Genomic DNA, 115343 nt, shown 5'->3' with positions numbered 1-115343 from the left:
AAACGACGTTTTAAACTTTCAATATCAGCTAGAATTAACTCCATTTCTACAATCTCTGCGTCACTTATTGGATCTACAATTTGATTAACATGACTAATGTTTTGATCACCAAAACACCGTAGTACATGAATAATAGCATCTACCTCCCTTATATGACTTAAGAATTTATTTCCTAGCCCTTCACCCTGACTTGCTCCACTGACTAATCCAGCAATATCAACGCATTCTACTTGATTATATATGATTTTCTTAGAGGATGCTATTTTTGCTAATGTCTTTAGTCTGTGATCTTGTACTATTGCTTTGCCTACGTTTGGTTCTATTGTGCAGAATGGATAATTTGCAACCTCTGCTATCATAGTTTGTGTCAGTGCGTTAAATAAAGTTGATTTGCCTACATTAGGTAGTCCAACAATACCACAGTTTAATCCCATAATAATAATCAATAATCGTAAATTAAGATTGTATCATTAATTCCTTACTTGTGGTACTCATAAATTATGACAAGAAAATGTTTGTTAATATTTTTATACTGCATTTGTTGTAATTTGAAAAAGGGAAAGAACTATAGGATTGTTTGCATTGTAGGTTACAGCATGTTTATGCTTTTAAGTATCAACTTTTATAGATTTTTATTTATATATGAGAGGATATGAACCCTATAAGTTCTGGTTAGTATGTTACATATCGAATATAAAGTTATCAGTTTTATTTATACTGATAAAAATAATGCTATCGCTGGCTTTGTAAACAACATAGAACTACGGCTTGAGCAGCTACTCCTTCTTCTCTGCCAAGAAAGCCTAGTTTTTCTGTAGTTGTTGCTTTAATGTTAATGCATGATGGATCTGTCTTTATAAGCAATGCAATATGTTCTTGCATTTCTAATGCATAAGGCATAATTTTTGGCTGTTCACATATGATAGTTATGTCAGCATTTGAAATAGAATATCCTTTTTCTTGTGCTTTTCTTTGTGCTTCTATTAAAAAGTAGTCGGATTTGATATTTTTCCATTTATTATCTGTGTTTGGAAAGTGCTGACCTATACTTCCGCATCCCATTGCTCCTAGTATCGCATCTGTTAAGGCATGTAGTCCTACATCTCCATCTGAATGAGATATGATCTTCTTATGAAAATTGATTTTTATGCCGCATATTGTAATAAATGTATTGATGTTGTTATGGGAGGTATTGTCAAATTTGTGTACATCATACCCTATTCCAACCTTAAACATTGGCTTATTTATGTGTTGATCCATATAGAGAGTTCTATTTCAGTTAAAAATGAACTGGTATTCATTATACTGTATTTTGGCAAAGATGAATACGTTGTTATTTTAGAGTATTGTTCTTGTCATGATTTATATATTCTCTATACAAGATTGCTCTATGTAAATCTTCTATGGTTGTAATTTTAAAGTTGTTATAATCTCCTTCAGTCGTCATTATTGGAATGTTGTAATTTATCATGAGAGATGATTCATCTGGGAATTCTCTGTTAGGTTCAGTATTGTGTGCAATTCTATGATATAGTAATATATCGTTATATTTATATGCTTGGGGTGTTTGAACTGATTTTATGGTATTCCTATCTATGTTTTTGATAACAGTATTATCTTCATGTATCATGTGAATAGTATCGGTTATTGAGAGCACTGGGACAACTCCTGAATACTGCATGAGTATTGATTCCATTTTATCTAGCATTTTTAAATCCGCAAAAGGACGGCATGCGTCATGTATTATAACAAAGCGTGGATTGATGCTTTGAAGACTCTCTAATCCAATACGCACAGAGTCTTGCCTTCTTTTTCCTCCATAGACAGGTGGTAATAATTTGTTATTTTGTATTTTTTGTAAGCAGCTATTATATAGGTATTGATGATTCTTCCTAATGACTACTCTTACGTGACTAATCTTAGGATGTGAGATCATGTGATTGATTGTACTGGAAAGTATGTTGTCATTACCTATTGGATAATACTGTTTAGGAGTAGTACCTAACCTAAACCTATTGCCGTAACCAGCTGCAACAATTAACAGTATGAACTTATGCATATACTCAATGCTTTTTTATATGGTGTTTATAAACTCTCTTTCAAGATCATTTATTTTAGATAATATTATTATAATTACACAACATGAATGTTGTATAATTGAATTTATTTTATTAACATATATAAATATAATTCTTTACAGAGATTAATAATTAATCTATATTAAATAATATTTTAATTGTTATATCATCGCACACTTAAATATATTAATCATTTATAATCTTGAGTTATAAATTGTATAGTAGATGGGGATACTTACCGTGATTTCTAATAGACTCTTTAATACAGGGAAGTCTGTAGTTTCAGATAGTGGTAAAAAGTCATTAACAAGGCGATTATTTTTACTAAATTCTTGTATAAATGTTGTACTTGTAATTCAGATGTTGTCTTTGATGATATTATTTGATGTTGCGTGTTTACAAAAAAAGCCTCTATATGTTGTTTTAATTATGGTAATTTTAACAGCTATACCTTCTATTGCATTGATATGTTTATTCTATGGTAGGTATGTGGTAAGTAAAAAGAATGAAGTAAAGTTTAAAGCAATACCTGAAAATGTTGAGTCTCTTGCATCTTTACTTCAAAGATATAAATCGTGTAGGAATTTATTCAATGCTACAAATTACTTGGAGAAAAAAAATAAATTGGAATCCATAAAACAAGAAGATTTATTTACTAGTAATGGTGTTGATAATGTAAATAGTCTTCAAGTTAAGATTGAGAGAGGACTACAAAACTTGATAAAACGTTGTAGAGACAGAATACCTCAGATATATAGCGAATTGGAAAATATGGATATGTCTAGAATCACTGAACTAGCTGTACCCAATTCTAGTTTTTTTACTAAACATGATAAGATATTAAAGGGTTTATTGGAAGCAGGTAAGTTAATAAGTGAAAAGGAAAATGAAATTAATATTCTGTCAAAGAGCTATTGTGAACGAATATTACCTATAATAGCAAGTGTTATTGAAAGTGTGAAATTATATGAACCTTGTTCTCGAGAAAATAGCATAGTGTCTTTTTTCTATAAGGATAGGGATAAAAAGGAAGAGTTAAAGGCTGCTTTGATTAATGCTGAGACTATGTTTCAGAAGTTGATCAAACAAGAAATTGGCTATCCTACATTTGCGGTATTATATAATATTGTATGGTGCATAGAGTCTTTTATACTATATGTGCAACAAAAAGATATGGGAGTTAGCCGCCGACGAATACAGAAATTTGTGAAGAGTGTTACTTCTCATAGTCGTAATGTAGCTAATCAAGAGAATAATGGAACTTTGCTTGAAAAAAATATTTCGGAAAAGGATACGACACTTGTTGCACAGTTGTTCCAATTACAAGATGTAATGTTAAGACTGTGTATTGTGCAACTGGATAAACCATGTAGTGTTTTTACCACACCTTGTATAGATTATGATATTGCTGGTAATGTAGTTACATCTGATCCTGCTGTACAATGGTTGCAAAATGCATCAGTTTATGATTTAATAACCAGAACATGGTTATAATGTTTAGTTCTTTTTCTAATGTATATCCTAATCCTAAGGTGTAATATGCTAACTGATCAAAAATTCAATCATATAAATCAAGCTTTTGCTCGTTATTCTGAGATCTTTAGGCATCACAAATCAGTGTCGAAGTATAATATGTTGTTAGCTAGTTGTACATATTTGACTATATTAGTTAGTCTGGTTTCTATTGTGGTGCTGTATCACTATAATGAATTTTTTCGGCCAATATTTAATGGTAAGTACAAACTATTTGGTGCAGAAGTACCTGTTATTTTTTCAGTAGCATTAATTATTGCTATACCGTCTTTTCTGTTATTATGCTTCTTGATTTATAAGAGGTGTAAAGATAAGCACCTAACTAGTCAACTTATGGGTGAAGCTAATAACCTTATGAGCTCTGTTGCTGAAGTATGTCAATTTTTAAAGGATGAGTTAAATACGAGTAAGCATAATATTAATATGATGATGAATAGTTATGCAAACTTAGAAGGCCGGTATAATATTCTTGCGAATCAATGTAGTAATGGCCTTGATAACCTTAATGCTGAATGCTCAAGACTTGATGTATTACTTTCTAAAGCTACAGTTACTATGGATGGTAGGTTTACAGTACTGCAAGATGTGATTGAAGATATCAGACAGAAAGTATGTGAGGTGTCTGTTTGTTATAGTCATGTTAGAGATATGGAGAATGCGTTACAGAGGTGTATCAGCAATTCATTGAAAGCAGCCAATGTAACTTTAGAGCAAAAAGTACAATTACTTCGAGAGTTGCATATTGATTTCGCAACCCCGGTAACTAGTGTAGACGGGCTGAGATGTAGTATGCTAGTTGTTATGGATTCCATAAAAAATGACGTACCAAAATCAACAGGCTTAAGCTTATTCAACAAGGATCCAATGCGTCTCTGTATGTGGAAATTACATGATAGTTTGTCAAGTGCGTTATCAAGGATGGGTACACCATTGGTGGATGTAAATTGTATTTTTGAGTTAGTAGAGGTAATAAATGAATTTTTCAGTGCCTTTGATGGGAAAGTAAAAAATCGTAGTGGTCCTGATCTGCAAAAGTTGCTAGATATTAAATTGCACGCACAATTACTGCAGATACGTCTGCTGCGCTTTTTGCTTAAACAACGCTCTACTATGCTTGTAGAGGCGTGTAGTTCTGCTAAGGATTTTGTTGGAAGTAGTGCTGCTATGTCAGAAGAGATATATGATCCTAATGTTGATGATGCACGAGTAGCTGAGGCTGTATGTTCTGAGTTGGATGTTAGTGGTGATAATCAAGGAGTGAATAACTTATCTATGGGTGCAGATAGTAAAGGTGCTACTGGTGGTAACGTTCATCCATAGTTATAAATATCTCAATAATTGAAGTGGTGGGTGGTTATGTTAAAGTATAAACTGCTTATAAAAGCTTTTTGATGTTTCTTTGTATTTTAGTGATTATGCACTTTTCTATAATATACATAAAGTAATTTATTAGCTTATAAAGGCAGAATTCTGTTCTTTAATGAAACTTATAATATATCCGGGGTTAATTTTACTGAGTCAGATAAATTCTTTCTCCATATTTTTAAGTTCTCTCTAATTTCATCATTTTCTAGAGATAAGATGGATGCTGCCATTATAGCTGCATTATATCCTCCTGATGATCCTATAGACATTGTTGCTACAGGGATTCCTTTGGGCATTTGTACTATTGATAACAAGCTATCTATTCCGTTTAAGTTACTGCTTTTTATAGGTACTCCTATGACTGGTATGTGTGTTAAAGATGCTACTAATCCTGGTAAATGGGCTGCTCCTCCTGCTCCTGCTATAATGACTTTGAACCCATTGTTTTCTGCAGATTTTGCAAATGTATAAAGTCTTTCTGGTGTTCTATGAGCAGATATAATCATTACTTCATGGGTTATGTTGAGCTCTTTTAGAATTGATATTGAATTGTTCATTGTTGGAAAATCTGATTGACTTCCCATAATGACTGCGACGTTTGTAGTGTTTTTATTGGTTGACATGATATTTCTCTATAACATCTTGAATAGTTGATTTTAACTGGGGTATGTTATCTATATTAATTATTGGATCCATTCCATTATATAAAACTGCTATGTAAGGAATATGATGATTAAATGTTATGCCTTTGGTAGTTAGATGTGACAGTAATTTTTCCATGTAGTTTTGGGGTACATTATATGGAGTAAAATGTAGATTACCTTGCTTAGATAAGAAGGATCGTAGCTTAGTTTTATCTTTATCTAATGAAATAATGATTGGATTAATATTCTCATTATCGGCAATGACCTTGTTAATTACTGGCAGCTTTTTTATGCAGCTACTACACCAAGATGTGTAGATTACTATAACATTTACTTTTGAATCTTTTATCGTTAACATCTCAGACAATGCTGTATCTGAGTTGATTTCCTTGATTTGTAATAGTGTATCTGACATGTTATTCTTTATTCGATAGTAGGAGGATATCTTGTTGATAGTAAATGCAATGAATAAACAGATGATACAAGTGAAAAATACAAAGTGTTTATCATTCATAAATGTTACCTATTTATATCTTTATGTATTGCTTCTAACAAGTACTTGAAATTTTACTATATATTATATAGTTGCTTGCTGAAAGATAATTTTGATCTATAAAGGTTATTTTAAAATATACTTTAAAGTAGGTGAATATCATTTTATGACTTTATTAAGTTAAGTCAGCATGAGATTAGAGTGGTGGTGTGGAAAAAATTAATTAGATGATAGTTTTTATTTCTATGTTTAGTATATTTATAGAATATAACCTTGAACTTTTTATCTAATAATATAGAATAAAAAGCATTAAATTTTAAGTGATTTGTGATATGACTCAAACTCTTACTAAGTCGAAGATAGCAGAAGTTATTAATAGAGATGTAGGGTTGTCTCGTGAGGATGCTTCATCTATTGTTGGGGAAATTTTAGATGAAATGGTAAGTGCGTTAGCGAAAGATCGTATATTAAAAATATCCTCTTTTGGTACTTTTAAGTCTTATAAAAAGAAAGCACGTATGGGTCGTAATCCAAAAACTTCAGAGGAATTTGTTATTAAAGAACGTAATACTGTATCATTTTATCCGTCAATGCTTGTTAAGCATTCGATTAATAGTGATGATGATACAGAAGAAAGGTAAAGTTAATGAATGAGGGTAAGCTGTTACAAAGTGAATATAGTGGTAAGCTTAAAACAATAGGCGAAGTTGCAAGAGACTTGAATGTTGAGCAGTATGTGCTAAGGTTTTGGGAAGAAAAATTTCCTCAAGTTAATCCAATTAAACGTCGTGGTAGAAGGTTGTATTCACAAGTTGATATTGATACTTTAAAATATATTAAACATTTATTATATGATAAAGGATATAAAATTAAGGGTGTACAACAAGAACTAAATAAGAAAACTGCTAAGGTTAGTAAAAATAATAACAATATGGATCACAGTATTTATAAAGAAAGTTTGGGTAGGTTACTAGATGAGATACTGAACTTGAGAGATAATTTATTAGAGAAGCTAAACGGAATGTAGCGCAGCCTGGTTTAGCGTGTCAGTCTGGGGGACTGGAGGTCGTGGGTTCGAATCCCATCATTCCGACCATTTGTTTGATGTAGGTATTGGAAAGTAATTTTTATTCTATCTTTAAAAATTAATATTATTTAGTCTTTATGCTTGTATCCGTAAGTAGTGTGTGTAGGGTTATAAACTAAGTATATATTATGTATTTTAAGTTATCTTATATGAAAGTTTGTGGTAATTTTCTACTGGAGGATAATAGTAAAATCTATAAATAGTGATGTAGTATTTGATTTTTTTAATAATATTGTCAATACATGATATGTTGCTTTATCTATAAATTATAATAACTTGTTGAATGTGCAGGTAGCATTGAAAAATTCAATAATCTAGAATTTACTGTTTTTCCCCTCCTACTATAATAGTGTTAATGAGAAGAATAACAGCTGTATAATATCATAAAAAATATATGGGAGTACTGTTGTGTTGGGCGGAAAACGCGGATGGAGTGGGATTCGAACCCACGGTACGCTATTAACGTACGTCAGTTTTCAAGACTGGTGCCTTAAACCGCTCGGCCATCCATCCAATTTACTTTTAGCATAATATTTAAAATCGTGCAATATCTCTTTAATTTGATTATTTGAATTATGAATGGTGCTTAATATTAATAAATTAGTATTGTTAGCAGAAAAATAAAAATATCACATATCGACTATTTGTAATAATGAAATGTTTCTTTTTTACTTCAGAGAAAGTTCATTTAAAACAAAATTAACACACTAAATTGTATAATTAGAGCATGCTATTTTACTAATGGTTATTGTATGCTTCATTTAACAACAGAGATTAATAATATTGATTTCTCTAATAACTTACAGATTGATAATGGGGATAGGTTTGTTGTTACAAGTAATGATATGCAGCTTGATATTGGACAAGAGGCTGGTCATGGTTATCATATTTTATTCAGAAATAATGGTCATGTTATATCAGATTTTCATGGTGTACAAGCTGAGAACTTTATATTTGATGTAAAGAATCATAATTTAAGAGCCTCTTTCTTAGTTGATCTTATGGCATCTTTTGAAGAGTTGGATCAGACTAAACATCCAGACTTCTTGATTAACATGCACACTGCAAGTGATTGTGTTTCAGGTCATGATTCTGATTGTGTTTTGAATGGGTTACACAGTCATGCTACACATGCAGGAGGTGAGGTTGGACCTTTACCTGCAGGGATAAAATCTGCAATAGATCAAATCACATCTTCAGATGAGAGTATAACAGTTCAACCTTCTGTGTCAGAAGAACCTGCAATATTACCTACTGTTACAGATAATGCATCTGACAATTCAATGGTTTCTGAAAATGTTAATGTACCTGACAGTGCAATATTTGTACCTAGTGCTGATAATGTATCTGAAGGTACAGAAGATTCTGACAATACACAAGTAAGTTCTGAAACTCAGCCTAGATCACGCTTTCTGGAACTGAGGGATAAAATACGCGACCTCGACCCTGAGTCTTTTGCACGTGAAGAACAAGTAGCTGCTCAATTTGGTGGTAAATACTTTTATTTCTAAAAAAACAAAACACTAATTTAATTCTTTTAAATGTTATAAAACTGTAGAAAATATTTCTATTTTATACTGTGCTAATTAAAGGTTTAGCTTCTATTTTTATAGAAGCTAAGCCGAGTTGTCTTAGTCAAAATTGTTGTAATCTTATAGGTACAAAATATATACTATTTTTGATATTTATGTTGTGATACCAAGTGGTGAGTTAATCTTTTATTAAATCAATAAATAAACTTTTTATTTATTCTTGTCATTGTTACTATAGAAGTGCGAGGATTGGTTTTTAACTTGTAATATGTAATTCACTTTTATAAGTTTTTGCTTATTAGCCGTACCTTTTTATAATGTAATTGCTTAAAAATATGTAAGAAAAGCTGAGTTATTATATGCTTAAGGCTATTCTATACTATAAGATTAGCTATGCCATAAAGTTTTTAGGACTATAAAAGAGTAATATAATCTCACAAATGTACCAATTTATAAGAATGGATTTTTGTTTTTTCATGTAGTGATGTTAATGTTAGACGCAATAAAAATTTTATAAATTATTAATCACCTCATTACTATTTTAGCCTGTTGATAAGGTTAACTACTAAGAATGTCTATCATCAAATTGCAAGTATTACACCTGTAGTGAATATATAGCACCAATACGTACTAACAGCTTTTGTTACTAAAGTATAAGGTGCTATATAAATTCTTTAATTTCTAGCATGTATTTATTACTTAACATTAATTATCACGTTGAAAGTAGTGCACCTATAATGAATATAGTATAAATCACATACTTAGGAGATTTTGTTACTGTAATAAGATTATGGCCAGTATCCTACGATTTCTTTAATTTCTGATACGTGCTTGTTAGCAATAGATGCTGCCTTGTTGTTGCCTGATATGATTATGTTATAAAGTTGTTCTTTATCGTCAAGCAATTCTATTACCTTATTTCGTATTGGAGCAACGTTATGAATGAGTAATTCTGTTAAGTGTTCTTTGAATTGCTTTGTAGTAAAATTTTCGATATCAATACATGCTTGTTCTATATTAATGTTTAAAAGTGTAGCGTATATACTGACAAGGTTCTTTACTTCAGGTCTACTATCTAAATTAGTAAAATTGAACCCTACTACAGAATCAGTAGTTGCTTTGCTTATTTTTTTTGAAATCATGTCATTGCTATCATATAAATTAATGCGGGTATAATCTGATGCGTCAGATTTACTCATTTTTTTCTTCCCATCTCTTAAACTCATGATTTTTGCTGACTCTTGTATAATCAATGGTTCTGGGATTTGAAAGTATTGTGTATTGTATGTAGAGTTAAAACTTATTGCAATGTCTTTAGTTAGCTCTAGATGTTGCTTCTGGTCAATACCTACTGGTACAACGTTTGCTTTATATATTAATATATCAGCAGCCATTAGTACTGGATAGCTGTATAAACCTAAACAGGATGTTGATGAATTGTTGCGACTTTTTTCTTTAAATTGAGTCATTCTGTTTAATTGTCCCATTGGAGTTATACAACTAAATATCCAAAACAGTTCTACATGTGCATGGATGGACGATTGAGTAAATAAAACTGATTTGTCTGGGTCAATACCACATGCTAAGTATGTTGCTAACGTATTTATAGTATTTTGATTTAATTCAGTTGGATTATAACTTTTAGATGTTAAAGTATGTAAATCTGCAAGAAAGAAAAAGCACTGATGCGAATTTTGTAAAGACACCCAATTACGTATGGAACCTAAATAATTTCCAAGATGTATACTACCACTTGGTTGTATACCAGATAAAACAATAGGCATAGACATAAACCATCATCCTTTAGTGACTAAATGTTACATTATATAGTAATCATATAATTATGCATGTGTTTCTTTATACATAAAAATGCATTGATACGGGTTAGCACGGTAAGAATAGACACACACCATGATAAATTGTGCTAGTCACTCTTCTTAGATATTATTACTGAAGCTGCACGTAATAGCTTATCTTTTATTATGTATCCAGGTTGTACCACATGTAGAATAGTATTATCATCTTTTTCATTATCAGTCATTTGGGACACGGCTTTATGAAACTGGGGATTAAACTTTTCTCCAATAGGATCTATTCTAGTAATATTATGACGTTCTAGAGTATTTAGTAGTTCCTTGTAAGTCATCAGTACTCCTGTATGGATGCTATCATCTTCCTTTAAGTTTTTTAGAGATGTTTCTAAGTTATCACAGGAGCTTAATAAATCACGAGCAAAGTTAGAAATTGCATATACCGATGTATCATCTATATTCTTTTGCATGATACGTTTAACATTTTCTTTGTCAGCAACCGCTAAACGAAATTGGTTTTGAAAATGTGCTAATTGTTCTCTTAATTTATCTAATTCTGATAAATCTTCATGCAATTTCTCTTTCTTCTTTAACCCTGCTGTGAATTTTCTCTGCGGAGCTGCTTGAGGTTGATTAGATTGAATTTGCTCATCAAGTTTTTCGTCAGACTTGTTATGTTGTGGACTTTTTGTATTGCTATTGCCGTTATCACTCATAATTCTAAACTTGTTTATACACTCTAAGGAATATATAGTAACATTATAAGAAAATATCAAGAGTTATGAGTTTTATCAGTATGGTTTTTCTGTGTTGTTAATATTTTATGATGCATTACGATAAGAAATTTATGTCTCTGGCATTGAGGATTGCAAGGCGCGGTCTTGGCAATGTATTTCCAAATCCAACAGTTGGATGTATAGTGGTGAATCGTGGAATAATAGTAGGACGTGGATATACGCAGGTTGGTGGCAGGCCACATGCAGAAGTTATAGCATTAGATAATGCTGGACATCTAGCGAAAGGTTCTACTGTGTATGTAACTCTTGAGCCATGTTCTCACTATGGACAGACAGGACCTTGTGCATTGAAATTGATAGATGCTGGTGTAAAGCGAGTGGTAATAGCTGCTAGGGATCCTGATGTACGTGTGTCTGGAAATGGTATAAAATTATTACGTGATGCAGATATAAATGTAAAGTGTGACGTCATGTATGAGGAAGCACGAGAGTTGAATATTGGATTTTTCCATAGTAAAATCAAGAATAGACCTTTTATTACAGTAAAGTTAGCATCTACTTTAGATGGGAAAATAGCGTTAAAGAATGGGAATAGTAGATGGATTACAAATGAGCTGACTCGTAATTGGGTACATAAGCAACGGTCTATGTATGATGCGATTATGGTTGGTAGTAATACTGTTGTTCAGGACAATCCAATGCTTAACACTAGAATTCCTGGTTTAGAGTGTTGTTCCCCAATAAAAATAGTGATTGATCGTTTTGGGAAAGTTTGTGATTATCATAATATAATAAAAACTTCTAATGTTATTCCTACGTATATTTTGACAAGTGACCCTTCTAAAATAAAATTAGGTAAGGCTAGTTATCTAATAGTTGAGAGCGGGGATAATTTCTTAAAAAGTGCAATGAAGATGCTCTCTATGAAGATAGGTATTACTCGATTGTTTGTTGAAGGAGGTGGTATTTTAATTACAGAATTACTAAAAAATCAATTAATTGATAAAATTATATGGTGTAGATCAAATAAAATTTTTGGTAATGATGCGATATCGTCTATTGGTGATTTGAATATATTGACACTACAACATGATTATAGTTATAGAAAAATAAATACATTGTATTTTGGGGATGATATAGTGGATATTTTAGAATGTTATGAGTAAGTAAAATCCTGTGGATTAGTATGATGTTGATAATTGTTTAATGTCATAGGACATGAAGTCTATCAAAAGTTTGGTAATTTTGTATAATTTCGAGAAAAGTATATATTATGTTTGGGAGTCATATTGTAGGTTATTTAGAATGTTCTGAATGGGTAGTATTCTTTTCTTGTGATGTTAGTAGTTATTTAGAAAACACTTTAAGTATATAAAAATTTCAAAGCTTAGTAGCTGTAGTTCATAACTGTATATTGTGATTATTATTACTTTTTTTAAATATTTTTATAGAATTAATATAGTGCATATTTTTGATTGTGATTATATGTAGTAAAAATATTTATTGTCTTATAAATGGGCAAAATATTATAGGAAATATGTTGTTTAACGTTGTGTTTGTACGTTATCTAGTATATAGTTTATAGTGGTGTTATGATTAGTTAGTATTTAATTAATATATACGCCACATGTTATATAAAATGAGGATAAATATGTTACAGATATCTGAAAGGAATCTGCAAGGATCTCCTCAGATTGAATTACCTAATTCTTCTCAAGAGATTCAGTTGTCTGATATTGATAAAAGAGTCAGTGTTGATCCGTATGAGTTAGGGTTGCTATTGGCTGGGTTTTTTAGTGCAATGAATTCTTTCTCTTATAGTTGTTCGCAGTATCATCATTGTTATTATTATGATTGTTGTTATGATCCTAGTTGTTATTTTGATTATACTGCTAGTGATTGTTGTGTGCGTCCTAAAATGCAGGATAATTTACTACAAGAATATTCAGAGTCATAAAAGATAATTATTGGCTTTCTAAAGTTTATAGGAAAGTAGCTCTTCTATTGTATGTAGTGAGGTTGTTGGTTAGTTTTACTGTATGGTTATAACTTTTTTCATATGAAGTTACTTTCCTTGAGTTGTTTGGTGATTTTAGTCTTGAATTCTATAAGTTATTCTCTGTTTATGTTTTATGCTGTGTTAGGTATGTGTGGTCCTCTTTTACTGTTTTTTTATAAATTTGGGTGACTATAAGACTAGAGCTTGTGATTTGTTATGTAATGCAGTATAAATATTTGAGGTGACTTTTTAAATGATGCTGTGTTGTGTATGTAGTTTTTAATGTTTTAATGTGTATTTCTTAGGCATTGTTGTATTTTGAAATTGTGATTAAATCCTCATATTATGAAACTTATGTTACATGCTATTGTAACCTTTATTGAAAGTTTTTTATAATTATTTGAAGTGCTTTTTTCTTAATTAATCAATGTGACTTTGATATATCATGTGCCCAGTGGGTGAAGTAGTAGTAAACTTAAATTATAGCAGTTTTTGAATTTATTCTGTTTTTAGTAATTCAATACAGTTTTGATAGATAATATGTAAATACTAAAGAAAAAGACTTGGTGCAATTTTAGGGAAAGTTGTGTCCTGATATGATATAAATGTTTTTGAGTTTTTTCTTGATGATTTAGTACAGTTTTGATCAATACACAACAGGTGAAAAGAACTTGCTTCTGAATTCAAAAATTATATCTCAGTAGAAATATAGTAGTCTTTAAGTTTGTAACTTCCCTAATGGGCTCAATATAGTTTTGAATGAGCGAGAGAACAGAGGTTTGCTTTTGATTCCACTGTATTCCAGTTAATTATGAGTCTGTGAGTTTATTTTTTCTTGATGATTCAATGGAAGCTTTGATAAACGATATAAATAATGGGTGAGAATGAAAAGGACTTGATTTAAATTCTGGATGGAATTGCACTCCTATAAACCATGGGTGATATTTTAATTCTATAACTTCTATTAAGCTGTCATTGTTATTATTTGATTTACCTGTAAAAATTAATCCATGCTGTTCTAATAAATTCTTATATTGTAAATTGAATGTGTACCTATGCCTTCTTCTTTCATTGATTACTGATTGTTGATATATTGAAAAAATTTTGGAGTTTGAATCTAAATAACACGGACATGAACCTAATTTCATGCTTCCACCCAAGAAATTTTGCTGTAATTCTGGCAGTTGATGTATTACAGGGTTTTTACAATATAGATTAAATTCTGTAGAATTAGCATCTTCTAAATTAGCTACATTATTTGCGAATTCAATTATAGCAAGCTGCATTCCCATACAGATGCCTAAAAATGGAATCTTATTAACACGTGTATGAGTTATTGCTGTAATCTTTCCTTTAACTCCATCATCACCAAATCCTCCAGGTATTAATATGGAATCAACATTATCGAATACATGTATTTCATCGCTGTCTAATGAGCGTGAATCTATCCATTTAATGGATAGTTTTACCTTATTGTGAATTGATGCGTGTTCTAGAGCTTCAATTAATGATTTATAAGCATCAAGTAGTTTAATGTACTTTCCTATTATTGCTACGTTTATTGTCTTTGTTAATGTATGTGAAATGTTTAATATATTTTCCCATTTTCTTAAGTCTGGTTCAGGTGAATTAATGTTAAAATGGTTTAGTATTTGTGTGTCTAAATGATAATTGTGATAAGAAATGGGTAGTTCATATATGTTTTTGACATCTAATGCAGGAATAATATTTGTTGGTGAAACGTTACATAGATTTGCTATCTTATCTCTTTGTTCTTTTGATAAAGGGATTTTACTACGGTAGAGTATTATATCTGGTTGTATACCTACAGAACTTAATTCTTTTACAGAGTGTTGAGTAGGCTTTGTTTTCAATTCCATTGCTGCATCAATATATGGGACCAAAGTTAAATGGACAAATACAGTGTTATTTTTACTAAGTTTGTAGCCAATTTGTCTTATAGATTCAAGGAATGGCTGACTTTCAATATCTCCTACAGTACCGCCTATTTCACATATGACAAAATCTAATCCATCAACATTATGTAAAATAAAAGAATTAATAAGATCAGTAACATGTGGGATAATTTGTACTGTTTGTCCTAGATAATCCCCCCTTCTTTCTTTTTTTAATAAATTGTGATATACTTTACCAGTGGTTATATTATCATTTTTTGTTGTCTTGACTCCAGTAAAACGTTCGTAGTGCCCTAAGTCGAGATCTGTTTCTGCTCCATCATCAGTTACAAAAACCTCACCATGTTGAATTGGACTCATTGTTCCAGGATCTATATTAAGATAGGGATCTAATTTTCGCAGACAGATCTTAAATCCTCTGGCTTGTAATAATGCTCCTATGCTAGCTGCAGCTAACCCCTTACCTAAAGAAGATACGACACCTCCAGTAACAAAGATAAACCTAGTTGAAGTTTGATTCATATACCTTACTGATTAAATGGTATGCTATCCTCATTGTTATGTTCTGCAGCAGGTAGGTTATGTACCTTACTCATATCAACGATTTTTCTGACAATAGATTCCTTATGCACGCTTTTAGCATTTATACCAACCAATAGGATTGTATTAATAATAAAAGCAGTACCAATGATAACTGTAAGCTTAGTAATAAAGTTAGAGGATGACCCAGTTGTAAACATTGAGTCTAAACTACTTTGTGTACTTCCAAACCCACTTAAATTATCAGATTCTGGTGGTTGTAATAATATTAAAACCACTAATAAAAATACTAGTACTAATTGTATAACTGTGAAAACCATATAGAAACAATAACGATATTAAGTACATAATTGATTTATACATTGTTTGTTATTTTGAGTCAAGGATTGCAGAGATTATAGAAAATATAGTTTTTGACTAGTAATATTAATTCAGGAAGGTACGTTATGCATCGATGTATATGAATTGGTGTTTTTTAATGTTTCAGTCACATGTTTTACACTGTATCAGATGGATAATATCGTACAGTTTGCTGAGGTTCTTAGTGCTATATTAGTGCATATTATGAAAAATTCATAATCATTAGTACAGTTGCTGTACAAGTATTTTTGTTTATTATTACAATAAATTTACTATGTGTTAGAATTCAAAGATATGCAAATGGTTAGTTAGTATGGATAACCAAAAATATGTGAATATTTTTCTTGAAGCAATAACAGCGGAAAAACATATATCTCATAATACCTATCAGAGTTACAAAACTGATTTATTTGGACTTTGCGAATTTATTGATAGAGATAATCTTCTATTAACAGATACTAATATCAATGAGTTACAAAATTATGTCAGGTTTTTATATGAGAAAGGATATAAAGCAAATACTGTATCAAGAAAAATATCTGCTATTAAAAATTTATATAGATTTTTATATAAGGATAATATAATTGAAAATGATCCTACTTTATATCTAGATTTTCCTAAATTATCTCGTTCTCTTCCAAAAGCTTTAAGTTTTGAAGAAGTTAGTACATTACTTGATGTTGCTGCTTTAGATGTCTCTCCTGATGGAAGGAGGGTCAATGCTATTGTTAATATATTGTATTCTTCAGGTATGCGAATTTCTGAGTTAGTATGTTTAAAATTTCGTGAAGTAAAGGAGGCGTTAGATCATGGTAATACAGAAATATGTCATATGAAGATTCAAGGCAAAGGAAAGAGAGAGAGGATAATATTACTAAATCTCTTTGCCGTGACAAGTATACAGAAGTATATGGAGGTTTATGAATGTTTTGTTCCTAAGAGATGTAAACTATCACAATGGTTATTTCCTGGGACAAAATTTGATAACCATGTAACAAGGCAAAGGGTGGGTCAACTATTGAAAGATCTAGCAGTAAGTGCTGGTATTGATGCTACTCGCATGTCTCCTCATAAACTTCGACATTCTTTTGCGACCCATTTGTTGAATAATGGATCAAATATTATTTTTATACAAAAGATGTTAGGACATGCTAATCTAACAACCACGCAAATATATACTCATATTGCCAGTGAAAAACTAAAAAATGTATTACTAGAATTTCATCCGTTAAGTGATAAATAAAGGTTATATGTATTGAGTAATGGTAAAAATGGTTTATATGGCTTTGCTGGTGAAGTAGCTAGTTTTATTAAAGGCAACATATGACTTTAGAGCTAATATGTTTCAATAAATTAAGCTACAGTATTATACATATTACATAACTCTTGATATTTTTTGTAGTAATAAGCAATTTTTAGATTAATGATGAATGTGCTTTTTATTTAGGGTTGCAATCTGTATTAAGATAGGCAATATTAGCATTGCTGTTATTCTATCATTAAGTTTAAGTTATTTTTGATAGTGGAAACACGTTGTAAAATTTTCTAAGTTCATTTTAATATTAGTAATGCTATAGATTCTGAAAGTATAAAAATTTAAGTAAAGGGATGATAAAGGCATTGTCTTTTTATTAATGAAGATGTAGAGCGTATTTATATCTTAGATCCAGCTAATCAATGCTGTAGATTTTACTTTGTTGGAACTTTAGGTTTATGTAATGATGTATAAATCTCAAACCCAGTAAAAGGTTTAGATGAAGGGAATGATAAGGACGTTGTTTTGTATACATTGAACTTTATTTAATTACTATTATAACTCCTTAACGTGCCTGAGCATATCTCAACAACGCGACATGCTTTCTGAGCTAAACTGTGATTATGTGTAGCAAGAAATATGGCAATACTTTTTTCTTTTGCATACTCTTGTAATAAAGAAAATATTTCAAGTGCAGTGCTGTTATCTAAACTGCCAGTTGGTTCATCTGCTAAAATTATTAAGGGATAATTGATTAAACTTCTTGCTATTGCAACCCGTTGTCTTTCTCCGCCAGAAAGTTGTGATATTGACATTGAGAATTTATCTTGTAAGTTTACACGTTTTAAAATTTCCATGGCATTTTTTTTTGCAATGAATTTACTTTGACCTATAATAATTTGTGGCAGCATCACGTTTTCTAATACTGAAAACTCTTGTAGTAGATGATGAAATTGATAAATGAATCCTAAAAAATGACGACGTAAATAAGTTTTATCTTTATCGGAGGTTTTGTTTGTACACTCTATGTTGTTTATAAATATACTCCCTGAAGCTGGAGTGTCTAGTAATCCGGCAATGTGTAATAATGTACTTTTACCAGAACCTGATCTTCCTATTAAAGCAACGATTTCTCCTTTCTTTATTTGTAAAGTTGCATTTATTATAATGGGTATTTCATTATCTTTTCCAAAAGATTTGCTGATGTTAGATAAAGCAAATACTATAGACATGTCTTATCCTATTACAGTTCTATTTCACGATATTAACATGTATATATTGCTAAGACTATTAATAATGCCCATATATTCATAAATAGTGTGTTTAGGTTTATGTTGATATTTATGATGTGGTAGTCTTAAAAAACCACACTTATGCTTATAGATTAGTTAATGTAATTTATATGTATAAATAGCTTATTGATATGTGATGGTTTGATTACATTTTATATGTTATGAAGAATATTATTATAATTCAAAGTGTTGTTTTTAACTATTGTAGTGCCAGTTTATAGAAGAGTAATATATTGTATGAAGGTTTTAAAATATGTGAGCATTGTACGTGCCGTTAACAAAAAGTTACAATTAATAAAACATTCATTTAATGAGTACATGTGTTTGTATATGGTAGTATCAATATATATCTTTTTATTGTTTATTAAAGACATTGTTAATGTCAATGACGTTTTGTTAAAAGCTTGACATATTATGTTGTCTAGCAGTATACAGGTGAGGCTTTAAAAGAAGTGTTATTTGAGTATTTTTATGGTAGATCTTGAAAATAGTGGTTTTGATGAAAAGAGAAAGGAAACCCTTGAATTCCATTGTAAGGATTCAAAGCCTGGGAAAGTTTCCCTATTACCTACTAAACCTTTATTAACACAGAGGGATTTATCATTAGCATATTCTCCTGGTGTTGCAATACCTTGTTTAGAAATAGCTAGAGATCCTGATTTAGTATATGAGTATACTGCACGAGGAAATTATGTTGCTGTGATTTCAAATGGTACGGCTGTGCTTGGATTGGGTAATATAGGACCTTTGGCATCAAAACCTGTTATGGAAGGTAAGGCTGTTTTATTTAAGAGATTTGCTGATATTGATGCAGTGGATATAGAAGTTAGCACTTCTGATGTAGATGAGTTTATTAATGCTGTAAAGTATTTAGGATTAAGCTGGGGGGGCATAAATTTAGAAGATATAAAGGCTCCTGAGTGTTTTATTATTGAGAAAAGATTAAATGAAGTAATGGATATCCCGGTATTTCATGATGATCAACATGGTACTGCTATTATTGTAACTGCTGGACTTATTAATGCTCTTGATATTACAGGTAAAAGCTTTAAAGATGTTAAAATAGTCATAAATGGTGCTGGTGCTGCAGGTATTGCATGTCTTGAAATGATAAAATTGATAGGGGTTCCTGCTGATAATATAACTTTGTGTGACCAAAATGGGGTGATATATAAAGGTAGACAGCTTGGAATGAATGAATGGAAAGAAAAGCATGCAATTGAAACAAAAGATAGGTCTTTGAAAGATGCATTAGTGATGGCTGATGTGTTTCTTGGATTATCAGTTAAGGATGTTTTGAGTAGAGATATGCTGCTGTCTATGAGTAAAGATCCTGTCATTTTTGCTTTAGCAAATCCAGATCCTGAAATTAATCCTAATATTGCACGTGAGATTCGACCTGATGCCATTATAGCTACTGGCAGATCGGACTATAATAATCAGATTAATAATGTAATGGGATTTCCTTATATATTTCGAGGTGCGTTAGATGTGCGTGCTAAGTCAGTTAACAATGAAATGAAAGTAGCTGCAGCAAATGCAATTGCTATGTTAGCACGTGAATATGTTAGCGATGAAGTATCTGATGCTTATGGTGGTCGTAAAATGAATTATGGAATGGATTACATTATACCTACTCCATTTGATCCTAGGTTGATTACTGTAGTATCTCCTGCAGTTGCAAAAGCTGCTATTGATTCTGGAGTTGCTAGGAAAAACATAGAGAATTGGGATGAGTATACTAAGCAATTAGCATCGAGATTGTCATTAACTTCTAATGTACTTAATATGATGTATAGTGCTGTTAAATGTGATCCTAAAAGGGTTATTTTTTCAGAAGGGGAAGAAGAAAAAATAATTAAGGCTGCTGTACAGTGGCGTAATCAAGGATACGGATTGCCTATACTTGTAGGGCGTATTGATAAAGTGCGAGAAGCATTTGACCGTTTGGGTATTAAAGATGCAGAAGGTATAGAGGTTGCAAATGCAGCAATTTCTCAACGAAATGATGAATATACAGACTATTTATATAAGAGATTACAACGTAAAGGGTATTTATATAGGAGTTGTGTCAGAGATGTAAAGACAGACCGTAATGTTTTTGCGGCGTGTATGCTTGCATGTGGTGATGGTGATGTGTTGATTACTGGGATGACAAGAGGGTATTCTGCTTCTATTAATGATGTACAAAAAGTAATAGGTTCTCAGGGTGTTGTATTTGGCTTGTCAGTAATTGTAATGAAAGAACGTACTATATTTGTTGCAGATACTGCTATACATGAATCTCCAACTCCAGAGCAAATTGCTGAGATAGCAGTTCAAGCATCTATGCAAGCTAAGAAAATGGGATATGAACCTCGTGTTGGTCTTATTTCTTCCTCAAACTTTGGTAGTCATTCTCAGGAAGATGCTAAAAAGATGAGAAAAGCTATAAAAATTTTAGATAGTTATAATGTTGGCTTTGAGTATGATGGTGAAATGTCTGTTGATACTGCACTTAATTCAGAATTATTAACATTATATCCTTTTTGTAAATTAACTGGTGAAGCGAATATTTTAGTGATGCCGACTCTTCATAGTGCTAGTATATCTTCTAAGCTATTACAAAGAGCTGCTGGAGTGTCTGTAATAGGCCCTATTTTAATTGGTTTGGAAAAGCCTGTGCAAGTTGTACAAATGTCTTCTTCTGTTTCTGAAATTCTTAATCTTACTGTGCTTGCATCTTCAAATATATAGTAGTTTTAATCTTCCTTATAGGGTAGTTGCATGTATATGATATATAACTCTATTAATTATTTATTAAGTGTAGTTATTTATTACGTTATGCTTTTCCTGATATTTTTATACATGATTAATATTATTTGTGATAAACAAAGAGTAAATATTATTTTGGTTCGTTAATGAGATTGTTAATATATTCTGGTGGAGTTATTTTAATATTTCTATTGTTTTTAATAATTTCTCCGTTCTTTATTAATTGGAATTCTTACTATACATCGCATGTGCTTAAACAAATAGAAGATATATCAAGTGATATAACTGTAAAAGGGGTAGGGAACATTACTGGGAAATTTATTTTACCTAAAATTGTAATTAATAATTTATATATAGAAGGTCATAGCAAACTGTTAGATCGTAAATCAACAATATTGGTTAATCAGCTTGAATTAAAAATATCATTGTTATCTTTATTACTATTTTCTCCTAAAATTGATACGGTTACTGTAGATGGATTAAATATTTCATTGAGGAATCTTATAGATCTATTTTCTTCATCTCGACATGAAAGTTTTAATATAAGAACATTTAATATTGTTAATAGTGTTGTTAATACAAACTATGATGGTACATCTTTTAATAGTAAACCTATGTCAATTAAAAATGGTACTATAAACACAGTTAATGGTGCAAGAGTAATAAGTGGTTTATTAAGTATTGGTAAAAATGATTATAACTTAGTTGCTAACGTATCACCAGATGGGGAACATAATAGGATTAATGTGGATGTTTATTCTCAGTTAACAACAGTAACTTTGTCTGGTATGGCTAGTGATAGTAAATTTGATGGTATGATATTAGCTAATGGGAGTGACTTTTCACAGTTTATTCATGATATTTCTGAAACAAATAAGACTTCTATCTTTTCTTTTATTAATTCACATGAGAAATTCTCTTTGTCTAGTAATGTGAAATTGTCAGATAAAGCTTTTGCATTAAGTGATTTCAAAATATTTACTGACAGTGTGGAAGGTATAGGAAAAGTTGTTTGTTCAAGTTATCTGTCGTGTGATAGTAACATTGATTTTGCAAAAATTGATATAGATCGTTTATATGGTCTTAACCGTGAAGAGGGTGTATATAAAAGAGACTCTCGTATCCTTGATTACTTCAGTACATTGATACCTGAAAATTTAAACTATAACATTAAAGCTAGTGCTAGGAAAATAAAATATCATGGCAAGGTATCTACTAATTTAATAATAGATTTGGCGATATTACAAGGAAAAGTTAATGTTAATAAAATGACAGCAATATTACCTGGAAATAATAATGTATTATATATTGAAGGTAATGTTGATAGTAATGATTTAATTTCTAGTTTTCATGGGAAACTTAAGATAATTGGAGATGACTTTTATTCGTTTGCTAAGTGGTTATTTCCAATACAAGTTGATTCAAAACCTAGTAGTGGATTTTCTATACAGAGTGATTTATATATAGCTCCTAGGGTATTTTCTTTATCTCATATTGAGGTATTGACTGAGAATTTTGGGGATATGAAAGGACAATTAAAAATAAAACATGATAAGAAAAGTAGCTCTGTTATTGGTGATGTTGAGATATGTAATATTGATTTTAGTCAATATACAATAAATGAGGGATTAAATACAGAAAACTTTATGCTGATGAGATGGTTAAAGGACATAAAGTATAAAATAAATGTTGATACTAATATTAATAATTTTGTTATTCAAAAGCAGAAAGTTGATAATCTGAGCTTTTTAGTAAGTATAGTGCAAGGTAAGTTTGGCATTAATAAAATACGCTTTCATGGTGCTGATGGATCTGATCTTAATGGATTTATTAAAGCTTCTATTGGATCTCAAGATTTAAAGCCAAAGATATTAGTTAATCTTAAAGGTAATAAGTATAATACTGCTTTTATAAAATTTCCTTCTTTGATACGTAATATTTTTGATGAATCAAATAAAGTAAATAATATAAAATGGTCAAATGAAGATTTCAAGTTCTATGGATTGGAGCATGTAGATGGTAACATTGATATCAATATTAAAAATTTTGTTTCTAGAGATAGTACCTTAGTTAATTTTGTATTGTCATCTAGTTTGAAAGATAATTTGATGTCTATTAACAAGCTTATGTTTAAAGTAGATGATGGATTTGTGTCAGCTAGTGGTAAGGTAGGTATGGGATCTAATACTTCTTCATTGTCTGCTGTTATATCTATAGCTAATGTTGGGGTAAATAGCTTGCTTAAGTATATAAATGTTAATGGAGTTACTGGAAATGTGAGTATAAGTGGTAGCATTCAAACTCAAGGGAGAAATTTAGTTGATTGGGTTAATGCCTTAGATGGTAAGATGGAAATAGTTGCTAAGGGTGTGAGTGTTGCTGGGGTGGATTTTAACAAATTTATTGTAGAATTATTAGATGTTCAAAGTAAATCAGATGTTGCTGCATTAACTCAGATTGGATTATATAAAAATAATACAGTATTTAATTTTATTAATGCTGGAGCTAATATAAAGAGGGGTAATATTTTATCTGTTTTGCAGTTTGCAATTGATAATGCTAGTGGTGTAGCATCCGCAAATATTTCTTTATTGCAATTTGCTGTAGTATCTAAAGCTAGATTATCATTTATGCGTTCAGGGGCATCTTCTCCTTCTAATATAGATATGTCAGTGTATGGTCAATTATGGCAACCTAAGATAAGTTTTAACGTTAATGCTTTATATGAAGAGATTGTGATGGTAAATAATCGAGCTATATCAGCACATGATGAAGGTTGATTGTTATTCTGTATCCCGTTGGTGTATCGTTCTCATTTAGTATAGATGTGTTATTGCTGGTCAATTGTGGAACCTAAGATGAGCTTGACATTAATTTTGAAAGATTGATGGAGAGAATTAGTCCGATCTGTATTAGCACATGATGAAAATTAATTACATTGTTGTAAGGTTCGATGTTGTGTATACGTCCAGGAGGGATATATCTTCTCTAGTATAGATATGTTATTGTATAGTCAGTTTGTGAACCTAAGATAGGTTTGAGTTAATACTCAATATGGAGAGATTGTGGGTAGAAGTAATTAATCTATACAATTATAATGAAGAACTCATAAATTAAATAATTCTTTTGAAAAATACAATATGATTATTTCTTATGTATGCAATTAAGTAATGTTAAGAATAATTTGTGTAGAATAAAAATTTGATGTAAGTTAAGAGGTTATTAAACTTATATACGTTGAGTGTGAAATTAGCTTTAGACTATCATAATTGATCATGTGATGTTTTGTGAAAAAGCAAGGTAAATTAAAATTGTGTGGAGATCATTACTTTTCAGAAATTTTATTGATAGTGTTAATTATGGTAATGGTAGAACTATTTCTAATACTATGTTTTAGGTAAATTTGTCACTTGCTTATTGATATTGGGTAACCAGACAATATAAAAAAATGGATAAATAATATATTGACTGAATGCTAAGTTGTATTATTAAGTATATATTTTTGTTGATAATATTTTCCTGTGATTTAGTACGATCTAATCGTGTAATAATGTTATTTTGCCTGTGATATTAATTTCGCATAATATAATTATTTATAATGTACGTGTTTTTTCATATCTGTAAGAGTAAAATTTGGCAGTGAACTTTTGTTATAAAGTGATTATTGTTAATTCTAGAGTGTGAAAAGATGGTGAGTTCTGATGTTCGAGTTTTTATAACCCAATGTTTCCTAGTGTTTCTAGTCTAATGAAAACCTCAACTGATTGATATAAGTAGGAAGATTTTGAATATTATCAACTTCTGTGAGTCTTAAGTTTAGATAGTATAAACCTTGACAGTACTAATATCAACATGATTAGTGTAGCAAATTGGATAGTAATGAATTTATTCAAATATCTAGAATATATAGTTCCTTCACTTATGTGGTAGGGTAAATATGAATCAATTATGCCTTCTGTCATTATAGGTAAAGCATCAATAATTCTTCCATAACTATCTATTACAGCAGAAACACCACTGTTTGCTGCTCTTATGGTAGGTAGCCCATTTTCAATGCTTCTTACGCGATTAATTTCTAAATGTTGATAAGGTTGGGAACTTATACCAAACCAACCATCATTTGTAATGTTAATGATCCATTGCCCTTTCCTACACCTACTTGCAACTTCATTGCTAAAAATGGATTCATAGCATATTAAAGGTATAAAAGGACTTTGATTATTTAACGATATAGATTTTTCTTTGTTTGTTCCTGGGTTATAATTAAGCTTGTCTGCGATATCTTGAGGGATCAGATTTTTTAGTATGGATGGTATGAATTCCCCAAATGGAACAAGGTGCAGTTTATCGTAATAGTCGATTATTTGTCCGTTATCATTAATAACAAATAATGTGTTATAAAATTTATTGTCTGCAAATCTTGTGCCTCCAGCAATTAAGAATTTTGGGATGGTGAACTTAAGATAGTTTTGTATTGAACTATTGTTTGTACCAGTCAAGAATGGGAAGGAATTCTCTCCCCAAACTACATGTGTTCTTGAATTTAGACCATATTTGCTGGTTAAGCGTAGATATGTTTGAAATATATCATATTCTAATTCTTCATTTCCATTCCAATGACTTTCAGTGTTTCCTTGTACTATGCGTATGGCTACATCATGATTATATTTCTGTTCTTGATTGTTTAATAGTCGGTTGCTTCCATAAATAAACATGCTTACCAGTGTTAGTAATGCAATAATGCATGAAGAAATGCTTTTATCTCTTATACACACTCCAGCAGCTGTACTACAGAATATAGCAAGGAATTCCATACCATATGTTCCAAATAATGAAGCAGTTTGCAACATTTCTGTAGAGAAAGACCAAGAATAGGCAAACAGATTCCAAGGTGCTATGTATCCTAATAACATTCCAGCAATGGTGAAAGATAACGAGAATGTTATTAATCCAAGTAGTTTTTTGTAATTAACTGTATAACTAATTGCTGCGGCTGTGGCAAATAATAATGATAGAGATGCTGAAAGGACAAGGGTAAAAGGTATTAGTGGCCAAAAGATTTTGCTTTGAATGATTAATGGTACATTAACCCAATATGAACTGGCAGTGAAATACCCAAAACCAAACCACCACCCACAAAAAAAAGCTTGTTTTGTGCTTTGGGTTTGTGACAACACAACATAGAAGCCAGAAAATGCTATAAGCAAAGCGATGAACATGTGGAAAGGTGCCATAGATATAGCTCCCATCACTCCTAGCATCATTGCTAGTGTATAGTTGTATTTTTTATAAACATTATCTTCTATCAATTTGATTGCCCTGAATTAACCCCTAAATATACCAAAAAAGAATAGTATACTAACTATTGTAAATATTTTTTATGTTATGTAAAGCATAAGACTTTATTATTTAATGGTCAGTGTTTTTTATTAATAAATTAAAAAAGTTAATATACACACTATTTTAAGTGTTGATGAGATAAATGGTATATATAAATGTAATACTAAAATATTTAATAGCAGAAAATTTCTACTGTGACTAGAATTGGTTAATACTTACATACATCACTAATACGCAAGTTATGTATTATTTTTTAATACTGTAAATTGTTGAGTTGAATGTAGTAATTTACGATGTAGTAACATGGATTCTTTAAAATTTTGTGTTATTAAAAGACGAAATATCTCTACATGGTTTTGTTATAAGGAGTTTTACTTAGAAAAAGTGTAGCTGTTGAGTAATAAGTATTTTGAGTTATAAATAATTTTAAGGACCTTTTATAGGGCTAATTTTTTTGTGTGTTAGTTGTGTTGATAAACGAACATATTAAAGGTGAAAACCAGCAATTTATTGTATATCTTCATATAAATCAGTTAATTGTTATTATTTTACAATAAAGGCGCTTGCCTTTTTGATAATATTTTAGTAGGTTTGTCAATCATATATTATTGAATTTATGGGTATATGTGATGGTTAGTTCGTTACCTGTTTTGCAGATTGTTATACCTTTACTTTCTGCAATAGTATGTGCGTTATTGAAAGATGCTAGATTAGTTAAGGTAGTATCCACTGTTGTAGTATTAGTATCTTTCTCTATTGCAGTGATGCTGTTTTTTCAAGTATATCCTGATGGTGTTATTAAGTATAGCGTAGGTGGGTGGGTGGTGCCTTATGGCATAGAACTTAAAGTAAATATATTTAATTCGACAATGCTCCTTTTAGTTGGGTTTGTTGCTATGATGAGTATTCTATATGGTATATATCCTAATACCAAAGAAATAAACGTTAGTACTATACCAAGTTTTTATTCTATATTCTTGTTATGTTTTAGTGGCTTTTTAGGCATATTAGTTTCAAATGATGTTTTTAATATTTATGTTTTTCTAGAAATATCATCTATTTCTTCATATATTTTGGTTGCAATGGGTAAGGATAAGACAGCTTTAGTAGCTGCATTTGATTACTTGGTAATAGGTACTATTGGAGCAACGTTTTATTTAATAGGGGTGGGGTTTTTATATGCCATAACTGGAACCTTAAATGTTGGGGATTTATTTTTAATAATTCAAGGTAAATCTTTGGCAACAAATAAAGCGATACAAGTTGGATTGTTGTTCATAGCAGTAGGTTTGTTTATTAAAGCAGCTCTATTCCCGTTTCATAAATGGTTAATACAAGCCTATAGTTATGCTCCTACTTTTATTTCGGTGTTCTTTTCTGGTGTTTCTACTAAAGTAATGATCTATCTTGTAATGAAAGTAATATATGATATTTTTAAAGCTCAATTAGTTCTATTAACTTTACCTTTTAATATTGTGTTTATGGTTTTTGCTGTGTTATCAGTGATTTTTGCGTCTGTATTTGCAATGTTAAGTAATAATATGAAAAGAATCTTTGCATACTCTAGTGTAGCACATCTGGGGTGCATTATATTTGCTGTGGGTTTGAATACTTACTATGGTTTAATAGCTGCTGTAACTTATATAATCAATCATAGTATAGTGAAGTCAGCATTATTTATGGTAATGGGTAGTATTTCTTATAATTGTGGTAGTCTTGATCTTAAAGATTGTGTAAACGTGTGGAAAAATATGCCAAAGATTGCATTACCATTTGTTATTTTATGTATAAGCCTTATTGGAATGCCAATAACTTCAGGGTTTATTTCTAAGTGGTATATTTTTGATGCAGCGATTAAAGCTAATTCTTGGTTAGGTGTAGTTGTTTTGCTTGTAGGGTCTGGATTATCTGTGGTATATGTGTGGCATATAATTGAAGCAACATGTTTCAAGTCATCTGATAAACAAGTGAAGAAGTTGTTTGAAATTCCTAATGTTATGGTATTGTGTATTTGGGTAATGGCGATTTCCTCTATTATTCTGGGGTTATATCCAGTACCTTTAATGCTGATTTCTAATAGAATAGCAGAATCACTGCTGTATTAAATTTATGTGATTTTAAGGGTAAAGCTTGCGTATTTATACGCAATTTCTGAAAGTTGGTGCTAAATAATGTCTTTTTTAATAAGATTTATCTTTTCTTTGTGACTTATCTATTAAAGTATTTGGCAGATATAATTGTTTAAAATTTCTGTTATTGTGAATACTTAAATAATGACAATTGCTTCTGTTATTCTTGTAGCATATTATATAAATAACTTTAATGTGTATTCATGATAGTACTCAAGAAAATTAAGTGTACCTAAATGTTGTATTTATTAACTTTTAAAAAAGCTATACTAGACAATAGGTTGACATCTTTTATAAAAGGGAACTATTTGCTCCTTCCTTGTGTTTTGCTTTCAAATACTTGAGATACTGATTCAATGGCAAAAAGGCTACTTCCTTTACTATGTGCTACTACATAATTTCTTTTGTATGGTTTATAAGCAGATGAGCTACCACTACTAGTATTAGTATATGGTGTTGTTGATTTTTTGTATTTAGATTTATTTCTTATTTTGCGTTTTAATAAATAAGCTGTAACTGCAAATAGTACCAGTACTAATAGAGTAGCATAACTTGGATTGTCAATAATGTAAGACAATATATAATAAAAACAATTCATAACCCACTACCTTCACTACACACTACCTGCATGATAGCATTAAATGATTGTTTTGAATAGTGTTTATAAGTGATATAACGAAAATTTATGCATTATTAAGAGGAAGCTTTCTTGTTTATCCTTAATACAAGCGATGTACTAATTAATGTTTTAATTGATAGCAGATTTGTCTACTATTACTTGACAAATTTGTTAACTAGTTTTGTAAAAATGACATTAAGATTTAAATCTGAATTTGTATGTTCAATAAATCCTCCAGTAGGGATGTAATCTTGACTTGCGCCAAGTGCAATATCGATATGTCTTCTTCCTAGGAGATTAGAGAGTGATAAAGATGCTGAACTATCTGAAGGTAGTAGAATATTCTTCTGTATACACATTGTAACTGTGGGGTTATAGGTTGTATCAAGTGATATTGATGTTACTGTGCCTATTTTTACTCCAGATAATGTTATGTCATCTCCCATGTCTAGACCATCTACGCTTGGAAAATGTGCTTTTACTGTGTAACAATTATGTGAAGTAGTATTATAAGGTAATTTTTTGAATGCTATGATTCCAATAGATATTGCAGCTGCTAAAACAATGAGTCCTGCAAAAATTTCAATGACACTAGATCGATGCATGAGACTACCAATAATATTTAACGTTATCTTGTATTGTAGGAGCAAAAAATTTTGTTAGGATGATAAGCATAACGAGTACCAGTTAGATTTGGAAAGTGTAGATTTTTTGGAGATTTTGGTACCTGATTATCCGTATAATGCAACCACATATGCCATGGGGCAGAAATTTTTGTTGGATCTGCTTTACCATTATATATTACCCATCTTTTTTCGATTCCATTTGCTGTTGTAATATAGTAGCTATTACCTAAAATATCCTTACCAATTAATTTCTTATTTCTTTTTGTCAGGAACTGTAGATTACGGAGGAATTGCATGTCTTAACAATTGGTAATTTATTTTACATTAGTATAATAATTATGATAATACAATACAACTATTAACTATGGTATTTAGTTAATGTTTTTGTGTGATAATTATCTTAAGCAAGTAATAATTGTAAGTAATTATGAAATGTCCTTTCTGTAATAGTAATAATACTCAAGTTAAAGGTTCAAGATCTATAGAAGATGACATGTTAATTAGAAGACGGAGATCTTGTATTGTATGTCACTCTAGATTTACTACAACTGAAAAATTACTTCTTAGATCATTTATGGTTGTTAAAAAAAATGGCGAAACTGAATTATTCAATAAGCAAAAATTGCTTTCTTCGATTTTAATAGCTACGAAAAAGCGTCCTGTAAGTCATGAAGGGATAAATATGATGGTTAATAATATTCTTTATGAACTTGAAGGGAAAAAAGAGAATGCTATTCCGACTAATGTTATTGGGAAAATGGTTATGGATAATCTTTTTAAGTTAGATAAGGTAGCATATGTTAGATTTGCTTCTGTATATATGAATTTTAAAAATATAAATGATTTTAGCAATATAATTGCAAAAATAATTAATGAGAAAGCACCTTAATATATTCATAAGTAAAATTGTATTTATGATTAATTATTATTCTTGAATTGTTGATAAGCTTGTGTTATGTATTTTAAGCATTGTTTTATGATAACGTGTACTTTCACTGTGTTTTAGGGGGGTATAGCTCATTTGGTAGAGTATCTGCTTTGCACGCAGAAGGCGAGCGGTTCGAATCCGCTTACCTCCACATTCTGTTTCAAGCTTCTATACTTGGTAGGCTTACTCTTTTAGATTAGTATACCTACTGTGAATTTTTAATCATATACCTAATAAACTATATCAATTTATTGTAGTAATCCAAAATCATAGTTGTCGATGAATATATGATCATTTTCATCAATATAAATGTTGTTGTTTTGTTGTTCTTTACCATAGTTTTTGAATATATTGTTATATGCACTCCATACTTGGTCATAACTATAATTTTCTTTTACAGCTTGGTAAAAATTTAACAGCTCTTCATATGTAAGATCAAACGATATGGAATATTTACCATCATCTATGACATCACCTATCTTTATATGTTCCTGTGATAATGGGAAATATACGGTATCAGTGTTTTCTTCTATAGTAGGATTAGAAATATTATGTTCATTGGTATCAGGTGTTTCATCTGCTGAGTTTTCTGATGCTGCATTTTTATCATCAGTATCTTCCTCTATAATAGGATTAGAAATATTATGTTCATTGGTATCAGGTGTTTCATCTGCTGAGTTTTCTGATGCTGCATTTTTATCATCAGTATCTTCCTCTATAATAGGATTAGAAATATTATGTTCATTGGTATCAGGTGTTTTATCTGCTGAGTTTTCTGATGCTGCATTTTCATCTTTTGAATCTAAGACATTATGTTCTTGTGTTGTATCACTTTCTTCTTCATAAGTTATATGTTCTGTAAAGGTGTTTTGTATTTCATTTTGATGAAAATTTAATGATAAGTTGGTTGATAAGTATTCTGCTAGTTCTGTATTGGGTAAATCAAGGATATGATTTCCTTGTTTGTCAGATAAATATGTCTGAATGTGATTTTCTTTATCTAATTTCATAGTAATATACATATTGGTTGCATCTAATTTCTTTTGTACAATCTTAAAAAAGGGTTTAGCGAATCCTGATGTAGGCTCACCATATTTGCATGTTTCTTCAACATTGTTACAATATTCAAAATAAGAATTTCCATCAAAGAAAATATCCGTATTGTCATCCTTAGCAATTAGTAATATTTCTTTATCTTCTAATATTATACTGGCATAATTTTTATTATCTTCTTTGTATAAATTACTTTTGACGATTCTAAAAATGAATTTCTCATGCATATTTATATCTATATAATCATCATCATTTGGTTTGTCCTTTATTATTATAAAGTTAGCAGCATCTAAAATGCTTGATGCTGTATTGTAGTTGGTTACTAATGACTCCTCTTGTTGTATGTCTGTAAAAAAGTACTCTCCATTTTGTACTATGAGAAAAACTGGACTATTTTCTATTTCTTCTTGCATGAGACTATCTGAAATGTTGTATAAGTTAATACTACCATCATCATTAATTTGGTGCTTGTTGATGTCAGAATAATTTAATCTGAAACCATCATGTTCTAGGGAGGTGTAATATCCGTATTGTAAGGATTCTGAACTTAGTTTTCCAAATTCTTGACCAGAATATAAGTCTAAAAGTATAGCAGCAGATGTTTCTGTGTTTTTATCTGGTGTTTCTGATACTATTTTGAATAGTGGGCCATTTCCTCTTGTCTCTTGTATGTTATAATATTCTTTCAAGTCTATTTTTTCTGATGTTTTTAATATATTTTCCAGGCTTATCTTGAACTTATGATAACTCAGGTAATATGCTTCTCCGTCTTTATCACATATTACTAGGCGATAAAAATCTTTAGTTTCGTCGTTATAGTCAGTACGTTGTATGTGTTCTGCTTTAATATATCGGTATTCAGAAGGAATATTAAGGTAGTCGTCGTTTTGATAGCCATTGTATAGAACGTAAAATTTATCACCTACAAAGAAATAGCTTTTTGATGGCATAACTATTTCAGTATTATCTTTATCTATTACTTTGGCTTTATATATGTTGCCAGTGCAAAGATTGTTTAGATCTCTTCCTACTTCTAATTTGAAAGAAAATTCTTGATTTGCTGGAATCGGTGTATTGTTGTTCATATTATTCTCTGAATAATTATTAAGATATTTCATATAATCATTATTAGTTTTTTATTACAAAAAAGTATTAATTGATAAACTCATTAATATTCTTGTACAAGAATATCAATATATTATATCTGAAGTATAATTAATTAGTTAATTTATTAACTTATTTATATTGACATTTTAATATATTACATGTATGATTCTGCTCTAAATTAATATTTTAATAAATGGATCTTATGACAGTTTTCTTAGAACATAATAATGGTCAAGTTAGTACTAGCAAAATGGTAAAACATAATGCTGTAAATACATCAAATCAAAATGGAAGCTCTTTTGATTATCAATATGGTACTAAGATTGGTGGTGTACAGGAACATGTAATTCCACCTCTCATGCAAGATGACATTAAGCATGGTGAGATGTATACGGCTCTTCCTGATAGTGATAAAACTTTACCTGTTGTGTCTGCTATAGGAACTGATACATATAAAGGTGATAGTATAGTTGCTATTGGTAATCCTAAGGACTTTAAATCTAATGTTTTTTCTAATACACATATTATAAGGAACGATCAATTGAAATTAACCCTAGAGATACATACCTTAGGAGGTTTGTCTAGTAAAAGATTGTATGAGATTGAGGAGGGATTTGATGATGCAATAGCAAAATTTCAGTCCAATTTTGGATTAGACCCTAATAAAAAAGAAACCACCTTTGAATTATATCTATTCGATGATAACGAACAGTATGAACATTATGGACGACTTTATAACTTAGGAATAAATGGAGCTGGTGGTGTGACTTTCTACGGGAATGCTGATATCCCATATCAAATTTATGTATATCAGTTTGGTAAAATATTAAATTTAAAACATGAATTAACTCATGCTTTGGAGAGTTATGCATCTGGACATATGTTATCTAGTCTTAAAGTCAATCATTCTATATTTGCAGAGGGATTAGCTGATTACATACAGGATGATAGTAGTTTTATTATGAGAGGGTTAAGGGACAAAGAGATAACATCAAGTGTGTTACAAAAGGATTCTTCTGGTGATATAGGTCAAGCAACTGATACTGCAGTGACTAAAGATCAGAATCTGAGGTATAGTATAGGACATGCGTTTGTAACATTTTTACAGGAGAATTATCCTGGAGTAATTTCAGAGTATTTAAAAGCGTTAAGAGAAGGTGATGCTGTTCGTGCTGGAGAGATGATTAGTATAAGTAAATATGCAGATTTTGAACCGTGGGTGCAGTCTAAAGACGTTTCTTTATATCTAGAGAATATGAATATATTGAAAGTAGACTTGGGCAAAAAAATATTTTCTTCTGAGAATGCTAGTGCTTTTGAAAATCGGGATGTGAAGAATGAATATTACTGTGAGAACATTTGTAATATGAATGGTGAAGTAGTAGGAGAAATATCACCTATAGTACATTATGCTGCTAAAAATGTCATACGTACTTGGAATATTGCAAGCTCTGATATGATAGAAGTAAAGCCAGAGTATAATTTTCTAAAGTTGGTTAGTACCACATCTGGTAAACCTGCATATGTGTATTGTGATGAAAATGGCAATGAATATTTCAATACTCAATCTTATATGGAATATGCATTTAACATACTGAAAAAATATGATGCAAATCTTCGTTCAAGTAGTGATGTTCTTGATATTAGGGGACGTTATTCAGATGCTGATAAAGTATTTGATAAGCTTCCTAATGCAGATTTATTGTTAGATCAGTTCTTAGATAGAGCAGGTTATAGTAATTATAAGCAAGTAATAATGAGTGATCCACAACAGGTTAGTAATATTAAAATGTATATAGTACAAAAAGCTTTTGAAGATTTTAGGGAAGCTGAAGTCAAAAAAGTGTTTAGTGGTGAATCTAGTGTTGATTCTATCATAAGGGATCTATTGATGGATCTAACTTATATTGATTTAAGTGATATTATAAAAGTAGATAATTCTGATATTGAAAGTATTGTGTCTAATCAAAATGTAATGTTGCGTACTGCTATATTAGGCAAAGGAAACGCAAGTGGAATATCTCTGTATGTAGATGATCAAAAAATTGGTGAGTTATCAACAGAAGGAGGTTATTGTATTAAGGATCTTGATACTGGTAGTATATATTTTGTGTTCCGCAATGTTGTTGGGATGATAGCAAATAATTATCCAGATAGAGCCTATATGATTGTGCTTGAGAAAGATGGTAAATTTACTACTGCTTTAGTTGATGATATACAAAAAACAGAACATGGAAATGTTGTCTTCGATAATCAGTTTAATCATCCTGGTATTAATCATTTGTATCCAGATTATCAAAAATTATTGTTACATGATGCTTCAGTTAAAGATTATTCGCATCTTGCAAATATGGAGTTTCCCCGTAATGATAAAGTAATAATACGAGGAGATCTGTTAGATGATAAAGGTACTGTAGCTATAAGTGACGATATTCATCAGGCAGTTATTAAGCATGATGATCAAATATTGCATAAGTTTAAAAGTATGTCTTTTTACATTAGTGAGCCAGCAACTGATAGTATGGGAACTTATGGAAGTGATTTTTTCATTGCTGACGAAGGAAAAAATCTTAGATTTCAACTTCCTAAAACGATTACCCATTTAAAATTAGTTAATGTTGGTGGAAATCAGAAGTTAGTGCCGTGTACCGCAGGTGGTGATGAGCATCCTAATGGTATGCCATCTGATTTAATAGATGAATATAGATATATTGATCCCATTTTTGTTCACACATTTGAGAAACAAAGTTACTCTAAAAACAGTGTCAGCATTGGTTTAGTAGATTTTGATAAATATCAGGAAGGATCGATGTTTAAGTTACAGTATTATTCTGATGATTATCATATTCATAAGGATGAACATGGAAATATAATTAGGCCTAATAATATATCGTATACAACGAAAGTGGACTTAGTCTATGATGATCAAGTTATTGGAATGCTGTCTGATAATGTAAATCAATTTCAGGGTGATGTTTTTATTGCTGTGAGCCTTAACTATAGTCACAATGATTTCCTTTCGTCTAAATATTTTCAGAAGGTCAGTATTGAAGCACTAGAAAATGGGATATATGGTGGAAGATATGATGTAGGGAGTGGTGATGAAGTAGCAAATCTTGGTACTGATACAGGTTATAGTGATAAAGCTGTTTTTTATTTTAGAGGAAATAATTCGTCTACTGATATGTCAAATAATACTATAAATAGGTCTACTATTTCGTCTTATGTAAATGAATTTTAGTGGATTTTTAAAAGAAATAGCAATATAATGCTGCTTATTTGTATTGTGTGATGAAGTAATTGTTAAATTGAGGTATTCTTTTGTCAGTTTCATGTATATATAGATAATAAGGATGTTTCTTACTTGACAAATGATTGATTTGTAATACACAACTTAGTGTTATAAATAATTTTACCTGTTGTAATTATATAAAAAAATTTTCAATAGATTTTCAAAGGTATTACATTTGTATGGATTCGATTTATGCATGTTAAATTGATTTTTGGGTAGACATTATTTTGTATGTGGGGTTTGTATAAGCGTTCTTTATTAGTTTCATGTATATATAAATAATAAAGATGTTTCTTGCTTGACAAATGATTGATTTGTAATACACAACTTAGTGTTACAGATAATGCTACTGTATTTACATTAGATTTTTTGACAGCATTATCATTCATATAGGGCTGCTTTTTTGTGATTATTTTTTAGGTTAACATTTTTTTTATTGTTGTAGAGTGCAGTGTTAATTTAGGTTTACTTCTATTAATACTTAGTATCGGTATTATAAATATAGATTCTCAAAAAGTGCATAGCTTGAAATCTGAGCATAGGGTACCAGATATATAATGCTAGTAGCTAACTAATATATTATTTTATAAATCTTTTTGTGGAAGTAAGACTGTAATTGTTCATTTAGTTTGTCTTAGAAATTGTATTTTAATTAATGAAATAATATTAAATTGTGCTCATTGTTTGTACTTTTCTATGGTTAGGATATGTATTTGTAATGTATAGATGTCATTAAATTACTAATATAGGTGCATATTATATCAAATATTGCATTTGCTCTATGATGTTATATAATTACAGAACTTATAAATATCTATGGATTAACAATATGATAAGATTGATTACTTGTCTTGGTATCGTTGCTGTTATTATGTTGGCTTTTAATTTCTTTACTAAAAGACAACAAGTTCAAAATCCAGTACAAGAAGTACGGGTGTATTCATCTCGTAAGGAAGAATTATTACATAGTTTGTTTGAACAATTTACTAAGGAAACTGGTATAAATGTTCAGTATATTAATGATGAAGCTGCTCAACTTATTAATAGAATGGAAAATGAAGGTAGTGCTACTTCAGCTGATGTATTTTTGACTGCAGATGCTGTTAATCTTATTCTTGCTAAGAAAAAGGGATTATTACAGCCTGTGCAATCTGAAGCACTAAGTCAAGCGATTCCTAGCAAGTATAGAGATAGTGAGGGGTTTTGGTTTGGATTAACTAAGCGTGCAAGGGTAATAGTATATAACAAAGATGTAATTGAAGAGAGTGAGTTGAGTACATATGAACATCTTGCAAATACGAAGTGGAAAGATAAAATTTTAATAAGATCTTCTAGTAGCCCATATAATCAGTCGTTAATTGCTTTTATGATAGCAAATAATGGTATAGAGAATGCTAAAATTTGGATTAAAGGATTAGTTTCGAATATGGCTAGGAAACCTAGCGGTGGAGATATAGATCAGCTTTATGCTGTTGCAGCAGATGAAGGTAGTATCGCTATAGTTAATAGTTATTATTTTGGGAGAATTGCAGCTTCTAACAAAAAAAGTGATCAAGCTGCAGTTAAAAAACTTGGTATCTTTTTTCCTAATCAGGAAACTACGGGTACTATGATTAATATTAGCGGTGGTGCTGTTACAAAGCATGCAAAGAACAAGCAAAATGCTATAAGGTTATTGGAGTTTTTGGCTAGTGTAAAGGCACAGAGGGTTTATGCTCAAGTTAATCAAGAGTATCCTGTTGTAGAAGGGGTAGAGATTTCAGACGTTTTGAAAACTTTTGGTGTATTTAAGGAGAGTAATTTACCTTTACAGGAACTAGAGGAGCATTTAACTGAATCTGTTAAAATTGCAGATGAATGTGGTTGGAGGTAGTTGATGTTGTCAGCTATAAGTTTGTTTTTCGATCATTAAATTTGGTTTTAGAGAAGTTTATTAGCTTCTATGCAAGTAGTGGATTTCTACCTATATTAAGATTATAATGTGTGACTATTAGTGGGAGCTTTTAAGCTTGCCTTTTTGGTGTAGCTAACTTCATAGTTTCTTATATTTTGTTATGAGTTATATTTCTTGCGATACTTGATTTAATAATAATACAAGTGCTGTGTTATTGTGCTTGTAATTTAGTTAAAAGTTGTTTTTATATATTATATTTTTTATGTTAAGCTAATCTGTACTAGAATCTTTTATGCTATATCTGTATTTACTAGAAACTACTTGGGTTAATGTTTCTAATAGTAATCTTTTTGTGATTGTTAGAAACTATATTCTAGTATGCTTAAATTAAATCCAGGAACTTATGTTAATATTTCTTAGTATTTTAGATAGTCAAATCTCGATTTTTTAAACCATGATTCTTACGTGTTAGGAGTTACGTTATTTCCATTTTTGTGAATTGTTTGATTTAGTCTTAAAAGAATTATCTTGTTGAAAGTTTTTACATGCTTTGACATCAATCCCCTAAATCCAGACAATAACTTACTGCAAGCACCATACATCACTAGTTTACTATAAAAAAAAGCATCAGAATGATAACTCTTATTAGCCAAGACATACACCATAAAAACACACCTTGATAAGTGTAATGCAGATATATCTAAATCGAATAAAGAACACTTACAGGGTTGAGAATGTACTAAGCTGCTCCTATGTTAATAATACCTTTCTTTATAAACCAAGACACTCTATCAGTTGCTTGTGCACCAACACTTAGCCAGTATTTTAGCCTATCAACCTTAACTTTAACAAACAGCTCATGTTCTTTAGGAAGCATTGGATTATAGAAGCCCAAAGATTCAATAAATTTCCCATCTCTTGCAACTCTGGAATCAGCAACAACTACCCTATAAAAAGGACGCTTTTTAGCTCCAAACCTTGCTAACCTTATCTTTACAGACATGAGAATATAACCTTTAAAACATCTTAAAACATTTTAAAATGATACACATAATAAAGTGGGTAGTCAAATTTAAAAATGTGTTTTTAAACATTTAAATTTTACCTTTAAGTTTTTTGATAAAAACAAGAAATTTGCAATATGTTGTTAAAAACAATATGATAATTAATCAAGGTTGCTCAAATTATTGAAAAATGTAAAGGTTTTCTTTGTAAAAGAATGTGTAATAGGAGGATGTTTTAGTTATATGAATTTAAAAAGAGCTGTATTATCAACAATCATGTGTAATACTTTGGTATGGTATGATTATGTGTTATTTGGAAATTTAGTGAGTGTAATCAGTAAATTATTTTTTCCAGCGGAAGATAGATATTTTAGTCTTATTATGACATTTAGCATTTTTGCAGTTGGATTTTTAATGCGTCCTTTCGGAGCAAGTATTTTTGGGTACATTGGGGATAAGTATGGAAGGAAAGCTGCATTGACTTTATCAATCATAGCTATATCTGTTCCTATTACTTTTATTTCAATATTACCAACCTATGAAAAGATAGGAATATTGTCTCCCATATTACTTATTATTTGTAGATTGATGCAGGGGATATCTTTAGGTGGAGAGGCTGGTAATGCTACTTTCTTAATAGAGCATTCTAAGAAAGGAAAAAACATTGGCTTTTTTGGTAGTTTTGAGACTTTAAGTGCTGTACTTGGTTCTATTATTGCATTGTTTATGATCTTATTATCCCAGTATTTTACAGGGGAAAATTTTGAAGTATGGGGTTGGAGAATACCTTTTGTAATTGGTCTGTTATTGGGCCTAGTTAGTGTTTATATTAGGCGTATTACTGGTGAAAGTCCTGCATATGATACTCATAAGGAAAGTAATAATCTTTCACAGTCTCCTTTCTTAGAGTTATTCAAGAAATATAAGCGTCCTTTGGTGTTGGCAACATGTATTGATTGTATAGAAAATTGTTCATTTCATATTTTTATGGTATTCTTTATTACGTTTATTAAAGAGTTCTCAAATATTCACCTAAGTTTCAACGCTAGTAGCATAAGCATTATTGAAAGTTTTAATATAATGATTTGTGGTATTTTGAATGTATTTTTTGGATATATTTCGGATTATGTAGGACGTAGGAAAGTAATGTTAATTGCGTCTATATCATTATTTTGGGTTGCAATACCAGTATTTTGGTTATTAAGTCAGGATAGCTATATTGATTTAATTATAGCATATTTAATTTTTGTCATTCCATTTTCTGCAACTTTAGGTCCGGCAAGTGGGGCAATGTCTGAGTTATTCCCTACAAAGGTTAGATATACTGGTTTTGGATTATCGCGTAATATTGCTTCAGCTATATCTGGTGGTATGGCTCCTGTAGTGTGTACATGGCTTATCAGAGCAACAGGACTCACGTTTATTCCTGGAGTATATGTTATGTTTTGGGCAGTAGTTGCAATTGTGGCATTATGTCAGATTAGGAAAAAAGATGTGTATGCTGATTGGTAATCTGCTATTTAATATATGATAAAATTATGTCCTGACATAAGGTGAAGGTATGTGTATTGTCAAGTTTTCTGTATTTTGTAACTTATGTGTACGTTAGAATATATGTAGTAGGTGTCTAATTAGTCCTGAATTCGGTATAATGCTGGTACAGCTGTTGGTTAAATAAGCTTATATTTGTACATACAAATATGTCATTAGTTTAGTGTATAGCTAGAAAAGTCTTTTAAAATATAGAATTATTCCTCTAATTTTCTTGCTTCATCTATTAGCATAATTGGGATACCATTACGTATTGGAAATGCTAATTTAGCTTTTTGACTAATTAGTTCGTTGGTATCCTTGTTATATTGTAACTTGTCTCTAGTTAGTGGACAAACGAGTATCTCAAGTATTTTACGGTCAAACATATTAACAATATAATAAGATTGTATACCATATTATAGCATTTATTGTAAAAATATGAACTGTAGTTTTTTTTATATAAGAAGTATGTATATTTTTGTGTTTTTATTCTTTAGTAGTAAATTATTATGATTAATACAGTCTTTACAGTTAAGTAAGATACAAATAGTATATATATGAGTATTTAGAAATAGATTATTGTTAAGCGATTTTATTTTTAAATGTGTAAAAAAGTACTTTGTGTATGTAAATTTAGATGACCTAAGAATAATCCTTTTAATGTTTTACTGTTATATTTTGTCTTTATAATACATTGTACCATGTGGTCTGATAAAAGCTAGTGTACATTATTGTATAAAATTAACAGTGCCGGTTTCGTTGTTGTTGATATCTAATAATTCTGCTATTCTAGTAAGAATAGTTTTAACTTTCGGATTATCTACTATATTATGATAATTAACGTTATCTAAGAAATTATTAGAAATCATTTTGGGGCCAATAGCATTAACTTTTATCTTTGGAAATAGTTCTACTGCTGTAAATTTTGTTAAATCTAGTAGTGATTTTTTTGACATTGTATATATAAAATGTTTTGTGCTGTCTTTTACCACCATTACATCAATCATGTTAATAACATTTCCTATAGTAATACATTTTTTTGCAAAATATTGAGTTAAAAATAGGGGAGCACGTATATGGAGATTGTAATGATTAGTAAAATCTTCAATAGAAGTATTCATTAATGTGTTTTTATAGAATACTGAAGCATTGTTGATAATACAATTACAATGAGGTATGAGTTGAAAAGTTTTTTCTATGAGAAAATTTAACGAGTCAAATTCTGTTAAATCAGCTTGTATAAGAATACATTTTCTGTCACAGAACTTTTCAATGATATTTTTTGTCTGTAATGCATGTTCTTTAGAAGTATTGTAGTGAATGGCTATGTCATATCCATTGATAGCTAAAAATATTGATATTGCTCTGCCTAATCTACGTGCTCCACCTGTAATTAATGCTCCTTTTTGGTGAATTGTTTTTAACATGTTGTGATAAGATTGGAAAAACAGAAACCATGGTGAGCTAACCATTGTAATTTGTTACTATAGAATTTACGCAGGTCGCCAATGTTGTATTTGAGCATGGTAATTCTTTCAATTCCAATTCCAAATGCGAATCCACTGTATTGATCTGGATCAATATTTACATTTGTTAAGACATTATGGTGAACTATTCCACATCCTAAAATTTCAATCCAATCTCTGTTACTGCTCTTTATATCAACTTCTGCTGATGGTTCAGTAAATGGAAAATAACTATTACGGAATCTTATTTGAATATTTTCTCCAAAAAACTTTTTTAGGAAGTAATGTACACAATATTTTAAATGTCCCATGTTAACATTTTTATCAATGTATAGTCCTTCAATTTGATGAAACATTGGACTGTGAGTTGAATCCCAATCATTTCTGTAAACTTTTCCAGGTGCAATAACCTTGATAGGATAATTTCCTTTATTGGATTTCATTACTCTAATTTGTACGGAGGACGTATGTGTACGTAATACAACTCTTCTTTGGTTTACTAATGTTTTTAGATAGAAAGTATCATTTTCTTCTCTTGCTGGGTGGTATTTATGTGTATTAAGTGCATCAAAAACATGAAATTCATCTTCAAGTTCTGGTCCATCAGATAGTTTAAATCCTAAAGATGAAAAAATATGTTTCACTTCATGTAAAGTTTTAGAAATAGGATGCAATCTAGCTATTTGTTTTGGACGGATTGGCAAACTAATATCAACAGTATCTTGCATTAGTTGAGTATTAACTTGTATTTTGTGCAATTTTTCTTTTTGCGAATTAATTAGAGATTTTAGCTCGGCACATATAGCATTTATGCTGCTTCCAATAGACTTTCTCTCTTCCATATTGCTAACTGCAGCAATATTTCTTAAACATGTAGTTATAATCCCTGATTTACCAAAGTAATAAAGCCTTACACTCTCTAATTCTTCGAGGGAAGAACTAGACAATATCCTGTTAGTAGCCTCTGTTTGTAAGCTATATATATTACTGTACGACACGATGTTTAGTTAAAGCTTCTTTAGTAAGATTTACAATTTGTTTAAAGTTATCCTGATGGTTGACTGCCATATCTGCCAGAATTTTCCTATTCAATGTTATGTTTGCTAAGGACATACCATGAATGAAATCTGAATATAGGAGACCATACTGTCTTGCAGCTGCATTAATACGCATAATCCAAAGACTCCTGAAAAACCTCTTACGATTGCGCCTGTCACGATAAGCATATTGCAGAGCTTTTTCTACTCTTTGTAAAGCTATCCTGTAGCAATTCTTAGAGCGCCCCCTATAGCCTTTTGCTAGCTTAATAACTTTCTTATGCCGTGCTCTCGTAGTAACACCACGCTTAACTCTAGCCATTTTTAACCTCTATCTATTAACACTTCTATCTGCTATAAGGCATGAAAAGCTTAACTATACGTGAATCAGAAGAATTCATTATAGCAGTACCACGCTGAACGCGAATGCTTCTTTTACTTCTTTTAGTCATACCATGTCTCTTTCCAGATTGAGTGGACTTTATTTTCCCTGTTGCTGTGACACTAAATCTCTTTTTGATAGAAGATTTAGTTTTTAATTTTGGCATCTTTATCCTAAAATTTTTGTAGAAAACTAAATGTTAATCTGTTTATTTTAGTAGTGTCAAGTACATTTTCTAAATTTTACTCTGATAATTTATACATTATCTTATTAATAATTTTTTATAATATATGTATTAAAATCTGTACGAAACATCTGTACGAAAAAACATCTCAGTCTGAATTAAATAATTTACTGCATATTTATTATACGATTGTTAGTTTTCCAAGATATTACATAAGTTATTGCAAAATTTATGGTAATAATTTATAAGTGTATGTATTACATTAGCAGTAATGTATTATTAATATTTATATCTTATTTATTTTTGTAAATAATATGGTTATTTAACTGTATTGAGAATTTGGAGAGATCTGTATGTCAAATAGTAATGTTCCTTTAGCTCATAACCATAAGGAATCTTCTTCTACATTAGAAGACTCTGGCCCTCTAATGCCTAGGGCTGTTGCGGTGTGGTTAGTAGATAATACTATATTGACTTTTGAGCAAATAGCGAAATTTTGTAACTTACATCTATTAGAAGTTAAAGGTATTGCTGATGGTGAAGTTGCCAAAGGAGTAGTTGGATGTAATCCAATTACAATGGGGCAAGTTACAAAAGAAGAAATTGAATGTTGTCAAAATGATCCTACTAGAATACCTAGATTGATTAACTATAGAAATTTTAAGAAAAGTAAGAAAAGGGCTGTCAGGTATACACCTGTAGCACGTCGTAGAGACAAGCCTGATGCTGTTGCATGGATTTTAAAATATTGTCCTGAAATGCAAGATGTATGTATAGCTAAGTTGATAGGGACTACAAAATCAACTATTACGGCTATTAGAAATAAAGAACACTGGAACTCAACTAATATTAAACCTAGGGATCCTGTATTACTTGGTTTATGTACTCAAGTAGATTTGGATGAAGCAATTATGAAAGCTCAGATAGTTGCTGAAAGGGAAAGAAGAGTAAAAAATATTAGGACTAATGATTTTTCTGTACCCTAATTCAGTCTAGAGCTATTACGTTAATAGGTGTTTACTTAATGAGGGGTGGGGGATAACTCTTATAATTTTAATGACTTCTTCTTAAGTGTTGTTATGTATACTGTTGTGTAGTTAAGTTTATTACGTTTGCTAAGATACCAAAGTGTTATAATTTTATAATCGGTACAGTTTATTAGGCTTTTTTGTCTTATGTTTTGATTAAGATATATTTCTGTTCATCTTATGTATTGCCGAGTAGTGTTAATTGTTAAATAAAATTACCATAGAATTTAAAGAATTAGTGTTGCATCTATTAAGATTCAAATGTTAATTTTTAATATTGCATGGATAAGCATATGGATAATTTGTAGATTTTTTGTATTGGTTTAAATTATAGGTATATAGTGTTAAGTGGAAAAAGAAAAAGAACAAAATATGTTAGTAGAAAGAGTTCTAGTAAGAATACAGTGGTTCAGCTAGAGGCGGATGTATTAGACAAAGAAGAGGGTGAAGTAGTAAAAGTAGAGCTACAAGAGGAAATAATAGAAGGGAGAGTAGATGATCAATCAGTACAGGAAGTAAAAGTACTGGATTTAAGTGAATTGAAGAAGAAAACTATAGAAGATCTGTTAAAAATAGCAGAAGATCTTGGAGTAGTAAGTAATGGGAGAATGCTGAAACAAGAGATAATCTTCCAATTAATGAAAAAAGTAGTCAGTGATGGAGGTGCAGCAATAGGAGGAGGGGTAGTAGAAATATTATCTGATGGTTTTGGATTCTTAAGATCTCCTGAAGCAAATTATGCTGCAAGTGGTGATGATGTATATATTTCTGCAGGACAAATAAAAAAGTTTAATTTAAGAACAGGTGATATAGTAAGTGGAGAAATAAGAGCTCCGAGCGAAAAAGAAAGATATTTTACATTAGTAAAAGCACATAGCATAAACTTTACGGATATGGCAAAGTTACAAAGATATGTGCACTTTGATGATTTAATTCCTTTATATCCAGAAGAAAGAATATTATTAGAATGTAATGATCCTATTAGCTTGCATAAAAAAGATATAAGCATGAGGGTAATAGATATAGTTGCTCCTTTAGGTAAAGGACAGAGGGCCCTGATAGTTGCTCCACCAAGAGCTGGAAAAACAATAATATTGCAACAAATAGCACATTCAATATCTGTAAATCACCCAGATATAGAATTAATAGTGTTACTTATAGGTGAAAGACCAGAAGAAGTGACAGACATGTGTAGATCGGTAAAAGGTGAAGTAGTAAGTTCTACATTTGATGAGCCTGGGTATAGACATGTACAACTTGCAGAAATTGTGATTGAAAAGGCAAAAAGAATGGTAGAACATAAAAAGAATGTTGTGATATTGCTTGATTCAATTACAAGATTAGCAAGAGCATATAACTCAGTGATACCATCCTCAGGAAAAGTACTAACTGGTGGGGTAGATTCTAATGCTTTGCAGAGACCAAAAAGATTTTTTGGAGCAGCAAGAAATATAGAGAATGGAGGATCATTAACAATAATAGCAACAGCACTGATTGAAACTGGATCAAAAATGGATGAAGTGATATTTGAAGAGTTTAAGGGAACAGGAAATTGTGAAATAATATTAGATAGAAAAATATCTGATAAAAGAGTATATCCAGCAATAGACATTTCAAAATCTGGTACAAGAAAAGAAGATATGTTAATAGATAATGTATGTTTAAAGAAGGTGTGGTTATTAAGAAGGTTGTTATCATCAATGGGTTCTGTTGAAGCAATGGAATTCTTGAGAGATAAATTATCCATAACTAAAGATAACAATGAATTCTTTGATATGATGAATAGTTGATCTGTAATATACCGGTATGTTGGCATATAAGTAAAGACTATTTATTAGTTGAAAAATAAGTTTTATATGTAATTCTGCTATTTCAAATGTTGATTTAATTATGTATTTTTAATACTGTAGTAGTAGTTGAAAGTGGATTTTAAGTAGGAGAGTTATCAGATAAAGTTGATACTATAGAGAAAGTGAAGTTATTTATATTGCCAGGAGTTTTGTAATGTTACTGTGTGTTTTATTAGTTTAATATTGTATTATGTGTTTCTGTAGTTGCTAAGTAAAAAAAAGAGCTTTCCTTGTGGGATGTCGGTTGTAAAGGTTGGGTTTATAAGTGGGTTTTACATTATTGCAAAAGTGCTAGTATTGAGGTTGGTTTTTATTTTCAATGAAAGGAAATATAAGCTATTATTAATATTTTGTTCTAGTAAGTAAGATAGTTGTAAATCTCTCTAGTTAAGCATTTTTGTATTTTATATTGTGAAGTTTGTAAGAGTATAGAAGTTAAGTATCATGTAATTTTCCTTAATCTCACAAGCTTACTTCTAACTTAAGAGGAAACATGTATTTTTTGTAGGTAAAAAGATTTATCTTATTACATTTATATGACTAATAACCTTATGGTTAAGGTGTAGATTATTATATTTAGAATGATGTAAATCTAGCTATTAAGCGAACTGTTGTCGGATGATAATACTGCTTCGTGTATCATTTCTGATAGTGTTGGATGGGGAAATATAGACGATATAATATCCTGATCAGTAGCTTCCACTTGTTTCCCAATAACATATCCATTGATCATTTCTGTAACTTCTGCTCCAATCATATGTGCGCCTAATAACTCTCCAGTGGATTTGTCTATAATGACTTTAACAAAACCTTCCGTTTCATCTATGGCTACTGCTTTTCCGCTACAGTTGGCATTAAATTTTCCAATCTTAGTAGTATATCCCTGATTTTGTGCTTGATTTTCAGTTAGCCCAACACTAGCTATTTGTGGTATTGAAAATATACAACTAGGTATGTTGTTTTTGTTTATAGAATGTACTTTATATTGAGAATTTGTGATTTTATTTTCTTTTACAGCAATACTTTCTACACATAGCACTGCTTCATGGCTTGCCTTATGAGCTAGACATGGAGGTCCAGCAACATCACCTATAGCATAAACTCCTGGTTCATTTGTATAGCAATATTGATCAGTTATAATAAATCCAGCACTGTCTGTTTTAATTTGTGTGTTCTCAAGACCAATATTATTGGAATTGGGCTGTACTCCTGCTGCCAGTATAATTTTATCTACTTGTAAATGTATTCTATCTGAAACTTGAATTTTAGCATAATTGTTAAACTTTTCTAATTTTGTTATTGAACTTTTTGTGTGAATTTTAATTCCTTTGTTGCTTAAAATATTATGCATACATTCAGATATTTCATGATCTTCAAGTGGAAGTATATTATCTTTTAACTCTACCATTGTAACTTGAGTCCCAAATGTATTGTAAAAGCTTGCAAATTCTACTCCTATAGCTCCGCTGCCAATAATCAATAAAGATTCAGGTAGCTTATCAGGTATCATAGCGTTTTTAGCATTCCAAATTATGTTATTATCAAAATCTATACCTGGTATGCTCTTAGCTTTGGATCCTGTTGCAAGAATGATGTAAGTTGATGTAATGTTAATTGTCTTATTTGAAAGATCTGTAATTTTTACTGTGCTATTACCGAGTAATTTTGCAGTTCCATGGTAAACTTTTATGTTGTTTTTTTTCATTAATACACTAATGCCGTTGGATAACTTTTCGACAACATTGCGTGAACGTTCTATTACTTTATTAAAATCAAATTTTACATCTTTTATTGTAATGCCAAAAATATCTGCTTTTCTAATGTTATGGTAGATTGATGCAGATTGTAGTAATGACTTTGTTGGAATGCATCCCCAATTTAAACAGATTCCACCTAATGTATTTTCTTGTTCGACTATTGCAACATCGTATCCTAGTTGCGCGGCTCTTATAGCTGCTATATACCCTCCAGGTCCGCTTCCAATTATGAGAAATTCATGTTTAGTCATGCTTTTATTTTTTAGATAATAGTATGTAATAATAGTAAAGTGTTAGGATATTTGCAAGTTTAACATTTTGAGAGGGTACAAGGTTGCATTTATTAATAGGTTGTAATTTTTAATTAATGTTATGTTGGTAATATTTTAATAAAAAATTAACTAAAGTTGTTGATTTATTAAATATTTGTAATATTATTAAACATAATTAATTTTTTACGTTTATTTATGAGAACTTTGCAGAAACCAGTAGAGATGATTGTCAATGATACATCTCGTAATCAAGAGGTTACTCAGAATAAAATTAGTGTTTTAAATGCATATAGTGTTAATTTTGTTCAGGTAGATAGTGCTATTTTTTCTGCATATTATGTAAAGCGTAATTTTGTGGGATATGATTTAATATGTGAAATTCGTCATGGTAATTCTATCTATCATGTTAAGGTTAATGATGATTCTATATTAGATCGTGCGGTAAAAAATTACTTGCCAGGAATGTTACTTGTAAAAGGTGTGGATAATGATTTTTTAATTATAGCACTTTCTGAAGGTGTACTTAGAGAATGCAAGATAAAAAGTACCGTATCATTAAAAATATATAAGGTGCGTTATTTCCCTAATATAACATTGTTTGATATGGGTAAAATACCTTTAAGTAACTCTGTTAATTCTCTAAAAGAAGAAGTTAAGTATCCTGTTGTCTTGTATCAAAGTCGGGTAGATACTGTTGTTATTATTGGAAGGGTTGATAATGATGATAGGGCGAAATTGCCAGATAGATTTTATGTAATGTGGCGTATGCAATATCATGATGGTAAGTTTCAACTTATTAAGCCTATGACCAGAGGGATCAAGTTTAATAGCAAATATTTGTTTAAATATTCTGGTTATATAGGATATGGTAAATATAGTGATAAGTTAATTATGGTGTCAGACTTTAAAAGGCACCTGAATTTGCTCTATGTAGGAAAGTATCTTAATAGTGGTCAGAGGTTTTTTTCCAGTCTATACGAAATTTCTGTTGATTATAATCTAAATTTAAATATAGGAGAATGTCTTATAAACCATCGTTATGGGTGTAATTTGGCTGACAATGCTAGGTATGATATTCCAATGAGTGGAATTGATGTAATTAGTGCTGTTCGCAATGGAGAAGATACTTATGTAGCTTATGTTGGAGTAGTACCTGATGGGAAGTTCAAGAATGATGATCAATTAGTTGTTGTTCATAGTAAGGCAGGTAATCAGCTTTCTATATATGACTTTATGCAGATTAAAGAACATATTACGTCATTATATGTGAAGCATGTTGGAAATAGTATAATAATCACGATTGTAGGGTTAGATAATATAATCAAGTATGGGATACCAGAGTTACAATTAAGAAGTGGAAATATTACACATATTGATGTCATACAATTCTCACGTCATGAAGTTACAAATATTGCTGATTTTGTGGATGTTGTTACTCAAGATGTATTACTTGAAGATGCATACGCTAAAGTTCGTACTGTGGAAGCTAAGAAGACTGATAATAATTATATGACACATATGTCTTTCAGTATTAGGGAGGTGCAATCTAGAGATATTTTTACTACTAGGCAGAGTCATATTTCTACTGATAGTATTAATATGCCTGTGTACGAAGTTACTACACCTACTAATTACATGACTACATATGATTTGCTGAAAATATCTGAGGGATTACAAAAAGTGGTTTCAGGTTTAAGTAGTACTGCCAAAGTTAATGTAGAGCATATGACTACAGGATCATTACCATATGTATCTGGTGATTCTAAAAAAGAGACTAAAAAATCTACATTGTATTATGGCTCTCATGTGATACCTAGTACAACACGATCAGTAATTTTGAATACTGATAGTAGTACTAAGAGTTCTGTAGGAAATAATACTGCGGATTTTGTAGATAGGGGATTGATGTCAACTAATCATAACCATCATGTGTCAAGTGTTACTAGAATTCCGGGACAGTCTACGACAGTTAAGAGAGCAAAGTTCACAACAGGTAAGAAGAAATATATAGGTAATGCTTCAGATGTTGAATACGGGGTATTAAACAAAAAAACAAAACATGAAATAAGAAGTACTACTCGATCCAGTCTTAGAAGCAAAAGTACTCTAAGAAGGCATGTATTTTATGATGAAGATCTTGAAACAACTAATGATTATGCTGTAACAGGTAGATTGAGCTTTACAACTACTAGTATAAGTAGATCAGACAGCTTTTTTTTGACAAATGATAGTATTAGTAGAAACAAAACATATTCTGTAAATTACAACTCTAGTAACCATGGATTGTTGGTTGGGGCAATATTTATTGTAGGTCTTATCATTATGCTTTTTGTTGGGGTATTTTACAATAAATTTGGTTGTAATAGATTGAGACGGAGTTTGACAAGGTGTATGGATAGAAGTTCTAGAGGCTGTAATATTCCAGAGCTACAAGTATTTGAATTGAGGGATAGGCAAGAGATTGTAGGAGTTCAAATTCCTAATAGGATGGCATATTGAAACTATTATAAATATATTACTTATAAGTCACAAGATAAAGATCGTAGTGTGTGATTGGTATAAGTATTTGTAAGATATTTATATAATATAAATGATGTGTTTGATTTTGAATATTGGGTGTTAGTATTGTTATGTTTTATATGTATATAAATAAGCTTTTTGTGATGGAGAAGATCATTTGGGAACATGATGTGATAGAAAACTTGCAGGGTAAATTCAATGTAAGGTAATTCTAGAGATGGTGTAGTCAATAAAGAATATATGTGAGTTATGTTGTTTAAATAAAATATCCTAGTTGTAGTGGATTATATTATATTCTTTTTATTATATCACGTAAAAATAGTGTTAATTCAAAGGTCTAGTTATGTTTTTTCGCATTTTTTATTAATATATCTTTATTTATTACTGTTAATAGTAGAGAGAAGATTCTTCTTTGTGTGAATTATTAAAGCTAATGTTAGTACTATAAATTTTGTGTGAAAATAATGTCATTTTTTTCTGAAGTGTCTAAGAATAAAGTAGTCATATCTGTAGGAGATAATGGGGCTGTAATTCTGAATATCGTTAATGATGCAATACGTGATAAGTATTTTATTAAAAACGAAGAGGATATGGACTTCTCAAAAGTTGTATCATGTATAGTTGAGTGTAAAAAATCTCGAGTATATCTTGTATTAAATCATTCTGATCAAATTTATACTGAACACGTAATCCCTGCTTATAGCCGCATTATTGCTAGGTCTTTGGTTAAAATGAATCTTAGTAAAGTTATAGGTGATTGTGAAGTAGGTGCTGCATTTTTATTAACAAAGCCGGATGCTTTGAATAAAAGCTGGCATTATATGGTTGCAACAAGTCGGCTAAACAACCTGTCTAAGAAGCTACTGGAAATTATTACTGATAATTTGTGTAATTTTTATGGGATATTGTTATTACCAATAGAATTATCATATCTTTGTGATAAATTACTTAAACTTCAAGGTAAGGACAATGAAGGATGGGTTATATTGATAGCGTATACCAAAACAAATGATTTTAGGCAAGTTGTTCTATATCAAGGTAAGATAGTACATGTAAGTACTATTGTTATGGCTGAAGATGAGATGCTGCCAAGTATTATTGCAGGTAAAGTCTATCAGGAGATATCTGATACGATTTTATATCTTGCTAAATTTGGGTATAGTAAAGAGTCAGTTATCAATTTGTATATCATAGCTTCTAGTGATATCAAAACTAGTTTATTGTTGTTTGATTTTAAGAATATAGATAAGAGTATTTTTACTCCGTATGAGCTATCAAAAGTCTTAGTGTTGAAACAATCTTCAAGTATTATGAGTGAATTTTGTGATACTGTAGTATTGTGTAGTATTACAGAAGAGAAGCCATTGAAGATTTTTCATACGAAGAGTACCAGGTTGTTCTATAGAATTTTCTTCTTTAATAAATATTTTATACCTTCTTTATTATGTTTTGTTGTACTGATGTCTTTGCTAAATATAACTTATATGTTTAATATAAATAATAGTTATGATGAGAGAATTAACCTACTACTTCGTAAAGAAGAATTAGTGTCTCGAGTTGAAAAAATGGATCAAGATGCTCAAGTGAGACAAATTAGTGAAATGTATGAAACAATAGATGTTTATAAACTTCTTTCAGCAGATGATTTTTTTTCTTTTGACTTGATTTTGCAATTGCGAAAGATCGATTTACAAGGCTTTAAAATCAATTACTTATCATTCGATACAAATAGTGGTGGTATAACAGTAAAACTATTATTGAAGTTTGTAGGGGACAAACAGTTTTTATATTATTTTAACGACTTAAAAGATAAAATTATAAAAGAATTTGAAGCTTATAAGGTAGAAGTAATAGATATTGCACCCAATATTTCCGATAGTCAGAAAATTGTTGTGGTGAAACTAGAGAAGTAATGTAATGAATAGTAAACTGTTAAAAAGATACTGTATAATAAAAGTATCGGTATGTATAATGTTGTTATTTATCCTGTCTATGACATTACATTATTTATATGAATCTAATGCTTATATGGTACAACATAATTCACGTATTGTTGATGAAATTCAAAAATTGAATTTTAAAATCATGAACGTTCACAAACACGAAGCAATGCTGAATGATAGTGGAATTTTATGGCAAGAGATATCAACTTCAAATATATATAGTACTTTCTACGAAGAAAATTTAGGAACATTGATAAGCAATTTGTTTAAGAAGTACTATCTTTTTAATTTTCAGATAAACATATCTAGTCCTAAAGTAGTTAGTGATATATATCATAAACAACATGTAGATGTAATTAAGCGTCATATTGAAATTAGGTTCTCATCTATTAGTGATGAGCAGGTATTTTTATTCCTTAATGCGATATATCATGATATTTCTGGATATGTCAAAGTTATTAGGGTGAGTATTGAGAAAAAGACTGATATTACAAATGAAGTATTACAAGCTGCATTGAAAGGTGAAACTATACCTATTGTACGTGGTAGTATTGTATTTGAATTATATAATATAGTAGGTAGGTTTGTTAATGAAGATTAGTGTAATACTCTCAATAATGGTTTTATATATAATGATGTTTAGTACTCGATGTGAAGCTAGGAAGCATGGTTGTCTTGGGTTGATATACGCATTAAATCATTGTACAGATTATACTTGTGAGATGGATTTTTTGACTGATAAAATTCAGTATACAGTTTTTGGATTAAGAAATAATAGTTGTAAGTTGATGGAAAAAGATGATTCAGGACTTACATTATGTTATATACCACAAGAAAAATTGAAAGTAATGTCTGAATATTTAGTAAGAGTCATTACTAGTAATTTGAGTTTTAATACTAATAAAATTGAAAATGTGTTGTTTGAAGTGTGTAACTTTTATTCTATAATACAGGAAAGTTTGATACCAGAAAATGAAGAAGTTACCGAACAAAATGTATCGGAAATAAAACGTGCTGCGGAATTAAAAAGGAGGAATATTAACATTAGTAAAATTAAGAGTATATTTTTTCCAGATGTGGATGTTTTAAAATTGCACACCATATATGCTCAGAGTCAAAATATGGAGTAGGATTTAGTATTATGTATACATCTGTACATTATAAAACACATTTAAAAATGTAATGGTTAATATAGAGTTAAAGTAAGTTATTTTGTGATGTAAGTTACGTCAGAATTAAGTAATCATCATATCATGCTGAAACTTGTCTATAATTTAGATATACGCTGTATATTTGGAATATGTTTAAATCTATAATAGTGTTTTGAAATAACCGAGAAATTAATATTATAGAATATACTGTAATATATCTAGTTTAATAGTTATGTTTGAACTTGTCTTATATCTATTATATATCTAAGATATATTTAATTTATAATAGTACTTTGACATAGGTGAGTTAATATAGGTATAGATAAAATATATTAATTTTATGGCCTTAATTTACATGCGCATATTATAGAGCGTAATTTATATGCTTGACTGATAAAGCTACTAATGATATTGATCACATGTGAGTATGTTGACTTTTTATGAAAATAACAATTCTTGGGTGCGGTTCATCTGGAGGTGTACCAATTGTAGGCTGTAAGTGTGATGCTTGCAGTTCAAGTGTAAGGTATAACAGACGGATGAGGTCTTCAATATTAGTTGAAAGCAAAGATACACAGCTGCTTGTTGATACTACTCCTGATTTAAGGTTTCAGGCATTACAAAATAATTTATCATCTGTTGATGCAGTATTGTATACTCATTTCCATTCTGATCATTGTGATGGTATTTCTGATCTTCAGCCATTTGTTCCTAAGCATGGTTTGAATAGTATACCTATATACAGTGATATGAATACTTTATGTTTATTGACTGCTAGTAACTCATATTTCTTTATTCCTAGTGCATATACTTCTACCTGGAAGAGGTGCCACTATTTAACAGTGAATGTAATATATCACTATAAAGAATTTACTATTAAAGATTTTCGTATATTAGCTATAAGACAGTTACATGGTATTAGTGATTCTAATGGATTTATATTCAATGATAAAGTTGCTTATTGTACTGATGTTCAATCTTTTCCAGAAGAGTCTTGTAAATTTTTATATAACAAGAAAATTTTGATACTAGGTTGCTTAAAGTATGATGCAAGTTTTGCACATTCTCATGTAGATTTATGTTTAGATTGGATAAAAGAATTTAAGCCAGAAATTGCTGTTTTGACTCATATGAGTCATTATCTTGAGTACTATTCTTTGGTTGATTATGTGAGAAGTCATTCTAAAGATAATATAATAGTTGGTTATGATGGATTGCAACTTAATGTTTAACATTGTAAGGTAAAGTGGAAATAAGCTATACATGTATGTAAGGTATGTGATTAGGTAGTGGTATCGATCATAATAAAATGAAGGTTTCAGCTGTGTGTCGTACTTGGTGATTAGAATTGTATTTCTTTTGGTATTTTTGTTAGTTTATAGTTTTATATAATATTGTAAATGAGCATTTTGTATGTTTTGATATAATACCCTTCTATCCATTTTATAATGTAAATATATTAAAGAGACAAATGCTATGTAACCTGATATAAAATTGATCTTTGAATATCCCAATAAGATATAGTTTATATGACTTCATAACAAAGAAATTTCTTTTATGTTGTAACTCAGGCTACAATGAATTTTGTGATATTGATGCTTGTAATTATGTTCGATGATTAAAAATATAGCTAAGGAGTTGTGTACATAAATCTGATTTGCTTCACTAGATGATACTTTGTTCCTTCATTTAAACTTAGTAGTGATTTTTCAAGATTATATTGTATATTAACGATATGCCATAAGTTTTGGTGGTAGCTGTATCTTTTGATTTAGTAGATTATTTTTAGAATTTGTTATGGTTTGTAGTTATAGTCTATGTGAGGTGTTTTAGTCCTATTTTATATGATACTTTATTGCTTCATGTAAACTTAGTGGTAATTTTTCAGGGTTATATTGTATATCAACGATATGCCATAAGTTTTAGTGGTAGCTGTATCTTTTGATTTAGTAGATTATTTTTAGAATTTGTTATGGTTTGTAGTTATAGTCTATGTAAGGTGTTTTAGTCCTATTTTATATTATATCTTACTGCTTCATGTAAACTTAGTGGTAATTTTTCAGGGTTATATTGTATATCAACGATATGCCATAAGTTTTAGTGGTAGCTGTATCTTTTGGTTTAGTAGATTATTTTTAGAATTTGTTGTGGCTTGTAGTTATAGTCTATGCAAGTGTTGTGTTCCTATTTTATATTGTATCTTACTGCTTCATTTAAATTTAGTAGTAATTTTTCAAGATTATATGGTATATCAATGATATATCATAAATTTTGAGTAGTGGTTGTGTGTGTTTTTATCTAGTAGATTATTTTAAAATTTGTTATGACTTGTAGTTATAGTCTATGTAAGGTGTTTTAGTCCTATTTTATATGATACTTTATTGCTTCATTTAAACTTAGTGGTAATTTTTCAAGTTTGTATTGTGTATCTGACGATATTCCATAGGTTTTTGGTGGTGGCTGTATTTTTTTCTCTATTCCATAAATTATTCCTTGCAAAACTGATGTTATCGCTTGGTTATAATTACAGTCTGCGCCAGGGACTCTATGTTCTATTCTACATTTTGTTGGATCTGTGCTGGTGCTTGGTATACGTATGGAGGCACTTCTGTTATTTCCTCCCCAGCTTATAGTTGTTGGAGTATCTATATCAGCATGTATGTATCTTAAGTAAGAGTTGTGATTTGGAGCAAAGAAAATCATATGTTTTTTCATTAGAGAACATAACCCTCCTATGCTGTACGATAAATAATCACTCATTTTATTATGTTGATTAGAAAATAAATTATTGTGATTAGAATCAAGTAAATTTATGTGTATATGAAATGCACTGCCTGGTTTGTCTAAATATGGTTTTGCAGAAAAATTAATACTTCCTCCAAAATGTTTTATACTGTCTGCTAAAATTTCTTTTATAAGATTAAGTTCAAGAATAAAATTAGGAATTTTAGTAGTTGTAGATGTTTGTATCTCGTATTGTAAATTGTCTTGTTCTTTTGTTATATTACAGTTAAAAGGATATATCCTTTCCTTAATGTTGGTAACTAGTGAACTGATATCGTTTGAATTTATATTATCAAAATAGAATTCTAGTTCTATCCCTATTAGAGGGGTAATGTTAAATTTAGTACTGAGATAATCTAATGTATAGTTTAACATATAAGGCTAGTGAACTTTAATAGATCTTGTTGCTTTTTTGGTAATGTGTAGTGCAAGTAAATTAAGAAGCCACGTTATTATAAACAGTGTAAGCCCTAAAGCATATGCTGATGAAGTTTGAATACTATTAAAGTTTTGATCTCCAGTTAAAATTGTGGCGATTTGCACTGTAATAGTAGTTACAGTATGTAATGGATTAAAACTTAAATGTGCCGTTATACCGGCTGCCATTAATACAATCATTGTTTCTCCAATTACTCTTGAAATTGATAATATAATTGAGCTAATGATATTGGGTAATGCATATGGGATGATAATGTTCCAAACAGTATCTGCTCTTGATGCTCCAAGTGCCATGGATCCGTACCGTAAAGTCTTGGGGACAGAATGTATAGCGTTCTCTATCAGGGAAGTAATGAATGGGAGAATCATGATTCCTATTACTAGTCCAGCTACTAGTGCATTTTCCGATTGAGCATTAAGATTGTAATACTTTGCCAAACTTCTAATCGATGGGGATAAAAATACTACGGCAAAATACCCATACACTACTGTAGGAATACCTGCTAATATTTCGAGTATTGTGTTGGTTATATATCTGATTTTCTTGCTTGCATATTCACTTATATAAATTGCAGAAAATAACCCTAGAGGTGCGGCTATGGTTATTGCAACAATAACTATAAGGAGTGTACCGCTTAATAATGGTAATATTCCAAATGAGCCGACTGGTTTTCCATCTATGATGTTTGAATCAGGTTGCCAGTTAGTTCCAAATAAAAAATCAATTAATGGTATTTTACTGAAAAACAATGCTGATTCATAAGTTAAGCATAGTACTATACATATTACAACAAGGGATAGTAACCCTACTGAAGAAAACATGATGAGCTTCAGTAATAAGAATTCTTTATCTATGTATGCTGCTATTAATATTAAAATTAGTATGATAAATGTTACTAAGATGAATGCTATATTCAGATGTTGTGTATAAAGTGAATAACAGACAATGAATGGATAGATAATGTTTAGGGAAGTTATCATGTTGAACTTATCTTCGAAAGTAAGTTTTGCTTTATGATAATTTCCTATTAATAATGCAATAGACAATAGTACTGTAACGAATATCATGTTATTTATAAATAAAATTCACAAACTTATTATATGTATAGTTTAATAATTATACCTCTGTCATATAAGTCAATTTATTTTATCACTTTTATAGTGCTTTGTAATATCAAATGTATACTTTTATGATGTAACTTATATTTTATAAAGAATGAATTTATGATAAAAAATAACTTAGTTAGCAATCTTCGAAAATTATTTATAGATTTTTTTACAAAGAATGGTCACCAAGTCTTTCCATCTTCTCCACTAATGGTAACAGATGATCCATCTTTATTGTTTACTAATGCTGGTATGGTGCAGTTTAAACAGATGTTTATTGACCCTAATAATGCGAGTATAGATACAGCTGTATCAAGTCAAAAATGCCTAAGGGTAGGTGGTAAGCATAATGATTTAGAGAATGTTGGATATACAAATAGACATCATACTTTTTTTGAAATGCTTGGTAATTTTAGTTTTGGGCACTATTTTAAGGAAGGTGCCATAGAATTTGCTTGGAATTTTATTACTAAAGAGCTCTCTTTGAACAAGAATAAGCTGTATTTTACAGTATATCACGATGATCAAGAAGCATTTGATTTATGGAAAAAAATCAGTGGTGTTTCTGATAATAGAATAATCAAAATAAAAACTAATGATAATTTTTGGAGTATGGGAAATACAGGACCATGTGGTCCTTGTTCAGAGATTTTCTATGATTATGGGGATAATGTAAAAGGAGGATTACCTGGTACTTTGGAAGAAGATGGTGCAAGGTTTACGGAGATCTGGAATTTAGTTTTTATGCAATATGATAGAAAGTTAGATGGTGAACTGTGTGCGTTACCAAAAAAATGTATAGATACTGGTATGGGACTTGAAAGAATTACAGCTGTCATGCAAGGGGTATATGATAACTATGATATAAGCTTGTTTAAAGATTTAATAGAGGCATCAAAAAAGCAATCAGGTGATAGTACAAATGAACTTGCTCATAGGGTTATTGCAGATCATGTACGTTCAGCAGCATTTCTAATAGCAGAAGGCTTAACGCCAGGTAATGAGGGAAGAGATTACATTTTACGTCGTATAATTAGAAGAGCAGCTCGGTATGTATATATGTTAAAATATGATGGAGCTTTAATGTATCAAATTTTTCCGACTTTAATTGATGAAAAAAGTTGTGGATATATGGCAGATTATTATCCTGAGTTACTTCATGCTAAGGATCTAATAATATCAGTTTTAAAAATAGAAGAAGAGAATTTTAGAGATACTTTAGTTAGGGCATTGCCATTACTTGAGAAAGAGTTAGTGAATTTGTCTTCAGGTGATGTTTTATCAGGTGATATTGCTTTTAAATTGTATGATACTTATGGGTTTCCGGTAGATATTACTTTAGATGTTATAAAAGAAAAAGGAGTAAAATTTGATGAACAGGGCTTTTATGATAACATGAGCAAACAAAAAGAAAGATCTAGGCTTAACCATTCCATAAAATCTGATCAACAGTTAAAAGGGAAATTTTGGACAGATATTAAACAGTATTGTGGTGATACAAAGTTTATCGGATATGAATGTTGTAATGCTATAGCTAAAGTTGTATCAATAGTTCATGGGAATGATAAGAGTACTGAAGTAGCTCATGTTGAGGATAAAGTTGATATATTGTTAGACATAACACCGTTTTATGCTGAATCTGGAGGGCAAAAAGGAGATATAGGAACATTAAGGGTTGTTGTGAGACATGAAAAAGAGTTACTTGATAATAATAGTGTTGCTGAAGTGATAAACACAAAAAAGATATTGGATACTCTTTATGTTCATGAGTGTGTTATCAAAAAGGGTTCCATAATGGTAGGGGATATAATTTCTGCAGAAGTTGATGATGAAAGAAGAAAAAATTTATGTGCTAATCATTCGGCAACGCATTTATTACATTATGTCTTAAAGTCAGAAATAGATAATAGCATCATGCAGAAAGGGTCATTGGTAAGTGATGATAAATTACGTTTTGATTTTAGTTATGGTATGGCATTAACAAATGAACAGCTTACTTTGATTGAAGATAAGATGTATTTTTTAATACGTGAAAATAGTCCTGTTGTTACTGATATATGTGATTTAAAAGATGCAATCGCTGAAGGGGCTGTTGCATTATTTACTGAAAAATATGAAGAATATGGAGTAAGAGTAGTTAATATAAAAAATTCGAAAGAATTATGTTGTGGTACTCATGTGAAATACACTGGTGAGATAGGGTGTTTTAAGATAATCTCAGAAGCTAGTATTGCTTGTGGAATACGTAGAATAGAAGCTGTTACAGGTCAGTATGCGATAGATTGTTTTAGACAACAAGAGAAGATGTTGTATTCAATTGCTGAGAATATTAAGACTCCTATAGATAATGTATTAGTACAAATAGATAAGCTTAATAAAAGTAATCAAGAACTAAAGCAGAAATTATCAGATGTCTATTTTAGTATGATTAAGTTACAAGGTATTAGTGCTGAGAAAATAGGGAATATTGATTTCTTATATAGTAGTTTGAGTGATGTACCGATTGACATAGTTAGGAAGTTTATTAATAGGTATCTGACTGAGAGTGGGATTATATTGTTTTCTAATGTTGTGGATCACAATGTGATATATACTATAGGTGTTGGAAGTAGTTTACATGGTAAAGTTAAAGCTGTAGATTTTGTAAAAATAATAGGTAGTATAATGAAAAGCAAAGGTGGAGGCAATGCTCAATTAGCGCAAATTAGTGGAGAATATGTGAAAGAAGTGGATATTATATCTCATGTAAAAACTAAATTAATTAGTATTCTTAATGATTAGATAATGCAAATTTTACATGGCTTCATATTCTTTTTATTGCGAAGACAGGCTTACAGTTTTTTGATTTTGAGGTATTTTCTTGTATTAGAAATGGAATGGATGTTGTGAGTATGATAAGGTTAATATTTTTTAATAATATGTTACAATGAGAAATATGAAATTTGTCTTGTAAGGTTTTTAGATAATAAGATTCTGTAGGCAAAAAGTTAAAAATTTTGTAATATTCTATAAATAGAGATAATGTATAAGATTTTGTTGATGCAGAATACCTATATGTGAGGTTCTTTATAAATTACGTAAGCATGATTTGTTGTGACGAGTACGAGTTTATAGAAGTATTGATAGTAAAAACTCGATGAGTTAGTTAGAAGAATACTCCTTGCTTCAGTCAATGCTAGAAATACTTGTAATATCAAATTATGTAAAAATAAATTAGTAGTTGTATATTAGTGTCTTTTTGTTTCATCTACTCTATCTTTCTTTATAGGGTAATCCTCATTATAGCCATATGGAACGGCATAAAATAGTAAGTGATTACATTAGCCAGCAAATGTTTTTAATATGGGTAACAAGTTAGGATCACCATAACCAAATGTTTTGACTATAACTACAAAACAAGCCTATTACTTACCACTAGCCAAAATCTTAACATAATAGAAGCATATGTTAATACCAAACAGACATTGATTACTCATCAGATTGCAAAAGATGGACAGAAGTAAGAACTATACAATACAGATAAAAAGTATATTAATTAATTTTTTGTTTTATTATTCATAGCTTCTAACATTGTTCTTCCTATGACTGCTGGAGTTTCAGAAATAATAATACCTGCATTTTTCATAGCTGCTATTTTACTCTCAGCACTGCCTGAAGTACCTGAGGAAATTGCTCCAGCATGACCCATGCGTTTTCCTGGGGGTGCAGTTTTTCCAGCAATGAACCCAACTATAGGTTTATTGGTTCCTGATAACTTTATAAATTCTGCAACCTCTTCCTCTTCTGACCCTCCAATCTCTCCAATCATGATAATACCATGTGTATCTGGATCGTTTATGAATAGTTTCATGCAATCTGTGAAAGACATTCCATGGATAGGATCTCCACCTATGCCAATACATGTTGATTGTCCTAATCCAACTTCTGTGGTTTGTGCTACTGCTTCATATGTAAGTGTGCCAGAGCGTGAAATGACACCTATATGACCGCGTTTATGTATGTATCCAGGCATAATACCAATTTTACATTCTTCTGGAGTGATGATACCAGGGCAGTTAGGGCCTATTAATATACTTGCGGAGTTAAGTAAAGCACGTTTTACTTGTACCATATCTAAAATAGGTATGCCTTCTGTAATACAAACAATAAGCTCTATTTCAGCTTCAATTGCTTCTAATATTGCATCAGCTGCGTAAGGGGCTGGAACGTAAATAACAGTAGCATTGGCTCCTACCTCTAGTTTAGCTTGCTTTACAGTATTGAAAACTGGTAAGTTTAAATGATATGTTCCACCTTTTCCAGGAGTTACTCCACCTACCATGTTTGTTCCATAAGCAATAGCTTGTTCTGAATGGAATGTACCATGAGCACCAGTAAAACCCTGGCATATAACTTTTGTATTACTATCTACTAAAATGGACATGTTGCCTCTATTTCTTTACTATATTGACTATATTGTAGGCTGCTTCGCTTAAATCATTTGCTGTAATAATATTTAGATTTGAATCATCTAATAGTTTTTTTCCTAATTCAAAATTTGTTCCGGATAACCTTACAACTAATGGAACCTTTATTCCAATTTCTTGTATAGCAGCAATAATACCACCAGCAATTATATCACAGCGCATTATACCACCAAATATATTAACCAATATCCCTTCAACCTTACTATCTGATAGAATGATCTTGAATGCTTCAGTAACAGTTTGTTGATTTGCTCCTCCACCTACATCTAAGAAATTTGCCGGTTCAGCACCATAGTATTTTATAATATCCATAGTTGCCATAGCAAGCCCTGCACCATTTACCATGCATCCAATATTACCATCCATCTTTATATAGCTTAAGCCATACTTTGAAGCTTCTATCTCTTCTTTGATTTCTTCGTCATAGTCACGTAGTTCCTGTATATCAGGATGACGATATAATGCATTATCATCAAAATTCATTTTAGCATCGAGAGCAATAAAATCTCCTGATGATGTTTCTACCAAAGGATTAATTTCTATTTGGTTTGCATCAGTGCTTAACATGGCTTTGTATATTTTTCCAGCTATATCAGAAATTTTTCTTGTTTGATCTAAACTTAGATTACTGTCAAAACATAAATTACGTCCGTGAAAGCTCTGGAATTCAAATATTGGGTCGATATCACATACAATAACTTTCTCTGGAGAAGTCGAAGCTACTTCTTCTATGTCAACACCACCTTCAGTTGAAAATATTATGCTTACTTGACCTTGCTTACGATTTACAATAGCACTTATATAATATTCTTTCTTGATATCACAGCCTGCCTCTAAGTAGACTTTTCTTACTTTTTGCCCATCTTTTGAAGTCTGATGAGTAACCAAAGTTGACCCTAACATATTTTTTACAGACATCTTAGTTTCATCTAATGTACGAGATACTACAACCCCACCGGCTTTACCTCTACCACCAGCATGAATCTGAGCTTTTACAACAACTATCTTTGAATTTAACTGACTGACAGCATCATCAACTTCACTCAATGAATGTACTATAACTCCTTTCGGAATGTTAACACCGAACTTACTTAGTATATGCTTTGCCTGATACTCATGAATATTCATATTAATATACCTTACTTGTACTATGACTATAATTTATATATAGAGAATATAAGACACTATAATTAGAACTCTATACTCGTTTATTAGTGCTGTCATCAGCTTGAGAAGGCCTCTTTACCTGAAAATGTCTTGCACTAACTTGAAACTTAGTAAACTGTGGCTCATAAGGTATCTTGTGCAATTTCTTCCTTCTCCTTTCACAATCATCCTTTTTCCTTGCACGTTTTTCTGATGGTTTTTCATGATGAGTAATTTTCATCTGTCTAGGCTTTCCCTCACGTTGTAATTTCTTTTTGAGGGTGCGTATACCTTGTTCTATATCTCCATGGTAAACTATAACTTCAACCAAAGAAAGTCCTCCTATATAGATAAATCGAGCAGTAATAATACCAATAACAGATTAATTGTGTCAAATTGTTTTTAAGAAGTTATAATTGTAAAAACATTATATATATACTTTAGATAGTAAATGAACCCTGTATTTATGACATGTGCTATTGTTTTTCTAATATGCTGATAATGCGATTTTTATTATCTTCTAAATCTTTGTCTGATAAAGGTATAAAACCTAATCCAATCAGGTATCCATTCTTGCCAATGGACTCTTCTCTTAAGATTATCTTAATAAACTCTTTTAAGCCAGGAGAAAGGTTAATGTGCTCTTGTTTTATATATATATATATAGGTCTTGATAAAACATATTCTCCTGAGGAAATTGTATCATAAGTAGGTTCTATCCCTGCTATTTTGTTTGCGTGAATTTTATCTTGATTTTTAACTAAAAAACTAAAACTTAATATGCCAAAGGCATCATGGTTTTTTGCTATTTTTTGTATGATAATATTTTCATTTGCAGCAACTTCAATGTACTTACCATCATTACGCATGACACCACATACGTGTCGTCTTTTTGTGAGCTCAGGGTACACATCGATAAAATTTTGGGTAGTTATGCAAACATCTTGCATTATTTCTTCTATTAGTATGTTGTAAGTTCCAGTGTTTTTGTATGGCCCATAAACTTCAATATCAATATTAGGGAATCTACTGTTGATTTCAGACCAATATCTGAAATTGTTTAATGGTATTGTTTCAGTATATTCATTTGATGTAGAATATTTACTTAAGGCTTTAAATAGGTCTTTTTTAGTGAAATCAAGCTTGTCGATGTCCTTAGAACTTGCAAATACTATGCCATCATAACCTATAATGAGTTCTGTAATATTCTTGATGTTATTACTTTCACATAATTTAAGTTCTGCATCTTTGATTTTTCTGGATGACATTACTATATCTGGTGTATTTTTTCCTGCACCTTGACAAAACATACTGAACCCCATGCCACTACCGACTGACTCTATTATAGGGGTTTCATAATCTGAAAATCTTCCAAATTCTTCTGCTATGGCAGAGATAAATGGAAATGCTGTGGATGACCCGACAACACGTATTTGTTGTGCATGAGAATTAAATGCTAATATTATTAGCAATAAAAACAGCAAAAGAAATCTACCCATCATGTATACCCATAAATTCATATTAGAGTGTGTACTATTCTCTTTAATTAATTATTAAATTAGAGGTATTGTTTAATTATAGATAATAACTCATCTGCTTGATTTTTTTCTGCTTGCAAGTCCGGATAAAAATATGTAAGGTATTTCCCTTTTGTGTCGAGAATGTACATTATAGTAGAGTGAGAAATTTGATTATCTTTATCTGGTTGCCCAACATATATGTTATAATTTTGTATTATTTGCTTAATATCTTCAGTATTGCCTGTTAGCATTTGAATTCGTGAATCAAAATGGTCATGAAATTTTTTTAACTTTTCTACAGTATCATTTATTGGATCAATTGTAATAAAAATGACTTGTAATTTATCTGCATCATTACCAAGTTGTGAGAGAACTTCAGATGCTAAGCCTAATTCTGCAGGGCATATACTTTCACATGAAGAAAACCCAAATAAAACTAACATGTATTTCCCTTGAAAGTCATGGCTATTTACCGTATGCCCGTCTTGGTTTGTTAAAGTAAAACTAGTGTCAGTATAAGATCCATCTGGTGTGACGTTAGTAGAATCATGGTGCCTTACTTGAAAGATACCTTGTTTTGTTATATAAGAGTATCCTAAGAAAATTGCTGCAACTAGCAAACAAACATTAAGTATAAATTTAATAACTTTCATTATATGCTCCGATACATAATAAGTTTTATTATAGAGTATTGACCTATATGCTATACCAAGGTGATATTATGTCAAGTTACTAAAAATCTTTTATAGTGTATTACTAACTTTACTTTGCTAATATTCTAGCTTCAATGGAGTACATAGATTGTTGTATTTCGCGATGTAATTTGTAAGTAATCTTTTTCTGTTTCTTTATATAAAAGATAAAAAATAAAGATTTGTTGATATATATCATAAATAAGCTTTGCAAAAAGCCTTTTATATTAGGCTTAAGTTTACGTGTTTCTTAGTTTATTAGGATTAATACAATATAGCAGTACTGCTATATATATAAGCTAATGGGTAGATTTTTTTGTTGCTAATAATATTAGCATTTAATTCTAATGCGCAACAAATACGTATTGTTGGATCATATAGCATTTCCATTCATCTACGCTATAGCAGAAGAATTTGGAGGATTTTCAGATTATGAAACCCCTATAATAGAGTCAATCGGTAGTGGCATGGGGTTCAGTATGTTTTGTCAAGGTGCAGGAGAAGATACACCAGATATAGTCAATATCATCCAGAAAGATCAATGTTCATAGGTAGTTAATTTTTGTACCGAGGTTATATAGTTACACGCTTGTAATATAAGCCCTTGAATTACTTGTTCGGTGGTTTGTATCTCACGTACCATTCCTACACTTTGTCCAGCCATAAGAGACCCATTGGTGATATCCCCATCTATTACTGCTTTTCGTAACGCTCCTGCCCAGAATTTTTCTATGGTAAGTTGTCCATCTTCTTTTGAAATTTTTCCTTGATTATATAAATTAATGACATCTTTTTGTAATTCTAAAAATTTCATGCTAGCATCATTTGCTATAGCTCGTACTGGTATAACTGAAAAATCTTTACTTAATTGTGAAGATGATATTGCATCCCTAGAAGAAGATTTAATAAATATTTCCTTGAAGTTTTTGTGTACACGTGATTCATGTGTGCACACAAAAAGTGTTCCAATCTGGCATCCACTTGCTCCCATTATTAAATAATGTGCTATCATTTCGCCTCTTCCAATCCCTCCGGCAATAAAAATAGGTACTTTTTTAAGGTGTTCTTCTTGTCTAAAGTAGGGTAATATTTCTTGTATAAGTACAGAAGTACTGACAGGCCCTATGTGTCCACCTGCTTCCATCCCCTCTACTATTAATGCGTCTACTCCTGCTCTTACTAACCTTTTTGCAATTGATAAAGATGATGCAAAACACATTATTTTTATATTTGCATCTTTAATACGATTTATAATTTTACTATTGGGTATACCACCTGCTAATACTATATGTGTGGTGTTTTGTTCAATACATACTTCAATTAATTCATTTAAAGTAGGATGCATTATGATTAAATTTACACCAAAAGCATTATTTGTTAACTGTTGAGTGAGTTCTATTTCTTTTCTTAGTTCTTCAGAACTAATAGAACCACATGCTAAAACACCGAACCCTCCAGCATTTGATATTGCAGATACTAGGTAAGGATCTGAGACCCAACTCATTGCCCCACCCATAATAGCAAATTTACTTCCTAGAAACTCTATACCTACTTTCCATAATTCTGATAGCATGACAACTCTTATATTATACGATTAAAAATATTATCCTTATCTATAAATTTATGCTTTAGTGCTGCTAGTATATGTATAATTATTAAAGTAGACAACATATATGCGCATATGTTATGGCTCTGTTGTGCAGCGTTAGCTATGTGTTTGTTGGAGTCAATTAATAATGGCACGTTAAATAAAAAAATGTCTATTGCTTTCCCTGAAGCTGAGGACATAACATAACCAGATATAGCCATTCCTATGACAGTAATATATAAACTTGTATGTGTAATTTTAGAGATTAAGGCCAAAAAATGTGAAAAGTTTTTAGGATATGGAGGGATAATTGAATTAAGCCTACATATTAGGCGTAATATTAATAGAAATAACAGTATTATCCCTATTGATTTGTGTAGGGAATAAAATTTTCCTATAGGATAATTGTCGGGGAATACTTCCATTTTTAAGCAAAACCCCATAATCAGCATTAATATGATTGGTATGCCAGTTAACCAGTGCATTATCCTGAGAGAAATATGATATTGAGACTTTTCTGCCATTTTTTTATAAAAACGTTTAAGGTTCCTATATATCACATATAGAGAAATTTTATCAATAAAATATTTTATAAGGTTTTAAGTGACTGATAGAGGTTGTTTATGTATAATAAATACATAACTGAGTAATATAATTAACCTCAAAATAGTGTCGTTTGCGAATCTTTTAAAAAACGTTTTTCTGTGTGTATTAGTTGGGATGTTTATAGCCCCAATAGTTTCATTGATTTCTATTATATTTACTGAAGATAAAACAATAGATTTATTAACGTCTATTTTGCCTGAATATGCTTTTAATACTATTATTTTGATGGTGGGAGTGGGAATAATAGCGCTTGTTATTGGTATATCAGCAGCTTGGTTTGTAACTTATTATTCATTCTTTGGACGTAGGTTTTTTGAAATAGCTCTTTTTTTACCACTTTCAATACCAGGGTATATCGTTGCGTATGTTTATGTAAATATTTTTGAATTTTCGGGTTCTGTACAAGTCTTTTTGCGAGAAACTTTTCATTGGAGTAAAGGAGATTATTATTTTCCTAATGTTAAGTCCTTGGAATGGGGGATTATTATTATAGGATTTAATCTATATCCCTATGTATATATGTTAGTTAGAACAAGTTTAATAGCTATTCGTAGTACTGTTGCAGTTGCTACCACGTTATGTCCTTTTAGGGGTAAAATTTTAGCTTCCATTGCTTTGCCCGTAGTTCGTCCAGCTATTGCTGCTGGTATATCATTTGTATTAATGGAAGTAATATCTGATTTTGGCACACCACAATTTCTTGCAATAGATACTTTTACTAGAGGAATATATAGGAATTGGTTTTTATTACATGATAAATATTCTGCTTGTTTATTTGCTTTTGTTGCATTGTTTTTTATATTTTTGCTTATCATATTAGAAAAGTTATTTCGTGGTAAAGGAATATCTTATTCAACAATAAAGATGAATACAGAATATTATCATACTTGGAAAGTTGAAAATAAATTGGAACTTGTATTAATATATTGTGTTTGTTTAGTGCCAGTGTTAATAGGTTTTGTAATACCTATGGTGCCTTTATTGTACTGGACTATTGAAAAAATTGGAACATTAGTAGCTAATGGTCGGTTTTATATATCTATCTTCAATAGTGTTAGTATAGCGTTTGTAACAGCTATTATTACTGTTGTTATATCAGTTATTATGTCATACATAATCAGAAAAAGGGAATCGTTATCTTATATAATAAAGTTTATTGTGATGGGTTATGCTGTACCTAATACTATTGTTGCTGTAAGTGTTATGGTATTACTAGGGAGTCTATCACATTTTGTTACCTCATATTTTTCATTTGCTCTGATTGGAACAACATTCGGGTTAATGTATTCCTATGTATTTAGGTTTCTTGCTATATCTTTAGGTCCTATAGAATCTGGGTTAAATAAGATTCCAAAAGAAATAGATTGGTCATCTTTGTTAATGGGACATAGTGTAATTTCTACGTGCTTTAATATTCATATTCCAATGATTAGGAAGAGTATATTAGTTGGGTTTTTATTAGTGTTTGTTGATGTTATAAAGGAACTAGCAGCAACACTAATTATTAGGCCTTTTAACTTTGACACTATGGCTACTAGAATGTATGAACTTATCAGTGATGAAAGATACACTGATGCGGCTCCATATGCTCTAGTTATAGTACTTATTGGACTGATATCAGTAGTTATATTATGTAAAATGTTTCAATATGATAGATCTAAATATAATAAAGCTATGTAATCAATAATATTTGTACAAGTATGTGACATGTAGGTTCTGTTTTTCTATTGTGTTGTAAAATCTAGAAGATTTATCTATTACAATAGAAATATTAAGTTATTTTTAAATAACTGCTGCATGCTTATAAGTTTGCATTTTGTACTATAAAATTTTATATTGCAAATGAAATGTAGATTAATATTTTCTATTGTTTTTCAATACTTATCTTTTTTCTTTATTACACTTAAGTATTTTTTCTATAGGTTGATATAATAATATTCTATATAGATATGTTTGTATAATCAAACTATAAGGACCTTAGGTTTAACATTGTTACCTTTCATTAAAAGCTTTTTCAAAAGTGCTAGTTATTGGAGTGAATAAGTAGTTCAACAAAGTACGAGATTGGGTAATTATAAAAACTTCTGCTGGCATTCCAGGATACAACTTTAAATTTTTTAGCTTTGTAGATTGTTCTTTTGGTATTATTACTTGTATCTTATAGTAACGCATTCCATTGGCTTCACTTAAAGCATCAGCTGATACTTGTACTACTATTCCATTAGCTAATCCAATTTTACGTATGTTATAAGCACTAAGGCGTACTTTTGCTTTTAGTCCCCGATAATGTTCATATGATATCATATTTTTATCTTTCATCTGTGCTGATAAAATCTGTTCAATATGTTTTGTTTGTATTTTTGCATCTATAACTAGATCATCATTTAATGGAACAACGTTTGTAATGGGTGCTCCAGGAGGTATGACACCACCTTCTGTATGATATTTTAATCCTGTTATCATGCCTGTTTGAGGAGATCTTATTATAGTTCTGTCTAATATATCTTGTGCAGTTTTCATCTTTTCTTTTAAGTCTGTGACGGCGGATGTTACATCTTTGAGTTCAAAATTAATTTTATTTTGTACATTGTTAGTGATGTTGATTATTTCTAATTTATTTTCTCCTATTTTTTGATTTACTGATGCAATAGTAGATTTAATTTGACCGATTTTTCCTTTAGATTCGGCATATTGACGTTCAAGTGCAATAATATATGGTTTACTAATGTACCCATCCTCTAAAAGATTTTTTTTTGTTTCTAGTTCTTCTTTGATCAATTTATGTTGGGTTATTGCTGCAGTTAATTGAGCAGATAATCCTGATAATTCTTGATGTAGCTGTTTTATGCGTTGTTGTAGAATATCTATTTGTCCGGATACGTTTTTTTTATGTGATTCAAATAATTGTTGCTGATTTTTTATTATTTGCAGTCTTGTTTTTTCATCTGATAGATCCTTTATAGTATCTGGAAAGGTTAGAGATTGATTATTATATTTTATGGCGATTAACCTAGCTTCTGTTGCCAGTAAATCAAGCATCCGCTCTTTTATGATATCTAGATTAGCCTTAGCTGTAGTGTTGTGTAAATATATTATAGGCTGATTTTTTTGAACTAGTTCCCCTTCTTTTACTAGGATTTTATTAATGATACCACCTTCTAAGTGCTGTACAATTTGTTTTTCTGATGAAGGGACTACTTCTCCTTGTGCAATTACTGAGCCATCGAGTGGTGCGACTGCAGACCATATTCCAAATATGCCAAAGAATAGTAAGATAATGATAAAGCCAGTGAATAGCGGACCCCACGATATTTTTAGTACTTCATTTATTGAATCTTTCTTACTGTACTTGAATAAAAAGTTTATTATGTTGTCTGTGATAAGTAGTGATTTGGTTAATATATTTGATGTTTGTTCTTTTGTGTTGTTCTCTAGATGTAGTGTGTGATGACCTAAAAGCTTTGGTAATGATAACCCTGCTTTTATGAAATTTCTGAATTTTTGATACATAATATATAATACGATAAGTGTAACATTTAATTTATAACATATTTGGTGAATATTATAATGCACTATTTATCAGATAAATATCTTAAAATATCTTTACTTGTTCCAATATTTTACGTTGCGTGTATGAGGTTATTTATAATATTATCTGTTGTACCGTATTTCTAAGTTAATATATTTTCTTTTAATATTTTCCTTTATTACAGTCTGTTAGTATTAATTATTGACAAGTTTAATATAAAATATTATTGGTTCTGTCAAAATATAATGTAATACTGTGATATAGTAAAAACTGATGGCAATTTTTTGGTAATGAGTACTCTAGAAACACATTTTATCAATTAATAATAAGTATGTTTTTTGAGATTTTTGTTATAAGTAGAGTTTTTATGCTTTGCAGATTGTGTAATGTGGCTATTTCTGCAATAATATTAACATTATTTGTTGAAAAGATGTGCTACGGCAGCTAATATGATTCGTTATCAAATTTGATTTTAAATATATTAAATTTTTCAGTCTTATTGGATACATAGGATTTTAATTTATGTATCTGTATTACATTATTAATTCGTCTTTCTAAGAAAAGAATAGTATCAGCGTGATTATTAGAGAAATCATTGATAAAATACATAATAGTGCTTGTGTATACAACAGCCAGTGTGATTCTTTTAGTGTAATAGTTAAAGTTGGTTGATTTATCACCAATTAAATACCAAATGTGGTCTACTAGTTTATATAAAGATTTAGAAAAAAAACACATGTTATATGATGCTTCAGATGATATGTGTTTTAGTAACTCTCTATAATTTGGTAATGAAGTATAATATATTAAGCACAGATGAACTGTATATTGTATTTTTTCACGTATTTTCAAATTATTAACGTTTTTTGTTTCATAAAATTTTGTGCTTATAAAGTTCATTAAATTTTCATTTATGCTATTTAATACGTCATATATTCCATTATGAAATTTACAAAATTCTTCGCTTAAATTAAGATCAATACAAGCTTTTAATAATGTATTATCGGATATCCCATGAAATGGTATTAACGCTATTGTTGTTTTTATTATTGATGATTGATTATCCATTATATTTTAATTCAAGAAAACCCACATCATACATATACAATGTTAAAATTGTTGTGACAAGCTTAGAGTTTATATTGTTGTAATATTAGAAAAAACTTATTAAAGTAAGTACTTATTATTGATAAGTAGTAAATTGTCCAATGTATGTTTTATAATTAGAAATGGTTTTGGGTTATAGGAACTAATTATTAGTGAAATAGATAAGCTTTAATGTATGTGTTTTTCTGTTTTGATTATGGTATTGAAGTTATTTCTAACAAAGACTTGATAGTTATGGAATATATAAGACATAGCTTGTATATTCTAAGTGTACTTCATGAGTAAGTTGTATTTTTATTATGTTTAGAGCATTGAATTCTATATTATCTATGAATTATTGAAACAGTGGGATTGTAGAAATTGTTGCCAAGTAAATGTTTATCCTAGTATAAGGGTACTAGCTTATATACTCTAGTTGTACTTCAATGAATGGTTTGTTTTTAATATCGTGTTTTAAAGCATTAAAAACTATATTTTCTACATGTTGTCGTATATTGTTTATTTTTTTATAAGAAAGTTCACTGTTTATTTTGGATGAGATTTTTTTGATAATTGCTCCACTATCAAAATGGTCTAACACTCCTGGAGCGAAAATTCTTGGCTCTTTTAATAGTTCTTTTTTATTATTTAAAACTAATGTTACTACAATTATTCCTGAATCTTTCATCCTTTTCCGCATAGATATGACATTACCTTGAGGATGGTGTAAGAAATTTCCATCAACCCCAAAATACCCAGCTTTTACAGAATTAATTTTTTGTTTTTTTGTGATGCTTATTACATCTCCCGGGTGAACTATTATTGCTTTATCTACGTTACACTGCTTTGCAACGTTAGCATGTTCGTACATATGTATATATTCTCCGTGTACAGGAATGGATAGTTTGGGTCTTACTAATGAATACATAGTAGACACTTCATTTCTGGAAGGATGTCCTGATACATGTACATGTTCCATAAATTCTGTAATAACATTAATTCCCATATTGACGAATTTATTGAATACATTATATATACGCTTTTCATTTCCTGGAATTATTTTGGAAGAAAAAATGATTGTATCTCCATCTTCTAATGTGGTTAATGCGTGAGAATTGTTAGCAAGTTTAGTAGTTGCTGCTAATGCTTCACCTTGACAACCAGTACAAAGGAATAAAACTTGATCCCTCGGAAGTTTATTTGCTTGGTTGATGTTAATGAACTCTTGTATGTCTTGTAGATAACCGCTGTCTTGTGCAGCCTGTATAATCCTTATAAGAGATTTTCCTAGTATTGTTACTTTCCTACCTAATCTTTCTGCAATGTGTGTTATAGTATGAATTCGTGCAATGTTGGAAGCAAATAAAGATACGGCAACTTTTTGATTGCAGTTTTTTATTATATTAAACAAACTTTCTTCTAAGTCACCTTCGGATCCTGATTTGTTTTTAGTAAATATGTTAGTTGAGTCACATACAAGTGCTAAAACTCCTTCATCTCCTAATTCTTTTAACCTTTGTGTGTTTGATACAGGACCAATCATTGGGTTATCATCTAACTTCCAATCTCCTGTGTGTACTACTACTCCTTTGTCAGTATGTAATGCAATTGCATTCATTTCTGGTATTGAGTGTGTCAAATTTATAAATTCAAGAGTAAAAGGACCAAGATTTAATCTTTTTGTAATATCAATTTCTGTTATGTTGATTCCAAATGAATATTCTTTCAATTTTGCTTGTAGTAAAGCGGCGGTAAATTTCGTTGCATATATTGGACATTGTAAATCATTCCAGAGATACTGTATACCCCCTATATGGTCTTCATGAGCATGTGTTAATACTATACCAAGTAGATTCTTCCTATTTTTTTTTATAAAGCTGATATCAGCAACAATCATGTCTATTCCTGGCATATTGTCATCAGCAAAACCTGCTCCGAAATCAATGATTATCCATTTACCATTCAAATGATATAAATTGACATTCATGCCTATCTGTCCGACTCCACCTAAGGGTACGAACAACAAATCATCAGTATTCATTTATCAAGTACGTTGTAAAAATTCAACTAACAGCATATCTTATTTATTGGTTAAAGGAAAGCATTAGAATAATTGATTATTAATTAAATGATAAATTATTGTATATTTTAGGTCATTAATCACATCTAGAAAGGGATATTTAAGTTAATAAAAGTAAATTCAGGAAAATATATAATGTATTTACAAATTAAAAATAAGAAACTTACTAATACATTAGAGCAGGTACGTATGGTTTGCTTGTTAATATATATTGTAGGAGCAGTATTGTTTTTATTAAAACATTATAATGTGATAGATAGCAATTTAAATAAAATATCTAATTGGTTGGTTGGTTTATCAGTAATCATGTTTTTGGTATTATCTTGCATTAAATTTATTAATTGTGTTAAAAAACCTGAAAGTAATGAAGTGCAATTATTAAAAAATGATCATAACTCTTGTTTTGTACAAGATACAAAAAATTGTAAGAGAATTAATGGTATAACAATATTTAGGTATATGAGTAATGTAATATTTGCTGGTGTTTGTGTTGTTACTAGTTTTCTGCTGTTATCTAGTCTGTATGTTCAAGAAACATTGTTTTTAACTGTATACAGTGTAGTGTTAATGACTGGTTCATCTTTGGCAGGGTTATATTTTATTGCCAGGTTTTTAGGTGCAGGTTTGGGTGTATGTAGTCACGTTATTGATAATATGAATACTCGACGTACTAAATGTGGAGCTATTGATTTTATTGTTAGTGAAGTTTATAGTCAATTATCTGTATCATCATCTAAAGGTTATGTAAATGAAATTGTTCTCAGTTAGAGGGAATATATTTTCTTGTCATGTTAATTTGATTATCTTTAATGCTGATTCATTATTTACTCAGTCTAAAAAAAATGTTTGATTGTGTGTTAGCTTCTTGTTGAGGAGATGTGCATGCAGTATGTCATCAAAATTTGGAATAGGGTGTTTCTACAGTAGGGAGTCTTTGATATGATAAGTTTATTATTATTGGTGTCTCAGACAATTGATCTAGTGTCCTTGGTATAGGTAGATGTTCCTTTTGTAGCAAGATAGAGAAATACCAATTTGGGATGTACACTGAATGTATAATATAGTACGTTTTGGGATCGGAAATTGAAGCAACAACGTTCTAGATATTTAGATGGTGTTTGTTAAATGTTATCTAATGTTGCAACATGATCCTGATTTAGTGGTACATGTTGATAATTACTTGCACTTAAGACAATTCAATGTGTTGACATTGAAAGATGTGGCAATGTTTATGGAGATAATAATGTACATTTTTGTGTATTTAAGGCAATTATGTAAATTGCGATAAGGCTATAGTATGGATTGTCAATATCTACCTTTCAGATGTATGTAAAAACTGATTTGTCGGGATTTAACGCTAGAAAATTAAGTAGTAAGGTGTAGATTTTTATATTTTTAGGTCATTTTTATAAAAATAAGAAGATGTGCTTGATGCATAAATTGGGTATTTAAAACTTATTCTATATGATTTTAACACATAATCTTTGTGGTCATGTCCTATAAAAGGAGAAGAAATTTTTGGTAATTTTTTCCTGATAACGTTTTTATCGTTTTGTCAGAGCGTGTGAATCTGTGCAAATGTTAGGAAGGTCTAAGAGAGGAGAAAGCATGTTCCTATGCAAATAATATTGCTAATAGTTATGCTTGTACTTCATTCTGTGCATGAAAGATTATTCAAAAAATATTAAATAAGAATTGTAAGTATAGTGAAGAGTAAATTCAATTTTGATACTGTAAGAGTTTAAAGGTATTAAAATGCTATAGTTATGTCCTGTCATCATATAGTGAAAAAAGTCAAATAATTTTGTATTTATCATGAGATAATAATAAAACTGGATGTAAGAAGCACTACTGTATTTGTTTGTGTTATTTAAAATATAGAACAGAATTGAATATAATGATTGCAAATAATTTTTAACAGTATATCTATAAAGAGTACTTGAGTTGTTGATGATATTTTGTATTATTAAGTTTATTAGTTTTTGGAAAATCGTTAAATTTCTATTGACTAAGGTTCATGATTCTTTTATAAGTAACCCATGCTTCTATTAAAATTAAGATATATGGTGTTACTTGTATCTATTTATTATAATAAACTGTAAGGTTATTACATTATGCCAACAATAAATCAATTAGTTCGCAAGCCGCGGAAATCTCGTGCTTCATTAAATAAGGCACCTGCGCTTCAGCACAATCCACAAAAAAGAGCAGTGTGTGTAAAAGTATATACTACTACTCCTAAGAAGCCAAACTCAGCTTTACGTAAGGTTGCTCGTGTAAAAATTGCTGGTTATGGTAGTGAGGTTATAGCTTATATACCTGGTGAAGGGCATAATTTGCAAGAACACTCAGTTATCTTGATTAGGGGTGGGCGTGTAAAAGATTTGCCTGGGGTTCGATATCACATTATACGTGGAGCATTGGATTCTCGAGGGGTGCAAAATAGAAAGAAAGCACGTTCAAAATATGGTGTGAAGAAAAGTTAATTAATGTGGTAATATATGTCTCGTCGTCGTAGAGCAAGTAAAAGAGTTATTTCTCCTGATTCAAAGTATAATAGTGTGTTATTAGCACGTTTCATTAATGTTATTATGCGTTCTGGCGAAAGATCTATAGCTGAGAAGATAGTATACGGGGCTTTGAGTAAAGCGGAGTCTCATCTTGGTGAGAGTGCGATGTCGATTTTTAGTGCTGCTCTAAATAATGTAATGCCGCAGATGGAAGTTCGCTCTCGTAGGATAGGTGGTGTAACATATCAAGTGCCTGTAGAAGTAAAGGAAGACAGGGCAGTTTCATTAGCTTTACGTTGGATTTTTAAAGCAGCAACAACAGCACGGAAACGTAGCAATAAAATGTATATGGATTGTTTATGTAATGAGTTATTAGAAGCTTATAATAAACGTGGTGGTGCATATAAAATGAGAGAAGAAAAGTATAAGATGGCAGAGGCAAATAAAGCGTTTTCTCATTTTCGCTTTAATTAATATGTAATTTTTGGAGATAAGTTGTGAGCGTAGATAACGAGTTATCTAAGTGTAGGAATATAGGGATTATGGCACATATAGATGCCGGGAAGACTACTACTACCGAGCGTATACTTTTTTATACTGGAAAACAAAATAGGATTGGTGAAGTTCATGAAGGTGCTGCATCTATGGATTGGATGGAGCAAGAAAAAGAAAGAGGGATTACGATAACTTCTGCAGCTACTACATGTTTTTGGAATGGTCACAGGATTAACATTATTGATACTCCTGGTCACGTTGATTTTACTATAGAAGTAGAAAGGTCTTTGCGTGTTTTAGATGGTGCTGTTGCTGTCTTTGATGGAGTTGCGGGTGTTGAGCCTCAATCAGAAACGGTATGGCGTCAAGCTGATAAATATAATGTACCCAGAATTTGTTTTATGAATAAAATGGATAGAATGGGGGCAGATTTTTATCGATGTGTTGATATGGTTGTTGAGCGTCTTGGTGCTACTCCGTTAGTATTGCAATTGCCGATAGGAACTGAAAAGGATTTTGTTGGGGTTATTGATCTATTAGAGATGAGATCAATTATATGGGATGAAGATTCTTTAGGGGCGAATTTCCACTATGGAGAAATTCCTAAAGATATGCTTGATAAAGCTCAGGAGTATAGAAACAAGCTCTTGGAGACTGCTGTTGAGCTTAATGATGAGGCGATGAACTTGTATTTTGAAGGCAAGGAAATATCTGTTTCTTTGCTAAAAAGTTGTATTCGTGCAGGAGTAATTCAGTCAAAATTTGTACCTATTTTGTGTGGTTCTGCTTTTAAAAATAGGGGTGTACAGCCTTTATTAGATGCTGTTGTTGATTTTTTGCCTGCACCTAATGATATTCCTATGATGGAAGCTCTTGATGTAAAAACCTCTAATACTATAAATATAAAATCTTCTATTAGTGGTAAGTTTGTTGCATTAGCTTTCAAAGTAATGACTGATAAATTTGTTGGTAGTTTAACCTTTATAAGAATTTATTCAGGTAAATTGTCAAGTAAGACTACAGTGCTAAATGCAGTTAAAGATTCCACAGAATTTATAGGTAGAATTTTGTTAATGCATGCTAATAATAGAGAAGATATAACTGAAGCAAGAGCTGGTGATATTGTTGCTTTAGCAGGGCTCAAGAAAACAGTAACTGGCGATACATTGTGTTCATTAGATCAGCCTGTTATTTTAGAGCGCATGGAATTCCCTGAACCGGTTATGGAAATTGCAGTAGAACCAAAATCTACAGCAGATCAAGAAAAAATGGGTATAGCTTTAAGTAGATTAGTTGCAGAAGATCCATCACTTGGTATGTGTGTGAATCCTGAAAGTGGACAAACTATTTTGAAAGGAATGGGTGAATTGCATCTTGAAGTTATTCTAGATAGGATGCGTCGTGAATTTAATGTTGAGGCTAACATAGGTGCTCCACAAGTTGCTTATAGGGAAACCATTACTAAATCTGTTGAAATTGAATATATCCACAAGAAGCAAACAGGCGGTGCTGGGCAATTTGCAAAGGTCAATATATTATTTGAACCATTGTCTCCTGGGTCTGGGTTTCAATTTGAAAGTAAAATTACTGGTGGGGCAGTACCCAAAGAATATATACCTGGTGTTCAAAATGGATTAGAGAGTATTAGGGGGAGTGGTATGTTAGCAGGGTTTCCTGTTATTGATTTTAAAGCAACTTTAGTTGATGGTGCATTTCATGAAGTGGATTCTAGTCCTTTAGCATTTGAACTAGCTGCGAAAGGTGCTTTTAGGGATATGGTAAATAAAGCTGGGGCAGTATTACTTGAACCTGTTATGAAAGTTGAAATAATCACTCCTGATGAGTATATGGGGGATGTTATAGGTGATATTAATAGTAGAAGAGGTAGAGTTGCTGAAATGCAAGATCGTCACAATACTAAGGTAATATTGGCATTTATTCCTTTGGCAAAAATGTTTGGATATGTTAAGGATTTACGCTCTATGTCTCAGGGTAGAGCGCAGTATAGCATGTATTTTTCTTGTTATGAGCAAGTATCTGATAATATAGTAGCGAATGAAATAAAAACTAAGTAATGGGTATAGTGTTATGGTAGAGGAAAGGAAACCACATATAAATGTAGGGACAATAGGGCATGTTGATCACGGCAAGACAACATTGACAGCAGCGTTAACAACAGTGTTAGCGAAGAGATTAAGTGGAGAAGGTAATAAGAGTGTAAAATATGATGAAATAGATAAAGCACCAGAAGAGAAAGCAAGAGGTATAACCATTTCAACGGCACATGTAGAATATGAAACAGAAAGTAGACATTATGCTCATGTAGATTGTCCAGGACATGCTGATTATATAAAAAATATGATAACAGGTGCTGCGCAGATGGATGCAGCAATATTAGTAGTATCTGCAACTGATGGAGCAATGCCTCAAACAAGAGAACATATACTATTAGCAAAACAAGTTGGAGTAAAAGACATAGTAGTATGGATGAATAAATGTGATGTTGTAGATGATGAAGAGATGTTATCATTAGTTGAAATGGAGATAAGAGAATTATTGTCAAAATATGGATATCCAGGGGATGATATAGATGTTGTCAGAGGGTCTGCAGTTAAGGCATTAGAAGAAGAGACAGGCTCAGGTGTGTGGAGTGAAAAGATTATGGAATTGATGAATGCCTTAGAAAAGATAAGTTTACCGACAAGAGAAAAAGATAAGCCATTTTTAATGTCAATAGAGGATGTATTTTCAATACCTGGAAGGGGTACAGTAGTAACAGGAAGGATAGAAAGAGGAGTAATCAAAGTAGGGGATAAAATAGAGATAGTAGGATTACGTGATGTACAAAGCACAGTATGTACAGGAGTTGAAATGTTTCATAAAGCATTAGATGCAGGTGAAGCAGGTGATAATGCTGGTATATTATTAAGAGGGATAAAGAAGGAAGATGTAGAAAGGGGGCAAGTATTAAGTGCGCCTGGTCAGATACATTCATATAAAAAATTCAAGGCAGAGGTATATATATTAAAGAAAGAAGAAGGTGGTAGACATACGCCATTTTTCTCAAATTATCAGCCACAATTTTATGTTAGAACGACTGATGTAACAGGAAGTATAAAATTACCTGATGGAGTTGAGATGGTAATGCCTGGAGATAATATAAATATCGAAGTAAGTTTAGATAAGCCTGTTGCTATTGATAAGGGATTGAGATTTGCAATTCGTGAAGGTGGTAGAACTGTAGGCTCTGGTATTATTACTGAAATTTTGGAGTAGTAATATAATATATATAGGAGTGTAGCTCAATTGGTTAGAGCGTCAGTCTCCAAAACTGAAGGTTATGGGTTCAATTCCTGTCACTCCTGCCGTTTAGTTTAAGTGATATGACATGTAGGTAATTTGATAATGAGTAATATTGCTAAATTTTTACTTGGGGTAAAACAAGAGGCTTTGCAAGTTTCTTGGGCTTCTAAAAATGAAATTGTGGGATTTTTATTTATAGTAATATTAATAATTACTTTTATGTCTGTTTTATTTTGTTGTGTAGATTTTTTATTTTTGAAATTGATCAAGATAGTACTTGGGGTAATTTATGAAATATGAGTGGTATATTATTCAGGTATCATCTGGTAGCGAAGAGAAAGTTTGTCAAACTATTTTAGAGAATTCTCGAGTGTTAGGTCTCGAGGAAAGTTTTCGTGAAGTATTTATTCCGTATGAAGAAGTTGCTCGAGTAAAACACAATAAAAAGGTATTGGTAAAAAGGAAGTTGTCACCGGGATATGTGTTTTTGTATATGAATTTGCATGAAAGTTCAATTAGTTTTGTTAGGAATATACCTAGGGTGTTGAACTTTCTGAACAATGATTTTGGTGTTCCTAAAGTTATTCCAGAAAGTGAAATGGAGTCTATGCGTAAGAAAATGTGTCAAACTGTAGTAGATGATACTAGCGTCGTTAATTTTGAAATTGGTGATGAAGTTGTGATTAATGATGGGTTGTTTCAAGATTTCAATGGCAAAGTTGAATACATTAATGATGATAAAAAAATAGCAGGGGTCAGTGTAATGATATTTGGTAGATTGACTAAGATAGAATTTAAGTTAGAACATATACAAAAAGTGGAGGGGTAATTGTGAGTGTTGTTTTAGTATCTAAGATAAATTTGATGATAGAAGCTGGGAAAGCTAATCCTGGACCTAAAATTGCTTCTGTCTTAGGGCCTCGTGGTATACCAATGCCTAAATTTTGTAAAGAGTTCAATGACATTACAAGTGGTCAGGGTAAACAATATAAAATTGGTGATCTGGTTACTGCTAGAATATCCATTTATAATGACAAGTCTTACAGTTTTACAATAAGCGATTCTCCTGTGTCTTATTTATTAAAGAAAGCTGCTGCAATTGAAAAAGGTTCAGTGAATCCTGGAAAAGATAATATTGGAAAAGTTAAGATGTCAGATGTTTATGAGATAGCTAAGCGTAAAATGTCTGATATGAATGCTGATACTGTAGAAGCTGCAGCTAAAATGGTTATTGGTACAGCATCTTCTATGGGTATTATTGTAGTAGAAGAGTAAATGTGATAGTGGATATAGTAGAGGAATTATATGAATTCATTGATTAGTAATGAAGTTTATGATGTTGAATCAGGTTTAAAGAAGGTTATAGAGTCTGCTAAAGCTAATTTTCGTGAGTCTGTGGATGTTGCAATAAATCTTAATATTAATAGTTCGAAGTCTGATGAGCAAGTTAGGGGGTGTGTTGTATTACCTAAAGGATTAGGAAGAGAAATAAGAGTTGCAGTGTTTGCTAAAGGTGGATATTTAGAAATGGCTAAAGAAGCTATGGCTGATATTGTAGGTGACGAAGAATTGATTGAAGAAGTAAAGAAAAAACAATGTAAGTTAGATGTAGATTGGTGCCTTGCTACTCCAGATTTTATGGCGTCGGTTTCTTCTATCGCTAAAATTTTAGGTCCTAAGGGGTTAATGCCGAACCCTAAATTTAATACTGTAACTTTTGAGCTTGCTAAGGCTATTAAAATAATAAAATCTGGTCAAATTAAATTTAAATCTGATAAGACTGGTATTGTTCATGCAAAGATTGGAAATATTAAATTTTCTATAGAAGATTTATTGGAAAATTTTAATGCAGTAATTAGTGCAGTAAAGCAATGTAAGCCTGCGTCTATTAAGGGTTTATACTTTAAAGATGTGTTTGTTGTTTCAACTATGGGGAAATCTGTTAAAGTAGAAAGTTTAAATAATTAGTATTGGGGTGGAGACGGTGAAGCGTAGCGATAAAGAATTGCATTTAAATAAAGTAGAAGGATTATTTGGTAAATTTAAATATTTTATAGTTGCTAATTTCCAAGGTATGGTGGCTGATGATTTCTTTTCTCTGAGGAAAGAATTAAAAATGGCTAATAGTGGTTTGATGGTAGTAAAAAATAGTTTATCTCGTATTGCTTTAAAAAAAATGGGTAGAGAAGAGTTAGCTGCTAAATTTTTAGGCCCTGTATTTATTGTGTATTCGGATGATATAATAGTAATTTCAAAAATTCTTGCAAAATTTATGAAAAACAGTAAAAGCAAGATAAGTTTATCATGTGGATACGATAGCAATGAAGTATTAGATAGCGAAAAGATCTTATACTTTGCTAGTTTACCATCTCTAAGAGAATTACATGCACAAATAATGAGTATGATATCTTATAATATTCCGGTAAGATTGGCTTTGTGCTTAAAAGCTCTTGGCGATAAAGAGTGATACTATATTTTAAATTTTATACTTTTTTATTTTTTATAATTGGGGTTAATTATTATGAGTAGTGTTGATATAGATAGTTTAGTAGAGCAAATTTGTAGCTTAGATTTGTGTAGGGCAGCAGAATTAGTAGATAAGATGGAGCAGAAATTAGGATTCCCTAAAGGTGGTTTGTTAACAGCTGTTCCAGCTGCAGGTGGTAATCAAGCTGAAAGTGGTGCTGCAGCAGAAGAGAAGACAGATTTTTCTGTAATTTTTGATAGCTATGCTGCAGATAAGAAGATTGCTGTTATAAAAGCAGTAAGAGAATGTACTAATTTGGGATTAAAAGAAGCAAAAGAATTTGTTGAAAAAGAAGGTTCAAAAGAATTGGTAGAAGGTAAGAAATATAAGAAAGAAGAAGCTGAAGAAATCAAAAAGAAGCTTGAGGATGCTGGAGCAAAAATTAGTATTAAATAGTTTTTCACGTAGCTTTTATTTGTAATTTATTAATCTTGAGGGATTTAATGTCTTCTTCTGTAATTTCTACTAAATATGTATTAAATTCTTTTAATTCAGTACCTAGATTGTCTTATGCAAAGTCAATAGATATAAAAGATTCTTTAACTGATTTAATAAAAATACAGAGGGATTCATACAATGCATTTATTGGGGTAGATCAAAGTGCTGAAAGTGGAATAAAGAATATTTTTCAGTCTATGTTTCCTATACAAGATTTGTTAGGTAGGGCTGTTCTTGAATTTGTAAGTTATAGTATTGGTGAACCACAGTATGACGAGTATGAGTGTATAAAAAGAGGTATTACCTTTTCTGTTCCTATACGTATAGTTTTGCGTTTTATAGTATGGAAGGTGCAGGAGGTATCTTTTAAAGAAGTAAAATATGTAGTAGATGAAGAGACTTCAGAAAAAAGTATAAAGTACATGAAAGAGCAGGAAGTTTCCATAGGGGATCTTCCTACTATGACTTCTCATGGAACATTTATTATAAATGGGATAGAGAGAGTAATAGTATCGCAAATGCATCGTTCTCCAGGTGTATTTTTTGATAGTGATAAAGGAAAAACTTATAGTTCTGGGAAATTAATTTATTCAGCTAGAATTATTCCCTATAGGGGTTCATGGCTAGATTTTGAATTTGATATAAAAGATATACTTTACTTTCGTATTGATAGAAAGAGGAAATTACCAATTTTTTTGCTTTTAAGAGCTTTAGGTTTATCTAATAATGATATTCTAGATACTTTCTATGACAAGGTACATTACGTAAGATGTGAAAAAGGATGGATAGTTCGATTTGTTGCTGATAGGTTCAGGGGTGTTAGGTTGTCTCATGATCTTATGGATTCAGATGGAAATGTATTAATAAAGGCCAATACGAGAATTACTTTAAGAATGGCTAAAAAATTGGCTAATGATGGGCTTGTAGAATATTTAGTTCCATTTGATGGAATTCAAGGATTATTTATTGCTAATGACTTGTTAGATCCAAGTGGTAATGCTTTGATTATATCTGCGGGAGAGAATATTACTAGTGAGCATATAAATAAGTTAGAATTATTTAATATAGATGAGATCTTTGTTCTAAATATAGATTTTTTAACGGTTGGTCCATATGTTTTAAATACGTTATTTTTAGATAAGAATGTATCTTATGAAGAGGCACTTTTTGAAATATATAAAGTTTTACGTTCTGGTGAGTCGCCTAGTTTAGATACTATAAAAGCTTTTTTTGATGGATTGTTTTTTGATAAAGAAAGATATGATCTATCTACGGTTGGAAGAATAAAGTTAAATGATCATCTTGGATTGAATGTTAGTGAAGATATTACGGTATTAACTAAAGATGATATAATTCATGTTATAAAGAAGCTGGTGTTGCTAAGAGATGGTGAAGGTTCTGTTGATGATATAGATCATCTTGGTAATCGTAGGGTAAGGTCTGTTGGTGAATTTATTGAAAACCAATTTAGGATTGGGATATTGAGACTTGAAAGAATGATCATGGATTACATGTCTTCAGTAAATTTTGATAATGCAATGCCATGTGATTTTGTAAATCCTAAGATTTTAGCTACGGTTTTAAAAGACTTTTTTAGTTCTTCTCAGCTTTCTCAGTTTATGGATCAAACTAATCCATTGTCTGAGGTTACTCATAAACGTAGGTTATCTGCTTTGGGTCCAGGTGGTTTAACTAGAGAAAGGGCAGGATTTGAGGTGAGAGATGTACACCCGACACATTATGGAAGAATTTGTCCAATTGAAACTCCAGAAGGTCAAAATATTGGATTGATCAGTAGTTTAGCTATCTACGCTCGTATTAATAAACATGGGTTTATTGAAAGTCCATACCGAAAAGTGGATAAAGGAGTTGTTACTGACAAGGTAGAGTACTTATTAGCTATGCAGGAGAGTAATTATTATATAGCCGATGCTAGTGCTACTCTTGATGAAAATAATCAGTTCGTTGATGATATGCTTTATTGTAGGCATGATGGAAATTTTGTTATGGTTAAGAGGGAGGAAGTTGATTATATAGATGTTTCGCCAAAACAAATTGTTTCAGTTGCTGCATCTTTAATACCCTTCTTGGAAAATAATGATGCGAATCGTGCTTTGATGGGTTCTAATATGCAACGTCAGGCAGTGCCACTGTTAAAAGCGGATGCTCCTTTGATTGGTACTGGTATGGAATTGATAGTTGCCGCTGGATCAGGAACAGTTGTTTTAGCTAAACGTGGAGGTATTGTCCATAGAGTAGATGGATTATATATAGTTATTCGTGCGTTTGATCAGGAAAAAAATGAGTATTTAGGTGTTGATATTTATAATTTAAGGAAATTCCAGCGTTCTAATCATAATACTTGTATTAATCAACGACCTTTAGTTAAACCTGGAGATTATGTAAAAGCAAATGATGTTATAGCTGATGGATCAGCAATCGATCAAGGTGAGCTTGCTTTAGGTAAGAATGTGTTAGTTGCTTTCATGTCTTGGCAAGGGTATAACTTTGAAGATTCAATAGTTATTTCAAGTGAGGTTGTAAAAAAAGATGTATTTACTTCAATACATATAGAGGAATTTGAATGTGTAGTGAGAGATACAACACTTGGTCCAGAAAAGATTATGAGATCTGTTCCTGATATCAATGAAGATAGTTTATCTCATTTGGATGATGTAGGAATTGTTAATGTTGGTGCTGAAGTTTCTGCTGGGGATATTTTGGTTGGTAAAGTTACTCCTAGACCTCCAGTTTCTCTACCTCCGGAGACAAAATTATTAGTTACTATTTTTGGTGAAAAAGTATTTGACTGTGTAGATTCTTCACTGTATTTACCACTTGATGTTGAAGGGACGGTAGTTGATGTGCATGTTTTTGTACGTCGTGGGGTTGAAGAGAATGATAGATCTCTCCTAATCAAGCAAAATGAGATTAATGGATTTATAAAAGAAAGGGATTATGAAATTGATGTAGTTAGTGAATATTTTTATGATGAATTGAAGAGAGTTTTAGTAAATTCTGGGATGCAGTATAATAATCAGGATATGAATGATTATTTGGTATCTACTCCAAAAAAGGATTGGTGGGATATTAATTTGTCTAATGAGTATGTATTATCTCAAGTTAAAGACTTAAAGGAAAAGTTTGATTCGATGATTCAAAATGCTCATAGTAAATTCGATCAGAAGATAGACAAGTTAAATTATGGATATGATTTACCACAGGGTGTTTTATGTGTAGTTAAAGTTTTTGTTGCAGTAAAACATAATCTGCAACCGGGAGATAAAATGGCTGGTAGACATGGTAATAAAGGGGTAATTTCCCGCATCGTGCCTGTTGAAGATATGCCATACTTAGAAGATGGAACTCCTGTTGATATTATACTTAATTCTTTGGGCGTCCCTTCTCGTATGAATGTTGGGCAGATATTAGAAACACATTTAGGATGGGCTTCTGTTAATTTAGGAAAAAAGATAGGGCATATATTGGATAATATTGATGAGTTGACAATATCTCATTTGAGGAACTTTTTAGATCAGGTATATGATGGACAAGATTTAAAATATAATATTCAATCTATGAGCGATGATGATCTTTTGGTGTTTGCAGAGAGGTTACGTGATGGTGTACCAATGGCTGCTCCAGTGTTTGAAGGGCCAAAAGATAGTCAAATTTCTAACTTATTAAAGTTAGCTGATTTAGATGTTTCAGGGCAGGTGGATCTTTATGATGGAAGGATTGGTGAAAAATTTGATCGTAAAGTTACTGTGGGATATATATACATGTTGAAATTGCATCACTTGGTGGATGATAAGATACATGCAAGATCTGTTGGGCCATATGGATTAGTAACTCAGCAACCGTTAGGTGGAAAATCTCATTTTGGTGGTCAGCGTTTTGGGGAAATGGAATGTTGGGCATTACAGGCTTACGGAGCTGCTTATACTTTACAAGAAATGCTTACAGTAAAATCTGATGATATTGTTGGAAGAGTTAAGATCTATGAATCTATAATTAAAGGTGATAGTAATTTTGAGTGCGGAATACCAGAGTCCTTTAATGTCATGGTGAAAGAGTTAAGATCATTGTGTTTAGATGTTGCTTTAAAGCAAGATAAGGATTTCTTAAATAATGAAGTGAAAGATTAATAATTAAAGGGTAGTAGTATGAAGATGTTGGATTTGTATGGCTATACTAGTATTGCACAGTCGTTTGATAAGATTTGCATATCTATAGCTAGCCCTGAAAGCATTAGAGCAATGTCATATGGTGAAATTAAAGATATTTCTACTACTAATTATCGTACTTTTAAAGTGGAAAAAGGTGGACTTTTTTGTCCTAAGATTTTTGGGCCAGTGAATGATGATGAATGCTTGTGCGGTAAATATCGAAAAAAACGTTATAGAGGCGTCATTTGTGAGAAATGTGGAGTTGAAGTTACTTCATCAAAGGTACGTAGAGAAAGGATGGGGCACATAGAACTTGTATCTCCTGTAGCACATGTTTGGTTTCTAAAGTCTCTGCCTTCTCGTATAGGAGCGTTACTTGATATGCCGCTTAAGTTGATAGAAAATATCTTATATAGCGGTGATTTTGTAGTTATTGATCCAATTGCAACACCATTATCTAAAGGTGAAGTTATTAGTGAAAGTGCTTACAATCAAGCAAAGGATAATTACGGAGAAGATAGTTTTCTTGCGTTAACTGGAGCTGAGGCTATTAGGGAATTATTAGTCCGGTTGGATTTGCATGCAATTAATGCAAGTCTTAGAGTAGAATTGGAATCTACAACTTCAGAGATGAAGCGCAAGAAAATAGTAAAAAGATTGCGCATTGTTGAAAATTTTATAAATTCTGGGAATAAACCTGAATGGATGATATTAACAGTTATACCAATTTTACCACCTGATTTAAGGCCGCTTGTTTCTTTGGAGAATGGAAGGCCAGCAGTTTCTGATTTAAATCATCACTATCGAACAATCATTAATCGTAATAATAGATTGGGTAAATTGTTAAAGTTGAATCCACCTGCAATTATGATCCGTAATGAGAAAAGAATGCTGCAAGAAGCAGTAGATGCCCTTTTTGATAGTACACGTCGTAGCTATATTTCTAATAAAGCAGGGAGTGTAGGGTATAAGAAATCATTAAGTGATATGTTGAAAGGTAAGCAGGGGCGTTTTAGACAGAATTTGCTGGGAAAAAGGGTAGATTATTCTGGTAGGTCAGTAATAGTTGTTGGTCCTAACTTAAAATTACATCAATGTGGATTACCTAAAAAAATGGCTCTAGAATTATTTAAGCCGTTTATTTGTTCGAAATTAAAAATGTATGGTATTGTGCCAACAGTGAAATTAGCAAATAAGATGATACAAAACGAAAAGCCAGAAGTTTGGGATATTTTGGATGAAGTGATACATGAACATCCGATATTATTAAATAGAGCACCTACTTTACATAGATTAGGCATACAGGCATTTGATCCAGTTTTAATAGAAGGTAAGGCAATACAGTTACACCCTTTAGTATGTAGTGCTTTTAATGCTGATTTTGATGGAGATCAAATGGCAGTGCATATTCCATTATCACTAGAAGCTCAGCTTGAGGCTAGAATATTGATGATGTCTACTAATAATATTTTGAGTCCTTCTAATGGTAAGCCGATAATTGTTCCTTCAAAAGATATAGTACTTGGAATATATTACTTAACGTTACAGGATCAGGTTCAACCTGAAGATGAAGTTTTATTCTTTGGTGATTTTAGTCATGTAGAATACGCTTTACATAATAAGGATGTGCATATATGTACTAAAATTAAATATAGAATGACTTATTGTAATTATGATGTATCAGATGAAGAGCCTTCATATTGTTCTAAAATAATTGAAACAACTCCTGGTAGATTGATATTGTGGCAGATATTTCCGCAACATAAAAATTTAACTTTTGATCTAGTAAATCAGGTTTTAACTGTAAAGGAAATTACATCTATAGTTGATTTAGTGTATCGGAGTTGTGGTCAAAGTGAAACTGTTGAGTTTTCAGATAAATTCATGTCTCTTGGATTCAAATATGCTTCACAGTCTGGTATTTCATTTGGATGCAAAGATATGATTATTCCAGATACAAAGACAATGCATGTAGATAATGCTAGTGAAAAAATTAAGGAATTTGCTGTGCAATATCAGGATGGCTTGATTACAAGAAGTGAAAGATATAATAAAGTAATAGATGAATGGTCTAAGTGTACTGATTTGATAGCTAAGGATATGATGAAAGCTATTTCTGTGTATGATGTAGAAAGTAAATTAAATTCTATTTATATGATGGCTCATTCTGGTGCTAGGGGATCTGCATCACAGATGAAACAATTAGCAGGAATGAGAGGGTTAATGGCTAAACCTTCAGGTGAAATTATTGAAACTCCTATAATATCTAACTTCCGTGAAGGATTGAATGTATTTGAATATTTTAATTCAACTCATGGGGCAAGAAAAGGTTTAGCAGATACCGCTTTGAAAACTGCAAATTCTGGATATTTAACTCGTAGGCTTGTTGATGTTGCTCAAGATTGTATAGTTGTTGAATATGATTGTAAAACACACAATGGATTTGCTATAAGATCTGTTGTTGAAGGTGGAACTGTAGTTGAGACGTTAGATAATATTATACTTGGAAGAGTTGCTGCTGTTGATGTTTATAATCCTATTACTGAAGAATTGCTTGTTAAAGCTGGAGAGTTAGTAGATGAAGCTAAAGTTGAGAAAATAAAGATAGCTGGATTAGATGCTGTAAAAGTAAGATCTCCTCTTACTTGTGAAGCTAAAAAGGGTATTTGTGCTTTATGTTATGGTAGAGATCTTGCTATTGGTGATGTTGTATCAATAGGTGAAGCTGTTGGTGTAATAGCAGCTCAGTCTGTTGGTGAACCTGGTACTCAATTGACTATGCGTACTTTCCATGTAGGTGGTACTGCGATGAGAGGTGTTGAAACTTCAAACTTAATAGCATTATTGGATGCTAAGGTAAAATTAGTAAACAGTAATGTTGTTGAAGATAAATATGGTAATAAGATTATTATGAGTAGGTCTTGTGAAGTAGTCTTGCTTGATAGTGTGGGTAACGAAAAGATGCGTAATAGTATACCTTACGGTGCAAGACTTTATGTTAATGATGGTCAATTAGTAAAAATTACAGAAAAAATTGCTGAATGGGATCCTTATACAATGCCTATTATTACAGAAAAAACAGGTATCATTAAGTATATGGATTTAATAGATGGTGTTTCTATTAATGAAGTATTAGATGAATCTACTGGTATTTCTAATAGGGTAGTAGTTGATTGGAAATTACATTTACAAGGTGCTAACCTCAGGCCTAGATTAGTTTTAATTGATGACAATGATAATGTAATAACACTATCTAATGGATTAGAAGCAAATTATTTGATACCAATAGGGGCAGTACTAAATGTTCAAGATGGGCAAAAAGTTCATGCTGGGGATGTAATAACAAGAATTCCGAGAGAATCTATAAAAACTAGAGATATTACAGGGGGGTTACCGAGGGTAATTGAGTTATTTGAAGCGCGTCGTCCAAAAGAACATGCTATAGTAAGTGATGTTGATGGTTATGTTGAATTTGGAAAAGATTATTATAGGTCTAAAAGGCGTATATTTATTAGGCCAGTAGATAGTAGTTTGGCGCCTGTTGAGTATTTAGTGCCTAAAGGTAAACATACTATTGTAAATGAAGGGGATTTTGTGCACAAAGGGGATTTGTTGATGGATGGTGATCCTGATCCTCATGATATATTACGTGTTTTAGGGATCGAGGCACTAGCAAATTATATGATCTCTGAAATTCAGCAAGTTTATAGGTTACAGGGTGTACGTATTGATAATAAACACATAGAGATAATTTTAAGACAGATGTTACAAAAAGTTGAGATATTTGAACCAGGGGATACTATGTATTTAGTTGGAGAGAATGTAGATATGGAAGAAGTCATAAAGACTAATGATAATATGGTAAAAATAGGTAAATCTCCTGCTAAGTATGCTCCAATACTTCAAGGGATTACTAGAGCAAGTCTTGATACTAATTCATTTGTTTCTGCTGCATCATTCCAGGAGACTACCAAAGTATTAACAGAAGCAGCATTTTCTGGTAAGGAAGACTCTTTATATGGGTTAAAAGAGAATGTGATAGTAGGTCGACTGATACCTGCAGGTACAGGATTTTTAATGAATAAAATCAAGAAGCTATCTTTATTAAATAAAGAAGATTATTCTATGTATTATAATAATGAATATCAGGATCCAGCATTACTCCAACGTGATGATAATGTTTTGAATCAAGGATTGCCTAAAGATACAAACAGTATTGTTGACTATTAAACAATATAAAAGTACTTATGTTTTAGTAGATGGTTCTTCCTTTTAGATGTGGGGGGATTTAAATCTCATGTTTGTGGTGTGGTTGCTTAATTGAATAATGTTAGAGTACGTTGGTTTAATCCCTGCTATGCTTTCTCTAGAATTTATGTTTTATATTACAACTTTACATTTAAGTGTAGCTTTATAAAAAGGCATAATAGGTTTATTTGTGTAAATGTTAAATGTTAGATAAAATATTAAATCGAGAGCTCATTAAGTTGAGGGTTGACAATCTATATAGAGAACCTTCTGCTATCACTAAATCTGAAACAGGTAATGTAATTTATCAAAATGATAAAAAATTAGTTTCTTTTTCTTGTAATGATTATTTAGGTTTAATAGGACATCCGTTATTAAAAGAATCGGCTATAAATGCAATAAATAATTATGGTGTAGGAGCTGGTGCTTCACGTATGATTACAGGTAGTAATGTCATTTATCAATGCTTAGAAAATAAATTGGCAAAATTGTATCATACAGAAATGGCTTTGGTATTTAGTAGTGGTTATCTGACAAATGTGGGGGTTATTTCTGCTTTGGTACATAGGCATGATATGATCATTGCTGATAAATTAGTACATTCTTCTATTATTGATGGTATTAAGCTTTCCTCTGCCAAGCATTATAGGTTTGAGCATAATGATTATAAGCATTGTGAGGATATGTTAAAGGAATATAGAGGCTTGCATAAGCACTGTTTTATTGTAGTTGAGCAAGTGTATAGTATGAATGGTGATATTGCTCCAATTGATCAGCTAAGAAAATTAGCAGAGAAGTATAATGCATGGCTTATTACAGATTGTGCTCATGGGTTTGGATTAATACCTCGTGCTAGTTCAGATATATATATTGGTACTTTATCCAAGGCAGTTGGGGTTTTGGGTGGGTATGTATGTGCATCAAAAGTTGTTATAAAGTATATACAAAATAAGGCTAGAACTTTTATGTATACAACTGCTCTACCTCCAATGGTGATTGCAGCTGCAAGCTCTGCATTAGACATTATAGGCGAATCTATTAATGATACTCCTATTAAGCTGGCTAAATTTTTTTGTAAGAATCTAAATCTTACTGAGCCTAGTAGCCATATAGTGCCATTGATTATGAAAGATATAGATAGTGTTTTATATGCGCAACAAATTTTAAGAGAAGAGGGGTTTCTTGTTGTGGCGATACGCCCTCCTACTGTACCCACTCCAAGACTTAGGTTTGTATTTAGTGTGAATCACAGCTTATCAGATATAGAAAAATTATGTGAAGTTATAAAACGAAATGGGTTAGTATAAACATTGTTATATGTAAAAAGTATTAGATTATGGGGATGTAATTGTTTGATATGTAATGTCTTCTTATCTAGATTCTATTGTATAGCGTATTGGTACTACCATCTAATGTTAGAAACTTTAGTTAACATATAATATGAATGATAAGTAAAGGCGGATTAAGATGCCTATTATATAAAATATTTGCTATAGGTTTGTATTAGAGAGTTTTGTATAACATATTCTGTTTGGTTAATGTTATCCATTATATTAGAATATTTTCTGCGAGCTAAGAATAGAGTGTTGAAAATTTGTTTACATTGTATGGATAATCTATATGATTGAAAGTGTATTGGGGCCGTAGCTCAGTAGGATAGAGCATTAGATTCCTAATCTGGAGGTCGTGCGTTCAAATCGCACCGGTCCCATGAGGTATATAGTGGTATGTCTATAGATGATAGAAGTTTATAGTTTGTTATTTGTTGACAGTTTAGTAGCTGCTCTTATTTTACCCTTAAATAAAATATTTGTGTTTAAAGTAATGGCTTATTTTGGGGGATATAGTTATGTTTTGATGATTTTAATATCGGCATTAGGAGCAGTTGTAGGAGGAATTGTTAATTGGATATTAGGTAGAATGATAATTTTTGCACGTATAGAATATCATAAGGTGCAGGATGATTATGGGAAACTAGGTGTTTATATAAAATTGATCTTGATGTTATTAACGTTGCTATGTTCTTGGATTCCAGTATGGGGGGGCATAATTAATATATTGTCTGGATATTTTAGAATAAAAATATTAAACCTGGCAGTATTACTTTTTTTTTCTTATTTTGTATATCTTACTTATTGTATAATAGTATTATAGATAAACTAATGTATGAAATATAATCAAAATTGAAGATTTGACTTAGTAGTGCTAGGAAAAAAAGCTTATATATTAGATTGAAATTGGTAAGGTTTGATATAACTCAAATTTTCTCTTATATGGTTTTTAGAAAATGTTCTATAGCATTACAGTACTTCTGACTTAAAATTAAAACTCTAGCTAATCTATGGTCAATATGTTATTCAGTTTTTTCAGATCCTTAAGCATACTATTATCTAATAATATTTTTGAATCATGTGCTTCTGTTTCTATAGAACTAAACTGACCTAAAGGAGAAAATCAATTTTATTACAAATTGCTGAGCTGTGACTGCTTTATTGCAATTGCAGATTCGATTTGTTCTCTAGTTAACAATATATTATTGTTTTAAATAATACTAAAATTACTATCCATGTTGGGTATTGTAAGATTTACTTTACTGAAAGTAGTGATCTTACTTGTATTTTTTATACCTTGTCTTAAAGAAACAATTACATTTTGTTTGTATAACAAATTACCATTAGTATTGAAGTTCATACAAAGTCTTTAATACTTCACATAGTATCTCGCTAGCTAACATTTAGGTATTTGTCTAAAAACTGTATTTAGTATTTGACAGAAATGCTTAAGTTGTGCTAAAAGTAAGGCTTAATTCATAAAAAAGTTGTCATATAAGAAGATAAAGTCTTTAATAAAAACTCTTTATTATCTTTCTCAGATAAATTAATTAATAGGATCACTTGTTGCAGTATATGTATGCTTCTGTAATTTAAATCTTTGACAGTATCTTTGTGAGAATAAAGAAAATACCTTTTTATTATTGTAACTTTCAAGTAAGAATATGACTTCTTTTTACGATTGAAACTCATATTACCATTAAATCTAACAAGATACTAATTTAACATTATGGATAAAATTACTACTAAACAATTTATTCAGTTGATTTGTATTTTTTATCTCTGGTATATTGATACACATATTCTCAGTTGAGAACTATCTTTAGTGCTACTATCACTTGCGTAAATATTTTATTACTTAATCCTATTGTAAGTTGACTCTTATGTTGCCATTATTATAGTCTTGTGATGAAATAAACTGTGTTATAAATTTTAGTAATCAAATCTGATTACTATGGTTACTTATGTTAGTACAGTTTTGATGAAACGACATGTATTTGAACATAGGAAGGCTTAAAGATTTGTTTCACTAATGTATTAATAATATTGTTTCTATCTATTTATTATTCACTATAAAGTTTAGTAATCTGTGATACTGGAGCAAATGTGTTTCTATGGTGTATAGTTTTACCATATTTATATAAGGATTCTAAGTGATGTTTAGTTCCATATCCTTTATTTTTGTTCCAGTCATATTGTGGGTACTGTACATGCAACGTTTCCATTAACCTATCTCTTGTAACTTTTGCAATTATAGATGCTGCAGCAATTGATATACTAATATTATCTCCGTCTATAATAGCTTTTGTATTCCATGGTAGATCTGGTGGAACCTTATTTCCATCTACTATTACGTAGTCTATATTAGAATTTAAACCGCTAAGGGCTCTTTGCATTGCAATATGTGTGGCATTTAGTATGTTGTGCTGATCAATTTCATGTATGTCAGCAAGCCCTATACTCCATTTTATTATAGGGGTGATTATGTTGTAAATTTCTAACCTTTTCTTTGGAGTAAGCTTTTTTGAGTCCTTGATATTATATGTAATATGATTGTCATGTTTCAGAAAAAAAACAGCAGCTGATACTACAGGACCGGCCAATGAGCCGTATCCTACTTCATCAACTCCTACTATAATGCAATTCTTGTTGTTTATTGATTTTGATATTTTATTTTCTATAGAAAAATCTGGCATAGAGTTTATTTTATAATTTACCTAAGGATTAGTGATATTTTGAATTGAAATAATAAGTATATTTATACTTGAGATTTATTGATAAAGAAAGTTTTTTAACATGAGGGAATTATATGAGTAGTGGGTATGTATTTTAGGGAGAATTTTAATTCAGTATATATTAAAGGTTAAGAGCATTATTTATAGTTGTCAGAATAAATGATGATAGATCTTATCATTGAGTACAATTATAAATACCTTATAAAATCAAAAGTTTCTATAGATCTCTTTTGGCATGGTAACCATTGATTGATTTAATGTTGATAAATTTATACCATAGTTTAATTGGAATATTAGGGAAGTCTGCGACTTCTAGTAAAGTGAACCCTGTAGTAAACAGATATAGCAGTAATCTTACTGTTGTTTGGGTGATGATATGTTGTATGAAGCAAACACATCTAAGATTGCGATAGAGAAGTCATAGTTCTAGCCAATATGTAGTATATTAGGTTGATTAAATTAATTATTCTTTTTAGACAATTTGGTGCTGTGTAGGTAAGAGTACATTATTGAAAAATATTTTTTTAATGGTGCTTTAGAATCTTAAAAAGACTGAACAGTATACATAGTATTATTGAAGAGAAAATGGAATCTTTATTGTCAAATACAGAATCAAGCATTTGTTAAGATGGGACTGATCATGGATTAGCTAAAATTTGGATTGAAATTGCATGTTAAATCAAGGAAGACTTGAAGTTAAAGTATCTAAAGCAAGTTCTCAAAATATTGTCTGAGATAAAAGGGAGGGATTTTATGAATATGCGTTACAAAGTAAATGTTGAACATATAGTGTTAAGAAAGTAATACTCAGTTTTCAGAAAATCAGTGATAGTAAGTATGAATATTTTGAAAAATTATAAACAACAAAGAACAGATAGTGTAAGCAGTAATTCAAATATTAGATGTTCCTTTAAAATCTTATGCCTATAGATGTTATTGACTAGCTGATAAGTAATATAAATGTTTTGTCACATAATAAAAATGTAATATGCAATTTTTAAGAATCAGTTATAATAATAATAATAATTCAAGGTATAATACTTCTAAAGAGTCCTGAACCTGTAAATATTATTAGTCAAGTGATAACTTAGTATCAGCGTTCTATTCACTAAGTAGAGAGAAACTAGTATTAATCTGCAGTAGATTTATCTTTCTATTATTGAAGGTGCTGTTACTGCGTAGTAATTTGTAATTATCTATGTTTGTAGATATTTTGTAGTTTTGTATTATTAAAATTTAGTCATTTCTGTATTATAAGTTTATTTCATGGGTTAATGCTTTGTGTTTGTGAAATTTTTATCTTGGATATAGCTATGGAATAAAGAACATATTGTATATTTGTTGTGCAGTGGGGGTTTTTATTGTTATATGCTTGCAAGCTTATTGTCAATATCTGTTGCACCAGACATTGAATCTTCATCTATAGCTAAAACTCTTATTTTATATGAGCTAGAGGATTCTATGGCATTTATGCTGACTGTTCCAGGGGTAAGTGTGATAGAATTTACGACTATTGATATGCCTAAATCAGTAGTTTGTTTGGTCTGTATGACTCTAAAAATTGCTGAATCTATTTTTGACCTAAAATTCCATACTTTTTTTGTTATATATATGTTAGATAGTATAACCTGTTGTATGATCCAAAAGAAGTAACGTAGGAAATTAAGCATACAAGGAAAAAATTGTTTTTTTATGTAGTAAATGTCATGGTCATTTAGCGGTGTAACATTCTTCAACATTCTTGTCATAACTAATGTAGTTATACAACTTACAATACCTAGTGTTATGAAAAATAAATCAAAGTACCCTGATAAGGCAAACCAAAATGTGAACAATGTAAAAAACGTCTTCACTGTTTCATATTATTAAAGTGTTTTAAACTATAAGCAATGTCAGTATAAAAAATACTATAATTATTTATTGCTAAATCATGATAGTGTTTTATTATAACATAACTTGATTCTAAGCTTCATTGTATAATAGTTTTTTTGATAGTATGCAAGTGATTTATGTTATTAATATAATATTAATGTTCTGTATGACTGGAATTTTATTACATCATTTTTATAATATTAATGATGATAAAGTTGTAGAATTCGGTTTGTTAGACAATGTTGAATTTGTAAAAAATAGTAGTTATTTTCCTAGAAATGCAAAGCAAAAAATAAAATTATTTCCAATAGATGATGGATCTATATCTGTTGTAGATTTACAAGATTGGTATTCCCGTTTATTAGAACAAGAAGACAGGTTAAAAAATAAAGAGATTTTGTTGAGAACTGTTGAGCAACATAATAATGAGCAGGTGTTGTATTTAGAAGAGATGAAAAGAAAGTTAGTATCATTAATTAATATTGATGACCAAAATTATGATGAAAAAGTATATAGCTTAGTGAAAATATATGAAAGTATGCCTGTAAAATTGGCTGCTGAAATATTTGGATTATTAGATATGAACTTACTCATGTTAATAACTAATTATATTGATAAGAGTACTTTGTCAGATATATTATTACATGTTGATCCAAATATGATTGAAAAGATTAAAGAATTATCTACAGACATATCTAAGCAATGTGATTGTAATAATAATATTATTAAGAGTAGAGTTTAATATTACTGATATATGAATAACATATGATTTATGATAACTAGTAAGTTGGTTATATAGTGCTTATTAACTTAATACTAGCTTGTATCTTTAATTAAAGTGTGTCTACACATATCTAAGTAATGTGATTGTAATAGTGATATTACTAAAAATGGATTTAGGTGTTGTAGTGGTATTAATTAACATGTGATTTGGATAATTAGTAGCCGGTTTGTAGTACTAATTAGTTAATATTGCTTCTGGTATAAAGGATATATAAGTAAAAGTTACTTATATATATTCATTATTGAAAATGTTATTTTTTGTATTTCACAAAAGTTTTTTGTATTGTCAACTGGATATTAAACTTGGATAGTTTCATAAATAATGTTGTGTATAAGAAATGTAGTTGTGGGATATAGGATGTGTTGGGTTATAGAACTTTTTACATAGTTTGTTATTGATATGTGTCACATATCTTAAGATATAAAGATTTATTATTTTGATAAGTGTTGTTTTCGTGTTTATGAGAGGAATGGTATCTATAGCTCTATTAGATTGATTTATGTGCTTTATAGATATATTAAGCTTTATGCTTGAATTTTATCATAGATAAGATATTTCACTTTAAGCATTGGAATAATGTTAATACGTGTTTTTAATTATTAAAGTATTAGTAGTAGTGTATAAAATTTATAAGAAAAGTTTATAGCGTATTGGTTAATCCTTAGTGTCAATAATATATTGATTTTGTGTAGGTTACGCAACTATATGTAATGAGTAAAACATGAAGAACATTGTATTTGTTCTACTATATCAGAGATTATTGTAGTAAGGTATTTATTATTTGTTATCGAGTATATTATGCAATTGTATTAGACCTCTTATGGTCAGGTCTGCTTCAATATTGTTAATAGCAGTTTTATGTTCAAAAAATAAATGGGAGTTTCCTCCTGTTGCTACTACGTGTAATCCTTTTCCTTCTTCATTGGTTATTTTTTCAATCATTCCATTGATCATACTGATGTATCCCCAATATATTCCTGATTCCATTGCATGGTATATGTTGTTTTGTATTACTTTATCTTGTTTTGATACTAATACCTCTGGTAATAATGCGGTATATTGACGCATACTTTTTGCTAGAATATGTGCTCCAGGTGCTATGACTTGTCCGTATATACATTTGTCACTACTTAATAAATTAAATACTGTTGCAGTTCCCATACCTATTATTAGTAAGTCTTGGTTGGGATACAAGTTACTTGCTGCGATTATATCTGCTAATCTGTCTGAGCCTAGTGCTTTGTTTTGTAGGTTTATCTTGATATTAAAAAGGTCTGCATGATGATTATCCAAGATTATAGGATCTGTATTAAAGTAATTTCTACTTAATTCTATAATTGATGTTGTTATACTTGGAACTACACTTGATATAATAATGTTATTGATATTCTGGTAATTAATATTTAGTTGATTTATTGTGGAATTTAAATAGATGAAATATTCATCAGCTGTTCTTCTTGGTTGAGAAGAGATAGTTATTGTTTTTACTATTCTATTGTTTACACAGATTGCGAATTTTATATTTGTATTACCTACATCTATTGTGACAAACATATTTAAACCTATTAGTAATTATGACCTATTGCATGACGTACTGTTGGAAATCCGTCTGCAGCTAGAAGATCGGCTAATTCTAAACTTATCTTATTGGCTATATTGAGTCCGTTATAAACTATGGCAGTATATAACTGTATTAGTGATGCACCTGCTTTTATTTTTTCATATGCATGATACCCAGTACTTACCCCACCACAACCTATTAGTAGGAGCTTCCCTTGGGAAGCTTGATATATTTCAGATAGTACTTCTGTTGATAGATCAAACAGTGGTTTTCCACTTAATCCGCCATGTATCTTTATATTTGTATTTAGTAGTTTATTGTGTTGTGATGAAGTGTTACTTATTATTAAACCACTGATTTTATATTTTATTGCTAGGTCTACAATATCCTGTTTTTTATCATCACTGATGTCTGGTGAAATTTTTAACATTATAGGAACAGATTCTGCATAATCTGTTAGCTTTCGAATCTCAGATATAGCTGTCAATAATTCTGATAAAAGTTCTTTTTTTTGAAATTCATGTAATCCTGGAGTATTAGGAGATGATATGTTGATTGTAATGTAATTACTTAGACCATATACTTTCTTCACTAAGTCAAAATAGTCTTGAATGGGATCACTGGATTTTTTATTAAATCCTATATTAATACCAAATATGCAATGATTAAGCTTGATGTTGTTTACCTTATTAATTAGGAAATCTACTCCTTTATTATTAAATCCTAAACTATTAATTATTGCTTTTTCACTGATTAATCTATGTATACGTGGTTTCTTATTCCCGTGTTGAGGGTATTTTGTTACTGTTCCTACTTCGACAAATCCAAAACCAGCTGATAATAAGGGCTGTATTACTTCTGCATTTTTATCAAACCCAGCTGCAACTCCTATGGGAGTTCTTAGAAGCTTATTGAAGACTTGTATATTAAGAGATCTTGGAATTTCGATTTTGTTTACAGGAATCAAGTTATTTTTTAGTGCAAAAATTACTAATTGATGTGCAATTTCTGGTGGTATACAGAATAACGGATTGGTGAATATCTGTTGTAGTAACACAGTATTTAATGATTAATTTATACGCATATGCACTGATTATATCAGTTTTTTATAAAAATACTACTTGTATAACTAATAAATGTGTATAACAACTCTTAAGATAATGAAATATATAGAATTATACTATAAATTGCTTATACTAAAAGTTGAGAGGAATATAATATGAATATCTTATCTGTTGATAATGTTCAAGATTTACGAAATTTGCATGCTATATCTCATCCTATTGAAAAGGTAGATCAAGAAATTATAGCGCTAGCTAATGACATGATGAAAGTTATGGAATATAGCAAGACTGTAGGTTTATCTGCAGTTCAACTTGGTAATCATAGTAGAATGTTTATCATCAATATGTTTAGTGGATTGTTTGATGTTGCACAGGATATGAAGGTTTTATCTGGGCATCATTCATTACATGGTAAAAATATGATATGTATAAATCCTGAAGTCCTCAGCTTTTCTGCTGAAACTGTTGATTTATTTGAGGGTTGTTCATCTGCTAAATCATATGGACTAATTAATATTACAAGACCAAAACATATGGATTTAAGGTATACAGATTTATTGGGGAATGAATGTATAGTAAGAGTCTATGGTTGGCTTTCTAGATGCATGCAGCATGAACTTGATCATTTGAATGGAATATTATTAGCTAATGTTGTAGATAATATAAAAAATAACTGTGTACATAGTATCTCTCAGGAGGATCATAGTGTAGTACATATAGTGCTTGTAAATAAAAAATAACATTCTTCAATTCATAAAGAGTAGTATCTTTAACAGAAACAATGAGTTATTTAAAATACATTATGATTACAGTGTTGAGATGTAATTAATAGAATATTGATGTGTGTACAGTCGAAGTAAGGTTAGTGGATATGATTACCGTATAATAGGTTATTGATCTAATTAATTAGATTATCGTTTTATATTAATATAGAGTCTATGTTAATTATGGTTTTTAATGTTGCACAGACTTCTATTTGAGAGGGTATACTTGTTGATTATGATTTGCAAGGTAGTTATGTGGTTTTCATTTTGTTATATATAAAAGGAAATACTTAATTGTATAATATTGTTGTAATTATGAAAATCACTGCCTGCTTTCTTAAGCTGTTACAGCCTATTTGTTGTTTTTGAGTACCTGTACTAAGTTCTACTAATAGCATAATCTTGGTAAAAAATGTGATTCTAGTGCATTAACTAAAGTTATTATTGGATTTATAATAACTCTTTTGTTATATCATGAGAAAGTGATTCTTATAAAGATAAATATTATTTGGTTGTTATAAAATATTGGATGAATTTAGTAGTAGTATAATAATTCGTAGAATATTGCATCTACAAAAAATTGTTAATTTCGGAGCTTTAGTTAATGATACTATCTAGTAAGATTAATCAAGTTTCTACTAGTGAAGTTTCAAGCTGATAAAAATTTAATACTTGAAGTGTATTATTATTTTTCTTGTTAATTATTTATATTAAAAATTAGGTGGAAATATAATTGAACATCTTATCTGTTGATATTTTGCTTAATATTAACAAGACTAAGAAATGAATGATGATTAAAATTATCTCAAATGCGACTTAATTATTTATTACAATATGGTTATCTTACAAGATGTGGTAGTTTCATATAAAAGCAAATTATGCATTACTTTTATTTTCTGAGTGTAAAGGAATAATATTACTAAGGTATGATTTCCCTTTTTTTATTGCTTCCATTACATTAGTAGGAGCAGTTCCTCCATAACTAGTTTTACTAGCCACTGAATTTTCTACTGATAATATTGAAAAGACATCTTCAGTTATGGAAGGAATGATTGTTTGTATTTGTTCTAGAGTTAATTCATCTAATTTACAGTGATTTTGTTCAGCTAATTTAACTATTTGACCGGTAATTTGATGAGATTCTCTAAATGAAAGGTGAAGATTTTTTACTAGCCAATCTGCGAGATCTGTTGCTGTTGAATAGTCATGTTCTGCAGCTTTTAGCATATTGTTTTTATTAATAGTGATGTTATTTAACATGCTATTCATTGCTTCTATACACAACATTAAATTGTTTGCTGCGTCAAATAAGGGTTCTTTGTCTTCTTGCATGTCTTTGCTATATGCTAGTGGGAGTCCTTTCATAACAACTAGTATTTGGTTTAGTGATGCGAAAATCCTTCCTGTCTTCCCTCTGATAAGCTCTGCTGCATCTGGATTTTTCTTTTGTGGCATTATTGAACTTCCAGTTGTGATGTTATCAGAAAGTATTATAAATTTAAAATTATAACTGCACCAGAGTATAATCTCTTCCGCTAGTCTTGATAAATGCATTATGCATATTGAAGCATTTGATAAAAATTCAATAACATAATCTCTATCTGATACTGTGTCTATAGAATTTTCTGTTGGAGTATCAAACCTTAATTCTTGTGAAATAAAATGTCTATCTATTGGAAAAGATGTTCCTGCTAGTGCTGCAGATCCAGCGGGACATTGGTTCATACGTTTATATAGATCTTGCCAGCGTGAGCGATCTCTTTTTAACATTTCAAAATATGCCATTAAATGATGACCTAATGTTACAGGTTGAGCAATTTGTAAATGTGTAAATCCTGGCATAATAGTATTATAATGAGCTTCAGCTATATTAAGTATAGTTTGTTGTAATTCATGTAACTGAGTCTCTAATTTTACTATTGATTTCCGTATCCAGAGTTTAAAATCTGTTGCAACTTGGTCGTTGCGAGATCTTGCAGTGTGCAATTTTCCTGCAATACTACCTATCATTTTTTTTAAGCTATGTTCTATATTCATGTGTATATCTTCTAGATCTGTACTAAACTCAAAAGTACCAGATGAGATTTGGTTATGTATTACCTCTAATCCATGAATAATAAGTTGTCCTTCATATTTGCTGATAATTTTTTGGTTAACTAGCATTTTGCAATGTGCTATTGATGCAGCTATATCTTCTTCATATAACGTTTTATCGAACGATATTGATTCGTTAATCTTTTTCATAATATCACTAGGAGATGTACTAAATCTTCCTCCCCATAAAGGATTCTTCATATGATTGCTTGTTATTATGACTTATTGTTATATTATCTTGAAAACAACTAGAAATTACAATGATATTTAGTTTTTTTATGTGATTAATGTGTGTTTTGTTGTAAAAACATTGTTATAAAAAGAATTTAGTAATGTATTTGATGCATATAACAATTAAATAATGATTTTAATATCTTTAATATTTTTACATTGAGGAAAGTAGTATTGTCCATAAATTCTGTTTATGAGTATGTAAGGTGTTTATATTATAAGATGAAATATGGAGAGATGGTTCTTTAAATGTGGTACATATTCAAGCTGATTGCTGGATTGAAAAATTTATATATGATCTTGAATACAAATATTTTAATTTGTATGTTCTATTATGAGCGTGGTTTTATATAAGAGTTTTTGTATTGGTAATTTTATTGCTATTGTTTATACATATTTAGTGTTTTTTGTTTGGTAAATAGTGATATATATTTACGTCTGTTAATATGTAGGAGAGATGTTGTGAGTGTAATTATTGATGGACCTAGTTTTAGTTCTGGTAGTTCTGTGAATATTTTGGTTGTATTACTTCATGGGAGAGGAGCGACTGGTAATAGTATACTATCATCAGTAGGGCATTCTATGGGTAAACTCTTACCTGATGCTTACTTTATAGCTCCTAATGCTCATATAAAATATGGAGATACAGGATATGCATGGTTTAGCGGACGTGATTTTTTTGAAGATGTAATATTTTCTGATATGGAAAAAGCAGCCTTGATTGTAAATAATTTTATAGATCTACAATTAAAAAGTCTTGGTCTAAGTGATGATAAATTAGTTTTGATGGGATTTTCTCAGGGAGCAATGTTAGCAGTACATATAGCATTGTTAAGGCAGAAAAAATGTGCTTCTGTAATATCTTATTCAGGAGCTATAATATGTCCAAATTACTTGAAACATAGAATAAATGTAAAACCTGATATTTGTGTGATTCACGGAACAGAAGACGAAGTAGTACCATTCTCATTTTTTGATGGTGCTGTTGAATTTTTATTGAATAATGATGTACCTTTAGAAAGTCATGCAATTTCTGGATTAGATCATAGTGTCAGTAATACTGGTATAGAGATAGGTGCAAGATTTATAGCAAATAGGCTCTCTTCCTGATTAGTTTTTAGATAAGTTTTCGACATGTAAATTCGTGTACCTTAATTTATGTTAATAGTGATATTTCTTATATAGATCTATATAGAATTACACTATACGTTGTTAGTTTTTTTAATAAAAACAATAAGTAAATAATATCAAAAATACTACAAAGATAGTGTATATTGTTACTAAATGAAAGCACATCATAATATTATTTTATATGTTAAGAGATATAATTAATGATCTATGACAGAAGAATTATTATACTGATATACTGAAAAAAAAGTTATAGGTATCAGGTATATTGTTCTATATTATCCTAAATCTAGTATGATACTGGTTTATATTTTTAATCAAGTGAAATAATAAAGTGTGTGAGGTGTGGGGTTATGACTAAATATATTTTATCGATAGATGGTGGTGGGGTTAGAGGTATAGTAGCAGCAACTATACTGCAGGAGATAGAGAAGAAAATAAATAAACCATTATATAAGGTGTTTGACTTGGTATCAGGTAGTTCAGTTGGTAGTCTTATAGGTGGTGCACTGTGCCTTAAGAAAGCTGATGGTACACCTAAGTACGACACAAGTGATTTATTAGATTTGATGTTAAAATATTCTGGAAAGATTTTCTCTAATTCTATTACAAGGGGTATTTTTTCGTTAATTGTTGGTCCTAAATATTCCGATAGAAATTTGAATTCAGTGCTAAAAGGAATATTTGGAGATGCTGTAATGAAAGACTTGGTAGCAAATTTTATTGTTCCAAGTTATGATTTGTATTCTAGTCAAACAATAATGTTTAGAAGTTGGATAGATAAATATCGTAATATAAAAGTGTCTGATATTGCAAGAGGTGCTGTGGCTGCTCCTACTTATTTTGCTCCTAAAAAGATAGTTGTGGATAATAAAAAGAAATTATTGATTGATAGTTCTATTGTATGTAATAATCCTATTATAGCAGCATATGCTGCAGCGCAAGTGTTGTATCCAAATGAGAAATTATGTTGCTTGTCTGTGGGATGTGGTACTGTGAATAAAAATTTTTCGGATCTGCAAAATTCGTTATTGTATTGGGCTGATAAGATAATGTTTGTTATCATTGATGCTGGCTTAGATGCTATAGATTATCAAATGTCTAGAATTATAAAAGAAGAAGATACATATTGTAGAATCTCTGGTAATATAGCATATTCTAAATGTGATTTTAGTGATGCTTCTCCAGAAAATATACAAAATGTCAAGAGAGATGCTCAAAAGATTATACAGGAGAATGAAAGTAGTATAAATGATTTTTGTGATATGCTTTTAAGTGATGAGAGAATTAAACGTCTATAGTTTTATGTGTTAGAGACTAAGTTAAAGTGTGTATTATATGCGTTTAATTTGTAGTGCATATATTATAATGAGTTTCAATAGGGTGTTGTATACTAAAAATATTTTCTCTAATTAAGAATTTGCTGCTTACTAAATAGGTAGTGTAGCTGATGATTGGTGAATGGAGGACATATTTTACTATGTGGTGACTTCGCTTTTTCAGAATTTTTTATTCCCAAGAAGTATTGTTAATTCTGCTATAAATCAGGAAATACATGATAGAATATAGCAGCTATGATTTAGTTGAATGTTCTTATTATATACTGTAAAGAACCAGTGTATTGTTTTTTTATGAATATTGCTGATTTGTGATAAGAATATTATACAATAATTTGGATAATTTGATTGGATAAAGTATAAGAAGCCTTATTATGTGGATGTAGTGATAATCTGTTTATGTTAGTTAGTGTTAAAGGTAAAATATGATTAAGGAAGATCCTATTGAATTATTTGATTTATGGTATAATGAGGTATTGGAAATTCCTTCTGAACATAAAAATCCTGCGGCAATGGTACTTGCTACATGCAGTGAAGCTTTAAAACCTTCAGCAAGGGTTGTGTTATTAAAAAAGTATAGCGATCAAGGTTTTGTGTTTTTTACAAATATGAATAGCCGTAAAGGGAAAGAAATGACAGCAAATCCTTTTGTTGCTCTTGTTTTTGATTGGAGTCATATTTCTAAGCAAGTTAGGATTGAAGGTGAAATAAAAATGCTATCTTGTCAAGATGCAGATGCATATTATGCATCTAGGCCTCGTGGTAGTCAAATAGGGGCTTGGGGTTCCAAACAGTCAAGCATTTTAGAGAGTAGGAAAGATTTTATTGAATTAATAGAAAAAATGAAGATAGAGTTTCATGAAAAACCAATACCTAGGCCAGATTATTGGGGTGGGATAGTAGTTGTTCCAGTATTAATGGAATTTTGGCAAGAAGGATTAGATAGAATTCACACCAGGTATCAGTATACTAGAGATAATAGTATGTGTGACTGGAATGTTGTAGAACTATATCCGTAGAAAAACTAATGTTTATATGATTTGTATTTGTAAGGTAATAATGTGAGATATAAGATTTATATGTAATGATTAATTACTTTTTCTTTAGTGAAATTTTGGATACAAATAAGATTCATATAGATATCAGTGTAGGTAAGTTATGTGTGAAAGTTATATAGCTGTGGCCGTAGTAGAATTAATGATAATCTGTTAGTGTTAATGTTGTTTTTGGTTTATTTTGGAAGACTTAAATAGTGGAGTTTTGTGTTGATGTACAGAATAGTTTGTTGTACTGCATAAGAAGGTGTATTAAGTAATGACTTGTTAATATTTTTTCCTATATTTATTATTAATATTAGTTATTTTAACTGTGTTGTTAGACATAGTAGTGCTTAATTACTTTCTTCTAAAAGAATGTTGTACTCTGCTTCTGTATAAAGTGAAAACGAAATTGAGTGTATCAGTTTTATTTCGCCCTCTAAAATCTTATGCAGTAATTTGTGTCTGTTGATTCTAGTTATTTCTAAAAAATCGTTAGATACTAGTTGTACTTTTAAATGTGAAATACTATAAGCAGATTGAAAAATATGATCTCTATGCTTCAAAGATTCATCTATTATTTCAAGCTTGAGTACATTTAACTCTGATATAATTTTATTTTTTATTTTTTGAATGATGTTCATTGACTTTTGTACTATTTACCGTGTTATTGTAATGTTTTTACTTTACTTGACAATGCTTTTTTACGTGGAAAAAATTCTAAAAGGTGGTAGAATTACCTTGCTGTTAAATAAGTTAATTTTTTAATTTTTTATTATTGTAGGGAATAATGTTATGGGATTTTATAAATATATATGTTTCTGCTTTTTTTTATTGCCATTCAGTGTAATATTATCTGTAGCTGCTGTTGATATGTCTGATCAATGTATTAATCACCCGTCTGGTATAAATCCTTTTTTTAAAACAGGGAAATATAATAAATGTGATGATTTACCTAATCCTCCTGTGCTTAATGAATTTGATAGGGCTGTATTGGATATTTGTGGTGATTGGGGTAGTACTCCAAAAGCAAAAGATTTTAAAAATATGTTAAATAAAAAAGAGTATAAAAAATATGTTGATGAGATATATCAAGGATTAAATCATCAAGTGTTCACTCCGAATGCAGATCTTGATAAGTTTAAAAATGAGCTAACAGAGTTATGGTTTAATAGGGATGGATTTACTCATATAATGTGTGGGCAACCTAGACGAGGTAGGTTAAGTGGCATGCATTTCTTTGGACGTTACATGCAAGCTCAAGAAAATAGATGGGCTGGTAGACATTATGATAGTGTCCCTGATGAAATTAGTGATAAAGTATTTACTATTGGAGTTGTATTTAAAAATCATAGAGGAGAATTAGTAGTTGACCATAGAAAGGGTTATGATTTTTTACATGCTAATGAGATTATACTACATGCTACAAATGCTTATAAAGGATTTGCTAAGAGCCCAATATTAGAGCTAAGGAGAGCTAAACACTGTCTTTATGATAGTGAAGGTGTGACTTATGTATTTGTAGCTCGTAAAGGTTCTATTGTTACATTTTTTGCAGATTTAACACCAAATTGTCCAAAGGGTGAAACAGAGTGTAGCTGTATACAATAAGAATCAATTTGTGCTACTGTGGCAGCTAATGTATATCAATATGGTTACATGTAACTGTGTGGTAGCACATTATTATTAAATTTCTTATACGAATTGTTTTTGTATTGCTTAGAAAATGTGAATATTTTCAACTTTTAACTGTGCTAAAGTAGCTTGTTATAATTTTTTTGTATATGTCAAATATGCAACCTTAGGCATTTTGTTTCTTGAGTTTTTGTTGTTTTTACTAAATGGTAATAGCTTTTGTATGATAATAGATTATATTCTGTTTCTTAATGTTAGTTTTGTTCTGTTATTTGAGATCTTGTATAATAGCCTTGTTATTAGAAATTATTGATATGACTTGTATTATAAATAAACATTGTAGTTCCTTATGTTTTACGGTTGAACGCATTGATAAATAAATATTTCTGTTGTACGGATTTTGTGAATATTATGTATTTTTAAGTTAAAAGGATGACTATCTCGCAATATAACGATGTTGATTATTAATTTACATACTAAATTTTGTATTTTTGAAGTAATTTTGGAGATGATGTTATGAGAATTTGTAAATATGTATGGTTTTGGGTTATTTTTTTTCCAGTTAGTGTAATTGCTTGTTCATGTCTTCATGTTTCTGATGAAGCTGTAAAAAAACAAGTAGATTCTACTGGATGTCTCAGAAATGAATCTATCATGAATCCTTTTTTTAAAGTTACTGACGATGGTGACTGTGACTTGCCTGTTGCTCCTGAAATGAATAAGTTTGATAGGGCTGTACTAAATGTTTGTGGAAATTGGGGTAATACTCCTAGAGCAGACTTTTTTAAACTTATTTTAGATAATATAGAATATAAAGAATATGTTGATAAGCTTTATGAAGGTTTAAATCATCAAGTATTTACTCCGAATGCAAGTTTGACACAATTTAAAGATGAACTAACGGAGTTATGGTTTAATCAACAAGCTTTTGCTCATATTATGTGTGGGCAGCCTAAAATACTTAAATTAGATGGTATGCATTTTTTTGGTCGTTATATTCAGGCTCAGGAAAATCATTGGGCTGGTAGGCACTATGATAGCGCTGTTGTTGATGAAGTAAGTGATAAAGTTTATACAATTGGAGTAATATTTAGAAATTCTAACAGTCAACTAACTATCGATCATAGAAAAGGTTGTGATTTTACACATGCTGATGAAATTATATTGAATGCAACAAAAGCATATAAGGAATTTTCTAAGCATACAAAGTTAAGTGATAATGCTACAAAAAAATGTCTTTATAACAATAATGGTGTGACTTATACATTTGTAGCGAAAAAAGATGCTATCTTTACTTTTTATTCGACTTTGGCACCAGAATGTGATCCTGGGGAAACAGAATGTAATTGTGTAAAATAAGGAAATTTTGCTGTTACATAGTAAAGTGTACTTATTATTACTAAAATAATAAATCACATATGTAGAATGGTATAGTTAGGTAACATTCTGAACTTTAACTGTATAATTTAGGTTATTGTTTTTTTAATGTCTAGTAATTTTTAAAATAGTTATGTACTGAGTGTTTTGATATTAACAGGTTATATGTAAGTGCTGTGTTTTTTATTCAGTCATTACTATAAAGTGTACATAAATTGCTTAGTAATGGATAACGTATAACTTATTTAATTTTTACTCATTCAAATTATATCAGCATATTATTGTCAAATTTTAATATCCTGAGTTATTGTTTTTAGGATATTTGTGGATTTGAAATATAAATCTGAGTATGCTTAATGAAAAATGCAGTAAGTGTGTAAATACTATATTAATTTATGATTACAAGGTGTACATAAGTTGCTTAATGATGGATAACATGTATAACTTATTTAATTTTTACTCATTCAAATTGTGTCAGCATATTATTGTCAAATTTTAATATCCTGAGTTATTATTTTTAGAATATTTGTGGATTTGAAATATAAATCTGAGTATGCTTAATGAAAAATGCAGTAAGTGCGTAAATACTATTACTATACAATGGTACTAGACATTTACTATGTGATTAATTATATCCATTTGATTCCTTACTTATTTTAAACAATCATTTTGTAATGTTCTGATTACAATAATTTTTATTACTACAATTTTGCTTTTTGATTTGTTGTTATAAATTATTATTGTATATCTATTTATTAAATATAAATTAAGTATTGGGTAGGATAATCTAGTTTTAGAGATGGTTAAATGTTTGGTAACTCTTACTAAAAACGTATTTGTATTATTTGATAGATTAACTGTGAAAATTGCTTATTAATTGGTAATTATGAGTCAAATATTTGTTCATCTTAGGTCTCATAGTGATTACTCCTTGCTTCATGGGATGGTAAAGATAGATTCTTTAGTGAATTTATGTGTACAATACAATATGCCTGCGTTGGCATTGACGGATTCAGGGAATCTGTTTGGATCTTTAGAATTTTCTGATTGTGCATCTAATTCAGGTGTGCAGCCTATTATAGGCTGTAACATAATGGTAAGTTATGGTGATGATAATATTGGAGAACTGGTATTATTAGTAAAAGATCAAGTAGGATATAATAATATTGTTAATCTTGTTAGTAATTCATTTAAAGATAATCAATCTAACAAAGTTAATAGAATAGATTTAGAAGCACTTGTTGAGTTGAAAGATGGTATTATTGTTCTAACAGGAGGTCATGATGGATTTTTAGCTCAACTTTTGTTGGGGAATGTAATTGACTATGGCATTATAGATAAGTTGTTGCTTGCTTTTAAAGGAAATCTTTATGTTGAGCTCCAGCGTCATGGAGTAGAAGAAGAACAATTCATAGAGAGAACACTTATTAATTTTGCTTATGAAAAAGATCTACCATTGGTTGCTACGAATGATGTGTTATTTGCAGAAAGAAATGATTTTTTAGCACATGATGTTTTATCTTGCATATCAGATGGTAATTATATTGCTCAAGAAGATAGGAAGATGTTTACGGAAGAGCATTATTTTAAGTCTTCTGATGAGATGTATGAATTGTTCAAGGATATTCCCGAAGCAGTTTCCAATACTGTGTTAATAGCACAGCGTTGTTCTTTTATGCTGGAAACTAGAAAGCCTATATTACCTCACTTTCCATGTTCGAGTGGTAAAAATGAAAGTCAGGAATTAGTAAGTCAGGCTATTGATGGTTTGGATAGTCGTTTAATAGGTAAAAATTTATCTGAAGAGGAAGTTTCTAAGTATTATGAAAGATTGCATTATGAATTGGATATTATTATTTCGATGGATTATGCTGGATATTTTTTAATAGTATCCGATTTTATATGTTGGAGTAAAAGAAATGATATAATGGTAGGTCCTGGTAGAGGATCTGGAGCTGGTTCTCTTGTTGCTTGGTCTTTGCAAATTACTGATCTTGATCCTATAGAATTTGGGTTGATTTTTGAAAGGTTTTTGAACCCTGATCGTATTTCGATGCCGGATTTTGATATTGATTTTTGTCAAGAAAAGAGAGATTACGTTATAGAGTATGTAAGGAAAAAATATGGTTATGTTGCTCACATCATAACTTTTGGTAAGTTACAGGCTAAAGCTGTACTTCGTGATGTAGGTAGAGTTATGCAGATGCCTTATTTTCAGGTAGATAGAATCTGTAAAATGATTCCTCATAATCCAGTTAGGCCTGTTACTTTATCCGAAGCAATAGAGATGGATAAAAACTTACAGAAAGAACGAGATGGTGATGAAACAGTTGCTAAATTGTTAGAAATATCATTGAAGCTTGAAGGGCTCTATAGGCATGTTTCAATACATGCTGCAGGTATTGTAATTTGTGATAGAAAGTTAGAAGAGCTACTGCCTTTGTATTACGATAGCACATCTTTTCTTCCTATTACTCAATATAATATGAAATATACTGAAAAAGCAGGATTGGTGAAGTTCGATTTTTTAGGGTTGCGGACGTTAACTGTAATAAATCAGATTTGTCATCTAGTTAATAGAAGAGGTAAGAGTGTTGATATATCACGTATTCCGTTAAATGATAAAAAAACATATGAAATGTTGTCTACAGGTGATTCTGTTGGGGTATTCCAGCTTGAAAGTTCAGGCATGAGAGAAGTAATTAGCAAACTAAAGCCAGATAGTCTAAACGATATTATAGCATTAATTTCTCTGTATAGACCAGGTCCTATGGATAACATATCTACATACATAGCACGTAAGCATGGACTTGAGAGGCCAGATTATATACACCCAATTTTAGAAGATGTTCTTAAAGAGACTTTTGGAGTTATAATTTACCAAGAGCAAGTAATGGAAATTGCTAGGATAATGGCAGGATATAGTTTAGGTGAAGCAGATTTGTTAAGACGTGCAATGGGAAAGAAGATCAAAGAGGAAATGGATAATCAACGTAGAACTTTTATAAATGGTGCTATTAGCAATGGGATAGAGGAAGAAAAAGCGAGTTATATTTTTGATTTAGTAGCGAAGTTTGCAGGTTATGGTTTTAATAAATCGCATGCTGCAGCTTATGCTTTAATTAGTTATCAAACAGCTTATTTAAAAGC

The 115343-nt window shown here is 30.5% G+C and carries 89 protein-coding genes and 5 tRNA genes (2 of these 94 running past the window's edge); 52 read left to right on the top strand and 42 right to left on the bottom strand.

The annotated features are described in order from the left end of the window. The 3 genes from ychF to PVA18_RS04130 all read right to left on the bottom strand — a co-directional run. A protein-coding gene (gene ychF, locus PVA18_RS04140) for a redox-regulated ATPase YchF (protein WP_045804941.1) crosses the window boundary here: on the bottom strand, nt 1-434 show its start. The gene continues 655 nt to the left of window position 1, outside the view; the window shows 434 of its 1089 coding nt (coding positions 1-434); it begins with the start codon at nt 432-434; its stop codon lies off the left edge, out of view. 298 nt (nt 435-732) lie between these two features. Further along, entirely contained in the window at nt 733-1260 is a 528-nt protein-coding gene (ispF, locus tag PVA18_RS04135) for a 2-C-methyl-D-erythritol 2,4-cyclodiphosphate synthase (RefSeq protein ID WP_045804940.1), read from the bottom strand. 73 nt (nt 1261-1333) lie between these two features. Further along, on the bottom strand, nt 1334-2059 hold the full coding sequence (locus PVA18_RS04130) for an IspD/TarI family cytidylyltransferase (protein ID WP_045804939.1): 726 nt from the start codon (nt 2057-2059) through the stop codon (nt 1334-1336). 259 nt (nt 2060-2318) lie between these two features. Between PVA18_RS04130 and PVA18_RS04125 the strand changes: the two genes are divergently transcribed. Continuing rightward, nucleotides 2319-3572: a hypothetical protein gene (locus tag PVA18_RS04125; RefSeq protein ID WP_156135906.1), complete on the top strand. Its 1254-nt coding sequence runs from the start codon at nt 2319-2321 to the stop codon at nt 3570-3572. A gap of 45 nt (nt 3573-3617) precedes the next feature. Continuing rightward, complete coding sequence (locus PVA18_RS04120; protein WP_045804937.1) at nt 3618-4931, top strand: hypothetical protein; 1314 nt, start codon at nt 3618-3620, stop codon at nt 4929-4931. 167 nt (nt 4932-5098) lie between these two features. Here the strand turns inward: PVA18_RS04120 and purE are convergent, their stop codons facing one another. Both purE and PVA18_RS04110 read right to left on the bottom strand, forming a co-directional pair. Beyond that, complete coding sequence (gene purE / locus PVA18_RS04115) at nt 5099-5599, bottom strand: 5-(carboxyamino)imidazole ribonucleotide mutase (RefSeq protein WP_024071737.1); 501 nt, start codon at nt 5597-5599, stop codon at nt 5099-5101. Continuing rightward, nucleotides 5586-6035, bottom strand: coding sequence for a TlpA family protein disulfide reductase (locus PVA18_RS04110; protein WP_231568511.1), 450 nt, complete (start codon nt 6033-6035; stop codon nt 5586-5588). Before PVA18_RS04110 ends, purE begins: the two co-directional genes overlap by 14 nt. A 410-nt stretch (nt 6036-6445) precedes the next feature. Here PVA18_RS04110 and PVA18_RS04105 point away from each other — a divergent pair, with 410 nt between their 5' ends. From PVA18_RS04105 to PVA18_RS04095, 3 genes are all read left to right on the top strand, one after another. Beyond that, nucleotides 6446-6754 (top strand): integration host factor subunit alpha, encoded by a 309-nt coding sequence (locus PVA18_RS04105; protein ID WP_045804935.1) that lies wholly within the window; start codon nt 6446-6448, stop codon nt 6752-6754. Between the two features lie 5 nt (nt 6755-6759). Continuing rightward, nucleotides 6760-7140 carry a MerR family transcriptional regulator gene (locus PVA18_RS04100; protein ID WP_082058915.1) on the top strand — a complete coding sequence of 127 codons (381 nt, stop codon included), beginning with the start codon at nt 6760-6762 and terminating at the stop codon, nt 7138-7140. Beyond that, nucleotides 7131-7209, top strand: a tRNA-Pro gene (locus PVA18_RS04095). The genes PVA18_RS04100 and PVA18_RS04095 overlap by 10 nt, the downstream gene beginning before the upstream one ends. Before the next feature lie 416 nt (nt 7210-7625). Here the strand turns inward: PVA18_RS04095 and PVA18_RS04090 are convergent. Beyond that, nucleotides 7626-7713, bottom strand: a tRNA-Ser gene (locus PVA18_RS04090). 239 nt (nt 7714-7952) lie between these two features. Between PVA18_RS04090 and PVA18_RS04085 the strand changes: the two genes are divergently transcribed. Next, nucleotides 7953-8711 carry a TRP47 family tandem repeat effector gene (locus PVA18_RS04085; protein ID WP_052692808.1) on the top strand — a complete coding sequence of 253 codons (759 nt, stop codon included), beginning with the start codon at nt 7953-7955 and terminating at the stop codon, nt 8709-8711. Nucleotides 8712-9520: 809 nt separating this feature from the next. Here PVA18_RS04085 and trpS read toward each other — a convergent pair. Further along, nucleotides 9521-10522, bottom strand: a complete 1002-nt coding sequence (gene trpS, locus PVA18_RS04080; protein ID WP_045804934.1) for a tryptophan--tRNA ligase — start codon at nt 10520-10522, stop codon at nt 9521-9523. Between the two features lie 134 nt (nt 10523-10656). Beyond that, on the bottom strand, nt 10657-11259 hold the full coding sequence (locus tag PVA18_RS04075; RefSeq protein WP_045804933.1) for a nucleotide exchange factor GrpE: 603 nt from the start codon (nt 11257-11259) through the stop codon (nt 10657-10659). Nucleotides 11260-11366: 107 nt separating this feature from the next. Between PVA18_RS04075 and ribD the strand changes: the two genes are divergently transcribed. Further along, a complete protein-coding gene (ribD, locus tag PVA18_RS04070; RefSeq protein ID WP_045804932.1) occupies nt 11367-12446 on the top strand; it encodes a bifunctional diaminohydroxyphosphoribosylaminopyrimidine deaminase/5-amino-6-(5-phosphoribosylamino)uracil reductase RibD in 1080 nt (359 codons plus the stop codon). A gap of 485 nt (nt 12447-12931) precedes the next feature. After that, nucleotides 12932-13237 (top strand): hypothetical protein, encoded by a 306-nt coding sequence (locus tag PVA18_RS04065; protein ID WP_156135904.1) that lies wholly within the window; start codon nt 12932-12934, stop codon nt 13235-13237. Between the two features lie 851 nt (nt 13238-14088). Here PVA18_RS04065 and PVA18_RS04060 read toward each other — a convergent pair. Both PVA18_RS04060 and secG read right to left on the bottom strand, forming a co-directional pair. Beyond that, nucleotides 14089-15717: a CTP synthase gene (locus PVA18_RS04060; protein WP_045804931.1), complete on the bottom strand. Its 1629-nt coding sequence runs from the start codon at nt 15715-15717 to the stop codon at nt 14089-14091. A 5-nt stretch (nt 15718-15722) separates the two neighbouring features. Beyond that, nucleotides 15723-16055 (bottom strand): preprotein translocase subunit SecG, encoded by a 333-nt coding sequence (gene secG, locus PVA18_RS04055; RefSeq protein ID WP_045804930.1) that lies wholly within the window; start codon nt 16053-16055, stop codon nt 15723-15725. 353 nt (nt 16056-16408) lie between these two features. Here secG and PVA18_RS04050 point away from each other — a divergent pair, with 353 nt between their 5' ends. Next, nucleotides 16409-17338 carry a tyrosine recombinase gene (locus PVA18_RS04050; protein ID WP_045804929.1) on the top strand — a complete coding sequence of 310 codons (930 nt, stop codon included), beginning with the start codon at nt 16409-16411 and terminating at the stop codon, nt 17336-17338. A 557-nt stretch (nt 17339-17895) separates the two neighbouring features. Here PVA18_RS04050 and PVA18_RS04045 read toward each other — a convergent pair. After that, on the bottom strand, nt 17896-18582 hold the full coding sequence (locus PVA18_RS04045) for an ABC transporter ATP-binding protein (protein WP_045804928.1): 687 nt from the start codon (nt 18580-18582) through the stop codon (nt 17896-17898). Nucleotides 18583-19113: 531 nt separating this feature from the next. Here PVA18_RS04045 and PVA18_RS04040 point away from each other — a divergent pair. Beyond that, nucleotides 19114-21378, top strand: coding sequence for an NADP-dependent malic enzyme (locus tag PVA18_RS04040; RefSeq protein WP_045804927.1), 2265 nt, complete (start codon nt 19114-19116; stop codon nt 21376-21378). Between the two features lie 164 nt (nt 21379-21542). Continuing rightward, nucleotides 21543-24176 (top strand): AsmA family protein, encoded by a 2634-nt coding sequence (locus PVA18_RS04035; RefSeq protein WP_045804926.1) that lies wholly within the window; start codon nt 21543-21545, stop codon nt 24174-24176. A gap of 1014 nt (nt 24177-25190) precedes the next feature. On the opposite strand, the gene lnt is transcribed toward PVA18_RS04035, so the two are convergent. Beyond that, nucleotides 25191-26705 carry an apolipoprotein N-acyltransferase gene (lnt, locus tag PVA18_RS04030; RefSeq protein WP_045804925.1) on the bottom strand — a complete coding sequence of 505 codons (1515 nt, stop codon included), beginning with the start codon at nt 26703-26705 and terminating at the stop codon, nt 25191-25193. 660 nt (nt 26706-27365) lie between these two features. Between lnt and PVA18_RS04025 the strand changes: the two genes are divergently transcribed. Next, nucleotides 27366-28841 (top strand): proton-conducting transporter transmembrane domain-containing protein, encoded by a 1476-nt coding sequence (locus PVA18_RS04025; RefSeq protein WP_045804924.1) that lies wholly within the window; start codon nt 27366-27368, stop codon nt 28839-28841. Nucleotides 28842-29169: 328 nt separating this feature from the next. Here the strand turns inward: PVA18_RS04025 and PVA18_RS04020 are convergent, their stop codons facing one another. The 3 genes from PVA18_RS04020 to PVA18_RS04010 form a co-directional block, all read right to left on the bottom strand. After that, the gene (locus PVA18_RS04020; protein ID WP_045804923.1) at nt 29170-29463 is read right to left on the bottom strand and encodes a hypothetical protein; all 294 of its coding nucleotides are present in this window, start codon (nt 29461-29463) and stop codon (nt 29170-29172) included. Between the two features lie 176 nt (nt 29464-29639). After that, nucleotides 29640-30089: an outer membrane lipid asymmetry maintenance protein MlaD gene (mlaD, locus tag PVA18_RS04015; RefSeq protein WP_045804922.1), complete on the bottom strand. Its 450-nt coding sequence runs from the start codon at nt 30087-30089 to the stop codon at nt 29640-29642. A 23-nt stretch (nt 30090-30112) separates the two neighbouring features. Further along, nucleotides 30113-30406 (bottom strand): NADH-ubiquinone oxidoreductase subunit NDUFA12 family protein, encoded by a 294-nt coding sequence (locus tag PVA18_RS04010; RefSeq protein WP_045804921.1) that lies wholly within the window; start codon nt 30404-30406, stop codon nt 30113-30115. A 131-nt stretch (nt 30407-30537) separates the two neighbouring features. On the opposite strand from PVA18_RS04010, the gene nrdR reads away from it, so the two are divergent. Together nrdR and PVA18_RS04000 are read left to right on the top strand one after the other, a co-directional pair. Beyond that, nucleotides 30538-30999, top strand: coding sequence for a transcriptional regulator NrdR (gene nrdR, locus PVA18_RS04005; RefSeq protein ID WP_434431847.1), 462 nt, complete (start codon nt 30538-30540; stop codon nt 30997-30999). Nucleotides 31000-31116: 117 nt separating this feature from the next. After that, nucleotides 31117-31189: transfer RNA gene (locus PVA18_RS04000), tRNA-Ala, on the top strand. A gap of 97 nt (nt 31190-31286) precedes the next feature. Here PVA18_RS04000 and PVA18_RS03995 read toward each other — a convergent pair. Continuing rightward, the gene (locus PVA18_RS03995; protein WP_052692804.1) at nt 31287-33209 is read right to left on the bottom strand and encodes a hypothetical protein; all 1923 of its coding nucleotides are present in this window, start codon (nt 33207-33209) and stop codon (nt 31287-31289) included. Nucleotides 33210-33400: 191 nt separating this feature from the next. Between PVA18_RS03995 and PVA18_RS03990 the strand changes: the two genes are divergently transcribed. Beyond that, the gene (locus PVA18_RS03990) at nt 33401-36439 is read left to right on the top strand and encodes a collagenase (RefSeq protein WP_045804919.1); all 3039 of its coding nucleotides are present in this window, start codon (nt 33401-33403) and stop codon (nt 36437-36439) included. Nucleotides 36440-37319: 880 nt separating this feature from the next. Continuing rightward, a complete protein-coding gene (locus tag PVA18_RS03985; protein WP_045804917.1) occupies nt 37320-38363 on the top strand; it encodes a Fe(3+) ABC transporter substrate-binding protein in 1044 nt (347 codons plus the stop codon). Nucleotides 38364-38845: 482 nt separating this feature from the next. Here the strand turns inward: PVA18_RS03985 and PVA18_RS03980 are convergent, their stop codons facing one another. Together PVA18_RS03980 and rpsP are read right to left on the bottom strand one after the other, a co-directional pair. Beyond that, the gene (locus PVA18_RS03980) at nt 38846-39049 is read right to left on the bottom strand and encodes a hypothetical protein (protein WP_045804916.1); all 204 of its coding nucleotides are present in this window, start codon (nt 39047-39049) and stop codon (nt 38846-38848) included. 74 nt (nt 39050-39123) lie between these two features. Then, complete coding sequence (gene rpsP, locus PVA18_RS03975; RefSeq protein WP_045804915.1) at nt 39124-39387, bottom strand: 30S ribosomal protein S16; 264 nt, start codon at nt 39385-39387, stop codon at nt 39124-39126. Nucleotides 39388-39631: 244 nt separating this feature from the next. Between rpsP and PVA18_RS03970 the strand changes: the two genes are divergently transcribed. Continuing rightward, nucleotides 39632-40900 (top strand): MFS transporter, encoded by a 1269-nt coding sequence (locus tag PVA18_RS03970; RefSeq protein ID WP_045805035.1) that lies wholly within the window; start codon nt 39632-39634, stop codon nt 40898-40900. A gap of 236 nt (nt 40901-41136) precedes the next feature. Here PVA18_RS03970 and PVA18_RS03965 read toward each other — a convergent pair whose 3' ends face one another. From PVA18_RS03965 to rpmI, 5 genes are all read right to left on the bottom strand, one after another. Next, entirely contained in the window at nt 41137-41307 is a 171-nt protein-coding gene (locus tag PVA18_RS03965; protein WP_082058914.1) for a Trm112 family protein, read from the bottom strand. 342 nt (nt 41308-41649) lie between these two features. Then, the gene (locus tag PVA18_RS03960) at nt 41650-42348 is read right to left on the bottom strand and encodes an SDR family NAD(P)-dependent oxidoreductase (protein ID WP_045804914.1); all 699 of its coding nucleotides are present in this window, start codon (nt 42346-42348) and stop codon (nt 41650-41652) included. Beyond that, on the bottom strand, nt 42342-43385 hold the full coding sequence (gene pheS / locus PVA18_RS03955) for a phenylalanine--tRNA ligase subunit alpha (protein WP_045804913.1): 1044 nt from the start codon (nt 43383-43385) through the stop codon (nt 42342-42344). Before pheS ends, PVA18_RS03960 begins: the two co-directional genes overlap by 7 nt. Continuing rightward, the gene (gene rplT / locus PVA18_RS03950) at nt 43372-43746 is read right to left on the bottom strand and encodes a 50S ribosomal protein L20 (RefSeq protein ID WP_045804912.1); all 375 of its coding nucleotides are present in this window, start codon (nt 43744-43746) and stop codon (nt 43372-43374) included. The genes pheS and rplT overlap by 14 nt, the downstream gene beginning before the upstream one ends. Nucleotides 43747-43771: 25 nt before the next feature. Next, on the bottom strand, nt 43772-43972 hold the full coding sequence (rpmI, locus tag PVA18_RS03945) for a 50S ribosomal protein L35 (protein WP_045804911.1): 201 nt from the start codon (nt 43970-43972) through the stop codon (nt 43772-43774). Nucleotides 43973-44343: 371 nt separating this feature from the next. Here rpmI and PVA18_RS03940 point away from each other — a divergent pair, with 371 nt between their 5' ends. Continuing rightward, the gene (locus tag PVA18_RS03940; RefSeq protein ID WP_045804910.1) at nt 44344-44976 is read left to right on the top strand and encodes a cell cycle transcriptional regulator TrcR; all 633 of its coding nucleotides are present in this window, start codon (nt 44344-44346) and stop codon (nt 44974-44976) included. Between the two features lie 518 nt (nt 44977-45494). Continuing rightward, nucleotides 45495-46808, top strand: a complete 1314-nt coding sequence (gene rho, locus PVA18_RS03935; protein ID WP_410517989.1) for a transcription termination factor Rho — start codon at nt 45495-45497, stop codon at nt 46806-46808. Between the two features lie 652 nt (nt 46809-47460). Here the strand turns inward: rho and lpdA are convergent. After that, nucleotides 47461-48876: a dihydrolipoyl dehydrogenase gene (gene lpdA, locus PVA18_RS03930; protein WP_045805120.1), complete on the bottom strand. Its 1416-nt coding sequence runs from the start codon at nt 48874-48876 to the stop codon at nt 47461-47463. A 216-nt stretch (nt 48877-49092) separates the two neighbouring features. Here lpdA and PVA18_RS03925 point away from each other — a divergent pair, with 216 nt between their 5' ends. The 5 genes from PVA18_RS03925 to PVA18_RS03905 all read left to right on the top strand — a co-directional run bounded on the left by PVA18_RS03925 (nt 49093) and on the right by PVA18_RS03905 (nt 55743). Further along, nucleotides 49093-51396: a hypothetical protein gene (locus PVA18_RS03925; RefSeq protein WP_052692822.1), complete on the top strand. Its 2304-nt coding sequence runs from the start codon at nt 49093-49095 to the stop codon at nt 51394-51396. Nucleotides 51397-51881: 485 nt separating this feature from the next. Next, entirely contained in the window at nt 51882-53330 is a 1449-nt protein-coding gene (locus PVA18_RS03920) for a hypothetical protein (protein ID WP_045805118.1), read from the top strand. A gap of 79 nt (nt 53331-53409) precedes the next feature. Beyond that, complete coding sequence (locus PVA18_RS03915; protein WP_231568524.1) at nt 53410-53961, top strand: hypothetical protein; 552 nt, start codon at nt 53410-53412, stop codon at nt 53959-53961. Continuing rightward, nucleotides 53951-54490, top strand: a complete 540-nt coding sequence (locus PVA18_RS03910; RefSeq protein WP_045805116.1) for a hypothetical protein — start codon at nt 53951-53953, stop codon at nt 54488-54490. Before PVA18_RS03915 ends, PVA18_RS03910 begins: the two co-directional genes overlap by 11 nt. 461 nt (nt 54491-54951) lie before the next feature. After that, the gene (locus PVA18_RS03905) at nt 54952-55743 is read left to right on the top strand and encodes an MBL fold metallo-hydrolase (RefSeq protein ID WP_045805115.1); all 792 of its coding nucleotides are present in this window, start codon (nt 54952-54954) and stop codon (nt 55741-55743) included. 1129 nt (nt 55744-56872) lie between these two features. On the opposite strand, the gene PVA18_RS03900 is transcribed toward PVA18_RS03905, so the two are convergent. Together PVA18_RS03900 and pstC are read right to left on the bottom strand one after the other, a co-directional pair. After that, nucleotides 56873-57670, bottom strand: coding sequence for a glutamine synthetase (locus tag PVA18_RS03900; RefSeq protein ID WP_045805114.1), 798 nt, complete (start codon nt 57668-57670; stop codon nt 56873-56875). A gap of 6 nt (nt 57671-57676) precedes the next feature. Continuing rightward, nucleotides 57677-58801 carry a phosphate ABC transporter permease subunit PstC gene (gene pstC / locus PVA18_RS03895; protein WP_045805113.1) on the bottom strand — a complete coding sequence of 375 codons (1125 nt, stop codon included), beginning with the start codon at nt 58799-58801 and terminating at the stop codon, nt 57677-57679. 156 nt (nt 58802-58957) lie between these two features. On the opposite strand from pstC, the gene alaS reads away from it, so the two are divergent. Further along, nucleotides 58958-61621, top strand: a complete 2664-nt coding sequence (alaS, locus tag PVA18_RS03890; protein WP_045805112.1) for an alanine--tRNA ligase — start codon at nt 58958-58960, stop codon at nt 61619-61621. A gap of 754 nt (nt 61622-62375) precedes the next feature. Here the strand turns inward: alaS and sucD are convergent. The 5 genes from sucD to PVA18_RS03865 all read right to left on the bottom strand — a co-directional run bounded on the left by sucD (nt 62376) and on the right by PVA18_RS03865 (nt 66625). After that, nucleotides 62376-63263: a succinate--CoA ligase subunit alpha gene (gene sucD / locus PVA18_RS03885; protein WP_045805111.1), complete on the bottom strand. Its 888-nt coding sequence runs from the start codon at nt 63261-63263 to the stop codon at nt 62376-62378. 7 nt (nt 63264-63270) lie between these two features. Beyond that, nucleotides 63271-64434, bottom strand: a complete 1164-nt coding sequence (sucC, locus tag PVA18_RS03880; protein WP_045805110.1) for an ADP-forming succinate--CoA ligase subunit beta — start codon at nt 64432-64434, stop codon at nt 63271-63273. A 70-nt stretch (nt 64435-64504) separates the two neighbouring features. Next, nucleotides 64505-64783, bottom strand: coding sequence for a 30S ribosomal protein S21 (gene rpsU / locus PVA18_RS03875; RefSeq protein WP_045805109.1), 279 nt, complete (start codon nt 64781-64783; stop codon nt 64505-64507). Between the two features lie 145 nt (nt 64784-64928). Further along, nucleotides 64929-65951 (bottom strand): substrate-binding domain-containing protein, encoded by a 1023-nt coding sequence (locus tag PVA18_RS03870; protein ID WP_052692820.1) that lies wholly within the window; start codon nt 65949-65951, stop codon nt 64929-64931. A gap of 59 nt (nt 65952-66010) precedes the next feature. Continuing rightward, nucleotides 66011-66625, bottom strand: a complete 615-nt coding sequence (locus tag PVA18_RS03865; RefSeq protein ID WP_045805107.1) for an SCO family protein — start codon at nt 66623-66625, stop codon at nt 66011-66013. Nucleotides 66626-67011: 386 nt separating this feature from the next. On the opposite strand from PVA18_RS03865, the gene PVA18_RS03860 reads away from it, so the two are divergent. Next, nucleotides 67012-67215, top strand: coding sequence for a hypothetical protein (locus tag PVA18_RS03860; protein ID WP_045805106.1), 204 nt, complete (start codon nt 67012-67014; stop codon nt 67213-67215). Here PVA18_RS03860 and PVA18_RS03855 read toward each other — a convergent pair. Together PVA18_RS03855 and PVA18_RS03850 are read right to left on the bottom strand one after the other, a co-directional pair. Further along, nucleotides 67203-68237 (bottom strand): NAD(P)H-dependent flavin oxidoreductase, encoded by a 1035-nt coding sequence (locus PVA18_RS03855; protein WP_045805105.1) that lies wholly within the window; start codon nt 68235-68237, stop codon nt 67203-67205. The genes PVA18_RS03860 and PVA18_RS03855 overlap by 13 nt on opposite strands. 8 nt (nt 68238-68245) lie before the next feature. Then, nucleotides 68246-68776 (bottom strand): cytochrome b, encoded by a 531-nt coding sequence (locus PVA18_RS03850; RefSeq protein WP_045805104.1) that lies wholly within the window; start codon nt 68774-68776, stop codon nt 68246-68248. 196 nt (nt 68777-68972) lie between these two features. On the opposite strand from PVA18_RS03850, the gene PVA18_RS03845 reads away from it, so the two are divergent. After that, complete coding sequence (locus PVA18_RS03845; protein WP_045805103.1) at nt 68973-70538, top strand: ABC transporter permease; 1566 nt, start codon at nt 68973-68975, stop codon at nt 70536-70538. 312 nt (nt 70539-70850) lie between these two features. On the opposite strand, the gene PVA18_RS03840 is transcribed toward PVA18_RS03845, so the two are convergent. From PVA18_RS03840 to PVA18_RS03830, 3 genes are all read right to left on the bottom strand, one after another. Next, nucleotides 70851-72368: an HlyD family type I secretion periplasmic adaptor subunit gene (locus PVA18_RS03840; RefSeq protein ID WP_045805102.1), complete on the bottom strand. Its 1518-nt coding sequence runs from the start codon at nt 72366-72368 to the stop codon at nt 70851-70853. Between the two features lie 463 nt (nt 72369-72831). Then, a complete protein-coding gene (locus PVA18_RS03835; protein WP_045805101.1) occupies nt 72832-73455 on the bottom strand; it encodes a COQ9 family protein in 624 nt (207 codons plus the stop codon). Between the two features lie 436 nt (nt 73456-73891). Beyond that, nucleotides 73892-75514 (bottom strand): ribonuclease J, encoded by a 1623-nt coding sequence (locus PVA18_RS03830; protein WP_045805100.1) that lies wholly within the window; start codon nt 75512-75514, stop codon nt 73892-73894. 228 nt (nt 75515-75742) lie between these two features. Between PVA18_RS03830 and PVA18_RS03825 the strand changes: the two genes are divergently transcribed. From PVA18_RS03825 to PVA18_RS03745, 17 genes are all read left to right on the top strand, one after another. Beyond that, nucleotides 75743-76321 carry a hypothetical protein gene (locus PVA18_RS03825; protein ID WP_231568522.1) on the top strand — a complete coding sequence of 193 codons (579 nt, stop codon included), beginning with the start codon at nt 75743-75745 and terminating at the stop codon, nt 76319-76321. Nucleotides 76322-77667: 1346 nt separating this feature from the next. Next, nucleotides 77668-78039, top strand: a complete 372-nt coding sequence (gene rpsL / locus PVA18_RS03820) for a 30S ribosomal protein S12 (protein WP_045805098.1) — start codon at nt 77668-77670, stop codon at nt 78037-78039. A gap of 15 nt (nt 78040-78054) precedes the next feature. Continuing rightward, on the top strand, nt 78055-78537 hold the full coding sequence (gene rpsG, locus PVA18_RS03815) for a 30S ribosomal protein S7 (RefSeq protein WP_045805097.1): 483 nt from the start codon (nt 78055-78057) through the stop codon (nt 78535-78537). A gap of 23 nt (nt 78538-78560) precedes the next feature. Next, nucleotides 78561-80633 carry an elongation factor G gene (gene fusA, locus PVA18_RS03810; protein WP_082058923.1) on the top strand — a complete coding sequence of 691 codons (2073 nt, stop codon included), beginning with the start codon at nt 78561-78563 and terminating at the stop codon, nt 80631-80633. A 13-nt stretch (nt 80634-80646) separates the two neighbouring features. Then, nucleotides 80647-81834, top strand: a complete 1188-nt coding sequence (gene tuf / locus PVA18_RS03805; protein WP_045804774.1) for an elongation factor Tu — start codon at nt 80647-80649, stop codon at nt 81832-81834. Between the two features lie 15 nt (nt 81835-81849). After that, a tRNA-Trp gene (locus PVA18_RS03800) sits at nt 81850-81923 on the top strand. Nucleotides 81924-81963: 40 nt separating this feature from the next. Continuing rightward, nucleotides 81964-82161 (top strand): preprotein translocase subunit SecE, encoded by a 198-nt coding sequence (gene secE / locus PVA18_RS03795; RefSeq protein WP_045805096.1) that lies wholly within the window; start codon nt 81964-81966, stop codon nt 82159-82161. Next, complete coding sequence (gene nusG, locus PVA18_RS03790; RefSeq protein ID WP_045805095.1) at nt 82151-82690, top strand: transcription termination/antitermination protein NusG; 540 nt, start codon at nt 82151-82153, stop codon at nt 82688-82690. Before secE ends, nusG begins: the two co-directional genes overlap by 11 nt. Before the next feature lie 35 nt (nt 82691-82725). After that, on the top strand, nt 82726-83136 hold the full coding sequence (rplK, locus tag PVA18_RS03785) for a 50S ribosomal protein L11 (protein ID WP_231568533.1): 411 nt from the start codon (nt 82726-82728) through the stop codon (nt 83134-83136). A gap of 30 nt (nt 83137-83166) precedes the next feature. Further along, complete coding sequence (gene rplA, locus PVA18_RS03780; RefSeq protein WP_045805093.1) at nt 83167-83829, top strand: 50S ribosomal protein L1; 663 nt, start codon at nt 83167-83169, stop codon at nt 83827-83829. A gap of 16 nt (nt 83830-83845) precedes the next feature. Further along, nucleotides 83846-84328: a 50S ribosomal protein L10 gene (rplJ, locus tag PVA18_RS03775; RefSeq protein ID WP_045805092.1), complete on the top strand. Its 483-nt coding sequence runs from the start codon at nt 83846-83848 to the stop codon at nt 84326-84328. A gap of 54 nt (nt 84329-84382) precedes the next feature. After that, the gene (gene rplL, locus PVA18_RS03770; RefSeq protein WP_045805091.1) at nt 84383-84784 is read left to right on the top strand and encodes a 50S ribosomal protein L7/L12; all 402 of its coding nucleotides are present in this window, start codon (nt 84383-84385) and stop codon (nt 84782-84784) included. Nucleotides 84785-84831: 47 nt separating this feature from the next. Continuing rightward, the gene (gene rpoB, locus PVA18_RS03765; protein ID WP_045805090.1) at nt 84832-88974 is read left to right on the top strand and encodes a DNA-directed RNA polymerase subunit beta; all 4143 of its coding nucleotides are present in this window, start codon (nt 84832-84834) and stop codon (nt 88972-88974) included. An 18-nt stretch (nt 88975-88992) separates the two neighbouring features. After that, nucleotides 88993-93225, top strand: a complete 4233-nt coding sequence (rpoC, locus tag PVA18_RS03760) for a DNA-directed RNA polymerase subunit beta' (RefSeq protein WP_045805089.1) — start codon at nt 88993-88995, stop codon at nt 93223-93225. A gap of 221 nt (nt 93226-93446) precedes the next feature. Beyond that, entirely contained in the window at nt 93447-94550 is a 1104-nt protein-coding gene (locus PVA18_RS03755; RefSeq protein ID WP_045805088.1) for an aminotransferase class I/II-fold pyridoxal phosphate-dependent enzyme, read from the top strand. Between the two features lie 330 nt (nt 94551-94880). Then, a tRNA-Arg gene (locus tag PVA18_RS03750) sits at nt 94881-94954 on the top strand. Nucleotides 94955-94980: 26 nt separating this feature from the next. Further along, nucleotides 94981-95397, top strand: a complete 417-nt coding sequence (locus tag PVA18_RS03745) for a hypothetical protein (protein ID WP_045805087.1) — start codon at nt 94981-94983, stop codon at nt 95395-95397. A gap of 1240 nt (nt 95398-96637) precedes the next feature. Here the strand turns inward: PVA18_RS03745 and PVA18_RS03740 are convergent. Both PVA18_RS03740 and PVA18_RS03735 read right to left on the bottom strand, forming a co-directional pair. Beyond that, entirely contained in the window at nt 96638-97270 is a 633-nt protein-coding gene (locus PVA18_RS03740; RefSeq protein WP_045805085.1) for a ribonuclease HII, read from the bottom strand. Between the two features lie 1403 nt (nt 97271-98673). Beyond that, nucleotides 98674-99162, bottom strand: a complete 489-nt coding sequence (locus PVA18_RS03735) for a Na+/H+ antiporter subunit E (RefSeq protein ID WP_045805084.1) — start codon at nt 99160-99162, stop codon at nt 98674-98676. A 185-nt stretch (nt 99163-99347) separates the two neighbouring features. Between PVA18_RS03735 and PVA18_RS03730 the strand changes: the two genes are divergently transcribed. Further along, the gene (locus PVA18_RS03730) at nt 99348-99923 is read left to right on the top strand and encodes a MotE family protein (RefSeq protein WP_231568521.1); all 576 of its coding nucleotides are present in this window, start codon (nt 99348-99350) and stop codon (nt 99921-99923) included. Nucleotides 99924-100742: 819 nt separating this feature from the next. On the opposite strand, the gene PVA18_RS03725 is transcribed toward PVA18_RS03730, so the two are convergent. Further along, entirely contained in the window at nt 100743-101519 is a 777-nt protein-coding gene (locus tag PVA18_RS03725) for a type III pantothenate kinase (RefSeq protein ID WP_045805082.1), read from the bottom strand. Nucleotides 101520-101530: 11 nt separating this feature from the next. After that, the gene (locus PVA18_RS03720) at nt 101531-102583 is read right to left on the bottom strand and encodes a quinone-dependent dihydroorotate dehydrogenase (protein WP_231568520.1); all 1053 of its coding nucleotides are present in this window, start codon (nt 102581-102583) and stop codon (nt 101531-101533) included. Between the two features lie 162 nt (nt 102584-102745). On the opposite strand from PVA18_RS03720, the gene PVA18_RS03715 reads away from it, so the two are divergent. Continuing rightward, a complete protein-coding gene (locus PVA18_RS03715) occupies nt 102746-103330 on the top strand; it encodes a peptide deformylase (protein WP_045805081.1) in 585 nt (194 codons plus the stop codon). A gap of 900 nt (nt 103331-104230) precedes the next feature. On the opposite strand, the gene argH is transcribed toward PVA18_RS03715, so the two are convergent. Further along, nucleotides 104231-105649: an argininosuccinate lyase gene (argH, locus tag PVA18_RS03710; RefSeq protein WP_045805080.1), complete on the bottom strand. Its 1419-nt coding sequence runs from the start codon at nt 105647-105649 to the stop codon at nt 104231-104233. 492 nt (nt 105650-106141) lie between these two features. On the opposite strand from argH, the gene PVA18_RS03705 reads away from it, so the two are divergent. The 3 genes from PVA18_RS03705 (at nt 106142) to pdxH (ending at nt 109163) form a co-directional block, all read left to right on the top strand. Then, nucleotides 106142-106789 (top strand): alpha/beta hydrolase, encoded by a 648-nt coding sequence (locus PVA18_RS03705; protein WP_052692818.1) that lies wholly within the window; start codon nt 106142-106144, stop codon nt 106787-106789. A gap of 371 nt (nt 106790-107160) precedes the next feature. Beyond that, nucleotides 107161-108108 (top strand): patatin-like phospholipase family protein, encoded by a 948-nt coding sequence (locus tag PVA18_RS03700; RefSeq protein ID WP_045805079.1) that lies wholly within the window; start codon nt 107161-107163, stop codon nt 108106-108108. A gap of 461 nt (nt 108109-108569) precedes the next feature. Beyond that, nucleotides 108570-109163 (top strand): pyridoxamine 5'-phosphate oxidase, encoded by a 594-nt coding sequence (pdxH, locus tag PVA18_RS03695; RefSeq protein ID WP_045805078.1) that lies wholly within the window; start codon nt 108570-108572, stop codon nt 109161-109163. Nucleotides 109164-109534: 371 nt separating this feature from the next. Here the strand turns inward: pdxH and PVA18_RS03690 are convergent, their stop codons facing one another. Beyond that, entirely contained in the window at nt 109535-109825 is a 291-nt protein-coding gene (locus tag PVA18_RS03690) for a BolA/IbaG family iron-sulfur metabolism protein (RefSeq protein WP_045805077.1), read from the bottom strand. A gap of 151 nt (nt 109826-109976) precedes the next feature. On the opposite strand from PVA18_RS03690, the gene PVA18_RS03685 reads away from it, so the two are divergent. From PVA18_RS03685 to dnaE, 3 genes are all read left to right on the top strand, one after another. Then, nucleotides 109977-110792: an EndoU domain-containing protein gene (locus PVA18_RS03685; protein ID WP_045805076.1), complete on the top strand. Its 816-nt coding sequence runs from the start codon at nt 109977-109979 to the stop codon at nt 110790-110792. Between the two features lie 540 nt (nt 110793-111332). Beyond that, on the top strand, nt 111333-112175 hold the full coding sequence (locus PVA18_RS03680) for an EndoU domain-containing protein (RefSeq protein WP_045805075.1): 843 nt from the start codon (nt 111333-111335) through the stop codon (nt 112173-112175). Between the two features lie 904 nt (nt 112176-113079). Continuing rightward, nucleotides 113080-115343, top strand: the 5' portion of a protein-coding gene (gene dnaE, locus PVA18_RS03675; RefSeq protein WP_180384229.1) for a DNA polymerase III subunit alpha. Its footprint extends 1099 nt past the window's final position; the window shows 2264 of its 3363 coding nt (coding positions 1-2264); it begins with the start codon at nt 113080-113082; its stop codon lies beyond the right edge, outside the window.

The sequence above is a fragment of the Ehrlichia muris subsp. eauclairensis genome, from assembly GCF_051097115.1.
Classification (GTDB): Bacteria; Pseudomonadota; Alphaproteobacteria; order Rickettsiales; family Anaplasmataceae; genus Ehrlichia; species Ehrlichia muris.
This window is presented reverse-complemented; position numbering and strand designations above follow the sequence as displayed.

What these genes read in the sequence shown, in the direction of transcription:
- nrdR (WP_434431847.1), top strand. Translation starts at nt 30,538, where the DNA reads ATGAAATGTCCTTTCTGTAATAGTAATAATACTCAAGTTAAAGGTTCA.
- ispF (WP_045804940.1), bottom strand. Translation starts at nt 1,260, where the DNA reads ATGGATCAACACATAAATAAGCCAATGTTTAAGGTTGGAATAGGGTAT.
- rpoC (WP_045805089.1), top strand. Translation starts at nt 88,993, where the DNA reads ATGAAGATGTTGGATTTGTATGGCTATACTAGTATTGCACAGTCGTTT.
- PVA18_RS03960 (WP_045804914.1), bottom strand. Translation starts at nt 42,348, where the DNA reads ATGTTAAAAACAATTCACCAAAAAGGAGCATTAATTACAGGTGGAGCA.
- rplA (WP_045805093.1), top strand. Translation starts at nt 83,167, where the DNA reads ATGAATTCATTGATTAGTAATGAAGTTTATGATGTTGAATCAGGTTTA.
- nusG (WP_045805095.1), top strand. Translation starts at nt 82,151, where the DNA reads ATGAAATATGAGTGGTATATTATTCAGGTATCATCTGGTAGCGAAGAG.
- PVA18_RS03990 (WP_045804919.1), top strand. Translation starts at nt 33,401, where the DNA reads ATGACAGTTTTCTTAGAACATAATAATGGTCAAGTTAGTACTAGCAAA.
- PVA18_RS03865 (WP_045805107.1), bottom strand. Translation starts at nt 66,625, where the DNA reads ATGAAAGTTATTAAATTTATACTTAATGTTTGTTTGCTAGTTGCAGCA.
- PVA18_RS03915 (WP_231568524.1), top strand. Translation starts at nt 53,410, where the DNA reads ATGACATTACATTATTTATATGAATCTAATGCTTATATGGTACAACAT.
- PVA18_RS04035 (WP_045804926.1), top strand. Translation starts at nt 21,543, where the DNA reads ATGAGATTGTTAATATATTCTGGTGGAGTTATTTTAATATTTCTATTG.
- secE (WP_045805096.1), top strand. Translation starts at nt 81,964, where the DNA reads ATGAGTAATATTGCTAAATTTTTACTTGGGGTAAAACAAGAGGCTTTG.
- PVA18_RS03845 (WP_045805103.1), top strand. Translation starts at nt 68,973, where the DNA reads ATGTTTATAGCCCCAATAGTTTCATTGATTTCTATTATATTTACTGAA.
- rpoB (WP_045805090.1), top strand. Translation starts at nt 84,832, where the DNA reads ATGTCTTCTTCTGTAATTTCTACTAAATATGTATTAAATTCTTTTAAT.
- PVA18_RS03920 (WP_045805118.1), top strand. Translation starts at nt 51,882, where the DNA reads ATGTCATTTTTTTCTGAAGTGTCTAAGAATAAAGTAGTCATATCTGTA.
- PVA18_RS03965 (WP_082058914.1), bottom strand. Translation starts at nt 41,307, where the DNA reads ATGTTTGACCGTAAAATACTTGAGATACTCGTTTGTCCACTAACTAGA.
- PVA18_RS03980 (WP_045804916.1), bottom strand. Translation starts at nt 39,049, where the DNA reads ATGGTGTATGTCTTGGCTAATAAGAGTTATCATTCTGATGCTTTTTTT.
- PVA18_RS03745 (WP_045805087.1), top strand. Translation starts at nt 94,981, where the DNA reads ATGATAGAAGTTTATAGTTTGTTATTTGTTGACAGTTTAGTAGCTGCT.
- PVA18_RS03985 (WP_045804917.1), top strand. Translation starts at nt 37,320, where the DNA reads ATGATAAGATTGATTACTTGTCTTGGTATCGTTGCTGTTATTATGTTG.
- pstC (WP_045805113.1), bottom strand. Translation starts at nt 58,801, where the DNA reads ATGATATTCGTTACAGTACTATTGTCTATTGCATTATTAATAGGAAAT.
- PVA18_RS03685 (WP_045805076.1), top strand. Translation starts at nt 109,977, where the DNA reads ATGGGATTTTATAAATATATATGTTTCTGCTTTTTTTTATTGCCATTC.
- PVA18_RS04100 (WP_082058915.1), top strand. Translation starts at nt 6,760, where the DNA reads ATGAATGAGGGTAAGCTGTTACAAAGTGAATATAGTGGTAAGCTTAAA.
- PVA18_RS04025 (WP_045804924.1), top strand. Translation starts at nt 27,366, where the DNA reads ATGGTTAGTTCGTTACCTGTTTTGCAGATTGTTATACCTTTACTTTCT.
- purE (WP_024071737.1), bottom strand. Translation starts at nt 5,599, where the DNA reads ATGTCAACCAATAAAAACACTACAAACGTCGCAGTCATTATGGGAAGT.
- PVA18_RS03740 (WP_045805085.1), bottom strand. Translation starts at nt 97,270, where the DNA reads ATGCCAGATTTTTCTATAGAAAATAAAATATCAAAATCAATAAACAAC.
- secG (WP_045804930.1), bottom strand. Translation starts at nt 16,055, where the DNA reads ATGGTTTTCACAGTTATACAATTAGTACTAGTATTTTTATTAGTGGTT.
- lpdA (WP_045805120.1), bottom strand. Translation starts at nt 48,876, where the DNA reads ATGACTAAACATGAATTTCTCATAATTGGAAGCGGACCTGGAGGGTAT.
- argH (WP_045805080.1), bottom strand. Translation starts at nt 105,649, where the DNA reads ATGAAGAATCCTTTATGGGGAGGAAGATTTAGTACATCTCCTAGTGAT.
- PVA18_RS03725 (WP_045805082.1), bottom strand. Translation starts at nt 101,519, where the DNA reads ATGTTTGTCACAATAGATGTAGGTAATACAAATATAAAATTCGCAATC.
- tuf (WP_045804774.1), top strand. Translation starts at nt 80,647, where the DNA reads ATGGTAGAGGAAAGGAAACCACATATAAATGTAGGGACAATAGGGCAT.
- PVA18_RS04105 (WP_045804935.1), top strand. Translation starts at nt 6,446, where the DNA reads ATGACTCAAACTCTTACTAAGTCGAAGATAGCAGAAGTTATTAATAGA.
- pdxH (WP_045805078.1), top strand. Translation starts at nt 108,570, where the DNA reads ATGATTAAGGAAGATCCTATTGAATTATTTGATTTATGGTATAATGAG.
- PVA18_RS04065 (WP_156135904.1), top strand. Translation starts at nt 12,932, where the DNA reads ATGTTACAGATATCTGAAAGGAATCTGCAAGGATCTCCTCAGATTGAA.
- PVA18_RS04020 (WP_045804923.1), bottom strand. Translation starts at nt 29,463, where the DNA reads ATGAATTGTTTTTATTATATATTGTCTTACATTATTGACAATCCAAGT.
- PVA18_RS04040 (WP_045804927.1), top strand. Translation starts at nt 19,114, where the DNA reads ATGGTAGATCTTGAAAATAGTGGTTTTGATGAAAAGAGAAAGGAAACC.
- PVA18_RS03835 (WP_045805101.1), bottom strand. Translation starts at nt 73,455, where the DNA reads ATGGATAATCAATCATCAATAATAAAAACAACAATAGCGTTAATACCA.
- rpsL (WP_045805098.1), top strand. Translation starts at nt 77,668, where the DNA reads ATGCCAACAATAAATCAATTAGTTCGCAAGCCGCGGAAATCTCGTGCT.
- PVA18_RS03715 (WP_045805081.1), top strand. Translation starts at nt 102,746, where the DNA reads ATGAATATCTTATCTGTTGATAATGTTCAAGATTTACGAAATTTGCAT.
- PVA18_RS03690 (WP_045805077.1), bottom strand. Translation starts at nt 109,825, where the DNA reads ATGAACATCATTCAAAAAATAAAAAATAAAATTATATCAGAGTTAAAT.
- PVA18_RS03850 (WP_045805104.1), bottom strand. Translation starts at nt 68,776, where the DNA reads ATGGCAGAAAAGTCTCAATATCATATTTCTCTCAGGATAATGCACTGG.
- PVA18_RS03700 (WP_045805079.1), top strand. Translation starts at nt 107,161, where the DNA reads ATGACTAAATATATTTTATCGATAGATGGTGGTGGGGTTAGAGGTATA.
- rplK (WP_231568533.1), top strand. Translation starts at nt 82,726, where the DNA reads ATGATAGAAGCTGGGAAAGCTAATCCTGGACCTAAAATTGCTTCTGTC.
- trpS (WP_045804934.1), bottom strand. Translation starts at nt 10,522, where the DNA reads ATGTCTATGCCTATTGTTTTATCTGGTATACAACCAAGTGGTAGTATA.
- PVA18_RS04010 (WP_045804921.1), bottom strand. Translation starts at nt 30,406, where the DNA reads ATGCAATTCCTCCGTAATCTACAGTTCCTGACAAAAAGAAATAAGAAA.
- rpsG (WP_045805097.1), top strand. Translation starts at nt 78,055, where the DNA reads ATGTCTCGTCGTCGTAGAGCAAGTAAAAGAGTTATTTCTCCTGATTCA.
- PVA18_RS03970 (WP_045805035.1), top strand. Translation starts at nt 39,632, where the DNA reads ATGAATTTAAAAAGAGCTGTATTATCAACAATCATGTGTAATACTTTG.
- PVA18_RS03680 (WP_045805075.1), top strand. Translation starts at nt 111,333, where the DNA reads ATGAGAATTTGTAAATATGTATGGTTTTGGGTTATTTTTTTTCCAGTT.
- PVA18_RS03860 (WP_045805106.1), top strand. Translation starts at nt 67,012, where the DNA reads ATGCGCAACAAATACGTATTGTTGGATCATATAGCATTTCCATTCATC.
- rplT (WP_045804912.1), bottom strand. Translation starts at nt 43,746, where the DNA reads ATGGCTAGAGTTAAGCGTGGTGTTACTACGAGAGCACGGCATAAGAAA.
- PVA18_RS04085 (WP_052692808.1), top strand. Translation starts at nt 7,953, where the DNA reads ATGCTTCATTTAACAACAGAGATTAATAATATTGATTTCTCTAATAAC.
- PVA18_RS04110 (WP_231568511.1), bottom strand. Translation starts at nt 6,035, where the DNA reads ATGTCAGATACACTATTACAAATCAAGGAAATCAACTCAGATACAGCA.
- sucD (WP_045805111.1), bottom strand. Translation starts at nt 63,263, where the DNA reads ATGTCCATTTTAGTAGATAGTAATACAAAAGTTATATGCCAGGGTTTT.
- PVA18_RS04060 (WP_045804931.1), bottom strand. Translation starts at nt 15,717, where the DNA reads ATGAATCAAACTTCAACTAGGTTTATCTTTGTTACTGGAGGTGTCGTA.
- PVA18_RS03925 (WP_052692822.1), top strand. Translation starts at nt 49,093, where the DNA reads ATGAGAACTTTGCAGAAACCAGTAGAGATGATTGTCAATGATACATCT.
- rpsP (WP_045804915.1), bottom strand. Translation starts at nt 39,387, where the DNA reads ATGTCTGTAAAGATAAGGTTAGCAAGGTTTGGAGCTAAAAAGCGTCCT.
- PVA18_RS04075 (WP_045804933.1), bottom strand. Translation starts at nt 11,259, where the DNA reads ATGAGTGATAACGGCAATAGCAATACAAAAAGTCCACAACATAACAAG.
- PVA18_RS03730 (WP_231568521.1), top strand. Translation starts at nt 99,348, where the DNA reads ATGACTGGAATTTTATTACATCATTTTTATAATATTAATGATGATAAA.
- alaS (WP_045805112.1), top strand. Translation starts at nt 58,958, where the DNA reads ATGATAAAAAATAACTTAGTTAGCAATCTTCGAAAATTATTTATAGAT.
- PVA18_RS03870 (WP_052692820.1), bottom strand. Translation starts at nt 65,951, where the DNA reads ATGGGTAGATTTCTTTTGCTGTTTTTATTGCTAATAATATTAGCATTT.
- rpmI (WP_045804911.1), bottom strand. Translation starts at nt 43,972, where the DNA reads ATGCCAAAATTAAAAACTAAATCTTCTATCAAAAAGAGATTTAGTGTC.
- PVA18_RS03855 (WP_045805105.1), bottom strand. Translation starts at nt 68,237, where the DNA reads ATGCTATCAGAATTATGGAAAGTAGGTATAGAGTTTCTAGGAAGTAAA.
- PVA18_RS04130 (WP_045804939.1), bottom strand. Translation starts at nt 2,059, where the DNA reads ATGCATAAGTTCATACTGTTAATTGTTGCAGCTGGTTACGGCAATAGG.
- PVA18_RS03755 (WP_045805088.1), top strand. Translation starts at nt 93,447, where the DNA reads ATGTTAGATAAAATATTAAATCGAGAGCTCATTAAGTTGAGGGTTGAC.
- ribD (WP_045804932.1), top strand. Translation starts at nt 11,367, where the DNA reads ATGATGCATTACGATAAGAAATTTATGTCTCTGGCATTGAGGATTGCA.
- PVA18_RS04120 (WP_045804937.1), top strand. Translation starts at nt 3,618, where the DNA reads ATGCTAACTGATCAAAAATTCAATCATATAAATCAAGCTTTTGCTCGT.
- PVA18_RS03940 (WP_045804910.1), top strand. Translation starts at nt 44,344, where the DNA reads ATGTCAAATAGTAATGTTCCTTTAGCTCATAACCATAAGGAATCTTCT.
- PVA18_RS04050 (WP_045804929.1), top strand. Translation starts at nt 16,409, where the DNA reads ATGGATAACCAAAAATATGTGAATATTTTTCTTGAAGCAATAACAGCG.
- PVA18_RS03995 (WP_052692804.1), bottom strand. Translation starts at nt 33,209, where the DNA reads ATGAAATATCTTAATAATTATTCAGAGAATAATATGAACAACAATACA.
- PVA18_RS04045 (WP_045804928.1), bottom strand. Translation starts at nt 18,582, where the DNA reads ATGTCTATAGTATTTGCTTTATCTAACATCAGCAAATCTTTTGGAAAA.
- mlaD (WP_045804922.1), bottom strand. Translation starts at nt 30,089, where the DNA reads ATGCATCGATCTAGTGTCATTGAAATTTTTGCAGGACTCATTGTTTTA.
- rplL (WP_045805091.1), top strand. Translation starts at nt 84,383, where the DNA reads ATGAGTAGTGTTGATATAGATAGTTTAGTAGAGCAAATTTGTAGCTTA.
- PVA18_RS03840 (WP_045805102.1), bottom strand. Translation starts at nt 72,368, where the DNA reads ATGTATCAAAAATTCAGAAATTTCATAAAAGCAGGGTTATCATTACCA.
- sucC (WP_045805110.1), bottom strand. Translation starts at nt 64,434, where the DNA reads ATGAATATTCATGAGTATCAGGCAAAGCATATACTAAGTAAGTTCGGT.
- PVA18_RS03910 (WP_045805116.1), top strand. Translation starts at nt 53,951, where the DNA reads ATGAAGATTAGTGTAATACTCTCAATAATGGTTTTATATATAATGATG.
- PVA18_RS03905 (WP_045805115.1), top strand. Translation starts at nt 54,952, where the DNA reads ATGAAAATAACAATTCTTGGGTGCGGTTCATCTGGAGGTGTACCAATT.
- PVA18_RS03830 (WP_045805100.1), bottom strand. Translation starts at nt 75,514, where the DNA reads ATGAATACTGATGATTTGTTGTTCGTACCCTTAGGTGGAGTCGGACAG.
- PVA18_RS03900 (WP_045805114.1), bottom strand. Translation starts at nt 57,670, where the DNA reads ATGTTAAACTATACATTAGATTATCTCAGTACTAAATTTAACATTACC.
- PVA18_RS03825 (WP_231568522.1), top strand. Translation starts at nt 75,743, where the DNA reads ATGGTTTGCTTGTTAATATATATTGTAGGAGCAGTATTGTTTTTATTA.